Consider the following 111,329-nt stretch of genomic DNA (forward strand, 5'->3'; position numbering starts at 1 on the left):
GCCCGGCGGCGGCGGGAAGCAGCCGCCCGAGTTCTGCACCGGCTCGAGGAAGACCGCCGCGACCGTCTCGGGCCCCTCCTGCTCGATCGCGACCGCGATCTGGTCGGCCGCCCAGCGGCCGAACGCCTCGGGGTCGTCGCGGTGCACGGGCGCGCGGTAGATGTTCGTGCTCGGCACGCGGAACGTCGAGGGCACGAGCGGCTCGAACATCTGCTTGAGGCCCGGGAGCCCCGTGATCGACAGCGCCCCGTGCGTCGTGCCGTGGTAGGCGATCGCGCGGCTGATGACCTTGTGCTTCTGCGGCTTGCCCGTCAGGCGGAAGTAGTTCTTCGCGAGCTTCCACGCGCTCTCGACCGCCTCGCCGCCGCCGGAGGTGAAGAAGACTCGGTTGAGGTCGCCGGGCGTGAGCGACGCGAGCTTGTCGGCGAGCTCGATCGCGCTCGGGTGCGCGTACGACCAGACGGGGAAGAAGGCGAGCGTCTCCGCTTGCTTCGCCGCGACCGCCGCGAGGTCGGCGCGGCCGTGCCCGAGCTGGTTGACGAACAGGCCGGCGAGCCCGTCGAGGTAGCGCTTGCCGCGGTCGTCCCAGATGTAGGCGCCCTCCCCGCGCACGATGACGGGCGCCCGGTCGGCGTCCGCCATCCGGGTGAAGTGCATCCACAGGTGGTCGGCGGGCGTGCTCATGCGTGTCGGTCCTTCGTCGGTGTCGAGTCGGTGTCGGTGTCGGTCGGGGTGAGCGGATGCGTCGGGACGGGGGAGCGGATGCGTCGCGTCACTCGAGCGCGGGCACGCACAGCACCGGGCGGGTGCTCAGGTGCAGCAGCTTGTGCGGCGTCGAGCCGAGGATCGCGCCGCGCATGGGGCTCTCGCCCCACGTGCCGACGACGATGAGTCGCGCGTCGTGCCGCTCGGCGGCGTCGAGGAGGGCAGGGGCCGGGCGCTCCGAGACCAGCTCGACCACCGCATCCACCCCCGCCGCCCTCGCCTCGGCGAGGGCGTGGCCGGCGGCCTCGTTGCCCGCTTGCCGCAGCGCCGCCTCGTGGCTGCGCGCCTCCTCGCCGAGCGATCCGGGCGGCGCGGTGCCGTAGACGATCACGAGCCGCTCGCCGAAGCGGCGCGCGATGTCGATCGCGACGGGCAGCGCGGCGCGCGCGCCGGGCGACTCGTCGTAGCCGAGCGCGATCGTCATGCGTCCGTCCCCTCCCTGCGGCCCGTCGTCGCGTCGATGCGCACGATGGGCTGCTCGGCCGTGCTCGGCCGCTCCGCCCAGAAGCGGCGGTCGCGGAAGTACCAGACGATCATGAGCACGATGCCGGTGAGGAAGATGCCCACGCCGATCACGAGGGGCGGGCCGACGCCGAACCACGGCGTCTCGGTGTAGGAGTTCTCGGGGTTGCCGTAGTCGATGATCGCGGCGACGAGCAGCCAGAGGAGCATGAGCGAGCCGAGTACGGGCCCGACGCCGATGAGCAGGAAGCTCTTGGCGCTGCGCGTGAGCCGCTTGCGGAAGTAGACGGCGCACGCGATGCCGGTGAGCGCGTAGTAGAAGGCGATGAGGAGGCCGAGCGCCGTGAGCGTGTCCCACAGCGCCGTCTCGCTCAGCAGGCCCACGACGAGGTAGTAGGCGATCGCGATGCCCGCGACCCACCACGTCGAGACGTCGGGGGTGCGGAAGCGGGGGTGGATGTGCCCGAAGGTCTTGGGCAGCGCGCCGCGACGGGCCATGCTGAGGCCGGTGCGCGAAGCGGGGATGATCGTCGTCTGGGTCGAGGCGATCGCGGAGGTGGCGACCGAGAGCATCACGACCCACGCCCACGGGCCCATGGTCTCGCTCGCGAGCACCTGGAAGATCGCGTCCTCCTCGTCGGCGTTCTCGGCGAGGAACGCGTCGCCGGCGAGCGCGACGACCGCGATCGTCACCGAGAGGTAGGTCGCGAGCAGCACGATCGTCGACCAGATGGCGGCCTTGCCGGGTGCTTGCGACGAGTTGGTCGTCTCCTCGGTGAGGTTGACGGCCGACTCCCAGCCCCAGTAGGCGAAGACGCCGAGCAGCAGGCCGGCGGTCACGCCCTCCCAGCCGCCGCCGAAGGGGTTGAGCCACTCCCACGACGGCGTGAGCGAGTCGAACGGCGAGTTGCCCGAGAACACGAGCGCGAACGCGACGACCGCGAACGCGAGGAGCGAGAGCACCTGGAAGACGATCAGCACGTTCTGCAGCCGGGCAGAGATCTCGGTGCCCCAGACGCAGATCGCCGTCATCACGAGGATGAGCACGACGGTCAGCACGCGGATGAGCACCGGGTCGTAGGCGGCGTCCTCGAGGCCGAACGTGAGCAGCGAGTAGCGCACGCCGACCTCGGCGAGCGAGCCGACGATGAGCACGCCGGTCATGGCGATCGCCCAGCCGCCGATCCAGCCGAGCCACGGTCCCATCGCTCGCGTGACCCACGAGAAGGTCGTGCCGCAGTCCTGGTCGACGGTGTTCAAGTAGTAGAAGGCGGATGCGATGAGCAGCATCGGGATGAAGCTCGCGAGCATGATGCCCGGGGCGTGCACGCCGCTGAAGAGCACGAGCCCGCCGATGATCGCCGCGATCGTGTAGGCGGGGGAGGTCGACGCGAGGCCGATGACCATGGCGTCGAAGAAGCCGATGGCGTTCGGCTTCAGCCCCGACTGCGGAGCGGGCGGCCGCGCCGCGATGGTGTCTTCGCTCACTGGTGCTCCTCGTCGCGCTTTCGGCGGATACCGTGGTCATCACCCGCCATGGGTGACGCATCCGCTGCTTCTGCTGCCAGACGATACTGATTCCGTCGCCGCTGCGCTACAGTCTGGGCCAGCCGGCATCCGTGTGCGACGCCGGTCGGAGGGGTGAGTCCATGCGGATCCTGCTGATCGGAGCCGGAGGGGTCGGCGGCGCGTTCGCGGCGATCGCCGCCCGGCGCGACTTCTTCGAGGCCCTCGTGATCGCCGACTACGACGCGTCGCGCGCGGAGCGCGCCGCCGCGGCCGACGCGCGCTTCACGGCCGCGCAAGTGGACGCATCCGACCCCGAGTCCGTCGCGGCGCTCTGCCGGGAGCACCGCATCACGCACGTGATGAACGCGGTCGATCCGCGCTTCGTGATGCCGATCTTCGACGGCGCGCTCGCCGCCGGCGCCGACTACCTCGACATGGCGATGAGCCTCTCGAAGCGCCACCCGGAGGACCCGTACCGGAAGGTCGGGCTCAAGCTCGGCGACGAGCAGTTCGCGAAGTCGGGGGAGTGGGAGGCGGCCGGGCGGCTCGCGCTCGTCGGGATCGGCGTCGAGCCGGGGCTCTCGAACGTGCTCGCCCGCTACGCGGCCGACGAGCTCTTCGACCACATCGACGAGCTCGGCACGCGCGACGGCGCGAACCTCGCGGTGCACGACGAGCACGGGAACGAGATCTTCGCGCCCTCGTTCTCGATCTGGACGACGATCGAGGAGTGCCTCAACCCGCCGGTCATCTGGGAGCGCTCGCGGCAGGAGGTCGACGGCGGCTGGTACACGACCGAGCCGTTCAGCGAGCCGGAGGTGTTCGACTTCCCCGAGGGCATCGGGCCGGTCGAGTGCGTCAACGTCGAGCACGAGGAGGTGCTCATGATGCCGCGCTGGCTCGAGGCCGACCGCGTCACCTTCAAGTACGGGCTCGGCGAGGAGTTCATCGGCGTGCTGCGCACCCTCAACACGCTCGGGCTCGACCGCACCGACAAGGTGAAGGTCGGTGGCGTCGAGGTGAGCCCGCGCGACGTCGTCGCCGCGGTGCTGCCCGACCCGGCGACGATCGGCCCGATCATGACGGGCAAGACGTGCGCGGGCGTGTGGGTGCGCGGCACCGGCAAGGACGGGCAGCCGCGCTCGACGTACCTCTACCACGTGGTCGACAACGAGTGGTCGATGGCCGAGTACGGCCACCAGTGCGTCGTCTGGCAGACGGCGATCAACCCGGTGATCGCGCTCGAGCTGCTCGCGCGCGGCGAGTGGTCGGGCGCCGGCGTGCTCGGCCCGGAGACGATGCCGCCCAAGCCGTTCCTCGACCTGCTCGGCGAGTACGGCTCGCCGTGGGCCCAGATGGAGGTCGCGGCGAAGGCGTGACGCTCAGCCGCCGAGCGGCAGCCGCGCGACCGTCTCGTGCAGCGGCCGCCTGCCCTGGCCGAGCAGCTGTGAATCGATGAGCTCTACCTCGTCGACCCTCCAGCGGCGCGAGCGATAGGTGTCGAGCACGCGCAGCCAGCGCAGGGCGCTGCGATCGCGCGGCGGGCGCGCGAGCGTCACGTGCGGCGTGAAGCGCTTGCCGTCCGGCGGCGCGCCCGCGGCGTTCGCGCCGTCACGCACGCGGCGGGCGAGCCGCTCGAGCTCGTCGCCGCCCTCGCCGACGCCGAGCCAGAGCACGGCCGGCCGATCGGGGTGCGGGAACGCGCCTGCGCCCGCGAGCGAGCACTCGAACGGCAGGGCGCCGGCCACCGCGCTCGCGAGCCGCTCCTCGAGGGGCTCGAGGATGCGCTCCGGCACGTCGGCGAGGAACGCGAGCGTGAGATGCATGCGGTCCGGCGGCGTCCAGCGCAGCCCTTCGCGCACGTCGAGGAACTCGGCGAGATCCTCCCGCACGTCCTCGGGCGGCACGACCGCCGCGAACATCCGCCGACCCATCCGCCCACCGTAGGGCGCTCGGCCGAGCATCGCGTGTGCGCCGATCGGCCCCTTCAGCGGGGAGCGAGCTGCTTGCGCATCACGACGCGCGGCAACCCGCCCGAGACGGCGCCTGCGAGCACCGCGTGCGAGATGCCGCGCCCGCGGTGCCCCGGCCGCACGCGGATGCACCAGATCGACCAGACCGGCTGGTCGTCGACGTGCGGGATCCTCCGCGAGCGCGCGAACGGCAGCTGCGCGCGCGGCGCGAGCGCCGCCCATCCGACGACTTCGTCGCCGTCGTAGCCGAGCACGCCCGGCGCGATCGGCTCGCGCGTGAGCGGCTCGACGTAGGCGCCGCGCTCGACGCCGTGCAGCGACGTGCTCGTCTTCGCGTCGATGCGGTGGCTGAGGCACCAGCAGACGGATGCGTCGGGGCGCTTCGGGCCGATGATGGCCGCGAGGTCGTCGAAGCGGTCGTGCGTCGCGGGATGCACGACGATCCCGTTCGTGCTCGCGCGCGCCATGCCGTCATCGCTCCGGCGGTGCGAGCTCGTCGAGGCTCGAGAGCCGGTCGGCCGCGCGGTCGGCACGCTCGGCCTCGGTCAGCTCCCACCACGCGGTGCCGCGCTCGCCGAGGCCCTCCTTCGCGAGCTGCACGCTATCGCGCACGCGCCTCCGGCTCGCCTCATCCGGCGCGCTCCGCACGGCAGAGCGCGCACGCCCGAGGTGCGAGCGCAGCCGCTTCGCGACGTCGGGGTCGAGCGACGGATCCTCCGCGCGCCACCGCCGGCCGTCGACGATGATCCAGCGGCCGTCGTCGGTGCGCTCCGGCGCCGTCACCGGCGACCGCGCCGAGCGGTCGAGCGGTGCTCGATCGGGATGTGCCGCGCCTTCGTCGGCACCGGATCGAGCCCGACGCGCACGGTGAGCACGCCGTCCTCGTAGACGGCGGTGATGTCGTCGTCGTTCGCCCCCTGCGGCAGGCGCACCGCGCGGGCGAGCGCGCCATAGCGGAACTCCGAGCGCTGCTTCTCGCGCTTGTCGGGATGCCGCTCGGCGTGGATCGTCAGCGTGCCGTGCGCGACGCTCACGTCGATGTCGCGCTCGGGGTCGAGCCCCGGCAGCTCCGCATGCACGATGAACTCGTCGTCGTGCACGAGCTCCTCGACGCGGATGCCCGGCAGGGGACCGCGGCCATCCCACCCGCCCAGCAGGGCGAACGCATCCACCCACTCCGTGAACGGCGGGAACACCGGGTACTTGCGCGCGGCTTCCGTGCTCATGGCTGCTCCCTCCGTCGCGTCGGTCGCGTGCCTCGTGTCTACTCCGCTTCTGTCGCGGTCTCAATGGGGGCGGATGCGTCGGGTCACGCCACGGTGGCGGCTCGAGGTGCGCGCGTGGTTCGATCGAGCCATGAGCGACAGCGAATCCCGAGTGGTGAGTGCGAGCCGCGTGATCGCTGCCCCCGCCGACGTCATCTTCGAGGAGATCGCCGACCCGTCGCGGCAGCCCGCGTGGGACGGCAACGACAACCTCGGGTCGGCCGCCGAGGGGCAGCGGGTGCGCACCGTGGGCGAGGTGTTCTCGATGACGCTCGGCAGCGGCGCGGTGCGCGAGAACCACGTGGTCGAGTTCGAGGAGGGCAGCCGCATCGCGTGGAAGCCCGCCGAGGAGGGCAAGCCGCCGATCGGGCAGCTGTGGCGGTGGGAGCTCGAGCCTGCCGACGGCGGCACGCGCGTCACTCACACCTACGACTGGACGCAGCTGCACGACGAGTCGCGCCTCGACCGCGCGCGGCGCACGCGCGAGGAGCAGCTGCTCGCCTCGATCGATCGCCTGAAGGCGCTGCTCGAGGGTTGACCTCCGGGCGATCCCGCCCGCTGCCCTTCGACGCGGTGTGCGCCCAGCGCGGCGCCTGCCGAGTTCTCCACAGCCCCCTCGATCCTCGAACAGAGTTTCGAGTCGCTCGGTAGAATCGTGGGACAGCGATGGCGTCGGTGCGGTCGCGTTGGAGGGTCGTGATGGACGGGCAGCAGCGGCAGGGCAGGTCGCCCGAGGCGGCTGGTCTGCGCGAGCGGCTGGCCGCGGTGCAGGCGGATGTCGAGGCGATCCTGGCCGCGTTCGATTCCATGGGCGATGTCGAGCGGTGGGATGCGTTCGCCGCCGTCGGCGAGCTGGCCCGGCTGGCCGATGGGGCGCTGGTGCGGGTGGCGGGGGTGGTGGAGCGGTCGGTGCCGGCGATGGATGCGCCGAACCAGGCGCGCACGTTCGGGTACCACTCCACGAAGACCGCGCTGCGCCACGAGGCGGGCGTCTCGGCCTCGCGGGCGAAGGCGATCCTGCAGCTCGCCCGGGCGTCGACGCCGCGGGTGGGTTCGACCGGCCTGCCGCTGGAGCCGCTCTACCCGCACGTCGCCGGGGCGCTGGAGGACGGGTCGATCGCGATCGACCAGGGCCGGGCGATCGTGGAGGTGCTGGAGTCCGCCGGCGGCCGCGCCGACCCCGACGCGCGGCTCGCGGCGGAGGAGGACCTGGTGGGCGCGGCGGTGGGGGAGCAGCGTCCGGGTGAGCGCGGCTACGACGACGCGGTCCCCACCCCGCCGGAGCTGCTCGCGGTCACGGCGAGGCAGTGGGTCTCCGCGCTCGATCCGGACGGGGCGGAGCCGCGCGAGGATCGGCTGGTCGCGGAGCGGGAGTTCACGCTCGCGCAGTGCGCGGACGGGGTGTTCCGCGGCCGGGTGGCGTTCCCGCCGGTGGAGGGGGCGGAGGTGATGGCGGTGCTGGCCGCCTACGACTCGCCCCGCACCGGGGACGGGTTCGAGAACCCCGACGCGCCGGGCGATGATGAGCGCACGGACGCGCAGCGGCACGCGGACGTGCTGGTGGGCCTGTTCCGCGCCCACGCCCGCTCGGGCGAGCCGCCCCGGCCCGGCGGCGACGCGCCGACGCTGCTGGTCGCGATCACCCAGGCGGAGCTCGACAAGCACGCCGAGGGGAAGCCGGCGACGTGCGACATCGTCGAGACCGGCGAGACCGTCCCGGCCGGGCTCGCGGCCCGGATCGTCTGCGACGGGTTCGTGCAGGCCGCGCTCGTCGACGGCGACGGCCACGTCTTGAAGCTCGGCCGCCGCAAGCGGCTGTTCTCCCTCTGGCAGCGGATCGCGATCATGCTCCGCGACCGCCACTGCCAGGGGCCCGACTGCCGCATCCCCGCCTCCTGGGGCGACGTGCACCACGTGCTGCGCTGGGCCGACGGCGGCCCGACCGACACCGACAACGGCATTCTGCTGTGCCCGACGTGCCATCGCGAGGTCCACAGCGGCAGACTCCGCATCGACAGGATCGGCACCCGCTGGCGCGTCACCCGCACACTCCAGCCACCCATCCGCAGACCCCGACGACGCCAGCGCGGATCGATCACGGGACGGTTCGGAGCGGCTGTCGCACGGCTCAGCTCGGGATCCGAGCGGATCCGAGGCTCGACCTAGTAGCATTGGCACGGCGACAGCGCCGGTCACCGCCGGAGCCGCGAAGCGGTTCCGCCCGTGCACCGCAGCCGCAGCCGCCGGCTCGATGAGTCACGCACCGATCTGTCGGTGCTCGTCGAAGCCCGTCAACCCGGGGCCCGCACCGCCGGCCCCGCCTCGAACGGAGGACACGTGGCAGACGCCGCAACCATCGATGCGACCGATACGGACGCATCCCAAGCTGAGCTCGACGCGCTGGTCGTCGACGAGGCGGCCGCGGAGCGGCCCGCCACCCGAGAGCGCGACGCGCTCATCCCGCAGCTCGCCCGCGCCGTGCGACAGGTCGAGGCCGGCGTCAAGCGCGGCTCGGCTTCACGCTCGACGCGCGTGAAGCTCCAGGTCGTCGCCATGCTCGCGCGCGAGGAGCGCGCCCGCGTGCGCGCCGACAAGAACCTCACCGACGCGCAGCGCGCCGAGGACCTCAAGCGCCTCGACGGCATCGCCGTCATCCTCGCGAAGGCCGCGAGCCGCGAGCCCACGCTGCTGCCGCTGCTCGGCGACGGGGCCCCGATCACCGACGCCGTGCGCGAGCGCAAGCGCGAGATGCTGCAGGCGGCGGGCATCGAGGAGGCTCCCGAGCCGCAGTCGGCTCCCGAGCCCGAGAGCACCGAGCCGCAGGCGCCGCAGGTCGTGCCGCCGTCCGTGCGCCGCGTGGCGCTCGCCAACCCCTTCCTCGAGCCCGACCTCACGCACGTGCGGCGCAAGCCCGAGCGCGACCGCCTCGCGGGCTTCGACCTGCTCTCGCCGCTCTACCTCTCGTTCGAGGTCGCGGCCGACGGCCGACCGGCGTGCATGCCGCTGCCCGAGCCGAAGCGGCACATCGCGCCGGGCGGCAAGGAGCTCATGCATCACCAGGCCGAGCTCGTGCAGGCCGCTCGCGACGGGCACCGCACGTTCCTGCTCGCCGACGAGCCGGGCCTCGGCAAGACGGCGCAAGCGCTGCTCGCGGCTCAGGCTGCCGACGCGTTCCCCCTCCTCGTCGTCGCGCCGAGCGTCGTGAAGATCAACTGGGCGCGCGAGACGGAGCGCTGGCTGCCCGGCCGCCGCGCCGCGGTGCTGCAGGGCGACGGCGACACGCTCGACGCCTTCGCCGACGTCGTCATCGTCAACTACGAGGTGCTCGACCGCCACATCGGCTGGCTCGAGACGTTCGGCTTCCGCGGCATGGTCGTCGACGAGGCGCACTTCATCAAGAACACGCGCTCGAAGCGATCGCGCCATGTGCTGCAGATCGCCGCGGCCCTGCGCGAGCGCATCGGCAACCCGCTGCTCATGGCGCTCACCGGCACGCCGCTCATCAACGACATCGAGGACTTCGGGGCCATCTGGCGCTTCCTCGGCTGGATCGACCACAAGGAGCCGAACGCCGAGCTCACCGACGACCTCGAGGAGATCGGGCTCACGCCGATGGACCGGGCGTTCTACCCGGCCGCCCGGCGCGCCGTGATCGACATGGGCATCGTGCGGCGACGCAAGATCGACGTCGCCTCCGACATCCCCGCCCGTCGCATCGCCGACATCCCCGTCGAGCTCGACGAGGCATCCGTGCGCTCGATCCGCACCGCCGAGCGCGAGCTCGTCGAGCGCATGCTGCGCCGCTACGACGCCGCGATGGAGCAGCGCTCCGTCGACGCGCGCGACGACAGCCGGGTCGACGACGAGCTCGTGCGGCGCATCGCTCGCAGCGAGGTGGAGTCGCAAGAGGGCGGCACGGGCGAGAACGTCTTCGCGCTCGCGCGCCGCATCGGCCGCGCGAAGGCGCCGCTCGCCGCTGACTACGCGGCACAGCTCGCGCACTCGGTCGGCAAGGTGGTCTTCTTCGCCAAGCACATCGATGTCCTCGACGCCGCTGAGCAGACGCTCGCGAAGGCCGGCATCAAGACCGTCTCGATCCGCGGCGACCAGTCGCCCACGCAGCGGCAGGCCGCGATCGACGCCTTCACGAACGACGAGTCGGTGCAGGTCATCGTCTGCTCGCTCATGGCTGCGGGCGTCGGCGTCAACCTGCAGGCCGCGGCCGACATGGTGCTCGCAGAGCTCTCGTGGACCGACGCCGAGCAGACGCAGGCGATCGACCGCATCCACCGCATCGGCCAGTCGATGCCGGTGACCGTGTGGCGCATCCTCGCGGCGCAGACGATCGACACGCGCATCGCCGAGCTGCTCGACACGAAGGCGGGCATGGTCGGTCGTGCGATCGACGGCGCCGTCGGCGACGAGCCGACGAGCACCGACCTGCGCCTCGAGGCGGTCGCGGGCATGCTGCACGACGCGGTCGCCGCGCGCAGCGGGCGCTGACCGGAGGGTGGTCGACGCGATCTTCAGCGAGCCGCGCCTCGCCGCCGTCTACGACGCGCTCGACCCCGACCGCTCCGACCTCGAGGTCTACGAGCGGATCGTCGTCGACGAGCTCGGCGCCCGATCGGTGCTCGACATCGGCTGCGGCACCGGCACCTTCGCGCTCATGCTCGCTGCGAGGGGGCTCGCGGTGACGGGCGTCGACCCCGCGAGCGCGTCGATCGACGTCGCGCGGGCGAAGCTGGGGGCGGATGCGGTGCGCTGGCTCGAAGGGACGCTCGACGCCGTCGAGGCGGATGCGTCGACCGGCTCGGGCTTCGACGTCGCGACGATGACGGCGAACGTCGCGCAGGTGTTCGTCGATGAGCGCGACTGGGCCTCGACCCTCGGCGCTGCGCGGCGGCTGCTGCGGCCGGGCGGGACGCTCGTGCTCGAGTCGCGGCGGCCGGAGCGCCGCGCGTGGCTCGAGTGGACGCCGGTGGCGTCGCGGCGGGTCGTCGACGTGCCGCACGAGGGGCCCGTCGAGGACTGGGTCGAGCTGCTCGACGTCGACGAGCAGGCACCCGGCGGCACGCTCGTGACGTTCCGGTCGCCGACCGTCTTCCATCGCGACGGTGTGCGCATCGACTCGGAGTCGACGCTGCGGTTCCGCTCGCGGGAGGCGATCGAGTCGTCGCTCGAGACCGCTGGCTTCGAGCTCGCCGACGTGCGCGATGCGCCCGACCGCCCGGGCCGCGAGTGGGTCTTCCTCGCGCGCCGCGCCGACTGACACCGCCGCAGGGGCGACTCAGCGAGCGGGCTGGTCCTCGAGGCTCAGCTCGCGGGCGCGCTCGAGCGCCTGCAGGAAGACCTCCGGCGGCTGTGCACCCGAGAGCGCGAGGCGCATGTCGAAGACGAAGAACGGCACGCCGTTCACGCCGATCTCCCTCGCCTGCTGGATGTCGGCGCGCACCGCCGGCAGGTGGCGCTCGTCGGCGAGCGCCGCCCGGATCTCCTCCGCGTCGAGCCCCGCGGCGGTGCCGATCCCGACGAGCGTCTCGACGTCGCCGATGTCGATGCCGCGCTCGAAGTGGGCCGACAGCAGGCCGTCCTTCACCGCATCCGCCGTCTTCGCGTCCTTCGCCTTCGCCAGGTGCAGCAGCTGGTGCGCGCGCAGGCTGTTGGCGACGACGAGCGCGTCGAAGTCAAACTGCAGGCCCTCGCCGGAGGCCTGCTCGGCGACGTGCCCGATCATCTGCCGCACCTGCTCGACCGGCATGCCCTTCACGCGCGAGAGGTACTCGACCTCGCCGCCGTCGTAGCGCTCGGGGAGCGTCGGGTCGAGCTGGTACGAGTGCCAGGTGACCTCGACCTCATCGCCGTGCTCCCAGGCGCCGAGCGCCCGCTCGAACCGCCGCTTGCCGATGAAGCACCACGGGCACGCCACGTCTGACCAGATGTCTACCTGCATGCTCGGGTCAACGCCCGTCCCGCGCGGCTATTCCGCGCGGACCTACGCGGGCAGCTCGTCGATGAGCGCGTCGGCCTCCGGGTCGTCCCAGTCGTCGAGGTCGTAGTCGTCGTCATCGTCGTCGGCGGCGGTCGTCGCGACCGGGTCATCCTCGACCGCGGCGTCATCGTCGCCGAGCCACGCGTCGGCGGCCGCCTCGAGGTCGTCGTCCTCGTCGTCGTCGAGGTCGTCGTCGTCGCGCTCGTCGTCCTCGGCGAGTTCGTCGCGCAGCCACTGCGCGAGCTCGCCGTCGGCCTCGGCGTCGACCATCTCCTCGACGCTCTCCTCGTCGAGCGGCAGGATCGCCGCGACCCGGTCGCCGTCGCGCGCGACGATCGTGTCGGGCTCGCCGTCCTCACCGGGCACTCGCTCGACCGACTCGTGCCAGCCCGCGAGGATGTCCTCGACGTGCGCCGCGAGCCGCTCGCGGTCCTCGTGCCACTCGTTCATCGCGCCTCCTCCGGCTCGTCCTGCCGATGCGTGGGCCTCCCAGTCTGCACCCGGCGCAAGCGACGCGCCTGCAGGAAGTAGTCGATCCCCGCGACGATGTGCAGCCCGACGCCGACGAGCATGAGCGTCATGCCGAGCGCCGTCGTCGCCGGCAGCACGGTGTGCCCGAGCAGCACCACGACGATCGCGGTCAGCAGCACCGCCGTGCGCACCTTGCCGAGCCACGAGACGTGGATGCTGCCGTCGCGCGCGGCCTTGCCGGCGGAGACGACCGACAGCACGTCGACGGTGAAGATGACGACGAGGATCCACCAGTCGACCGCGCCGCCGATCGCGAGCGCGAGCGTGACGCCGACGATGCCGATGCGGTCGGCGATCGGGTCCATGACCTCGCCGAGCCGCGACGTCTGGTCGAGCGCCCGCGCGAGCACGCCGTCGATCCAGTCGGTCGCGGCCCAGACGGCGAGCAGCACGACCGGCAGCCACGACCCTGGCGCGCCCGCGACGATGAGCCAGCAGACCGGCACGAGCAGCAGCAGCCGGGCGACGGTGAAGACGTTCGGCACCGTCAGCACGCGCGTGAAGTACGGATCGGCCGGATCGCGGTCACGAGCCGAGACGAGGCGCATGCCCTCTTGATAGCACAGCGCCCCCGGCCCGGTCAGGTCGCGCGCGCGTCCCCCGGCGGGTCGCGAAGCCGACCGCGATGCCCACGAGCGCGCCGACGACCGACTCGACGAGCGACGGACGAGCCGAGCTCGACCGCGGCGATCAGGACGCCCGCGGCGGTCGACGACGAGAGGAACGTGCGCCGGAGCTCTGCGCTCGCGCGGGTCGAGCGGGACGTCCCCTTGACCGTCGTCCCGGCCGTGGCTACCGTGAACGCCGTTCGCGCGTCGCGCGCGTGCCGATGAGCGGAGCGGTCATGCCAGTGCAGATGGTCTTCCCCAACTACTCGGTCGCCGATGTGCGCGTCGCGACCGCCTTCTACGAGGCGCTCGGGTTCACGAGGAACCCCGACTTCAGCGACGAGACGACGAGCTGCATGGTCGTCAGCGAGCAGGTCTCGATCATGCTGCTCGAGGAGCGCCGCTTCGACGAGTTCCTCGTCGGCGACCAGCGGCGCGCGGAGCGGGGCTCGCTCGAGAACCTGCTCGCGATGCTGCTCGGCAGCCGCGACGAGGTCGACGCGTTCGGTGCCGCGGGCACGGCTGCAGGGGGTAGGCTCTCCAAGCCCATCGAGGAGAGCGAGTGGGGCATGTACGGCGGTCAGCTCACCGACCCCGACGGCCACATCATCGACTTCTTCCACATGGAGGCGCCCGCGGCCTGACTCGCCGCGGCAGCCGCCCCCTTCTGACCGCAGCGATGCGGATCCGCCGATCGCGCGGGTCCGCATCGCTGCCGCCCGAGAGAGCACATGCCGACCGACACCCAGTCCACTCCCGCCCGGGCCGACGCAGCCACCAGGCTGCCCGCCGGCGGCGCGATCGTCATCGCGACGCTGCTCGTCTCGGCGTTCGTCGTCATCCTCAACGAGACGGCGATGAACGTCGCCATCTCGACGCTCGTCGCCGACCCCGTGCTCGGCATCGACGAGCGCGCGGCGCAGTGGCTCACGACCGCGTTCCTGCTCACCATGGCGATCGTCATCCCGACGACCGGCTGGCTCATGGCGCGCTTCAGCACGCGCTCGCTCTACCTCGTCGCGATGGGCGCGTTCGTCGTCGGCACGCTCCTCGCGGGCGTCGCTCCGTCGTTCCCGCTGCTGCTGCTCGGCCGCGTCGTGCAGGCATCCGGCACCGCCGTGGTGTTCCCGCTGCTCATGACGACGGTCATGCGCCTCGTGCCGCCCGCGCGCCGAGGCGCCTTCATGGGCACGATCTCGCTCGTCATGTCGGTCGCACCCGCGCTCGGCCCGACCGTCTCGGGCGCGATCCTGCAGTTCGCGTCGTGGCGCTGGATCTTCCTCGGCGTCGCGCCGCTCGCGATCGCGATGCTCGTCACGGGCGCCCGCACGCTCCGCGGGGGCGACGTGCAGCAGCCACCGCGGCTCGACGTCGTCTCGATCCCGCTCGCGGGGCTCGGGTTCGGCGGCCTCGTCTACGGGCTCTCGCTCATCGGCGCGGAAGGGCTGCCCGCGTGGCAGCTGCCCACGGCGCTCGCGATCGGCGTGCTCGGCCTCGTCGCGTTCGTGCTGCGGCAGGTGCGGCTCCAGCGCACCGACGACGCGCTGCTCGACCTGCGCACGTTCCGGCACCCGCTGTTCACGGCCGCCGTGACCGTCATGATGATCGCGATGGCGGCGATGTTCGGCACGCTCATCCTGCTGCCGCTCATCCTGCAGGACTCGCTCGGCCTCGAGCCGCTGCAGGTCGGGCTCATCACGCTGCCGGGCGCGCTCCTCACGGGTCTGCTCGGCCCGGTCGTCGGCCGGCTCTACGACCGGTGGGGACCGCGCCCGCTCGTGATCCCCGGCGCGCTCGTCGTGCTCGCGGCGCTCGTGCTCTACACGCAGCTCGCCACGACGACGCCGTGGTGGATGGTGCTCCTCATGCAGATGGTGTTGAGCCTCGGCTTCGCGCTCACGTTCCCGCCGCTGTTCACGGTGTCGCTCGGCGCGCTCCCGGAGCACCTGTACGGCCACGGCTCGGCGGTGCTCAGCACCGTGCAGCAGGTCGCCGGCGCCGCCGGCACCGCCGCGTTCGTCACCATCATGGCGACGCGGCAGGCGCAGCTCGTCGAGACGGGCGTGCCCTCCGGCGAGGCGCTGCTCGACGGCGCGCGCATCGCGTTCATGGGCGCAGCGGCGCTCTGGGTGCTCGGAGTCATCGCGACGCTGCGCCTGCGGAAGCCCGCCGACGACGTGCCCGACGAGCCCGAGCACCGAGAGGTGGCCGAGGAGCCCGCCGCGGGTGCGGCCGGCTCGCCCGGGGCTAGGCCTGCGCCCGCGGCGCCTGCCCCATGACGCGCACCGCCTCGGCGGCGTGCTCGTTCGTGACCTGCACGCCGTAGCGGGCGGCCTGCAGGGCGCGGATCGAGGAGAAGTCGCGCTTCCCGCCCGTCATCGCGTGCTGCACGACGCCGGCGATCATGCCGAACGCGGCGCCCATGAGCACGGCCCAGATGACCCATGCCCACGAGTTCACGATGATGAGCCCGAAGAGCAGACCGACGAAGAGGCCGAACCACGCGCCGCCGAGCGCGCCGGAGAGGGCGGCCCGGCCGTAGGTCATGCGGCCGAGCACCTGCTCGACCGTCGTGAGCCCCGTGCCGATGATGCGCACGTGCTCGACGGGGAACCTCGCGTCGCTCAACCGGTCGACGAGCGCTTGCGCCTCCTCGTACGTGTCGAACTCGGCGATCGTCGTGGACGGCGGGGTCGGCGCGGTCCGATCCGGCATCGCGCGGTCGGGCATCGGGCCCTGGATGTTCGACATGGTGCCTCCTCCCGGCCCGGGATGGGCCTCCGACGCATCATCGCACCCGATCCCGGACGATCGCGGGACGGCCGGTAGGTTCTCCTCGTGGATGACATCCTCCGCTTCGCGGGCAGCTACTGGTGGCTGATCTTCATCGTCGGCCCGATCGTCGGCGGCTGGATCGGGGGCGCCGCGAAGTACAGCGAGCGGCGCCGCCGCGACCGCATCGAGCTCGAGCGCATCCGCCGCGCCCCGGTCCAGGCCGTGCCGCCCGCGCCGGAGCAGGGCAAGGGCAAGGGCGCGACCGACGACCGGCTGGAGCGGGAGGACCGCGACCGGCAGATCCAGCGGATCATCGCCGACCACGTCGAGGCCGATCGGCGCTGGCTCGACTTCGAGCTCGACGTCGCGAAGCTCATCGACTACCCGCTCATGACCGACATGCGCGAGCCGCTCACGCAGACCTTCCACCGCGCCAAGCGCGTCGCGGACGGGCTCAAGCCGAGCGAGCCGGAGGAGCTGCGACCGCCGGGCGCGCTCGAGCGCTACCGCGAAGCGGTGCGCGACTTCGAGGTCGCCTTCGAGGCGGCGCTGCGCGAGGCGAAGCGGCGCGCGCAGACGGGCTTCACCGACGCGGAGCGCGGCCGCCTGCAGTCGGCGCAGCGGCTCATGGCGCTCGCCGAGAACGAGGCGTCGACGGCCGCGGAGCGCCAGTCGGCCTATCGGCAGGCGCGGCGCGAGCTCGACGGGCTCATCGCGCTGCCGGAGGCGACGACGCACGACATCGAGCGCAGGATCGCGGGGGAGCTGCTGCCGTAGCCGGCCCTCAGCGCCGATCCTCCGGCGCCGGCGCGTGCAGGGCCGAACCGGCCGGAGCGGGCTCGAACCCCGAGATCGCCGCCACCGCATCCGCCACCGAGTCGACGAGGGCGATGCCCGCCTCGCCCGGCTTGCCGCGCATGACCGCCTGCAGGAGCGGCCACGCGGGCATCGTCTCGGTCCAGTAGCGCTCGCCGAGCAGCACGAGCGGCGCCCACGCGCCGTCCTCGGCGTAGGAGTTCTCGCACGCGTCCTGGAAGATCTCCTGCACCGTGCCGCCCGCGCCGGGCAGCACGACGATGCCGGCGCTCGCGACGCGCAGCAGGATCGACTCGCGCACCGAGTTCTGGAAGTACTTCGCGATCGCGGTGGCGAACGAGTTGGGCGGCTCGTGCCCGTAGTGCCACGTCGGGACGCCGAGCGAGACGCCGTCGCCGATGCGGGCCGCGACCCGCCGAGCCGAGGCGATCCACTCGGGGATCGCGCCGTGGAAGGCGGGCGCTGCGGCGAGCTCGTCGATCGCCGCGTCGAGCTGGTCGGGCGAGAGCGCGACGGCCCGAGCGCCGAGGTTCGCCGCCTCCATCGCGCCAGGTCCGCCGCCCGTCGCGACGACGCGGCCGGCGCGCGCGAGCCCGTGGCCGAGGTGCGCCGCCTGCCGGTACGCATCCGAGTCGCGCGTGAGGGCGTGACCGCCCATGACGCCGACGATGCGCTTGCCGCGCACCCAGTCGGCGAGCGCGTCGTCGATCGAGTGGTCGTGCAGCGCCGCCGCGAGCGTGTCGGCGACGTCGTGCTGCCGGGTGCGCGACCACGCGTAGACGCGCGCGTCGAAGGTCGCGGGGTAGCCCTCGTCGAAGCCCTGCACGAGGTCGTCGGGGGAGTAGAGCGTCGAGCGGTAGGCGTTGAAGGGCGTGTCGGGCACATCGTCGAAGACCAGCGCGCCCTCGGCGACGAGCCGCTCCCTCGCGCCCGGCGGCAGCTCGCAGCCGAGCAGCAGCGCACCCGCGCCGTCGAGCCGCTCGAGCGCATCGCCGCGCTCGGTCAGGTCGACGTCCTGCAGGCGCCAGTCCTCCATGCTCGTCGCGCGGCGCGCGAAGTGGTCGAACGCGGCGAGCGACGAGATGTCGATGCGCCGCCCGTGCTGCGGGCGCTCGTCGAAGTCGGGCACGCCCGGGAGCCTACCCAGCGCGGAGCGCGGCCCCCTGGGTGCGGTCGGGGGAGTCGCTGCCGGCCACCTCGATGCGGCTGCCGCCTCCCGGCACGGGCACGACGCGGATGCGCCACGGGATGCGCTCCTGCATGTGCTGCACGTGGCTGATGACGCCGACGCTGCGGCCGCCCGCGCGCAGTCCGTCGAGCGTCGAGAGCGCCGCCTCGAGCGAGTCCTGGTCGAGTGAGCCGAACCCCTCGTCGACGAAGAGCGTCTCGAGCGAGATGCCGCCCGCCTCGGCCTGCACGACGTCGGCGAGGCCGAGCGCGAGCGCGAGCGATGCGAGGAACGTCTCGCCGCCCGAGAGCGACTTCGTCGTGCGCGCCCGCCCGGTGTGCGCGTCGAGCACCTGGATGCCGAGGCCGCTCGCCTTGCCGCGATAGGCGGTGCCCTCGTCGTGCAGGAGCGCGAAGCGCCCCTCGGTCATCGCGCCGAGCCGCAGGTTCGCCGCCTCGATGATCGTGCCGAGCCGCGCGGCGAGCACGTAGGTCTCGATGTCCTGCCGCAGCTCGTTGCGGCCGTCGAGCGCGTCGGCGAGGGCGCGCACGGTCGCGGCGTGCTCGGCGCCGTCCGCGAGCGAGCGGATGGCCTCCCGCGCGTCGTCGAGGTCGGTCGCGGCGTGATCGAGCCGGGTCTGGGCCGTCGCCTCCGCGCGAGCGGCGAGGGCGGATGCCGCCTCGGCCTCGGCGAGCGCGGCATCGAGCGGCGCGACGTCGTCGGCCGACTCGGGCAGCCCCTGCAGCTCGGGCTGCGCGAGCACGCCGCGCGCACTCGCGAGCTCGTCGTCGTGCGCTCGGATGCGCTCGCGGAGCTCGAGCCGCTCGGCGGGCTCGAGCCGCATGGCCGCGAGCGCCTCGCGGTCGGGCAGGCCGAGTCGCTCGAGCGCGGCGCGCCCGTCGGCGGCGGCCTCGGCCTGCTCGACTCCGGCCCGCGCGCGCTCGGCATCGGCCTCGAGCCACTGCTCGAGCGCGTCGCGGCGCGTCGAGGCGGCCTGCAGCATCGACCGCCCGTCGGGGTGGCCGCCGAGCGACTCCCGCACCCTCGCGAGCGCGTCGGCGAGTCGGGTCGCGGCCGAGGCGGCGGCGGCGCGCCGCTCGCCGACCACCCGATCGAGCTCGGCGATGCGCGCGTCGAGCTCGCGCGAGCGATCGTCGTGCCGCTCGATCTCGCCGCCGAGCCGCTCCCGCTCGGCGGTGGCGTCGAGGCACGCGCGCCGCGCATCGCGCGCCGCCTCGAGGGCCGCGGCGAGCGCATCGCGATCGGCGACGCCGGCGACCGCCTCGAGCGACGCGCGCTCGCGCTCGACCGCGGCGAGCGCCTCGTTCGCCGCCGAGGTCGCCGCGAGGGCCGCTTCGCTCGCCGCGATCGCGTCGGCGACGTCGTCGGCGGTGACGATGTCGCCGCCCGGCGCGTGCGGGCTCGGGTGCTCGATCGCGCCGCACACGGGGCACGGCTCACCGGCGACGAGCGCGCCGGCGAGCTCTCCCGCCATGCCGGCGATGCGCGCAGCCTGGAGGCGCTGGAGCGCGTCGGCCGCGGCGTGCTGGGCGGCCGCGGTGCGGCCGGCCTCCGCCGACGCCTCGCGCTCGCGCTCGCGCAGCCGATCGGCGCGCTCGCGCGCCTCGAGCCGAGCCTCGGCCGCCTCGACGGCGGCGCGCGCCGGCTCGGCGCCCGCGGCGCGCGTCGAGGCGTCCTCCCTCGCCCGCACGAGCGCGTCGCGCGCCTCGGGCTGCCCCGCGCGCTCGCGCCTCGCCGCCTCGACCGCCTCCTCGGCGGTGCGCGCGTCGCGCTCGGCATCCTCGGCGGCCCGCTCGAGCTGGGGCAGCTCGCGCTCGAAGCGCGACGTCTCGCTCGCGCGGGCGACATCGTCGAGCGCGGCCTCGCGCTCGCGCTCGACCGCTGCGCGCTCGGGCTCGAGGCCCTCGGGCAGCACCGCGGTCGCCGCCTCGAGCGCCGTCGCCGCGCGCTGCGCTCGACGGTCGGCGCGCGTCCAGCGGTCGACCTCGGCCGCGGCGTCGGCGGCGCGATCGGCGTCGGCGAGGCGCTCGCGATCCGCCGCGACGGCGTCCTCCGCCGCGCGGAGCGCGGCGAGGGCGGCGAGCGCACCGTCGCGGCGCGCGACGCGATCGGCGAGCGCGCGGGCAGCGTCGCGAGCCGCGCGCGCTTCGCGCTCCGCCTCCGCAGCGGCCAGGGCTCCCGCAGCGGCGGCGCGGAGCCGCTCCGTCAGGACGTCCTCGAGCGCGGCGAGGGATCGCTCGTCGGCGGCCCCGCCGTCGAGCGCGGTCGCGGCCGCCGCGTCACCGACGTCGTCGGCCGGGCCGATGAGCGCGCGGACGCGCGCCACCCGATCGTCCCGCCGCTGCTCGAGCTCTGCGCGCCGAGCGCCGACAGCCTTCGCGTCGGCGAGCGCGAGCTCGCGGAGCCGCCGCATGCTGCCCGTGCCGAAGAGCCGCTCGAGCAGCGCCTTCCGCTCGTCGCTCGAGGCGCCGAGGAACTCGGCGAAGCCGCCTTGCGCGAGGAGCGTCACCTGCAGGAACTCGTCCTTCGTGAGCCCGACGAGGCGCGCGACCTCGTGCCCGACCTCCTTCGCGGTCGTCGCGATCGCGTCCCAGCCCGACGGCGTGCGCTCGAGCAGCGTCGCTTGGGCCTTCTCGCGCGTCGTGCCGCTGCCTCGCTGCTTCGGGCGCTCGTACTCGGGCGAGCGGCGCACGCGCAGCACCCGGTCGCCGAGGCGCACGTCGAGCTCGACCCACGTCGCCTCGTCGGGGCCGGCGAGGTCGCTGCGGAGGTGCGCCCGCTCGTCGTAGCGGGGAGCGGAGCCGTAGAGGGCGAAGCACACCGCGTCGAGGATGGTCGACTTGCCCGCGCCCGTCGGCCCCGCGATGAGGTAGACGCCGTCGGCCTCGAACGAGGCGAAGTCGATCTCGAAGCGCCCGCGGTAGGGGCCGAAGCCCGCGAGCTCGAGCCGCAGGAGCCTCACCGCGCCGACTCCTCGGCGGCGGCGCGCTCGAGCAGCTCGCGGACGAGCGCCGCCTCCGCCTCGCTCGCCGCAGCGCCGGCGCGCACGTGGGCGAGGAAGTCGTCGACGACCTCGGATTCGCTGCGCCGCGCGAGCCGCTCGCGCAGCTGCCGCACGGGCGCCGTGCCGCCGCCGATCCACGTGACCTCCGCCGCGTGCGGCCACCGCTCCTGCAGCCGGCGCATCGCGTCGAGGGGTCGCACGCGATCGGTGAGCCGCACGCGCAGCCAGTCGTCCTCCGTGCCGTCGAGGGAGGCATCCGCGAGGAGCGAGGCGAGCTCGCCCTCCACGGTCGTGAGCGTCCGCGGCACCGGCAGGCTCGCCCACTCGGCGCTCGCGAGCCCCTCGGCGCCGAGCTCGACGAGCCAGGCGCCGCGCTCGGGCGAGCGCTCGCGGAACGAGTAGTGCAGCGGCGCGCCCGAGTAGCGCACCGAGGGCGAGAGCTCCTGCCGTGAGTGCAGGTGGCCGAGCGCGGCGTAGTCGACGCCGTCGAAGACGGACGCGGGCACGACGTCGAGGCCGCCGGCCGTGATGTCGCGCGGCGCGTCGTCGAGCCGCTCCGCCTCGTCGGCTCGCACCGCGTCGTCGACCACTCCGGCCGCGAAGCAGTGCGCGAGCACGACCGAGCGCGCCGGGACGTCGGCGAGCGACGCGCGCACGGCATCCATCGCCCATCGCATCGCGTCGGCCTGCGTCGCGATGCCCGCCTCCGGCAGCGCAGCCCGGAGCGCGACCGGCTCGAGGTAGGGCACGGCGAAGACGTGCACCGGGCCGTGCTCGTCGGCGAGCTCGATGCGCCACGACGCGGGGTCGAGCGCCGCGGTGCTGAGGTGCAGCCCGCCCGCGCGCGCGAAGGCCGCGTTCGCGCCGAGCCTCGCGGGGGAGTCGTGGTTGCCGCTCGAGAGCACGATCTCGGCACCCGCGTCGCGGATCGCGGCGAGGGCGCGCGAGAGCGCCTCGACGTGCCGGCCGGCCGGCATGGCCGAGTCGAAGACGTCGCCAGCGACGAGCACGACGTCGACCTCGCGCTCGCGCACGATCCCCGCGAGCGCGCCGAGCGCATCCTCGAGCGCCTCGAGCGTGTCGGCGCCGTGGAACGAGCGGCCGACGTGCCAGTCGGAGGTGTGCAGGAGACGCATTCTCCCACGGTAGATCGAGCGACCCACGCGCGGCGGAGGCCCGCCGCGCCGGTAGGGTTGATGCAAGCCCCTGCCCGAGCTCGAGAGGGACTCCACCACGTGCTGCTCACTGTGACGACACTCGCCGTCCTCGGCGTCGTCGCGAGCGCGCTCAGCGGCCGCATGGGGCGGTTCGTCTTCCTGCTCCCCGCGATCGCGAGCCTCGCCGCGGCCGTGTGGTTCGGCATGCAGGCGCCGCTCGTCGCGGCGGGCCAGGTGCTGCAGGAGCGGGTCGAGTGGATGCCCGCGTTCGGCATCGCGATCGACCTCAAGCTCGGCGCGCTGCAGTGGCTGCTCTCGATGGTCGTGCTCGGCGTCGGCGGGCTCATCTTCGTCTACTGCGCCTGGTACTTCGACTCGCGCACGCTCGCGGCCCGCACCGTCGGCCTGCTCACGGGCTTCGCCGCGTCGATGCTCCTGCTCGTGCTCTCGGACGACCTCATCGTGCTCATGGTGGGCTGGGAGCTGACGACGATCTTCAGCTACCTGCTCGTGGGCCTCAACCACCGCTCGGCGAGCAACCGGCGAGCCGCGCAGACGGCGCTCATCGTCACGACGGTCGGCGGCTTGACGATGCTCGTCGGCATCCTGCTGCTCGAGGCGGAGACGGGCACCTACTCGCTCAGCGCGATCCTCGAGGACCCGCCGCGCTCGGCCGCGGCCGCGTGGGCCGCCGGCTGCATGGTGGTCGGAGCGCTGTCGAAGTCGGCGATCGTGCCCTTCCAGTACTGGCTGCCCGGCGCGATGGCCGCGCCGACGCCCGTCTCCGCGTTCCTCCACGCCGCCGCGATGGTGAAGGCCGGCGTCTTCCTGATCGCCGCGCTGACGCCCGCCTTCGTCGACCTGCCCTGGTGGCGCTGGACGATCGTGGGGCTCGGCATCGTCACGATGCTCCTCGGAGCCGTGCGGGCGATGCGGCAGCTCGACATCAAGGTGCTGCTCGCGCACGGCACCGTGAGCCAGCTCGGCCTGCTCATGACGGTCATCGGGATCGGCACGCACGCGTCGATGCAAGCGGGGCTGACGCTGCTCGTCGCCCACGCCGTCTTCAAAGCAGGGCTGTTCATGGTCGTCGGCGTCGTCGACCGCTCGACGGGCACGCGCGACCTGCGCGAGCTCGGCGGCCTCGGCCGCACGCTGCCGCTCGCGGCGGGCTCGGCGATCCTCGCCGCGGCGTCGATGGCGGGCATCCCGCCGGCCCTCGGCTACCTCGGCAAGGAGGCGGCCCTCGACGCGGCGATCGGCGACGCGCACGGCGACCTCGCGCTGCTCGGCTGGGTCGGCTTCTTCGGCATCGCGCTCGGTGCCGCGATCACCGTCGCGTACTCGCTCCGGTTCATCATGGGCACGTTCTTCGGCCCGCGGTCCGTCGAGATCAAGCGCCGCTCGCCGATGCTCGTCGCCGCGCCCGTGCTGCTCGCGGTCGCCGGCCTCGTGCTCGGCTTCGGCGACGACTCGATCAGTGAGCTGCTGCACCCGCACGTCGAGGCGGTGCCGGCGGGCGAGGACGCGCCGCACCTCGCGCTGTGGCACGGCTTCACCCTCGCCCTGATCGCCTCGATCGCTGCGTGGGGCGCGGGCGTCGGCATCCACCTCGCGTTCGGCGGCCGCCGTCGTGCGCCGCACGGGCAGGACCTGTTCGAGCGCGGCTACCACGCGGGCATGCGCGGCCTCGACCGGCTCGCGGTCGAGGTGACCGGCCGCATCCAGACCGGTTCGCTCCCGCTGCACCTCACGACGATCCTGCTCGTCGTGGTGCTGCTGCCCGGCGCGGCGCTGCTCCTCTCGGGCGCGGTGACGTCCGACGTGCGCCTCTACGACTCGACGGGCCAGGTGGCCGCTGCCGTCATCATCTCGGTCGCGGCGCTGTTCGTCACGACCTCCCGCGGCCGGCTCAAGGCCTTCATGCTCGTCTCGGTCGTCGGCTACGGCGTCGGCCTGCTCTTCCTGCTGCACGGCGCGCCGGACCTCGCGCTCACGCAGGTGCTCGTCGAGACGGTGTTCCTCATCGTCCTCGTGCTCGTCATCCGCCGCCTGCCGAAGTACTTCACCGATCGGCCGCTGCGCGCGGCGCGGTACCTGCGCGCGGCGCTCGCGATCGCCGTCGGCGCCTTCGCGACGATCGCCGCCCTCGCCGCGCTGCAGGCGCGCACGGCCGAGCCGATCTCCGAGGGCTTCTACCGCTGGGCGTACGAGTTCGGCCACGGCGAGAACATCGTCAACGTGACCCTCGTCGACATCCGCGCGTGGGACACCCTCGGCGAGGTCGCGGTCGTGCTCGCCGCCGCGACCGGCGTCGCGAGCCTCATCTTCGTGCGCCGCCCGGTCGCGGGGCTCGGCGTGCTGCGCCAGAACGATCCGTCGTCGCGCCGCGGCACGTGGCTGCGCGGCGCCTTCACCGACGAGCACATGGCCTCGCCCGTGCTCGAGATGATGACGCGGCTGCTCTTCCCGGTCATGATGGTCGTCTCGCTCTACCTGCTGGCGGTCGGCCACAACGAGCCCGGCGGCGGCTTCGCGGGCGGCCTCGTCGGCGGCATCGCCCTCGCGGTGCGCTATCTCGCGGGCGGTCGGGACGAGCTCACCGAGGCGGTGCCGTTCGACGCGGGCAAGCTGCTGGGCGGCGGCATGGTCGTCGCGGTGCTCGGCGTCGTCTGGCCTGTCTTCGTCGGCGGCCGCATCGGCGAGTCGTACGCGATCGAGTGGGTCATCCCGCTCCTCGGCGAGCAGAAGCTCGTCACGACCCTCTTCTTCGACATCGGGGTGTGGCTCATCATCATCGGCGCGATGCTCGACTTCGTCCGCTCGCTCGGCGCCGGCGTCGACCTGCACGGCGAGCAGAACTCCGCACCGCGGCCGCAGTGGCGCTCCGACCGCTCGCTGCCAGGGCGGGAGGTGCGCCGATGACCCCGACCCTCGTGCTCGCCATCGCGGGCGGCGTGCTCATCGCCGCGGGGACCTACCTCGTGCTCGAGCGCAGCCTCATGCGCATCCTGGCCGGCGTCATGATCGCGAGCAACGGCGTCAACCTGCTCTTCCTCGTCGCCGCCGGCCCCGCGGGCTTCGCACCGATCGTCGGCAACCCCGCCGACGAGATCACCGACCCGCTCCCGCAGGCGATGGTGCTCACCGCGATCGTCATCTCGCTCGCGATGAGCGCGCTGCTGCTCACGATGTCCTACCGCTCCTTCCAGCTCGAGGGGCACGACGAGGTCGCCGATGACGTCGAGGACGCGATCGTGCGCCGCCGCGCGGAGGCGGACCTCTCGAGCGAGGCGTACGTCGAGCTCACCCCCGAGGAGCAGCCGGACACCGAGTCGGGCGGCCGCGCGGACAGGGAGGGCAGCTGATGGAGCTCTCGAACCTCGTCCCGATCCCGGTGCTGCTGCCGCTGCTCGCGGCCGGCATCACGCTCGCGCTCGCACGGCACCCGGCGTGGCAGCGCATCGTCTCAGGCACGACGCTCGGCATCGTCGCGGTGCTCGCCCTCATCCTCTGCCTCGCGGCGGATGCGCAGGGCCCGATCGTGCTGTGGGTCGGCGCGTGGCCGGAGGGGCTCGGCATCGTGCTCGTCGCCGACCGGCTCTCGTCGCTGCTCGTGCTCGTCTCGAGCGTCGTGACCGCGATCGTCGTGATCTTCCCGTCGCGGCGCGACATCGCCGACAGCGCCGACGGGGCGCCGGTGTCGGTGTTCCATCCGACGTTCCTCGTCCTGACGGCCGGCGTCGCGAACGCGTTCCTCGCCGGCGACCTGTTCAACCTCTTCGTCGGCTTCGAGATGCTGCTGTTCTCGTCGTACGTGCTCATCATGCTCGGCGCGACGAAGGAGCGCGTGCGAGCAGGCAGCACCTACGTCGTCGTGAGCATCATCTCGTCGACGCTCTTCCTCCTCGCGCTCGCCCTCGTCTACGGCGCGACGGGCACGGTGAGCTTCGCGCACCTGCCGGAGCGGTTCGCGGCGCTCGACCCCGGGCTCCAGCTCACGATCCAGCTGCTGCTGCTCGTGGTGTTCGGCATCAAGGCCGCGATCTTCCCGCTCCAGGCGTGGCTGCCGGACTCGTATCCGACCGCGCCGGCGAGCGTCACGGCGGTCTTCGCGGGCCTGCTCACCAAGGTCGGCGTCTACGCGATCATCCGGCTCCAGACGCTGCTCTTCCCGGAGAGCCCGCTCACCGAGCTGCTGCTCGTCGTGGCGATCCTGACGCTCGTGCTCGGCATCCTCGGGGCGCTCGCGCAAGGCGAGATCAAGCGATTGCTCTCGTTCACGCTCGTGAGCCACATCGGCTACATGCTGCTCGGCGTCGCGCTCGGCACCGAGCAGGGCATCGCCGGCTCGATCTTCTACATCGTCCACCACATCCTCGTGCAGACGGCGCTGTTCATCGTCGTGGGCCTCATCGAGCGCGTCGGCGGCTCCACGAGCCTCTCCCGGCTCGGAGGGCTCGCGTCGATCCCGCTGCTCGCGGCGCTCTACCTCGTGCCGGCGCTCAACCTCGGTGGCATCCCGCCGTTCTCCGGCTTCCTCGGCAAGGTCGCCCTGCTCGACGCGGCGCTCGCGGTGCCGTCGCCGCTCTCGATCGCCGCGGTCGTCGCGGGCGTCGCGACGAGCGTGCTGACGCTCATCGCCGTCATCCGGGTCTGGCAGCGAGCCTTCTGGCAGGATCGCGGCGAGGACGACGACCGCGTGCACTCGCTGCGCGTGCTGCCGCGCGTCTGGGTCGTCGCGGCGTCCGCGCTCGTCGGCATCACCGTCTCGCTCACGGTGCTCGCCGGTCCGCTCTCCGAGTTCTCGCAGCGCGCGTCCATCGACATCAAGGGCGGCGCGTACGGCGTCGCGGTCGAGGAGGCGATGCCGTGAACCGCCCGCCGCTGCGCTACCGCGTCTCGCTCGCCGCGACGATCTGCCTCGCGCTCATCTGGATGATGCTGTGGGGAGAGCTCTCCGTCGGGGCCGCCGTGTGGGGACTCGGCATCGCGCTGCTCATCCAGGTGATCTTCCCGCTGCCGGACGTGCCGGAGCTGGAGTCGTTCCGGCCGATCGGGTTCCTGCGGCTCGTGCTCGTCACGCTCCGCGGCCTCATCATCTCGTCGTTCCAGGTCGCCGTGAAGGTGCTCGCGTTCTGGCGGCCGACGCGGAACGCGATCATCCGCGTGCAGCTGCGGAGCGACTCGATCTTCATCACCGTCATCACGGCAGAGCTCGTGACGCTCGTCCCGGGCTCGGTCGCGATCGACGCGGGCGAGGGCTGGCTGCTCGTGCACGTCTTCGACGCGCAGAGCGCGGAGGCGATCGAACGAGCGCGGGCGAGCGTGCGCTCGACCGAGGCGACGGTGCTGCGCGCGTTCGGCACGCGCGAGGACCGCGCGCTGCTGGAGGAGGACTGATGGAGGTCGTGCTCGTCATCGCGGGCGTCATGCTCGTCGCGGCCGCGGCGCTCACGCTCGTGCGGATCGTGCGCGGGCCGGGGCCGAGCGACCGCGTCGTCGCGACCGACGTGCTCATCACGACCGTCGCGGGCGGACTCGCCGTCGAGGCGGCGATCAACCACCAGCCCTTCACGATCCCCGTCATCCTCGTCGTCTCCCTGCTCGCCTTCGCCGGCACCGTCTCGATGGCGCGCTTCGTGGCGGGTCGCGAGGGCGTCGTCGGCCGCGCTCCCGAGGAGGATCGCGCCGAGGGCATCGAGGGCGACGGACCCGGGAGCGAGGACCGCGAATGAGCCTGGAATCCGTGCTCGACGTCATCGGCTCCGTGCTGATCCTCATCGGCGCATCCTTCACCCTCACGGCGGCGATCGGCCTCGTCCGGCTGCCCGACGTGCTCAACCGCATGCACGCGGGCTCGAAGCCGCAGACGCTCGGCTTCCTCATGCTGTGCGTCGGGCTCTCGCTCGTGCTGCGCGACGGGAGCGCGACGGCCATGCTCGCCGTCGCCGCGTGCCTGCAGCTCGTGACCTCGCCCGTCGCGACGCAGGTCATGGCCAAGGCGGCCTATCGCACGGGGCAGTATCGGGCCGATCTCGTCGTCGACGACGGCGACCGGGAGCGCGACGACCGGGACGATCGCGACGACGACGCGCAGAACCGATAGGATCGGGTCCAGCAACGCATAGCCGGCCGCTGCACACCCGTGCGGGAGAGCCCCTCCGGGGGCACCGAAGGAGCAAGCCTCCCCGCCAAACTCTCAGGTCCTCGAACCGCACGGGCAGGCCGCTCTGGAGCGATCGGCGACGGTCGCGACAGTGGGGGAGTCCAGACACGGGAGGACTCATGACCGCAGACGCTCAGCAGCCGGCTTCGCCGCTCCTGCACGTGCACGAGGAGGCGGGGGCGCAGCTCATCGACTTCGCCGGCTGGCAGATGCCCGTGCGCTACGGCTCCGACCTCGCCGAGCACCAGGCGGTGCGCGAGCGCGCGGGGCTCTTCGACCTCAGCCACATGGCCGAGCTGCGGGTGAGCGGTCCCGACGCCGGCGCCTTCCTCGACCACGCGCTCGCCGGCCGCATCTCGTCGATCGAGCCGTGGCAGGCCAAGTACTCGCTCCTGCTCGCCGAGCACGGCGGCATCGTCGACGACCTCATCGTCTACCGCGTCGACGAGTCGGGCGCGGCGCCCGAGTACCTCGTGGTGGCGAACGCGTCGAACCGTCACGCGGCGCTCGCGGCGCTCGAGGCGCGCGTCGCGGGCTTCGACGCGAGCGTCGTCGACGAGACCGAGCGGACCGGGCTCGTCGCCGTGCAGGGGCCCGCCGCCGCGGCGATCGTCGGTGCGATCGGGCTCGAGTCCGAGCCGCTCGAGGGCCTGCGCTACTACCGCGCGCTGCCGGCGGTGTTCGAGGGCGAGGACGTGCTCGTCGCCCGCACGGGCTACACCGGCGAGGACGGCTTCGAGCTCTACATCGCCGCGCACGCGACGGAGTCGCTGTGGCGCGCCGTCGTGCTCGCGGGAGAGGAGCACGGCCTCGCGCTGTGCGGGCTCGCCGCGCGCGACACGCTCCGCCTCGAGGCGGGCATGCCGCTCTACGGCAACGAGCTCTCGCTCGACGTGCTGCCCGCGCAGGTCGGGCTCGGCCGGGTCGTGGCGCTCAAGGCGAAGGGCGACTTCGTCGGCCGCGCGGCGGTCGAGGCCGGTCCCGCCGACGACGCGCCCGTGCTCGTCGCGCTCACAGCGGAGGGCCGCCGCGCCCCGCGCGCCGACTACCCCGTGCTCGACGGCGACCGGCAGGTCGGCCGAGTGACGAGCGGCGCGCTGTCGCCCACCCTCGGCCATCCGATCGCGATGGCCCTCGTCGAGCCCGGCTCCGCCGGCTCCGACGCCCTCACCGTCGACGTCCGCGGCACGCAGCTGCGCGCGACCGTCACCCAGCTGCCGTTCTACAAGCGAGAGGCCTGAACCATGAGCGAGACCAAGTACACCGCCGACCACGAGTGGATCCGCATCGAGGGCGACGTCGCCACGATCGGCATCACCGACTACGCCCAGTCGGCGCTCGGCGACGTCGTGTTCGTCGACCTGCCGGGCGTCGGCCGCTCGTTCGCGGCTGGCGAGGCGATCGGCGAGATCGAGTCGACGAAGTCGGTCGGCGAGCTCATCGTGCCCGCCGCCGGCGAGGTCGTCGAGGTCAACGACGAGGTCGCGGGCGACCCGACGCTCGTCAACTCCGCCGCGGAGGGCGCCGGCTGGCTCGTCAAGGTGCGCTTCACCGAGGAGCCCGAGCTGCTCGACGAGGCCGCCTACCGAGAGCTCACCGCCTGATGCGCTCCTTCGTCGACCGCCACATCGGCACCGATGCGGCGGCGCAGGAGCGCATGCTCGGCGTCGTCGGCTTCGACTCGCTCGAGGCGCTCATGGACGCCGCGGTCCCCGCGGGCATCCGCTCGGCCGGCACCGGCATCGGCGAGGCGGCGACCGAGACGCAGGCGCTCGCCGAGCTGCGAGCGATCGCGTCGCGCAATCGCGTGCGCCACTCCGCGATCGGGCTCGGCTACGCCGGCACGGTGACGCCCGCGCCGATCAAGCGCCTCATCCTCGAGAACCCGTCGTGGTACACGGCCTACACGCCCTACCAGCCCGAGATCAGCCAGGGCCGCCTCGAGGCGCTCATCAACTTCCAGACGATGGTCGCCGACCTCGCGGGGCTCGACGTCGCCAACGCGTCGATGCTCGACGAGGGCACCGCGGTCGTCGAAGCGATGCTGCTCGCGCGCCGCGCCTCGAAGTCGGCATCCTCCGTCTTCGTCGTCGACACCGACCTGCTGCCGCAGTCGAGGGCGCTGCTGCGCCACCGCGCCCACCGCACGGGCATCGAGCTCGTCGAGCTGCCGCTCGCGACGATCGACCCGGCCGACCTCCCCGACTCGTTCGGCGTCGTCGCGCAGCTGCCGGGCGCATCCGGCCTCGTCTGGGACGCGCGCGGCATCTTCGCGGCCTCGACCGCGATGGGCGGCGTGCCCGTCGCCGCGGCCGACCTGCTCGCGCTCGCGCTCATCGAGGCGCCCGGCCACCAGGGCGCGCGCATCGTCGTCGGCTCCTCGCAGCGCTTCGGCGTGCCGATGGGCTTCGGCGGCCCGCACGCGGGCTTCATGGCCGTCGCCGAGCAGCTCACTCGCCAGATGCCGGGCCGCCTCGTCGGCGTCTCGGTCGACGCCGAGGGATACCCCGCCTACCGGCTCACGCTCCAGACCCGCGAGCAGCACATCCGCCGCGAGAAGGCCACGAGCAACATCTGCACCGCGCAGGTGCTGCTCGCCGTCATGGCGTCGATGTACGGCGTCTACCACGGGCCCGACGGCATCACCGCGATCGCCGAGGGCGTCCACGCGGTCGCGACGCGCTTCGCCCGCGCGGCGCGAGAGGCGGGCATCGAGCTCGTCCACGAGCGCTTCTTCGACACCGTGCGGATGCGCGTGCCCGGCCGGGCGCGCGAGCTCCAGGCGAGCGCGGCCGACGCGGGCATCCTCGTGCACGTCGTCGACGACGACACCCTGCACGTCGCGTTCGACGAGACGTGGGCCGAGCTCGGCACGGGGGTGCGCCTCGACGCCCTGCTGCCCGCGCTCGGGCTCGCCGACGCGGGCCCCGCCGATGCAGGCACCGGGGATCGGGCGATCCCGGCGACGCTCGCGCGCGAGAGCGCGTTCATGACGCACGAGGTCTTCCACGCGCACCGCTCCGAGACGCAGCTCATGCGCTACGCGAAGCGGCTCTCCGACCGCGACTACGCGCTCGACCGGGGCATGATCCCGCTCGGCTCGTGCACGATGAAGCTCAACGCCGCCGCCGAGATGGAGGCCATCACGTGGCCCGAGTTCTCGCAGCCGCACCCGTACGGCCCGCTCGAGGACGCCGAGGGCTCGCTCGCCCTCATCGACCAGCTCGGCGAGTGGCTCGCGCGCATCACCGGCTACGACACCGTCTCGCTGCAGCCCAATTCGGGCGCGCAGGGCGAGCTCGCGGGCCTCATGGCCATCCGCGGCTGGCACGACTCGCGCGGCGACGGCCACCGCGACGTCGTGCTCATCCCCGCTTCGGCGCACGGCACGAACGCGGCGAGCGCCGTGCTCGCCGGCATGCGCGTCGTCGTGGTCGCGACGCGCGGGAACGGCGATGTCGACGTCGACGACCTCGAGGCCAAGATCGGCACGCACGCGGGGCAGCTCGCCGCGCTCATGATCACCTACCCGTCGACGCACGGCGTCTACGAGTCCGAGATCCGCCGCATCACCGACCTCGTGCACGAGGCCGGCGGCCAGGTCTACATCGACGGCGCGAACCTCAACGCGCTGCTCGGCCACGCGACCTTCGGCGACATGGGCGGCGACGTCTCGCACCTCAACCTGCACAAGACGTTCTGCATCCCGCACGGCGGCGGCGGGCCGGGCGTCGGCCCGGTCGCGGCGAAGGCGCACCTCGCGCCGTTCCTGCCGCGCGACCCGCGGGAGCAGGCGCAGGAGATCGACGGCGTGCGCATCGGCGCCAACCCCATCTCGGCCGCGCCGTGGGGCTCTGCATCGATCCTGCCGATCTCGTGGGCGTACGTGCGCATGATGGGGCTCGAGGGCCTCACGAAGGCCACCGCGAGCGCCGTGCTCGCCGCGAACTACATCGCGACGCGCCTGCGCGAGCACTACCCGGTGCTCTACACGGGTGAGCACGGCCTCGTCGCGCACGAGTGCATCCTCGACCTCCGCCCGCTCAAGGAGGCGACCGGCGTCACGAACGACGACGTCGCCAAGCGGCTCGTCGACTTCGGCTTCCACGCGCCGACGATGTCGTTCCCCGTCGCGGGCACGCTCATGGTCGAGCCGACGGAGTCGGAGGACCTCGCCGAGCTCGACCGCTTCGTCGACGCGATGATCGCGATCAAGGCCGAGGCCGACGCGATCGGCCGGGGCGAGGTGCCGCTCGACGAGAGCGCCCTGCGCCGCGCGCCGCACACGCCCGGCTCGATCGTGCACGGCGAGTGGGACCGCCCCTACTCCCGCGAGCAAGCGGTCTTCCCGGTACCGGGCATCGAGCGGGCGAAGTACTGGCCGCCCGTCGCGCGCGTCGACCAGGCCTACGGCGACCGCAACATCGTCTGCAGCTGCCCGCCGGTGGAGGCCTTCGCCTGATGCCGCAGCGCGGTCGTCGCCCGATCGCCGCCCGGACCGTCGTCGCGACGGCCGTGGCGGCGATCGCCGCGCTCGCGCTCAGCGCGTGCGGTCCCGACGTCACGCCGCGCGTGCAGCCCGGCACGAGCGTCGACGTCGCCTGGAGCGGCGAGCTCACCGACGCGAACGCGGCGAGCACGGCGGGCGCGACCGAGGGCAACCGCGACGTCGCGGCGATGACGCGCGGCGCGTTCTTCGTCGTGGATGCCGACGGCGAGCGCCGCGCCGATCCCTCGTTCGGCACCGCGACGGTCGTCGAGGGCGCGGGCTTCGCGGTGCGCTACGACCTGGCCGACGGCGTGCGGTGGTCGGACGGCGTGCCGCTCGATGCCGCCGACCTCATGCTCGCGTGGGTGGCGACCTCGAACGCCCTCTCGACCGACGACCTCGACGTCGAGGAGCGACGCGCTCCCGACGGCTCGATCGAGCTCGGCGCGAGCGAGGTCTGGTTCGACGTCGCGGACGCCGGCGGCATGGCGCTCGCGACCGAGCGACCCGCGCGCGACGACTGGTCGCGATCGATCGACGTCGCCTTCGAGCAGCCCGTGCCCGACTGGCGCACCGCGCTCGAGGTCGCGGTGCCCGCGCACGTGCTCGGGCAGCGCGTCTTCGGCGTGCGCGACCCGATGGAGGCGAAGCAGCGCGTGCTCGACGCGATCGACCGCGCCGATCCGCTCGCGCTCGCGCCGCTCGCGGCCGCGTGGAGCACCGCGTTCGCGATCGACCCGGCCGCCTTCGATGCCGACCTGCTCGTCTCGTCGGGCGCGTACCGCGTCGACCGGGTGCGCGACGGCCGCGTCGAGCTCGCCGCGAACGACCGCTACGTCGGTGCGCAGGGCGCCGCGATCGAGCGCGTCGCGCTGCGGTCGGTCGCCGACGACGCGGCCGCGCTCGCCGCCCTCTCGGCCGGCGAGGTCGACGTCGCGACCTTCGTGCCGACCGAGGCCGACCGCACCGCGGTGCGCGACCTCGACCGCGACGGCGCGACGCTCGCGGAGCACGGCGACGGCTCCCGATGGGAGCTCACGCTCCGCACCGACCGCGCGCCGCTGCAGTCGACCGAGGCCCGCGCATCCTTCCTCCACTCGATCGACCGCCGCGTCGTCGCCGAGGCGGCGCTCGGCGAGCGCGTCGGCGAGGCGAGCGGCGTCGACGCGCTGCTGTTCCTGCCCGGCACTCGCCTCCACGACTACGCGCTCGAGGACGCCGGCTTCCCGCAGGCCTTCGGCGGCCGCGACGTCGACGCCGCGATCGCGGAGCGCGAGTCGATGGGCATCGCCGCCGGCACGCCGATCTGCGTGCGGTACGACCGGGCGGACGCGTTCGCCGCGGCCGTGCTGCCCGCGCTCGCCGCGCAAGCGGCCCAGGCCGGCTGGGCCGTCGTCGACTGCGGCGTCGACGACCTCGCCGCGGGGCTCGAGGAGCAGGACTGGAACGCCGTGCTGCACCGCGTCGATGCGCCGCGAGACGCTGCCTCGGTCGTGGAGCGGTGGCGGGGCGGCGGGCTCACCGCGCTCGCCGACCCGGAGCGCGAGCTGCTGCTCGACGAGGCGCTCGCAACCGGCGACCCAGAGGCGCTCGAGGAGACGCTGCTCGCGATCGAGGCCTCGCTCGTCGCCGATGCGCTCGCGCTGCCGCTCATCGAGTTCTCGATGCTCACCGTGAGCGCCGCCGAGGTGCAGGGCGTCTCGCCCAGGCCCGGCCCCGCATCGCTCACGTGGAACGCATGGGAGTGGGGCATCGACCGGGGAGCGGCGACGCCCTGACCGGTCAGCCCGCGAAGAGCGCGGGGAACGTCGCGTAGGCCCACGGGTAGCCGACGAAGACGGCGACGTCGATGAGCGTGTGCGCGACGATGAGCGGCACGAGCCTGCCCGTGCGCGCGTAGAGCCAGCCGAACAGCAGCCCCATCGCGATGTTGCCCACCATCCCCGGCACGCCCTGGTAGAGGTGGTAGGCGCCGCGCAGCAGCGCCGCCGCGACGATGACCGGCCACGTGCCCCAACCGAGCCGCCGCAGCCGCTCGAAGAGGTAGCCGACGACGATGACCTCCTCGGTGAGCCCCGCGCGCAGCGCCGACAGCAGCAGCACCGGCACCGTGAACCAGTGCGCGTCGAGCGGCGACGGCACGACGTCGACCGAGAGCCCGAGCTGCCGCCCGACGAGGTAGAGCGCGAGCCCCGGCACGCCGATCACGACCACGAGCGCGACCCCCGAGAGCGCGTCGCGCGTGGGCCTCGTGCAGTCGATGCCGAGCGCGCCGAGGCGGGGCGGGCGCGCGCGCCACAGCAGCCAGCACACGAGCGCGACCGGCACCAGGTCGAGCACGATGCCGGTGAGCTGGTACGAGAGGTCGAGCCACGCTCGCTCGGAGCGCGCGGGGTTGAGCGCGACGGACTGCTCGCCGATGGGCGCCTCGCGCGTCGACACGTCGGCGAACTGCAGCACCGACCACAGCGCGCTGCCCCCGAGCGAGAGCAGCAGCACGATCGCGAGCTCCCACTGCAGCCGCCGCCTCGAGGGCACGTCGGGGCGGATGGGCTCGGTCACCTCCTCAGCGTACGGTCGGCACGAACCGGGCGTGCGCGCGCCGCTCGCGCACGATGCGAGCGCGCACGGCACCGCTCGCGCGAGGATCACGATTCTGCGTCGAGTTGGTAACGATCCGGCGTTCGGCGCCGGCGCGGGCTTGAGCGGGGCCTAAGGTGGCACTCATCCAGAGCACTGCGGCTTCCTGGCCGCGCGCTCACCTTGCACAGGAGGAACATTGAGGATCAAGCGATTCGCTGCGGGCGGCGTGCTGCTCGCAACGGGAGCACTCGTCCTCTCCGCTTGCACGCCTGCACAGGCGCCAGGAGCGGAGATCGTCGAGGGCACCTCGATCACCGTCGCGTGGAACCAGCCGTTCTACTCGGCCAACGGCTCGACGTCGTTCGGCAACGCGACGGCGAACAACAACATCAACTACATGACCTACTCGGGGTTCAACTTCTACGACAACACCCCCGAGCTGCAGCGCGACGAGTCGTTCGGCACCTACGAGATGGTCTCCGAGGACCCGCTCCAGGTGCAGTACACCGTCAACGAGGACACGCAGTGGAGCGACGAGGTCCCCGTCGACGCCGCCGACCTCCTGCTGCAGTGGGCCGCGCTCTCGGGTGCGTTCAACTCGGCCGGCTTCGACGCCGCGGAGTTCACGGACCCGGAGACCGGTGAGTTCACCGAGTTCCCCGAGGGCACCGTCTTCTTCGACTCGGGCGCGACGCCGGACTCGGGCCTCGGCCTCGTCCGCGACACGCCGGAGGTCAACGAGGACGGCCGCGGCATCCTCATGTCGTACTCCGACTTCTACGTCGACTGGGAGCTCGCGTTCGGCTCGCCGCTGCCCGCGCACGTGATCGCGCAGCGCGCCCTCGGCATCGAGGACGCGACGGAGGCCAAGCAGGCTGTGCTCGACGCGCTCCAGAACGGCGACACCGAGGTCATCAGCCAGCTCGCCGCCGAGTGGAACACGGGCTTCAACTTCACCGAGATGCCGTCGGACACGTCGGTGCTCACGGCGAACGGCCCGTACCAGATCACCGACTTCGTGGCCGACCAGTACATCACGCTGCAGGCCAACGAGAACTACGTCGGCGACCACCAGCCGCAGGTCGAGACCATCACGGTCCGCTTCATCACCGACCCGATGGCCGCCGTCACGGCGCTCCAGAACGGTGACGTCGACGTCATCCAGCCGCAGGCGACCCCGGACGTCCGCGCGGCGCTCGAGGGCACCGAGGGCATCACGGTCAACTACGGCGAGGGCGCGACGTACGAGCACCTGGACCTGCAGTTCGACCAGTCGAAGAACCCGGGCGTCTTCTCGACGCTCGAGGCCCGCCAGTCGTTCCTCCTGACCGTCCCGCGCCAGGAGATCGTCGACCGCCTCATCAAGCCGCTCAACCCCGAGGCCACGGTCCGCAACTCCGCGGTGTTCGTCCCGGGCGCCAACGGCTACGACGAGTCGGTGGAGGGCTCCGGCATCCTCGACATGTACTCCGAGGTGGACATCGAGCAGGCCACGGCGCTGCGCGAGCAGGCCGGTGTCGCCGAGGGCTCGGAGGTCTGCCTCCTGTTCGCCTCGACGAACCCGCGCCGCGTGTCGGAGTTCGAGCTCATCCGCGAGTCGGCCGCTGAGGCCGGCTGGTCGGTCACCGACTGCTCGTCGCCCGAGTGGGGTGGCCTGCTCGGCTCGCCCGGCGTCTACGACGCCTCGCTGTTCGGCTGGCAGTCGACGTCGCTCGGCGTCGCCTCGGTCGGCCCGAACTTCGAGACCGGCGGCATCAACAACCTGTCGTTCTACTCGAACGAGGAGATGGACGCGGTCGTCCAGGAGCTGAACACGACCGCCGACGAGGAGCGCCAGATGGAGCTGCTCATGGAGATCGACCGCATCCTCGTCGAGGACGCGTTCGGCATCACCATCTTCCAGTTCCCCGAGATCACCGCGTTCTCCGACCGCATCTCGGGTGTCGACTCGTCGCCGCTCGCGCCGACGATCTTCTGGAACGTGTGGGACTGGACCCCGACCGAGACGAACATCTCGGAGGGCTGATCCCCGCAACCGCCTCGAGGGCGCATCCACTGCTAGTGTGATGTGGCTTTCAGGCAGAGAGGCGCCGGGCCGCCTGGCCCGGCGCCTCTCGCATGAACTCTTCCGACGCGCTCGATCAGCGTGAGCGGACCCATCCCGAACCGGAAACCAAGGAGGCGAACCGGTGGCGACATTCATCGTCAGGCGCCTGATCGCAGCGGTGCTCATCCTGCTCGCCGCGACGTTCCTCATGTACAACATGGTCGCCCTCTCGGGAGACCCGCTCGAGGATCTGCGCGGAGTCCAGACGCCCAACACGGCGCAGCTCATCGAAGCCCGCATCCGCCTGCTGCACCTCGACGTGCCGCCGCCGCTGCGCTACTTCATCTGGCTCGGCGGGATCGCCGGCTGCTTCATCGGCCAGTGCGACTTCGGCATGACGGTGCAGCAGCAGCCCGTGCTCGACGTGCTCGTCAACTCGATGGACCAGACGCTGCGCCTCGTGACGATCGCGACCGTCGTCGCCATCATCCTCGGCATCATCATCGGCATCACGACGGCGCTGCGCCAGTACTCGACGTACGACTACGGCGTGACGTTCGTGTCCTTCCTCTTCTACTCGCTGCCGATCTTCTGGTTCGCGGTGCTGCTCAAGCAGTTCCTCGCGATCGGGGCGAACGACTGGCTGCAGTCCGGCGCGCAGATCCAAGGGTGGGTCATCGCGCTCGTCGCAGCCGTCTCCGGCCTCTTCTGGATGTCGGTGCTGCCCGGCGACGCGAAGCGCAAGCTCCTCACGTTCGCGCTCGCCGCCGCATCAGGTGGCCTGCTGCTGTGGTACATGAGCGTCTCTGGCTGGTTCCTCAACCCGCGCTTCATCGTCTTCGGCCTCGACTTCTCGCTGCTGGCGATCGCGGCGCTCTTCCTCACCGTCGCACTGCTCGTCACGGCGATCCTCTCGGGACTCAAGAACCGCCGCTCGCTCTTCATCGCCCTCGGCATGGCGGCGCTCGGCGTCGCGCTCTACTACCCGGTGAACTACGTCCTGTTCAACCCGCAGGTCGTGCCGATGAACGGCTGGATCATGATCGCGAGCTTCGTCGTCGTGGTCCTGTTCGGCGTCGGGGTCGGCCATGTCCTCGGCGGCGACAACAAGGCCGCGAACCGCAAGGTCGCGGCGTGGACGGGCTTCCTCGTGTTCGGCATCATGGTCGTCGACCGGCACATGCAGCTGTGGCAGGCGTACTCGGAGGCCGGCTTCGTGCGCGGCCGCCCGATCGCGACGATCGGCGCGGCGAACCCCGGCTTCTCGCAGTCGTCGTTCTTCGTCCAGGGCGTCGACGCCTTCACGCACATGCTGCTGCCGTCGATCGCGCTCATGGTCATCTCGTTCGCGGGCTACACGCGCTACACCCGCGCGACGCTGCTCGAGGTCATGAACCAGGACTACATCCGCACGGCTCGCGCGAAGGGCCTCACCGAGCGCACGGTCTTCGTGCGCCACGCCTTCCGCAACGCGCTCATCCCGATCACGACGATCGTCGCGTTCGACATCGCGGGCATCATCGGCGGAGCCGTCATCACGGAGCGCGTCTTCGGCTGGACCGGCATGGGCTCGATGTTCCAGAACGGCCTCGACCGCACCGACCCGAATCCCGTGATGGCGTTCTTCCTCGTGACCGGCGCGCTCGCGCTCCTGTTCAACCTGCTGGCCGACATCGCCTATGCGGCCCTCGACCCCCGGATCCGGGTGAGCTGATGACCACCAACATCCCGCAGACCAACGAACCGCACCTCACCGACGCCGAGGCCAACCTCGAGCTCAAGGAGGTGGAGGGCCTCAGCCAGGCGCAGATCGTCCGGAAGCGCTTCTTCCGCCACGGCGGCGCGGTCGTGTCGATGATCGTGCTCTCGCTCATCGTCCTGCTCGCCTTCACCTCCGTCGGGCTGTCGTTCGGCAACATCCGCATCCCAGGCTGGTGGCAGTGGGACTGGACGCAGAACCCGCGGCCCGTCAACGGCGGCGTGCCCTCGTGGGAGCACCCGTTCGGACAGGACGACATCGGCAAGGACCTCTTCGCCCTCGTCATGCGCGGCACGCAGCAGTCGCTCATGGTCATGGTCATGGTCGGCATCATCGGCGCGACCATCGGCATCGTCATCGGCGCCCTCTCGGGCTTCTTCCGCGGGTGGGTCGACTCGGTGCTCATGCGCTTCACCGACGTGATCATCACGATCCCGTTCATCGTGATCGGCGCGGTCATCGGTGTGACGTTCGGGAAGCTCGGCGCGTTCGTCCTCGCGCTCGTGCTCGGCCTCTTCTCGTGGACGGGCCTCGCCCGACTCGTGCGCGGCGAGTTCCTGACGCTCCGCGAGCGGGAGTTCGTCGACGCTGCGCGGGTCGCCGGCGCCTCGAACGGCCGCATCATCTTCAAGCACATCCTGCCGAACGCGATGGGCGTCATCATCGTCAACACGACGCTGCTCATGGCGGGCGCGATCCTCGCCGAGACGGCGCTGTCGTTCCTCGGCTACGGCGTGCAGGCACCCGACACGTCGCTCGGCCTCATCATCAGCCAGAACCAGCAGGCGTTCCAGACGCGGCCGTGGCTGTTCTGGTGGCCCGGCATCTTCATCATCACGATCGCGCTGTGCATCAACTTCATCGGCGACGGCCTGCGCGACGCGTTCGATCCGCGCCAGAAGCGCATGCCGTCGGAGCGCGCGATGCGCAAGTCCGACACGGCGGCCGCGGACGCCGCCGCGCTGCGCGGCGCGGAGGCTGAGGACGAGGCGCGCGCCGCTGCGATCGCCTCGGCGCACGGCCAGTCGCCGAGCCCCGACGCGCAGGCACCGAGGGTGGCGGGCGACATGGCGGGCGACAACCCCGATCGCGATCGGGACTGACGTGCGGTCAGCGCAGCAGCAGCCCCGCCACCGCGAGGAGGGTGGGCACCGCGACGACCGCGATCGCCGGCGCGCTCCACGAGCGCGTCGCGCGGGCCGAGTCGTCGAGCAGGCCCTCGTCGCGCAGCTGCTCCCAGTGCGCTCGAGTGACGTGCGCGGCGGCGCCCGAGACGCTGTGCACCGAGTCGCCGGGGCGGATGCCGCCGCCGACGGTGCTCGACTCGCGCGCGAGGCGGATGTCCTCCTGCGTGATGCGGGCGATGCCGTAGCGGCTCGGCGCGGGCGCCGCCCACGCGGTCACGGTGCCGCGCTCGAGCGTGAGCTCGAGCGCCCACTTCGTGTCGATGCGCTTCACGGCGCCCCACGGCACGTGCCAGTCGGCGACGGGGTTGCGGATCTCGATGCCGCGAGCATCGACCGTGACCCGCGGCCGCCACATGAACGCCCACGTGACCGCTGCGCCGAGCAGCGGCCACGGCAGCACCCAGAGGCTCGACGCCGGGTCGTCGGCGAGCAGGACGCTCACGAGCGCGAGCGCCATGAGGATCCCGATCACCACCGTGATCACCCTGCCGAAGGACGATCGGAACACCGCTCGCTGATAGGCCATCCACTCAGTTTCGCAGACCACCACTGCTTCCCTGACTACGCAGGAGAGGAGCTCCCGTGACCGATACGGCAGCCGCCCCCGTCGCCGAGCGCGAGGTCATCCTCGAGGCCAGCGGCCTCAACGTCGACTTCTGGGTCGACGGCAAGTTCTACCCGGCCGTCAAGGACGCCGACTTCCACGTGCGCGCGGGCGAGGTGCTCGCGATCGTGGGCGAGTCCGGCTCGGGCAAGTCGACGACCGCGATGGCGCTCATCAGCCTGCTGCCGCCGAACGCGCGCGTGCGCGGCTCGGTCAAGCTCAAGGGCCGCGAGATCCTCGGCATCCCGGTGCGCGAGATGCGCCACATCCGCGGCAACGAGATCGCGGTGATCTTCCAGGAGCCGATGACGGCGCTCAACCCCGTCTACACGATCGGCTTCCAGATCGTCGAGGCGCTGCGCAGCCACTTCGACCTCACGCCCGACGCCGCGAAGGAGCGCGCGATCGAGCTGATCGCGAAGGTCGAGATCCCCGACCCGCCGACCGCGTTCAACAAGTATCCGCACCAGCTCTCCGGCGGCCAGCGCCAGCGCGCGATGATCGCGCAGTCGCTCGCGTGCGACCCGTCGCTGCTCATCGCCGACGAGCCGACCACCGCCCTCGACGTGACGGTGCAGGCCGAGGTGCTCGACCTCATGCGCAAGCTGAAGGACGAGCTGAACTCCGCGGTCATCCTCATCACGCACGACATGGGCGTGGTCGCCGACCTCTCCGACCGCATCATCGTCATGCGCAACGGCGAGATGGTCGACCGCGGCACTGCGCTCGACGTCTTCCAGCGCCCCTCGCACGCGTACACGAAGGAGCTGCTCGCGGCCGTCCCCTACCTCGGCCTGCACGAGGACCAGACGGGCCGCGCGGTCGAGGCGTCGAAGGTCTCCGACTCCGTCGAGCCCATCCTGAAGTTCACGGACGTCGTGATCGAGTACCCGAAGCGCGGGCGCGTGCCGGCGTTCCGGGCGGCGGAGGACATCAACCTCGCGGTCTACCCGGGCGAGATCGTCGGGCTCGTGGGGGAGTCGGGCTCGGGCAAGACGACGCTCGGCCGCGCCGCGATCGGCCTGCTGCCCATCACGTCGGGCACGCTGAGCGTCGCGGGCCTCGACATCTCGGCGGCGTCGATGAAGGACCTGCGGCCGCTGCGCGAGAAGACGGGCATCGTCTTCCAGGACCCGTCATCGTCGCTCAACCCGCGCATGCCGATCGGCGAGTCGATCGGCGAGCCGATCCTGCTCTCGCGGCGCGCGGCGAAAGACCCGATCGAGGCGAAGGCCCTCGACAAGCGCGTGCAGGAGCTGCTCGAGTCGGTCGAGCTGCCCGCGTCGTACCGCAACCGCTACCCGCACGAGCTCTCGGGCGGCCAGAAGCAGCGCGTCGGCATCGCCCGCGCGCTCGCGCTCGCCCCGGAGGTGCTGATCGCCGACGAGCCGACGAGCGCGCTCGACGTGTCGGTGCAGGCGCGCTTCCTCGAGCTGCTCACGCACATCCAGCAGCAGCTGCAGTTCGCGTGCCTCTTCATCAGCCACGACCTCGCCGTCGTCGACTCGCTCGCGCACCGGATCGCGGTGATGCGGAAGGGCCGCATCGTCGAGGAGGGCACGCGCGACGAGATCCTGCGCGCTCCGAAGGAGGCCTACACGCAGCGCCTCATCTCGGCCGTGCCGGTGCCCGACCCGATCGCGCAGCGCGAGCGCCGGGAGGCCCGCCGGGCGAGCTGAGCCCGCTCGAGGAGGAACGGCCGCGACCGCCCGCTAGACTGGGCGGTCGCGGCCGTTCGTCGCGCACTCCAGACACACCGGAAGGCACCTGCATGCCGATCGCCGCGCGATCCGACCTCCGCAACGTGGCGATCGTCGCCCACGTCGACCACGGAAAGACCACCCTCGTCGACGCGATGCTCACGCAGACCGGCTCGTTCGGCGCCCACGACACGCATGACGAGCGTGCGATGGACTCGAACGAGCTCGAGCGCGAGAAGGGCATCACGATCCTCGCGAAGAACACCGCGATCCGCTACGCCGGTGCGCACGCCGCCGACGGCGCGGTGACGATCAACGTCATCGACACGCCCGGCCACGCCGACTTCGGCGGTGAGGTCGAGCGCGGTCTCTCGATGGTCGACGGCGTCGTGCTGCTCGTCGACGCCTCCGAGGGCCCGCTACCGCAGACGCGCTTCGTGCTGCGCAAGGCGCTCGAGGCGAAGCTCCCCGTCATCCTGCTCGTCAACAAGACCGACCGCTCCGACGCGCGCATCGACGCGGTCGTGGGGGAGAGTCAGGACCTGCTGCTCGGGCTCGCGTCCGACCTCGCCGACGACGTGCCCGACCTCGACCTCGACGCCGTGCTCGACGTGCCCGTCGTCTACGCGTCCGGCAAGGCGGGCCGCGCGTCGACCGTCAAGCCCGCGAACGGCGAGCTGCCCGAGAGCGAGGACCTCGAGCCGCTGTTCGAGGCGATCCTGCAGCACATCCCGGCGCCCACGTACGACGACGAGGCACCGCTGCAGGCGCATGTGACGAACCTCGACGCATCCCCCTTCCTCGGCCGCATCGCGCTGCTGCGCGTCAAGGCGGGCACGATCCGCAAGGGCCAGACGGTCGCGTGGGTGCGCCACGACGGCGAGGTCTCGAACGTGCGGATCACCGAGCTGCTCGAGACGAAGGCGCTCGACCGCGTGCCGACCGAGAGCGCCGGCCCCGGCGACATCGTCGCGGTCGCGGGCATCCCCGAGATCACGATCGGCGAGACGCTCGCCGACCCCGACGACGTGCGGCCGCTCCCGGCGATCACCGTCGACGAGCCGGCGATCTCGATGACGATCGGCACGAACACGTCGCCGCTCGCCGGCAAGGTCAAGGGCGCGAAGCTCACCGCCCGCATGGTGAAGGACCGCCTCGACCGCGAGCTCATCGGCAACGTGTCGCTGCGCGTCGTCGACATCGGCCGCCCCGACGCGTGGGAGGTGCAGGGCCGCGGCGAGCTCGCGCTCGCCATCCTCGTCGAGCAGATGCGCCGCGAGGGCTACGAGCTCACGGTCGGCAAGCCGCAAGTCGTGACGAAGAAGATCGACGGCGTGCTGCACGAGCCCTTCGAGCACGTGACGATCGACGTGCCCGAGGAGCACCTCGGCGCCGTGACCCAGCTGCTCGCGAGCCGCAAGGGCATCATGGACGGGATGACGAACCACGGCACCGGCTGGGTGCGCATGGAGTTCGTCGTGCCGAGCCGCGGCCTCATCGGCTTCCGCACCGAGTTCATGACGATCACGCGCGGCACGGGCATCGCGAACGCGATCTCGCACGGCTGGCAGCCGTGGGCGGGCGCGATCACGACTCGCAACAACGGCGCGCTCGTCGCCGACCGCTCGGGCTCGGCGACGCCCAACGCGATCATGGCGCTCCAGGAGCGCGGCACGTTCTTCATCAAGCCCGGCGACGACGTCTACGAGGGCATGGTCGTGGGCGAGAACGCGCGCGCCGATGACATGGACGTCAACATCACCAAGGAGAAGAAGCTCAACAACATCCGGTCGTCGACCGGTGAGGAGCTCGAGCGCCTGACGCCGCCGCGGCAGCTCTCGCTCGAGGAGAGCCTCGAGTGGGCGCGCGACGACGAGTGCGTCGAGGTGACGCCGCAGCACGTGCGCATCCGCAAGGTCACGCTCGACGCGACGACCCGCGCTCGCGAGGCCTCGCGCCTCAAGAAGCAGGGCTGACCGAGCCTCGAGCGGACCCCTCGCAGCAGCGGGACCCGGTGCACCGGGTCCCGCTCGGCGGGAGGGGTCCCGTCGTGCTGGGATGCGGCGGGTTCCGCCGCACGCGTCACCGAGCGTCACACTCGGGCGTCGCGCGACCGCACGCGCCTAGCGTTGCCGCATGACGCATCCCGATCGACTCCGCATCGTCGCCGTGAGCGGCAGCCTGCACCGGCCCTCGTCGACGACCGCGCTCGTCGCGGCGCTCGCCGACGCGGTCGCTCGGCGACAGGGCGCCGAGATCGAGGTCATCGAGCTCGCCGAGGTGGGACCCTCGCTCGCGGGAGTGCTCGACCGCGCCGAGCTGCCGGCGTCCGCCGAGCGGGCGATCCGGGCGATCGAGGGCGCCGACCTGCTCATCGCGGGCAGCCCCGTCTACCGCGCGAGCTTCACCGGGCTCTTCAAGCACCTCTTCGACTTCGTCGACCAGCGGGCGCTCACCGACGTGCCCGTGCTGCTCGCCGCGACCGGCGGCTCGCACCGGCACGCGCTCACGATCGAGCACCAGCTGCGGCCGCTGTTCGCCTTCTTCCAGGCGCTCACGCTGCCCGTGGGCGTGTACGCCGCGAGCGAGGACTTCGCGCACGGGCGCGTGCGCTGCCCCGCGGTGCTCGAGCGCATCGAGGCGGCGGCCGACCGCGCGCTGCCCTATCTCGGCAGGGTCCCCGCGCCCGTGCGGCCGGCGACGTTCTAGCCGCGACGCGAGCGCCGGCCGGGAGCGCGCCGGCCGGGAGGGCGCTGGCCGGGAGGGCGTCGGCGAAGTGCTTGGATGGACGGAATGGACCCCCGCCTCGAGCGCGTGCTCTTCGTGCACGCGCATCCCGATGACGAGACGCTCTCGACCGGCGCCGCGATCGCCACCGTCGCCGCGGGCGGCGGCACCGCGATCGTCGCGACCTTCACACTCGGCGAGCGCGGCGAGTCGCGCCCCGACAGCCGCGCGGAGGTCGAGGAGGTCGGCGTCGGCGAGGTGCGCAGGCGCGAGCTCGAGCAGGCGCTGCGCGCCCTCGGCGCCCGCGGCCGCCGCATCCACGGCTGGGACGACTCCGGGATGTCGTGGCTCGCGACCGGCCGCGCCACTGCCGCGCCGGACGCGCCCGAGACGGCGATGAGCCGCGCAGACCTCGACGACCTCGCGGATGCCCTCGGCGCCGTCATCGAGGAGGTCGACCCGACGGCGATCGTCACGTGCGACGCCGATGGCGGCTACGGCCACCCCGACCACGTCGCCGCGCATCGGGCATCCGTCATCGCCGCGCGCCGGTACGACCTGCCGCTCTACGTGCGCACCGACCGCCCGGCCGACGCCGCCTTCGAGCTCGCGCCCGTGCGCGATCGCGTCGCCGGGGCGCTCGCCGCGCACCGCTCGCAGCTCGTGCTCATCGGCGACGAGGTCGAGCACGTCGGCGGCCAGCGCCGCCCGCTCGACGCGGTCGAGCACTACCGGCTCATCGAGACGCGACCCGAGCGCCGCACGCGCTGGAGCCTGCGCGTCGCCGGCTTCCTCGCGGGCGTCGTCGTCGGCGTCGTCGGCACCTTCTCGCACCAGCAGGTGCCGTTCGGCATCGTGCTCTCGCTGCTCGCGGCCGTCGGGCTCATCGCGGGGGTGCGCGCGGCCTCGGGCTCGCGGCAGCTGACCATCGCGACCGTCGTCGGCCTCGTCGGCATCGTCGCGCTCGTCGCGATCGACCCGCTCGGCCGCGGCGCGTGGGGCACGGAGCGGGCGCTCATCCCCGCGAACCTCGCCGGCTGGCTGTGGACGCTCGTGCCGGCGGCCGCGTCGTTCGTCGCGCTCGCGTGGCCCGACGCGGAGGCGATGCGGCGGATTAGGATGGCTGGACGGGCGCAGCCCGATCGGTCGTCGACGGAAGGGGAACAGCCATGACCTACGTGATCGCGCTCCCGTGCGTCGACGTCAAGGACCGCGCGTGCGTCGACGAGTGCCCCGTCGACTGCATCTACGAGGGCGAGCGGATGCTCTACATCCACCCCGACGAGTGCGTCGACTGCGGCGCGTGCGAGCCCGTGTGCCCGGTCGAGGCGATCTTCTACGAGGACGACACGCCGGAGGAGTGGGCCGAGTACTACGAGGCCAACGTGCACTTCTTCGACGAGATCGGCTCGCCCGGCGGTGCCGCCAAGGTCGGCGTCATCAAGCACGACCACCCGATCGTCGCCGCCCTGCCGCCCCAGAACGTCTGACGCGCCGGATGCGGCTGCCCGAGTTCCCCTGGGACACGCTCGCCGGCGCGAAGGCGATCGCCGCCGCGCACCCGCGCGGCCTCGTCGACCTGAGCGTCGGCTCGCCCGTCGACCCCACGCCCGAGCTGCTGCAGCGCGCGCTGCGCGAGGCGACCGACGCGCACGGCTACCCGACGAACTGGGGCACGCCCGAGGTGCGCCGAGCGATCGTCGAGTGGTTCGAGCGGGTCCGCGGCGTGCCGGGCCTCGCCGAGGAGGGGGTGCTCGTCACCGTCGGCTCGAAGGAGCTCGTCGCGGGCCTGCCGCAGCAGCTCGGCCTCGGCGCCGGCGACGCGGTCGTGCACCCGCGCGTCGCCTACCCGACCTACGACATCGGCGCGCGGATGGCGGGCTCGACGCCCTTGCCCGCCGACGACCCCGACGACTGGCCCGCCGAGACGCGGCTCGTGTGGGTCAACTCGCCCTCGAACCCCACCGGCGCGGTGCTCGGCACGGCTGCGCTCCGGCGCATCGTCGAGGCCGCGCGCGAGCGGGGGATCGTCGTCGCGAGCGACGAGTGCTACGCGCGCCTCCCGTGGGAGGTCGACGAGGCGCCCTCGATCCTCGACCCGCGCGTCACGGACGGCGATCTCTCGGGCCTCATCGCCGTGTACTCGCTCAGCAAGCAGTCGAACCTCGCCGGCTACCGCGCCGCGTTCGTCGCGGGCGACGCGCCGCTCGTGCAGCGGGTGCTCGCGGTGCGCAAGCACCTCGGGCTCATGGCGCCGACCCCCGTGCAGCACGCGCTCGCCGTCGCGCTCGGCGACGAGGCGCACGTCGACGAGCAGCGCGAGCGCTACCGCGCCCGCCGCGCGCAGCTGCTGCCGGCGCTCGAGGCGCGCGGCTTCGACGTCGACTCCGAGGCGGGGCTCTACCTCTGGGCCACGGACGGCACGGATGCGCTCGCGCAGGTGGACGCGCTCGCGCGGCTCGGGATCCTGGTGGCGCCGGGCACCTTCTACGGCGACCCGAGCCACGTGCGGGTCGCGCTCACCGCGCCCGACGAGCGCATCGCCGAGGCCGCGGCGCGGCTGCGCGCCTGAGGCTCCGCGCCGAGGAAGGGCACGGCGCCGCGCCGGGTAGGCTGTCATGGTGACTGAGAACGCCGCGCTCGATCCTGCCCGCTCCGCGGACGCATCCGCACCGCGCACCGTGACGCTGCAGCACGCCGGCGGCACGACGCCGCTCGAGGTGCTCGAGGCCTCCGACGGCCGCTCGGCGATCGACGTCGCGAAGCTGACGAAGGAGACGGGCCTCACGGCGCTCGACTACGGCTTCGTCAACACCGCCGCGACCCGCTCGTCGATCACCTACATCGACGGCGACGAGGGCATCCTGCGCTACCGCGGCTACCCGATCGAGGAGCTCGCGGAGCAGAAGACGTTCCTCGACGTCGCGCACCTGCTCATCTACGGCGAGCTGCCGACGGAGGACGAGCTCGCGAGCTTCGACCACAGCGTGCGCCGCCACACGCTCCTGCACGAGGACCTGCGGCGCTTCTTCGACGCGCTGCCGCGCGACGCGCACCCGATGAGCGCGCTCTCGAGCGCCGTCTCGGCGCTCTCGACGTACTACGAGGCCGACCACGACCCGCGCGACCCCGCCAAGGTCGACAAGCAGACCATCCGCCTGCTCGCGAAGATGCCGGTCATCGCCGCCTACGCGCACAAGAAGTCGATCGGGCAGGCCTTCCTCTACCCCGACAACTCGATGAGCTTCGTCGAGAACTACCTCAAGCTCAACTTCGGCATCCAGGCCGAGCCCTACGTGCAGAACCCCGTGATGGTGCGCGCGCTCGAGCGGCTCCTCATCCTGCACGCCGACCACGAGCAGAACGCGTCGACGTCGACCGTGCGGCTCGTGGGATCGACGGAGGCGAACCTGTTCGCGTCGGTCTCGGCCGGCATCCACGCCCTCTCCGGACCGCTGCACGGCGGCGCGAACGAGGCGGTGCTGCAGATGCTGCGCGGCATCCGCGACTCGGGCGAGGGCGTCGAGCGGTTCGTCGAGCGCGTCAAGCGCAAGGAGCAGGGCGTCAAGCTCATGGGCTTCGGGCACCGCGTCTACAAGAACTACGACCCGCGCGCGAAGCTCGTGAAGCAGTCGGCCGAGGAGGTGCTCGCGCAGCTCGGCGTGCGCGACCCGCTGCTCGACATCGCGCAGGAGCTCGAGCAGGTCGCGCTCGCCGACGACTACTTCAAGGAGCGCAAGCTCTACCCGAACGTCGACTTCTACACCGGCGTGATCTACAAGGCGATGGGCTTCCCGGAGCGCATGTTCACCGTGCTGTTCGCGATCGGCCGGCTGCCCGGCTGGATCGCCCACTGGCGCGAGATGATGCTCGACCCGCAGACGAAGATCGGCCGCCCGCAGCAGCTCTACGTCGGCCCCGTCGAGCGCCACGTCTAGACCCCACCCGCTGGCTGAGCCGCTCCGCGCCGCAGGCGCCGAGCGCGTCGAAGCCCGCCTCGACCGGAGTGCCCATGACCAGCACCACCCAGACGTCCCCCAAGGGCGCGCTCGACCGCTTCTTCAAGATCTCCGAGCGCGGCTCGAGCGTCGCGCAAGAGCTGCGCGGCGGCCTCGTGACGTTCTTCGCGATGGCCTACATCATCGTGCTGAACCCGCTCATCATCGGCGGCTTCGCGCCCGAGCAGGCCGCGACCGACGTCGAGGGCGGATGGCTCCCCAACGGCCAGGTGGCGGCGGTCACGGCGCTCGTCGGCGGGCTCATGACGCTCGCGATGGGGCTCATCGCGAACGTGCCGTTCGGCCTCGCCGCGGGCCTCGGCATCAACTCGTTCCTCGCGTTCGGCCTCGTCGGCGAGCTCACGTGGCCCGAGGCCATGGGCCTCGTGCTCATCAACGGCCTCATCATCGTCGTGCTCGCGGCGACGGGGCTGCGGCGGATGATCTTCGACGCCGTGCCCGCGGCGCTCAAGAGCGCGATCGCGGTCGGCATCGGCCTGTTCATCGCCTTCATCGGCTTCGTCGACTCGGGCTTCGTGCGCTCGACGGGTGCGGCGTCGCCGCCCGTCGAGCTCGGCGACGGCGGCTCGGTCACGTCGCTGCCGACCGCGACCTTCGTCATCGGCGTCGTGCTCATGGGCATCCTGCTCGCCCGGCGCGTCAAGGGCGCGCTGCTCATCGGCATCGTCGCGACGACCGCGATCGCGATCGTGCTCGAGTCGATCTTCCGCGTCGGCCCCTCGCTCGGCGCGAACCCGGACGCGTGGAACCTCAACGCGCCCGCGCTGCCGACGAGCATCGTCGCGCTGCCCGACCTCTCGCTCATCGGCCAGGTGTCGTTCGGCTCGTTCGAGCGCATCGGGCTGCTCGCGACGACGATGTTCATCTTCACGCTCGTGTTCATGAACTTCTTCGATGCGATGGGCACCATGACGGGGCTCGCGCGCCAAGCGGGCATCGCGACGCCCGACGGCCAGTTCCCGGGCCTCAAGCGCGCGCTCATCGTCGAGGGCTTCGGCGCCGTCGCGGGCGGCGGGGCGAGCGCCTCCTCCAACACCGTCTTCGTAGACTCGGCCGCGGGCGTCGGCGAGGGCGCCCGCACGGGGCTCGCGTCGGTCGTCACGGGGCTGCTCTTCCTCGCCGCGATGTTCCTCACGCCGCTCACGCAGATCGTGCCGCTCGAAGTCGCCGCGGCGACGCTCGTCGTCGTCGGCGCGATGATGATGAGCCAGATCACCGACATCGACTTCACCGACTTCCGAGTGGCGCTGCCGGCGTTCCTGACGATCGTCGTGATGCCGCTCACCTACAACATCGCGAACGGCATCGGCGTCGGCTTCATCGCCTGGGTGCTCGTCAACGCCGTCTCGGGCCGCGTGAAGCAGATCTCGCCGCTGCTGTGGGTCGTCGCGGCGCTCTTCGTCGTCTTCTTCGTGCGCGGGCCGCTCCAGGCGCTCATCGGCTGAGCCGCGGCGGAGCGCCCTCAGCGCTCCTTCGCCACGTGGGCGAGCACCTCTGGCCCTCGCCGGTCGAGCGTCGCACCGCCCACCCGGATCCCGAACCACGCGCCGAGCCCGCCGACGACGAGCCCGGCGAGGAGGCTCAGCCAGCCGAGCCACGGGATCCAGATCGCCGCGATCGCGAGCCCGATCGCGGGCGCGCCGACCGTGCTGAGCACGGGGAGCGTGAGCGCGAGCCCCGCGAGCGACTGCACGCCCCCGGAGGAGCCGCGGCCGAGCGGGTTCGCGCCGGGCGCGGGCGCCTCGCCCGGCAGCAGGGCGCCGAGCCACAGCAGCACGCCCGCCACGAGCAGGAAGGTGCCGACGCTCGCGCCGACGCTCCCGGGCAGCAGCTCCCAGCGCCCGCTCGCCCAGGTCGCGAGCACGGCGGTGACGACGAGCGCGGGCAGGTAGACGATCGAGATGCCGAGCAGCCTCCCGGCGCGATCCGCGGCGCCGCGCACACCGGTGAGGAGGTGCCACGCGAAGGCGCTGTTGTCGTAGGCGACGTCGATCTGCACGATGGCGGCCGCGACGATCGCCATGAGCAGCGGCAGGAACGCGAGCCCGTCGGCGGGGATGCCGTCGCCCTGCACCTCGACCCGCACGAGCCCCGCGAGGTGCACGCCGCCGATGATGACGGGGATCATGAGGGTCGCGATGACGTTCATGAGGTGCCGCACGTCGCGGCGGCGGTAGCGGATGCTGCGAGCGGCGATCGCACCGGTCGGGGTCGCGGGCAGCAGCCGGTCGAGCACGCGGCCCTCCCGCACGCGGCCGCCGCCGCGCAGCACGATCGGGTTCGTGAGCCGCTCGCCGAGCAGGCGACCCCAGCCCCACCACGCGAGCGCGATCGTCGCGAGGGCGATCGCGAGCTTCGCGGCCGCCTCGAGCCATGCCCCGTCGGCGATCGCGCGCGGGAGGTCGAACGCGGCGCCGAGCGGGGTCCACGCGAGCACCGAGACGGCCGTGCGGATCGCGCCGGGGACGTCGGCGAGCGCCCCGAGCCCGCTCGCGAAGAGCTGGATGCCGAACGCGGCGAACAGGATCACGAGCAGCAGCAGGATCGCCATCGCGTCGCGGGCGCGCTTGCTCGCGAGCTGCCGCGCGAGCAGGTCGGCGCTCGCGCGCGCGAGCAGCAGCACCGTCGCGACGCAGATCGGGAGCGCGAGCACGGCCGCGACGAGCGCGACGGCGGAGGTGGACCAGACGATGAGCCAGAGCGCGAGCGCGAGCGCCGCGACGACGCTCCAGGGCTCGAGCACCTGCGCGGCGAGCAGGCAAGCGCGCAGCTGCCGCGCGCGCAGCGGCAGGAGGCTGAAGCGCTCGGGCGCGAGCGGGTCGCTCGTGCCGACGAGCACGGCGATCGCGGTGAGCACGACGATGAGCGCCCCGCCGCCGAGCACGGCGAGCGATGCGCCGACCTCGGGCGCGAGCGCGCGCACGGCGATCGCGGCGAGCGCGGTGCCGCCGAGCAGCGACAGCCCGCCGAGCACGCTCATGACGAGCGCGACGACCGCCCACGGGCTCTGCTCGAGGGTGCCGAGCAGCAGCCGGAACCGGAGCGCTACGAAGTGCGCAGCCACGCGAGCGACTCGCCTCCCTGCGCCTGCTGGCCGACCATCTGCACGAAGCGCTCCTGCAGGCTCGCGCCCGCGCGCACCTCGTCGAGCGTCCCGGCGGCGATGAGCCGGCCGTCGGCGACGACCGCGACCCGGTCGCACAGCGACTCGACGAGCTCCATCACGTGGCTCGAGAGCACGACGGTGCCGCCCGAGGCGACGAAGGCGCGCAGGATCGCGCGGATCGCCTCGCCCGAGACGGGGTCGACGGCCTCGAAGGGCTCATCGAGCACGAGCAGCCGAGGCGCGTGGATGAGCGCGCTCGCGAGCGCGATCTTCTTGCGCATGCCGGCGGAGTAGTCGGCGACGAGCGTGCCGCCCGTGTCGGCGAGGCCGAGCGCCTCGAGCAGCGACGCGGAGCGGCGCGCGACCTCCTCCTCGGGCAGCGAGCGCAGCAGGCCGTTGTAGCGCAGCAGCTCCGCGCCCGTGAGGCGATCGAAGAGGTGCACGCCGTCGGGCAGCACGCCCATGCGCGCCTTCGCCGCGGCGGGATCGCGCCACACGTCGTGCCCGAGCACGGCCGCGGTGCCGTGGTCCGGGCGCAGCAGGCCCGTCGCCATCGAGAGCGTCGTCGTCTTGCCCGCGCCGTTGGGCCCGACGAGGCCGAGCATCGACCCCTGCGGCACCGTGAGCGTCAGGCCATCCACGGCGATCTTCGGCCCGAAGCGCTTCGCGAGCCGCTCGAGGTGCAGGGCAGGCGGGGCGTGCTGGGCGTCGGACGGCGTCGGATGCGTCATGGTCGCAAGCCTCTCAGGCGCGGCAGGGCGCGCGCGTCCCTCGAGCGGCTGATCCTGCGGGCTCCCTCAGCCGGGGAAGCGGCGAGCTCGCGGCCGCGCTCAGTGCAGGGCTGCGTTGAGCTCGATGCCGCGGCCGTCGCGTGCGACCGCCTCGACGGCGCCCGTGAGCGAGTTGCGGCGGAACAGCAGGTTCGGGCGGCCCGAGAGCTCGGAGGCCTTGACCGCCTCGCCGCCCGGCACGAGCGTCACCTTCGTGCCGGCGGTGACGTAGAGCCCGGCCTCGACGACGGAGTCGTCGCCCACCGAGATGCCGACGCCCGAGTTCGCGCCGAGCAGCACGCGCTCACCGATCACGATCCGCGCCGTGCCGCCGCCCGAGAGCGTGCCCATGATCGAGGCGCCGCCGCCGACGTCGGAGCCGTCGCCGACGACGACGCCCTGCGAGATGCGACCCTCGACCATTGAGGCCCCGAGCGTGCCGGCGTTGAAGTTCACGAAGCCCTCGTGCATGACGACGGTGCCGGGCGCGAGGTGCGCCCCGAGGCGGATGCGCGCGGCGTCGCCGATGCGGACGCCCGAGGGCACGACGTAGTCGGTCATGCGCGGGAAGCGGTCGACGAGCTGCACCTGGATGCCGGCGCGCTGGAGCTCGACGCGGTGGCTCGCGGCCCACTCGGGGTCGACGGGGCCCGCGCTCGTCCACGCGACGATCGGCAGGGTGCCGAAGATCCCGTCGAGGTCGATCGAGTTGGGCCGCACGAGCCGGTGGCTCAAGAGGTGCAGGCGGAGGTAGGCGTCCTCGACCGACGACGGAGACGCATCCAGGTCGATCTCCACGAGCCGCGGCTCGAGCTCGACGCCGCGCTCCGGCACGGGGCCCGCGTGGCGCGCGAGATCCTCCGGCGCGGCGCTCCCGTCGGCGGCGCCGAGCGCCGGGGCGGGGAACCAGGCGTCGAGCGGCCGCCCCTCGAAGAGGGTGACGAGCGCGTGTCCGTGTGCGAGGCGGGCCATGCTCCAAGTCTAGGCTTGGCCCCATGGCCGCCCCCTCCCTCGACCTGACCGCGACGAGCCTCGACCTCACGCGGGCGCTGTGCGACATCGACTCCGTCTCGGGCAACGAGACGCCGCTCGCCGACGCGATCGAGGCGGCCGTGCGCGCGCACCCGCACCTCGAGGTCACGCGCGTGGGCGACACCGTCGTCGCGCGCACCGAGCTCGGTCGAGCGCGCCGCGTCGTGATCGCCGGCCACATCGACACCGTGCCGGTCAACGGCAACCTGCCGACGCGCGACGCGGTCGTCGACGGCGAGCCGCACCTGTGGGGCCGCGGCACCGTCGACATGAAGGCGGGCGTCGCGGTGCAGCTGAAGCTCGCCGCCGAGCTCGTCGAGCCGGCCGTCGACCTCACCTGGATCTGGTACGACCACGAGGAGGTCAGCGCTGAGCTCAACGGTCTGCGGCTGCTCGCCGCCGCGCGGCCCGAGCTCATGCAGGGCGACTTCGCGATCCTCGGCGAGCCCTCCAACGGCACGATCGAGGGCGGCTGCAACGGCACGCTGCGCGTCGAGGTGCGCACGCGCGGCGTGCGCGCCCACTCCGCGCGGGCGTGGGCGGGCCACAACGCCATCCACGACGCCGCCGAGGTGCTGCAGCGGCTGCGCGACAACCAGCCGGGCGAGGTCGAGGTCGACGGGCTCGCCTACCGCGAGGGGCTCAACGCCGTCATGATCTCGGGCGGCGTCGCGGGCAACGTCATCCCCGACGAGTGCGTCGTCGCGGTGAACTACCGCTTCGCGCCCTCGCGCTCGCTCGAGGAGGCGAGCGCGCGGATGACGGAGCTCTTCGAGGGCTTCGAGGTCGAGGTCGTCGACGCGGCCGCGGGCGCGCGGCCCGGCCTCGACGCCCCGCTCGCGCAGGAGTTCATCGCCGCCGTCGGCGTCGAGCCGACCCCGAAGTACGGCTGGACCGACGTCGCGCGGTTCTCGAGCCTCGGCATCCCCGCCGTCAACTTCGGCCCGGGCGACCCGACGAAGGCGCACGCCGACGACGAGTCGGTGCCGGTCGCGCAGATCGAGCACGTCGAGCAGAGCCTCCGGGCGTGGCTCTCGCGCCGCTGACCGATCGGGCGCGCGTCGCCGAGCGCTGGTGGCACTGGCCGCTCGCGCTCTGGGCCGTGTCGCGGCTCGTGTCGACCGCGTTCCTCGGCGCCTTCGCCGGTGTGCAGGAGCGCAGCCACTGGACGCCCGCGCGACCCGACCTGCTCGACTACTCGACGATGTGGGACGCCCACTGGTACTACATCGTCGCGGTCTCCGGCTACCCGGTCGAGCTCCCCCTCGACGACGACGGCCACGTGGGCGAGAACGCCTGGGCCTTCATGCCCGTCTACCCCATGCTCGCCCGCGTGCTCATGCTGACGGGGCTGCCGTGGGAGGGTGCCGCGGTGCTGCTCTCGGTCGGCGCATCCGCCGCCTTCTCGCTCGTCGCCTACCGGCTCTTCCAGGACCTCGCGCCCGGCCGCGAGCGGTTCGCGCTCGCGCTCGTGCTGCTCTCGCCCGTCGCGCCCGTGCTGCAGCTCGGCTACGCCGAGTCGCTCTTCCTGCTGCTGCTCGCTGGCGCGCTGCTCGCGTGGCGGCGCCGCGCGTGGGAGTGGCTGTGGGTGCTCATCCCGATCATGTCGCTCACGCGCCCCGGTGGGCTCGCCTTCGCGCTCGCGCTCGGGCTGTGGTTCCTCGTGCGCTGGTTCCGCGATCGCGACGGCTTCCCGGCCGGGGAGCGGTGGATGCTCGTGGGGCTCGGGGCGTGGAGCGCGCTGTGGGGCTTCGGCTGGCTCATCGCGTGCACGATCGTGACGGGGAGCCTGCACTCCTACCTCGAGACGGAGCTCTCGTGGCGCTCCGCCTACATCGGCAGGCAGGAGCTCGTGCCGTTCACGCCGTGGCCGATCGGGCTCGAGTGGTGGTTCGGCCGGTGGTGGCCCGTGTGGCTCGTCGGCATCGTCGGCGCAGCGGTGGCGCTGCTCGTCGGGCCGTGGGCGAGGGCCGTGGGGCTCGAGGGGCGCCTCTGGACGATCGCCTACTTCGCCTACCTCGCGGCGGTCTGGTTCCCGCAGTCGTCGACGTGGCGGCTGCTCATGCCCGCCTTCCCGGCCGCGCTCATCCTCGCGGCCGTCCGCCCCGCATGGGTGCGCGGTCTCATGCTCGCGGCCTCGATCGCGCTGCAGCCCGCCTGGATCTGGTTCTGCTGGCACCACAGCGCGCCGGACTGGACCGTGCCGTAGCGAACAGTGCCGTAGCGGGCAGTGCCGTAGCGAGCAGTGCCGTGGCGCGCATTGCGCTAGCACATCGCGCGAGGCGGCACGTGAGCGTGCCGATAGTGAGACCTGTCACCCGGCCGTGAGAGAATGGCTCCACGAGTATCGAAAGGGGAGCCGTATGGCCGCCATGAAACCACGCACCGGAGATGGGCCGCTCGAGGCCGTCAAGGAGGGCAGGCTCATCGTCGTGCGCGTGCCGCTCGAGGGCGGGGGTCGCCTGGTCGTCTCCGTGAACGACGAAGAGGCCGCCGCGCTGCACAAGGCGCTGGGCGAGGTCGTCGTCACGGCGTGACGGCTGACCGCTGCTGAAGCCAGAGAGCGAGAGGGTCGATCCATAGGCGGGTCGGCCCTCTTCGCATCCCTGGGTCAGGACGCGGCAGGCTCCGGCAGCCGCACGATCTGCAGCAGCCCGTCGCCGACCGGCGACACCGAGGCGCGCACCGCGTCGCTCGACGAGAGCGCCTTGAGCAGCGCGCGCAGGTCGGAGACCGCCTCGTCGCGCTGGGCGGGGTCGGCGACCTTGCCGCCGAGCAGCGCGTGGGCGACGAGCACCGAGCCGCCGACGCGCACGAGCGCGAGCGCGTGCTCGACGTACTCCATGAGCCCAGCCGGGTCGGCGTCGATGAGCACGATGTCGTAGCTCGCCTCGTTCATGCGGGGGAGCACGTCGCGCGCGCGGCCGGTGATGAGGCGCGCACGGGTGACGGGGATGCCGGCTTGCGTGAACGCCGAGCGCGCGTGCTGCTGGTGGTCGAGCTCGGTGTCGATCGAGGTGAGCGTCGCACCCGGGGCGCCGCGCAGCAGCCACAGGCCGCTCACGCCCGCGCCGGTGCCGACCTCGAGGATCGCGCTCGCCTGCGTCGAGGCGGCGATCGCGGCGAGCTGCGCGCCGACGGCGGGCGCGATGGGCGCGACGCCGAGCTCGACCGAGGCGTCTCGCGCCGCGGTGAGCACCTCGTCCTCGCTCGCGAGGTCGTCGAGGTACTTGGCGATGAGCGATGAAGTCTGCACGGTTCCTCCGCCCGTGAGCCTACCGACCGGGACGGGACCGCCGGCCGCAGGCTCGCCGATCCGGCTCGACTACCCTGGGAGGGTGTCCCTCGCAGGCATCACGCTCGACAAGCTGGTGATCATCGCGCTGCTCGCGGCCTTCCTCATCGGCCCCGAGCGGCTGCCCGTGCTCGCCGAGAAGCTCGGCTCGCTCGTGCGGGGGCTGCGCGACCTCGCGGGCGGCGCGAAGGAGCGGATGCGCGAGGAGATCGGACCCGAGTTCGACGAGGTCGACTGGCAGAAGCTCGACCCGCGCCAGTACGATCCGCGGCGGATCGTGATGGACGCGCTCAAGGAGCCCGCGGCGGCGCCCCCGGAGGACTTCGCGAGCGCTGCGGCGAAGGCCTCGGTCGCGACCGTCCCGGGCCTCCCGCAGCGCCAGCGCGGTCCCATGCGCTTCGACGACGAAGCGACCTGACCCGCGCCTCCTGATCGCAGAGTGCCGGAACTCTGCTCCTTCCGAGCCGCCCCCCGAGCGCAGAGTGCCGAAACTCTGCGCTTTCCGCGCTGCGAGATCGCAGAGTGTCGGCACTCTGCGCGGCCGCCGGGCGGATGCGTCAGGCGGGGGAGACGGGCAGGCCGCGGCCGGCGAGCGGGCGGGTGCCGCGCAGCGCCTCGGCGAGCGCGATGATCGCGGCACCCGCGGGGTCGGTCGGCTCCGCCGCGACGACCGGCGCGCCGGCGTCGCCGCCCTCGCGGAGCGCGACGGAGAGCGGCACGCGCGCGAGCACCGGCACGCCGAGCCGGCGCGCCGCCTCATCGCCGCCGCCGGCGCCGAAGAGCTCGAGGATCGAGCCGTCGGGCTGCGCGAGCCCCGCCATGTTCTCGACCACCCCGAGCACGCGCTGCCCGGTCTGGCGCGCGACCTCGCCGGCCCGCTCGGCGACCTCGGCGGCGGCGCGCTGCGGCGTCGTCACGACGAGCACCTCGGCGTGCGGCAGCAACTGCCCGAGCGAGATCGCGACGTCGCCCGTGCCGGGCGGCATGTCGATGAGCAGCACGTCGAGGTCGCCCCACCACACGTCGCTCAGGAACTGCGCGAGCGTGCGGTGCAGCATCGGACCGCGCCAGGAGACGGAGCGGTTGCCCTCGACGAACATGCCGATCGAGACGAGCCGCACGCCGTGCGCCTCCGGCGGCATCATCATGTCGCCGACGCGCGTCGGCCGGTCGGCGGAGCCGAGCAGCGCCGGGATCGAGTAGCCGTGCACGTCGGCGTCGATCACCCCGACCGCGAGCCCGCGCGCGGCGAGCGCGACCGCGAGGTTCGCGGTGACGGTCGACTTGCCCACCCCGCCCTTGCCGCTCGCGACCGCGATGATGCGCGTGAGCGTGTCGGGGCCGAACTGCTGCGGGCGCGAGCCGCGCAGCCGCTCGACGAGCGCCTGCCTCGTCGCGGGCGACATGACGCCGACCTCGATCTCCACGCGCTCGACGCCCGCGACCGACGCCGCCGCCTGTCGCACATCCGCCTGGATCCGGTCGGCGGCCGGGCACGCCGCCACCGTGAGCTCGAGGCGGATGCGTGCCGTCCCGTCGTCGAGGGACGCGGCGGGGATCATGTCGAGCTCGACGAGCGGTCGCCGGATCTCGGGATCGACGACGGTGCCGAGCGCGCGCTCGAGCCGGGGGTCGATCACTGCGCTCGGCGCTCGACGCCGCCCTGGCGCTCGTCGAGCTCGTCGACGAACGACTTGAGCTCCGCGCGGATGAACTCGCGCGTCGCCATGTCGCGCATCGCCATGCGCAGCGCCACGACCTCGCGCGCGAGGTACTCGGTGTCGTTGAGGTTGCGCTCGGCGCGCAAGCGGTCCTGCTCGATCTGCACGCGGTCGCGGTCGTCCTGCCGGTTCTGGGCGAGCAGCAGCAGCGGTGCGGCGTAGGAGGCCTGCAGGCTCAGCACGAGCGTGAGGAGCGGGAAGCCCTGGTCCTGCGGGTCGAACTGCGCCTCGGGCGGCATGATCGAGTTGTAGCCGAGCCAGAAGGTGACGAAGATCGTCATCCCGACGAGGAACGCCGGCGTGCCCATCGCGCGCGCGAACGACTCGGTGAAGCGGCCGAAGCGGTCCTTCGACTCCGGCATCCGCAGCCACCGGCGCCGAGCCTTCGGGCGCGCGAACTGCTCGTCCCGCTCAGCCACGCGGCGCCTCCTCCTGCGCGCGCCAGTCCTCTGGCAGCAGGTGGTCGAGGACGTCGTCAATCGTGACGACGCCGACGAGCCGGCCGGCGGGGTCGACGACGGGCACCGAGACGAGGTTGTAGGCGGCGAGCTCGCGCGTCACCTCGGCGGCGGAGGCGGAGGCGAGCACGGGCTCGATCTGGTCGTCGAGCAGCGTGCCGACGCGCTCGTTCGGCGGGTAGCGCAGCAGCCGCTGGAAGTGCACCATGCCGAGGAACCGGCCGGTGGGCGCCTCGTACGGCGGGAGCGTGACGCAGATCGCGGCGGCGAGCGCTGGCGCGACCTCGTGCCGGCGGATGAGCGCGAGCGCCTCGGCGACGGTCGCGTCGCTCGCGACGATGATCGGCTCGGTCGTCATGAGGCCGCCCGCGGTGTCGGCGCCGAACGCGAGCAGCATGCGCACGTCCTCGGCCTCGTCGGGGTCCATGAGCTCGAGCAGCGTCTCCCCCCGCTCGGGCGTCATGTGCGCGATGAGGTCGGCGGCGTCGTCGGGCTCCATCTGGTCGAGCACGTCGGCGACCCGGTCGTCCTCGAGCGCCGCGAGGATCTCGACCTGCCGGTCCTCGTGCATCTCCTCGAGGATGTCGGCGAGCCGGTCGTCCGAGAGGTCCTCCGCGACCTCGATCATGCGCTGCTGCGGCAGGTCGAGCATGGCGGATGCGGCGTCGGCGGCGGGCAGGTCGTCGAGCGACGCGACGAGGTGGTCGGTGTCGTGCTCGGCGTCGACCGCGGCCTGCACGTCGCCCCAGCGGGCGAGCAGCGTCGGTCCCTTCCCGAACGGGGAGGTCTTGGGCTTCCGCAGGAAGAGCTCGTCGACCTCCCACTCGCCGGGTCCGCGCTCCGAGATCGAGAGGTCCTCGAGCACGGCGGCCGTGCCGTCGCGGAGCGTCACCTGCCGGCCGAGCACGTCGGCGAGCAGCAGTCGCTCGCTGCCGCGCTGGCTGAAGCGGCGATCGCTGATCGCGCTCGCGATGAGCTGCCCGCCGCCGATCGACAGCACCCGCCCGATCGAGAGGAACACGCGCTGCCTGCCGCGGTCCTCGACCACGAGCCCGACGACGCGCGGAGGCGCATCGCGGCGCGGCACCGTGACGACGTCGCGCACCTTGCCCATGCGCTCGCCGGCAGCGTCGAACACGCCCGCGCCGGCCAGGCGGGCGACGAAGACGGTGGCTGCGCTCATGACGTCCAACGTACCGCGCGGCCTCCTCGCGGCGGGCGTGACGCCCTCAGCGAACCGGTCCCGGCGGGCCGTCGCGCGCATGGGAGACTGGGGCCGTGAGCATCTTCCAGGGCGCGGCGCGCGGCGACCAGCACTTGCCTTCCGGCGTGGTGGTCGCCTCGTTCGAGACGTACGACCAGGCGCAGGCGGCGATCGCGAAGGTCTCCGGCGCGGAGGCCGAGCTCAAGGGGCTCGCGATCGTCGGCAACGACCTCAAGCTCGTCGAGCGCATCACCGGCAAGCTCACGTGGGGCAAGGTCGCGCTCGCGGGCGCGATGCGCGGGCTCGGCTTCGGCGCCTTCATCGGCCTCGTCTACATGCTGCTCGTGCCAGAGGCGATCGCCTCGGTGCTGCTGTTCCCGCTGCTCGGCCTCGCCTTCGGCATCCTGCTCGGCGTCGTCACGCACTCGATGACGCGGCGGAAGCGCGACTACGCGTCGGTGCAGCAAGTGCTCGCCGCGCGCTACGACGTCGTCGCGCCGCAGCAGTCGGCGGGGAGGGCCATGCACATCATCGGCCAGCGCGGCGGTGCGGCGGCTTCGTCCGAGCCGGTCGTCGCCGAGCAGCCCTCGCCGCAGCAGCCGCCCTCGCCGCCCGTGGCGTAGCGGGCGTCGCGGCGCGTCACACGAGCGCGGGCGAGCTCCGCGCGGCCCGGGTCACCGCATCCGTCACCGTGTCGAGCAGCGTCGAGGCGAGGTTCCAGCGCTGCCACCACAGCGGCACCTCGATCGCATCGGGGGCGAGCTGCACGAGCGAGCCGTCGGCGATGCCGTCCTCGAACTGGCCCGGCAGCAGCATGCCCCAGCCGAGCCCCATCCGCACCGCTTCGGCGTACTCGGCGGATGCGCTGATGACGTGCCGGGGCGCGTCCTGCTCGGCGCCGTGGCGGCGCGCGAACCGCGACTGGAGCGAGTCGTGGCGGTCGAAGTCGACGAGCGGTGCGCGCTCGAGCGCGCGCGGCGCGATGCCGCGCGGGAACCAGCGCTCGGCGAAGCCGCGCTCGGCGATCGCGACGTAGCGCATGCGCCCGAGCGGGGAGGCGACGCAGCCGGGCACCGGCTCGGCCTGCGCCGTGACGGCGCCCATCACGGTGCCGTCGGCGAGCAGCTGCGCCGTGCGCTCCTGGTCCTCGCGGTGCAGCTCGAACGACACCGGCCGCTCGCGCGCGACCGCGAGCAGCACGGGCATGAACCACGTGATGAGGGAGTCGGCGTTGACGGCGAGCGGCACGCGCGGCGCGCGGGAGGCGTCGCCGAGCGCCTCGAGGGCGTCGCGCTCGAGCAGGTCGAGCTGGCGGGCGAGCCGTACGAGCGCCTCGCCCGCCTCGGTCGCGCGCACGGGCTTCGTGCGCTGCAGCACGACGCGGCCGACGCGCTGCTCGATCGCGCGGATGCGCTGACTCACGGCGCTCGGCGTGACCCCGAGTCGCGCGGCGGCGCGCTCGAGCGTGCCCGCGTCGACGACGGTGGCGAGGGTGCGCAGGCTCTCGAGCGGCAGCTCCATGCCGTCAGCGTAGATGAAGCAGTGCTTCACGCCGCGCAGGATCCTTCGCTGGACTGCATCCTGCAACTCCCCGTAGCGTCGTTCCCATGAGCCCCGAGATCGTCGCGCTGCTGTCGGGCCTCGGCGTGTGCCTCGGCCTCATCATCTCGATCGGCGCGCAGAACGCGATCGTGCTGCGCCAGGGCCTCCGGCGCGAGCACGTCGGGCTCGTCGTCGCCGTGTGCATCGCGAGCGACGTGATCCTGCAGACGATCGGCGTCGCGGGCGTCGCGACCGTCGTCGCCGCCCACCCGTGGCTCGAGACCGCCGGCCGCTGGGCCGCCGCGATCTTCCTCGTCGGCTTCGCCGCCGTGAGCGCTCGGCGTGCGTGGCGGGGCGGCGGCTCGCTCGAGGCGGCGCCCGAGGCCGACGAGGCCGGGTCGACGAGCGGCGGCGCGGTTGCGACGCGCACGCGCTCGAGCCGGCTCTCGACCCTGGCGACGATCCTCGCGGTGACGTGGCTCAACCCGCAGGCGCTCGTCGAGACGACCCTCGTGCTCGGATCGATCGCCGCGCCGTTCGGCGACGCTCGCTGGTGGTTCCTCGCGGGCGGCATCGCCGCAGCGAGCATCTGGTTCGTGGGCTTCGGCTACGGCGCGCGCTACCTCGCGCCACTCATGCGCACCGAGCGCGCGTGGCGGATCCTCGACGGCGGCATCGCGGTCGTCATGCTCGTGATCGCCGTGAGCCTCGTCGCCGGCTGACGCCCGTCAGCGCGGCCGCGCTGCCATCAGCGCGACCGCACCTCGCGCATCCACGCCTCGACCTCGTCGGCCGTGCGCGGGATCGCGCCCGAGAGGTTCACGGCGCCGTCGGCGGTCACGAGGATGTCGTCCTCGATGCGCACGCCGATGCCGCGCAGCTCCTCCGGCACCGTGAGGTCGTCGGCCTGGAAGTACAGGCCGGGCTCGATCGTGAAGACCATCCCCTCGCGCACGATGCCGTCGTGGTAGAAGTCGCGGCGGGCGGCGGCGCAGTCGTGCACGTCGAGGCCGAGGTGGTGGCTCGTGCCGTGCACCATCCAGCGGCGGTGCAGCTGCTGGTCGGGCTCGAGCGACTGCTCGGCCGAGATCGGCAGCAGCCCCCACTCGGCCGTCTTCGCCGCGATGACCGCCATCGCCGCCGCGTGCACCTCCTTGAAGACGATGCCGGGGCGCACGATCGCGAACGCGGCGTCGGCCGCCTCGCGCACGGCCTCGTAGACGCGCCGCTGCAGCTCGGTGAACTCGCCCGAGATCGGCAGCGTGCGGGTGATGTCGGCGGTGTAGAGGCTGTCGACCTCGACGCCCGCGTCGAGCAGGATGAGGTCGCCCTCGCGCACCTCGCCGTCGTTGCGGGTCCAGTGCAAGTAGCACGCGTGGTGCCCCGAGGCCGCGATCGTGTCGTAGCCGACGGCGTTGCCGTCGAGCCGCGCACGGCGGTGGAAGGCGCCCTCCACGACGCGCTCGCCGCGCTCGTGCCGGGTCGCCGCGGCGAGGTCGGCGATGACGTCGTCGAAGCCGCGCGCGGTCGCGTCGACCGCGGCCTGCACCTCGGCGATCTCGAACGCGTCCTTCACGAGCCGCAGCTCCGAGAGGTCGCGCGCGAGCACGTCGCCGTCGGGGTTCGCGCCCGCGACCATGGCCTCGACCGCAGGATTCGCGCCCGTGACGACCAGCGCATCCGCCTCGGTCTCGAGCACGGCCTCGAGCTCGCCGAGGTCGGCGGTCGCGAGGCCGAGGTCGGCCTCGACGTGCGCGAGCGAGGGGCGCGGGCCCACCCAGAACTCGCCGATCGCCGGGTTGGCGTAGAACTCGGTCGTGCCGCGCCCGGCGGGGCCGCGGAAGTACAGCGTCGCGCGGTGGCCCTCGCCCTCGGGCTCGAGCACGAGCACCGAGTCGGGCTCCGCGTCGGAGCCCCAGCCCGTGAGGTAGGTGAAGTCGGGGTGCGCGCGGAAGGGGTAGTCGGTGTCGTTCGAGCGCACCTTGAGCGAGCCGGCCGGCACGACGAGCCGCACACCCGGGTGCATCGCCGAGATGCGCGCGCGGCGCTCGGCGGCGAAGGCGGCGGCCTCGCGCGGATCGGGCGTCGACGCCGGCCGCTCGGCCCAGCCCTGCTGGATCTGCTCCGTGAACGCCGATCCCGTGGGGGTCGTGGAGCGGTTGGTCGTGGCCTGCGTCGTCGACTCGGTCATGGCGACCATCATCCCACTCGCGGCGCGCTCCCGGGCACGCGTCGTGCCGGCGAGCGGATGCGTCAGCGCTCGCCCGCGGGCGGGTTGCGGTCGGGGTGCAAGGCCGTGAAGAGCGAGTACGGCCGGCCGTCGGGATCCGGCGCGCGCTCCTTGAACTCGGTCACGAGCTCGAAGAGGCGCCGCTCGAGCTCCTCCTTGTGCTCGTCGCTCAGCTTGAGCCCGAGCCACGTCGTCTGCAGCTCGTCGGGGCCGAGGCCCTCGATCTGCTCGAGGAAGACGTCGACGAGCACGCGCGATCCGCCCGCGATCTCGGAGCGCCACGAGAGCCCGGTCGCGCGGTAGGGGATCTCCCGCGCCCCTGTCGCGCCGGCGCGCTCGGGCTCTGCCGCGAGGAAGCCCGTCTGCACGAGCGTGCGCACGTGGTGGAGCATCGTGCCGGGATTGACGCCGAGCAGCTGCGCGAGCTCCTTGTTGGTGCGCGCCTCGAAGGCGCACAAGCGCAGCACGCGCAGGCGCAGCGGCGAGCTGAGCGCCCGGCCGCGGGCGAGCAGCTCGGCATCGGCGTCGGTCGCGTCCATGACCCGAACCTACCTGATTGACAACTCTCAATCGATGTCGGACACTGATCGGCATGTCTCGACCGGAGGGCGGCGCGCCGCAGGACCTCGGCGTCGGCGGCGCCGCCGACGCCTCGGCGCGCCTCCGCGCCGACCGCTCCCTGTGGCGCGACGGCAACTTCCTCACGATGTGGAGCGGCCAGGCGCTCGCGCAGCTCGGCTCGCAGGTGACGGAGCTCGCGATCCCCGTGCTCGCGGTGCTGCTGCTGCAGGCGAGCGAGCTCGAGCTCGGCTTCCTGAACGCCGCGGGCGTCGCCGCGTTCCTCGTCGTGGGCCTCCCGGCCGGCGCGTGGATCGACCGCATGCGCAAGCGCCACGTCATGATCTGGGCGGATGCGGTGCGAGCGCTCGCGCTCGCGGCCCTGCCGCTGCTGTGGTGGCTCGGCGCGCTCGAGATGTGGCACCTGTATGCGGTCGCGCTCGTCGTCGGGGTCGCGACGGTCTTCTTCGACGTCTCGTACCAGAGCATCATCCCCTCGCTCGTGCGGGGGGAGCAGATCGCCGAGGCGAACGGCAAGCTCGAAGCGACGCGCGAGCTCGCGAACATCGCCGGTCCAGCCGCGGGCGGCTGGCTCGTCGCCGTGCTGAGCGCGCCCTTCGCGATCCTCGCGACCGTCGGCACCTACGTCGCGTCGTTCGTCGCGCTGCTCATGACGCGCGACGAGGAGGAGCCGCGCGCGGCGGACGACCGCGGCCCCATCCTGCGCGAGATCGGCGAGGGGCTGCGCTGGGTCTTCGGCAACGGCCTGCTGCGGCGGATCGTCGGCACGACCGCCTCCTCGAACCTCTTCGCGACCGTGTCGTTCACGCTCCTGCCGCTGTTCCTGCTGCGCGAGCTGGGGCTGAGCCCCGAGGTGATGGGCATCATCTTCTCCCTCGGCGCGATCGGCGGGCTCGCGGGCGCGATGGCGACGCCGCACATCGTGCGCCGCATCGGCGAGGCGCGGGCGATCCCGGTGAGCGCGATCGCGTTCAGCGCGATCGCGCTCGTGCTGCCGCTCGCCGCGGTCATGCCGTCGATCGCGCTCGGGCTGCTCGTCGTGCACGGCTTCGTCTCGAGCTTCACCGTGCTCGTCTACAACATCACGCAGGTCACCTTCCGCCAGCGCATCACGCCCCGCCGCCTGCTCGGCCGCATGAACGCATCCGTGCGCTTCTGCGTGTGGGGCGTGATGCCGATCGCGGCGCTGCTCTCGGGCGCGCTCGGCTCGTGGCTCGGCGTCGTGCCGACCATGTGGATCGGCGCCGCCGGGCAAGTGCTCTCCGCCGCCTTCGTCGTGCTCGGCCCGTTCTGGCGCATGCGCGAGCTGCCCGACGCGGAGCCCGCACGCACCACCGGCTCCTAGACTCGAGGCGTGCGCGAGCCCATCTCCGAGCGCGTCTACCGTCGCGTCGTGCGGCGCGACGAGGCGGCGGAGCGAGCGCTCCCCGGCGACGTGCGGGAGCGCGTGCCCGCGAACGGCGTGCGCCAAGTGGCGGCGCAAGCGCTGCAGAGCGCGGGCGACCACTCGGTCAACGCGTCGACGGTGCTGCCGTGGCTGCTCCACGCGCTCGGCGCGCCCGGGGCGCTCGTGGGCCTCCTCGTGCCCGTGCGGGAGTCGCTCTCGATGCTGCCGCAGGCGATGCTCACGCCGCTCGTGCTGCGCGTGCGGCATCGCAAGGCGATCTTCGTCGCCGGCGCGCTCGTGCAAGCGGGTGCGGCGGGGGCGATCGCGCTCGTCGCCGCGCTCGGCGCCGGGCTCGCTGCCGGCATCGCGATCGTCGCGGCGCTCGCGGTCTTCGCGCTCGGCCGCTGCCTGTGCTCGATCGCATCGAAGGATGTGCAGGGCCGCACGATCCCGAAGGGCGAGCGCGGCCAGATCACGGGGCTCGCGACGACGGCGGGCGGCCTCGCCGCCATCACGCTCGGCGTCGCCATCCGCGTGCTCGGCGGCGAGGACGCCTCCGCGGGGCTCCTCGCGTGGGTGATCGCGGGCGGGGCGGCGCTCTGGGTGCTCGCGGCGCTGCTGCACTCGCGCATCCGGGAGCCCGACGGCGACCCGTGGGAGGAGGGGGCGGATGCGTCGACCCCGCCCGCGGAGCGCTCCGGCTGGGCGCGCGACGCGTGGGCGCTGCTGCGCGAGGACGCGCAGCTGCGGCGCTTCGTCGGCGTGCGGAGCCTCCTGCTCGTCTCGGCGCTCAGCCCGCCGTTCCTCGTCTCGCTCGCCGCGGCATCGGGCTCGGGCTCGCTCGTGGGGCTCGGCGGCTTCGTGCTCTCGGCGGGCCTCGCTGCGCTGCTCGGCGGGCGGGTCGCGGGGCGGCTCGCCGACCGCTCGAGCCGCACCCTCATGTCGGCCGGCGCGGGCGTCGCGGCGGCGATCGTCGCCCTGGTCGTCGCGATCGCGGCGCTGCCCGGCTTCGACGGCGCGAGCCTGTGGGGGAGCGCCGTGCTCGTCGCCGCCTACTTCCTGCTCGCCCTCACGCACACGGGCGTGCGCGTCGCGCGGAAGACCTACGTCGTCGACATGGCCGACGGCGATCGCCGCACGCGGTCCGTCGCGGTCGCGAACTCGGCGATGGGCGTCGTGCTGCTCGTCGTCGGGGCGGCGAGCGCGGCGCTCGCGACCCTCGGGCCGGCGTGGGCGCTGCTGCTCCTCGCCGCCCTCGGCGCCATCGGCGTCGTCGCGGCACGCAGGCTCCCCGAAGTCGGCCGCGACTAGCCTGTGGCGATGCGCATCCCGCTGCGATCGCTCATCCCTCCCCGCTTCCGCGACATCGATCCGATCGACCCCGCGGAGGTGGCGGTGTGGGCGCGCGACTACGCGTTCGCCGCCCGGATGCACTTGCGCTCGACGCTCGACCCGGCGGCGCCGAAGGCGCTCGGCATCCCCGGCTCGCGCGTGCACGTCGTCTGCATCCCCGGCGTCGTCGAGGGCTGGCACTTCATGGAGCCGCTCGCGAAGCGGCTCGTGCGAGCCGGCTTCGCCGCCCACTTCGTGCCGGAGCTCGGCCGCAACGTCGCGCCCGTGCTCGACTCGGCCCCCGTCGTCGGTGCCGTCGTCGACCGGGTCGCCGCAGCGCATCCGCACGCGAGCATCGTGCTCGTCGGGCACTCGAAGGGCGGGCTGATCGGCAAGCGGCTGCTCGTCGACCGCGCGCTCGAGCCGGCGAAGCCGCAGCCCGCGGGCCTCGTGACGCTCGCGACGCCCTTCGCGGGCTCGAGCCGGGCGGCGCTGCTGCCGGGGGAGTACATCCGCGAGTTCGACCCCTCGAACGCGATGCTCGCCGCGCTCGCGGCCGAGCGGTCGGCGGATGCGCGCATCCGCGTCGTGCTGCCGCAGATCGACCCGCACGTGCCGAAGAACCGCGTGCCCGACGGGATGCGCGGCGTGCGGCTGCGGGAGAGCGGGCACTTCCGGCCGCTCGCGACCGCCGAGGCGGCGCGCGCGATCGTCGCGGCGATCGACGAGCTCACCGGGGCGCCGGCGTCGCGCGCGGGACTCGAGGGCGCTGCTCCCTCGGACTGACCCGCCGCCTCAGCCGGTCTGGCGCAGCTGCACGATCACCGGTCGGTGGTCGGTGCCGACGTCGTCGAGACCGGTGAGCACGCGCGCGGCGACCGGCTCCCAATCGGGGGTCGCGACGACGTGGTCGATCTGCGCGCCGAGCCACGGCGGCGCCCACGTCGGCCAGCTGCCGACGGCGCCGGCGCCCACGGCGCTCGCCGCGTCGCGGCAGACGCCGAGGTCGCCGCCCTCGGCGCGCAGGCCCCACCAGTGGTCGAGCGTCGAGTTGAAGTCGCCGCCCATGACGACCGACTCGGAGCCGTCGCACAGCGACGCGACGAACTCGAGGTCGGCGCGCCAGTTGCGCATCTGCTGCGGCACGGGCGCGACCGGGTGGGTCGCGACGAACACCGGGCCGTCGCCGTCGTCGGGGCGGGCGACGACCGTCGGCAGCGTGCGGGTGTCGCCGGCCGAGAGGTCGGTCGTGTACTCGCCGAGCGCGGCGGAGATGAGCAGCGTCGTGTTGAGGGCGCCGTAGGCGGGATCGACCCAGCTCGTGTGCACCCAGAACGGGTTGCCGCGACCGCGCAGCAGCTCGGCCACCCCGACGCCCAGCTCGAGCGTCGTCTCGGGCAGCATCACGGCATCCGCCCCCGTCTCGTCGATGACGCGCGCGATCTCGTCGACGCCCGGCTCGTCGCCGAGCGTGTTCCAGGTCAGCACCACGAGGTCGCCCGAGTCGCGGTCGATCGACTGGCCGTCGTCGAGCCCGCGCGAGGCGTGGATGCCGCCCGAGACGAGCGAGAAGACGAGGAGCAGCGAGACGATGCCGAGCACGAAGGGCCGCACGCGCCGCCAGCCGACGAAGCCCAGCGCGATGAGCGCGAGCACGAGCGCGATGCCGATGACGCCCACGCGCATCGAGACGACCTGCGCGACGATCGGTGCCTGCTCGAGGCCGAGCGCCTGCGGCCACGCGGCGATCGCGAGGCACGCGGCGACGACGAGGGCGACGAGGGCGCCGAGGATCGCGAGCATCACCGCCCAGCGTAGTCTGGCGAGGTGACCACGGACTGGGCCGCGCTGGGGCCGATCGACCTCCACGCGCACTCCCGGGAGTCGGACGGGACGGATGCGCCGGGCGATGTCGTGCGCGCCGCCGCGGCCGCGGGGCTCGGCGCCGTCGCGCTCACCGACCACGACACCGTGAGCGGCTGGGCTGAGGCGAGCGACGCCGCGCGCGAGACGGGCGTCGCGCTCATCCCGGGCGTCGAGTTCTCGGCGCAGCTCGGGCCCGCGAGCGTGCACGTGCTCGGCTACCTGCTCGACCCCGAGTCGGCGGCGTTCGTGGGGGAGCGGGAGCGGATCCGGCTCGAGCGGCTCGAGCGCGCGGAGCGCATGGTGCACGCGATCGGCCGCGACTACCCGCTGACGTGGGAGCACGTCGAGGAGCACTCCGCCCCGGGCGCGACGATCGGCCGCCCGCACATCGCCGACGCGCTCGTGACGCTCGGGATCGTGCCCGACCGCTCGGCGGCGTTCGAGGGCATCCTGCACTGGCAGGGCGGCTACTACCAGCCGCACCACGCCCCCGACCCGACCGAGGCGATCGGCATCATCAAGCAGGCCGGCGGCGTCGCGGTGCTCGCGCACCCGGCGGCGCGGGGCCGCCCGGTGATGCGGATGCGCGCGCTCGGCACGCTCGTGGATGCCGGGCTCGACGGCATCGAGGTGTGGCACCGCGACAACGACGAGGCGTCGCGCCGGGTGCTGCTCGCCGATGCCGAGCGGCACGGCCTGCTCGTGACGGGCTCGAGCGACTACCACGGCTTCGGCAAGCCCAACCGGCTCGGGGAGCACACGACCGAGCCCGAGGTGCTCGCCGAGCTCGTGCGCCGCGCGACCGGCTGGTCCCCGGTCCTCCCCGCCTGACCCGCGCCCGCAGAGTCCCGGCACTCTGCTGTTCTCGTGCCTGCCGCGCGCAGAGTGTCGGCACTCTGCGACTGCGGGCGATCAGGAGCGGGTCAGGCCTGCGGTGCTTGGGGCGCGCCCGCGCCGCCCGTGCGGCGACGACGGCGACGGCGCTGCGTCGGCGCGGCATTGCCGTCGCGGTGCTCGGCGCCCCCGCCGTCGTGCGTGCCGCGCCCCTCGGGCGTGCCCGACGCATCCGCCTGCTGTCCCTCGCCGCCGGAGCGGCCGCTGCCGCCACGTCGACGGCGCTGCCCGCCGCCGCCCTGCTCGCCGCCGCGTCCCCGGTCGCCGCCGCGGCCGCGCTCACCGCTGCGACCGCGGCCGCCCGCGGCCGAGCCGTCGCCCGCCGCGTACTCGGCGATGTGCTCGCGCTTCGCGTCCTTGTTGGGCGGCGTCGTCGTCAGCCGGCCCTTCGAGCCGACCGGGATGCCCAGGTCGCTGTAGAGGTGCGGGCTCGACGAGTACGTCTCGAGCGGCTCGGGGCGGCCGAACTCGAGGGCGCGGTCGATGAGCGACCACTTGTGCAGGTCCTCCCAGTCGACGAACGTGACCGCGATGCCGGTGCGGCCTGCGCGGCCCGTGCGGCCCACGCGGTGCAGGTAGGCCTTCTCGTCCTCGGGGATCGTGTGGTTGATGACGTGGGTGACGTCGTCGACGTCGATGCCGCGCGCGGCGACGTCGGTCGCGATGAGCACGTCCTTCTTGCCCGCCTTGAACTGCGCCATCGCGCGCTCGCGCGCTTCCTGGCTCATGTCGCCGTGCACCGCGGCGGCCGCGAAGCCGCGGTCGATGAGCTCCTCCGTGAGGCGCGAGGCGGCGCGCTTCGTGCGCGTGAAGATGACGGTCTTGCCGCGGCCCTCGGCCTGCAGGATGCGCGAGACGACCTCGTCCTTGTCGAGCGCGTGCGCGCGGTAGACGACGTGCTCGATGTTGGCCTGCGCGATCGTCTCGTCGACGCCCGCGGCGCGGATGTGCAGCGGCCGCGACATGAAGCGGCGCGCGAGCGCGACGACCGCGCCCGGCATCGTCGCCGAGAAGAGCATCGTGTGCCGCACGGCGGGCACCTTCGAGAAGATCTTCTCGACGTCGGGGAGGAAGCCGAGGTCGAGCATCTTGTCGGCCTCGTCGAGCACGATCTCCTTGACGTTGGAGAGGTCGAGGATGCGCTGCTGCGAGAGGTCGAGGAGGCGCCCGGGGGTGCCGACCACGATCTGCGCGCCGGCCTTGAGCTGCTCGACCTGGCCCTCGTAGGCCTTGCCGCCGTAGATGGAGACGATCGTCGTCGGCCGGTTGGAGGTGATGAGCTCCATGTCCTCGGTCACCTGCACCGCGAGCTCGCGCGTGGGCACGACGATGAGCGCCTGCACCCCGCGCTCGGGCTCGGGGCCGAGGCGCTGCGCGAGCGGCAGGCCGAACGCGAAGGTCTTGCCGGTGCCGGTCTTCGCCTGGCCGATGATGTCCTGTCCGGAGAGCGCGAGCGGGATCGTCTGCGCCTGGATGGGGAAGGGCTCGAGGATGCCGCGGTCGGCGAGCGCCTGGACCATGTCGGCATCGATGTTGAGGTCTTGGAAGGTCAAGAGGGGGTTCCGCCTGTTCGTTATCTGGCTCCAGCGTACAAGGGGCATGCGAGGCGGGCTCCCTGCACGCCCATAGACTGCACGACTGTGGTGAAGTGGTTCGACCGGACGCCGCGCGACGTCACGCGCCAGCTCCTCAGGCACCATCGGGTGCCGGTGGTCGGCGACCGCGTGCTGCTGCAGGATGTGCGGCCCGCGCTCGTGCCGTTCGTGGGCCAGGCGCTCGGCCTCGAGCTCGACCTCGTCGCGAAGGCCGGCCGCGTGCTGCAGGCCGCGCCGTCGGCCGAGGCGCAGGTCGCGCTCTCGGAGGTCGTCCGCATCCTCGCCACGCGCGCGACTGCGTTCGCGCGCATCCTCGAGGGGGAGGGCGTCGAGGCGGAGGACGCGATGCGCCCCTTCGCCGACTCGACGCGCGAGTTCTCGAAGCTCGTCGCCGGCGCCGACTGGTACGAGGAGCTGCTCGCGGTGCACGTCGTGAGCGGACTGCTGGAGGACTTCTTCGTCGCGATCGTGCCGGGCCTGCCCGAGGAGGATCAGGACGCGATGCTGCGCGCGCTGCGCGGCGAGAGCGCGCACCCGCAGCTCGTGAAGCTGCTGCTCGCGGCGATCGAGCAGACGCCCCGGCTCTCGGACCGGCTCGCGGTGTGGGGAAGGCGGCTCGTCGGCGACGCGCTGCTGCAGATGTACCTCGCGGTCAACGGCCCCGACGACGCCGGTCGAGCGGTGCCGAGCCAGCAGCGGCTCGAGCCGGCGTTCAACGACATCGTCGCCTCGCACACGCGCCGCATGGACGAGCTCGGCCTCACGGCCTGACAGCCCCCGTCGGTCGAGTAGCCGGCGTATCGAGACCCCGTCGGTCGAGTAGCCGGCGCATCGAGACCCCGTTGGTCGAGTAGCCGGCGCAGCCGGCGTATCGAGACCCCGTTGGTCGAGTAGCCGGCGCAGCCGGCGTATCGAGACCCCGTTGGTCGAGTAGCCGGCGCAGCCGGCGTATCGAGACCTACGCCCGCTTCGCGGCCGTCAGCTCCGCGAGGTACTCCCGGTCGGCCTGCTCGCGGCGCTTCGGCAGCAGCCGCGGCAGCACGAGGGCGACCACGGTCGCGGCCGCGAGGCACACGAGCCACAGCCACAGGGCATCCGCCCCGACGCCCGCGAGCATCCCGATCGTCCAGACGATGCCCGCAGCGGCGGCCGACGCGCCCGGGCTCAGGAAGAGCCCCATCCACTCGCGACCCGGCAGCGCGTAGCGCGCGAAGAGCCCGATCGCCGCGCCGAGCACCATCGGCACCAGGACGAGGATGGCCATCAGGCCACGAAGCCGATCTTGCGCGCCGTCTCGCTGCCGATCTCGACGTAGGCGATGTTCGCGCTCGGGACGATGTAGCGGTGGCCCTTCGCGTCGTCGATCGCCAGGTGGCCCGCGTCGAGCGCGCTCAGCACGAGCGCCTGCACCTCCTCGGCCGTCTGCGACGAGTCGAACGAGATCTCGCGGGGCGAGTCCTTGATGCCGATGCGGATGTCCATGCCTCTGAGGATAGGCGATGGGATGCGGGCGCCCGCGCCGTTCCGCCGTGGGCGATCAGCGGGGCGAGCACCTGTGTCGGCGGCCGTCGATACCGTGGGCGCGTGCCAGAGCGAAGCCTCACCATCGACGCCTCCGAGCGGGCGCTCGCCGCCCCGCTCGACGCGTCGCAGCGCGCCGTGCTCGAGCGGCCCGACGACGCTTGCGCGATCGTGCTCGGCGTCGCGGGCTCCGGCAAGACGACGACGCTCGTCGAGCTGGCCGCCGACCGCCTCGCGCGCGGCCTCGACCCGGCGCGGCTGCTCGTCGTCGCGGGCTCTCGGCAGGCCGCGACGGCGCTCCGCGACCGGCTCGCGCACCGCACGGCGATCGTCACGCCCGGCCCGCTCGCCCGCTCGATGCCGTCGTTCGCGCACGCGCTCCTCACCGCCGCGGCGCTCGCCGACGAGCGGCCCGTGCCGCAGCTGCTCTCCGGCGCCGAGCAGGACCGGATCATCGCCGCGATGCTCGCCGGCCACGTCGACGACGAGGCGGCGGGCACCGCGAGCGGGCCCGAGTGGCCCGAGCACCTGCACGCCGAGGTGCGCGAGCAGGCGGGGTTCCGCGCCGAGCTGCGCGAGCTGCTCGCCGCGGTGCAGGAGCGGGGGTGGGATGCGTCGACGCTCTCCGCGCTCGCGGCCGAGCGCGCGGTGCCCGAGTGGGCGGCCGCCGCGCAGTTCCTCGACGAGTTCGGGCGGCTCCAGCGGCTCGAGCGGCGCGGCGCCGAGGCCATGACCGCGGCGTCGCTGCTGCGGCGCGCGGCGAGCGCGATCGCCGAGACCGAGGTGCCGTTGCCGAGCCTCGTGCTCGTCGACGACGCGCAGGAGGTCACCGAGGGCGCCGTCGTCATGCTCGAGGCGCTGGCCGCGCGCGGCGCGACGGTCGTCGCGTTCGGCGACCCCGACACGACGACGGGCGCGTTCCGCGGCGCCGACCCGGCGCTGCTCGCGGCGCTGCCGACGCGGCTCGGCTTCGCGGGGGAGGCCGGCCACCGGCTCGAGCTCGCGGTCGACCACCGCCACGGCGCGCGCGTGCGCGCGTTCCTCGCGAAGGCCGCCGAGGGCATCGGCACGGCCGGCGCGGGCGCGCACCGGCGCGCGACCGCGGGCGGATCGAGCGCGGAGGACGTGCTCGAGCTGCACCTCGCGCAGTCGCTCGACGAGCAGGCCAGGCGCATCGCGCGGCTCATCCACGAGCGCCGCGCGCGCGGCGTCGCCTTCGACGACATCGCGATCATCGCCCGCACCGGGCGCTCGGCGGCCGAGCTCGGCTCGCTCCTCTCGGCGCTCGAGGTGCCGGTCGCATCGGGCGGGCCGACGCGGTTGCGCGAGACCGAGGTCGTCGACGCGCTCGTGAGCGTGCTCGCGGTCGCGACCGGGCGCCGCGAGCTCGACGCCCAGCTCGTCGAGGAGCTGCTGCGCAGCGACCTGCTCGGCCTCGACGCGCTCGCGGTGCGGCGGCTCAAGCGCGCGCTGCGCCACCGCATCGTCGCGGCGGGCGGCGCCGTGCACGTCGCGGGCGCCGAGCTCGTGCGCGCCGCGATCGCCGATCCCGAGCAGCTCGAGGGGCTCGCGGGCGCGCGGCAGGGCGCGGCCGCGGCGCGCCGGCTCGTGCGCATGCTCGCCGACGCCCGCGCGCTCCTGACCGCCGACGACCCCGCCGGCGCCGACCGCGTGCTGTGGGCCGTCTGGAGCGCCGCGGGCGTCGCCGAGGGCTGGCGGCGCACCGCGCTCGGCGGCGCGGGCGTCGAGCGCGCGCTCGCCAACCGGCGGCTCGACGCCGTCGTCGCGCTCTTCGACCAGGTCGCGCGACTCATCGAGCGCCGCCCCGACGCCGACACCGGCACGTTCGTCGACGCGTGGCTCGCCTCGAGCGTTGACGACGACTCGCTCGCCGCCCGCGCCGAGGGCGCCCGCGTCGCGATCGGCACGCCCGGCCAGTTCGTCGGCCGCGAGCTCGACACCGTCATCGTCGCGGGCCTGCAGGACGGCGTCTGGCCGAACCTGCGGCCGCGCGGCTCGCTGCTCGGCGCGAACCGCCTCGACGGCGATCCGACGGAGGACGCGCGCGCCGGCGTGCTGCACGACGAGCTGCGCACCTTCGTCAAGACCGTCTCGACCGCGCGCGCGGCGGTGCTCCTCACGGCCGTTGCGAGCGACGACGAGCAGCCCTCGCCCTTCGTGCTGACGGTCGACCCGGAGCCGACGCCCGGCGCCGACGACAGCTGGCACTCGCTGCGCTCGCTCGTCGCGAGCCTGCGCCGGCGGGTCGTCGACCAGCGGCACGACGCCGGTGCGGCCGCGAGCGCGCTGCGCCGGCTCGCCGAGGCGGGCGTGCCGGGCGCCGACCCGCGCGAGTGGGCGGGGCTCGCGCCCGTCACGACGACCGAGCGCCTCGACGCGAGCGAGCAGGTGCGCGTGAGCCCCTCGGCGCTCCAAGGGCTCGTCGAGTGCGAGCTCTCGTGGGTCATCGGTCGGCTCGCCGGCGGCACGTCGAACCGCGCCGCGGCACTCGGCACGATCGTGCACGACGCGGTCGAGCACGTCGACGCGACCGACGCCGCGGCGATCGAGGCGGCCGTCGACGCCCGCTTCGCCGAGCTCGACCACCCCTCCGCGTGGGAGGCCGCGCAGCAGCGGGCCGAGGTCGTGCCGATGGCCTCGGCCCTCGCGGGCTACTTCCAGGTGCTGCGCGGCGCCGGCTGGCGGATCGAGCGCGACGAGCGCGAGGCGCGCTTCGAGGTCGAGGTCGGCGGCGCCGTGCTCTCGGGCGCGATCGACTGGCTCGAGCACGGGCCGAGCGGCGAGGTGCGCATCGTCGACCTCAAGACCGGCAAGCGCGTGCCGAAGGCCGTCGAGGGCCTCGGCAACCTGCAGCTGCGCGCCTACCAGCTCGCGGTCGCGCTCGGCGGCGTCGAGGGCATCGAGGCGGGCGCGCAGACCTCCGCGCGGCTCGTGATGCCCAAGCTTGCCCGCAAGGACAAGACGATCGACTCCGAGCCCTTCGACGAGGTGGCGGATGCGTTCCACGAGCACTTGCGGACGGCGATCGAGACCATGGGCGGCGCGGTCTTCACCGCGCGGCCCGAGCTGCACTGCAACGACGACTACAGCTTCGGCCAGTGCGCCATCCACGTCATCCCGGAGGTGACCGAGTGACCCGCGAGATCACCCCCGAGGAGCTCTCCGACGCGCTTGCCGCGGCGAGCGGGAAGCCCGGACAGCGACCGACGCCCGAGCAGTCGGCCGTCATCGCTGCGCCCGAAGCGCCGACGCTCGTCGTCGCGGGCGCGGGGAGCGGCAAGACGCACACGATGGCGCAGCGCGTGCTGTGGCTCGTCGCGAACGGCCGCGTCGCGCCCGACGAGGTCCTCGGCCTCACGTTCACGCGCAAGGCCGCGCGCGAGCTCGCCGAGCGGCTGACGAAGGAGCTCGCTCTGCTCGCCAAGGCGAACCTCCTCGATGCCGAGGTCGCCGCGACGCGCCGCCCCGTCGTGCAGACCTACAACTCCTTCGCGAGCGCGCTCTTCCGGGAGTGGGCGCTGCTCATCGGTCGCGACCCCGAGTCGGAGGTGCTCACCGACCCCGCGGCGTTCCTGCTCGCGCTCCGCGTCGCCCGCGCTTCCGACGACCTCCGGCTCGCCTCGCTCGGCCGCGCCGAGACCGTCGCCGACCGCGTCGTGCAGCTCGCCGGCACGCTCGGCGACCACCGCGTCTCGACCGAGCGGCTGCGGCGCGGCCGCTACCCCGAGCGGTTCCGCGCCCTGCAGGCGCTCCGGACCGCCGACGAGCCGAAGCTGTTCAAGGCGGCGCACGCGAAGGTGATCGCGCAGGACGTCGAGCGGGTCGGGAGCCTCGACCCGCTCGCCGACCTCGTCGACGCGTTCGACGAGGCGAAGCGCCGGCGCAGCGCCGTGCAGTTCAGCGACCAGGTGCGGCTCGCGCTCGACGCGATCGACGCGCACGAGGGCGCCGTCACCGAGCTCCGCGCCCGCCACCGCGCGGTGCTGCTCGACGAGTTCCAGGACACCTCGGTGCTGCAGCTGCAGCTCATCCACGCGCTCTTCGACGGCACCCCCGTCATGGCGGTCGGCGACCCGAACCAGGCGATCTACGGCTTCCGGGGCGCGAGCGCCGGCACGCTCGCGCTCTTCGCGCAGCGCTTCCGGGTCGAGCGCACGCTCACCCTCTCGACGAGCTGGCGCAACGACGAGAGCGTGCTCGCGCTCGCGCACGCGGTCGCGAGCCGGCTGCCCGAACAGCCCGGTGTGCCGGTCAAGCGGCTCGAGCCGCGGGAGGGCGCGGGCCCCGGCGACGTCGCCGTGCGGCACCTCCCGACGATCGAGGACGAGTCGCGCGAGCTCGCCGCGTGGCTGCGCTCCCACGGGGCGGGCGTCGCGGGCTCCGAGACGACCGCCGCCGTGCTCGTGCGCTCGCACTCGCAGGGCGTCGAGCTCACCCGCGCGCTGCGCGCCGAGGACATCCGCGTCTTCCGCTCGGGCGGCGGCGGCCTGCTCGACGAGCCCGAGGTCGTCGACCTCGTCGCGGCGCTGCGCGTGCTCGGCCGGCCCGAGGAGGGCTCGAGCCTCGTGCGGCTCCTCGCCGGCAGCCGCTGGCGCATCGGCGTCGCCGACCTCGCCGCGCTCCAGCGGCACGCGTCGATGCTCGCGAAGGCGGGGCTGAGCCCCGAGCAGCGCAGCGCCGACCGCGGCGCGATCGCCGTCGAGGCGAGCGTGTCGATCGTCGACGCGCTCGATGCGCTCGTCGACTCGCCGCGGCTCGAGGGCGCGACGGCGGAGGGCCTCGCGCGCTTGCGCGACGCCGGCGCGCTGCTGCGCGAGCTGCGCCGCCGCGCCGGCATGCCGCTGCCCGAGCTCGTGCGGAGCGTCGAGCACGCCCTGCGACTCGACATCGAGGTCGCCGCGAAGCGCCACCACGCGCACGGCGCGCTCGACGCCTTCGCGCGCGAGGTGCAGGCCTTCGCCGCGGCGGACGAGCGCGGCTCGCTCGAGGCGTTCCTCGCCTACCTCGATGTGCTCGAGGCGGGCCGAGGCCCCGACGTGCCCGAGCCCGAGGCGGAGCCCGGCTGGGTGCAGGTGCTCACGATGCACGCCTCGAAGGGCCTCGAGTGGGACGTCGTCGCGCTCCCGCGGCTCGCGGCCGCGAAGGCCGACGACCGGCCGCTCGGCTGGCTCACGCACGCGACGCTCCCGTACCCGCTGCGCGGCGACGCGTCGCTGCTGCCGCGGCTCGACTGGGAGGGCCACGCGACGCAGCTCGAGTACGCGCTCGCGCGCGAGCACTTCCTCGAGGAGCTGTGGGACCACTACCAGTCGGAGGAGGACCGCCTCGCGTACGTCGGCGTCACGCGCGCTCGGCGCGCGCTCTGGCTCTCCGGCGCGCAGTGGTACGGCATGGCGAAGACGCCCGCGAGTCCCAAGCGGCTGCTCGAGATCGCCGCGGGCGCGATGGGCGCCGAGCTGCTCGAGGCGCCCGAGCGGGGCGCCGAGAACCCGCTCGGCGATCGCAGCCCCTCGCTCGCGTGGCCCGTCGACCCGCTCGGCAGGCGTCGCGAGGCGGTCGAGGCGGCCGCCGCGCGCGTCGAAGCGGCGGATGCGTCGGCCGAGACCCCGTGGGACGACGCGATCGAGCTCCTGCTCGCCGATCGCGGCCAGGCCGGACTCTCGCTCCCGAGCCGCATCGCCGCATCCGGCTTCAAGGACTGGGCGGCCGACCCGGTCGCGGTCGCGCGGGCGATCGCGCGTCCGATGCCGCAGGAGCCGTTCGCCGCGACGCGGCTCGGCACGCTCTTCCACGGCTGGGTCGAGCGCCGCGGCAGCACCGTGAGCCTCGGCGACGCGGTCGACGACGCGCCGCTCGACGACGAGCTCGTCGGCATCGACGCCGAGCGGCTCGAGCGGCTCAAGCAGACCTTCCTCCGCTCGCCCTACGGGGCTCGGCAGCCGACCGAGACGGAGCTCGAGATCCACTTGCCGCTCGCCGGCACGACCGTCGTGTGCAAGATCGACGCCGTCTACCGCGACGGCGACCGCGCGACGGTCGTCGACTGGAAGACCGGGCGGCTGCCCTCGGGCGACGCCGACCTCGAGGCGCGGCAGCTGCAGCTCGCGCTCTACCGCGCGGCCTACGCGGCGCACGCGGGGCTCGACCCCGAGCTCGTCGACGCGGAGCTGTACTTCGTCGAGCACGACCGGATCATCCGGCCGGAGCGGATCGAGTCGCTCGCCGAGCTCGAGGCCCGGTGGCTGCGGGCGCAGCAGGCGGTCGCGGAGGCGTCAGCGCTCGGGTGACGCCTCGGTGCTCGAGCCCTGCTCGGGCGCGTCGCTCGCGGCCGGCTCGCCGAGGTACTCCTGCACGCCCGTGAGGTCCATCGTCTCGAGCCGCTCGGGCGCGATCGCCGCCGTCGGGTCGCGGTCGACGCGCGCGAGCAGGCCCGCGAGCATCCGCTTCGCGTCGTCGACGATCGCGGTGTCGCCGCGCTCGACGCCGTGCAGCAGCCAGCGGGCGATGTCGAGCTCGGCGTGGAGCATCGCACGCTGCCGCACATGCCGGTCGCCGGCCCCGCGCGCGGCGGCGTGCGCCTCGAACGCGTCGTCGACGCTGCCGAACTCGCTCGAGCCGAGCAGGAAGGCGAGGTCGCGCGCCGGGTCGCCGACCGAGAGCGCGTGCCAGCCGTCGATGCCGACGACGCGCGCGCCCTCGACGCGGAAGGCGGGCGCCTGGAGGTCGCCGTGCACGAGCGTGGGCTTGAACTGCCACAGCCGGTCGTCGCCGAGCGCGCCCTCCCAGCGCTCGAGCAGCGGCGCTGGCACCGAGCCGGTCGCGGCGGCGCGGTCGAACGTCGCGAGCAGGTGCTGGCGCAGCGTCATCGCGCTCTCGTGCGGGAGCCCGGCGTCGGCGGCGACCGACGTCGGCAGCTCGTGGATCGCGGCGATCGCCGCACCGACGCTCGTCGAGAGCCCCGGTCGAGCGGGGGAGATGTCGGCGAGCCGCATCGGCTCGCCGCCGAGTCGCGAGAGCACGTACAGCGTCGACTTCCCCGCCGAGGTCGTGCCGAGCACCGTCGGCACGTCGAAGGGCAGCCGCGAGCGCGTCGCGAGCGTGAGCGCGGCGAGGCCGGCGGCGTGCGCCTTCGCGGCGGTCAGCGCGGCGACCGATCGCGGCAGCACCACCTGCACCACCTCGCCGCCGGCGAGCCGCGCCGCGACGACCGAGCGGTGCTCGTCGGAGCCGTCCTCCGTCGCCCCCACGACGTCGAGCCCCGGCACGGCCGTCGTGGCGAGCGCGGATAGGGTGAAGGGGTTCGTGCTCATGGATGCCAGGCTAGGCCGACCTCGACCGGGGGAGACCGCGCCACGCGACGGAGGTGACGTGCAGGTTCCCCCGCTCGCCCGCTCGGCCCTCGACCGAGACCACGCCGGGCGCATCGGCGCCGATGCGGTCGCGCGCGCGCTCGAGCAGCCCTCGACGCGCGTCATCGCGATCGCCGGCGACCGCGCGCCCGTGCGCGACGGCGCGCTCGTGCGGCTGCGCCCCGACGAGCTCCCGCCCGGGGCGCGGCACGTCGAGCCGCGCGTGCCGCTCAGCTGGCTCGGCCGCGCGCCCGCGCCCGACGGTGCCCCTGGCGGGGTCGTGCTGAGCATGCTCGTCGCGGAGCCGTTCGACGTCGAGGGGGCCGAGTGGCGATCCCTGCGCGAGGTCGGCGCCGAGCTCGACGACGCCGACGCCGGCGCGTTCGTGCAGGCCGTCGCGCTCGGCGTCTGGCAGCGCGAGAGCCACCACAGCCCGGTCGACGGCTCGGCGGCGGGCTTCGAGGAGTCCGGCTGGGTGCGGCGCGACGCGAGCGGCGGCGCCCACTTCCCCCGCACCGACCCGGCGGTCATCGTCGCCATCCACGACGCATCCGACGAGCGCATCCTGCTCGGCCACAACGCCGCCTGGCCGGAGGGCCGCTACTCGCTCATCGCCGGCTTCGTCGACCCGGGGGAGTCGCTCGAGGCGGCGGTCGTGCGCGAGGTGCGCGAGGAGACCGGGCTCGCGGTCGCCGACGTGCGGTACCTCGGCTCGCAGCCGTGGCCCTTCCCGCGCAGCCTCATGATCGGCTTCGAGTGCGTCGCGGCCGACCCCGACGCGCTCGTGGCCGACGGCGTCGAGATCCTCGATGTGCGCTGGCTCACGCGCGAGGAGCTGCGCTCTGGCGTCGTGCAGCTGCCCGGGCCCACGTCGATCGCGGCGTGGATCATCGACGCGTGGCTCGAGCGGTGAGCCGCGAGTCCAAGCCCGACGCCGAGCGCATCCTCGCCGGGCTCGATGAGCAGCAGCGGCTCGCGGCGACGACGCTCGGCGGCCCGGTCGCGATCCTCGCCGGTGCCGGCACGGGCAAGACGCGCGCGATCACTCACCGCATCGCCTACGGCGTCGCGACCGGCGAGCAGGTCGAGCACGCGTCGCTCGCCCTCACGTTCACGAGCCGGGCGGCGGGCGAGATGCGCACGCGGCTCGCGCGGCTCGGCGCCGGCGGCGTGCAGGCGCGCACCTTCCACGCCGCGGCGCTCGCGCAGCTCTCGCACTTCTGGCCGCGCGTGACGGGCTCGCGCATGCCGAAGCTCCTGCCGCAGAAGGCGTCGACGCTCGCCGACGCCGCCGCGCAGCTGCACCTCCGGCTGCCGACCGCGCAGCTGCGCGACGCGGCGGGCGAGATCGAGTGGCGCAAGTCGCAGGCGATGACGATGGAGGACTACGGCGTGCAGGCGCGCGTGCGCCCGCTGCCGACGGGCATCACGCCCGAGGCGATGATCGACCTCCACATGGCCTACGAGCGGGTGAAGGACGAGCGCCGGCTGATCGACTTCGAGGACGTGCTGCTCGCCACGACCGGCATGCTCGAGCGCGAGCCCGTCGTCGCCGACGAGGTGCGCTCGCGCTACCGCCACTTCACGGTCGACGAGTACCAGGACGTCTCGCCGATGCAGCAGCAGCTGCTCGCCGCGTGGCTCGGCGACCGCCGCGACGTGTGCGTCGTCGGCGACCCGAGCCAGACGATCTACTCGTTCGCGGGCGCCGACCCCGCCGGGCTGCAGCGCTTCCTGCACGAGCACCCCGACGCCGAGCTCGTGCGGCTCGAGCGCTCCTACCGCTCGACGGGCGCGATCGTCGGTCTCGCGAATCGGCTCATGCGCGGGCGCGATGCGCTCACGCTCGAGGCCGCCTCGGGCGAGCACGGCGTCGAGCCCGGCGTGTCCGAGCACGCGAGCGACTCCGCGGAGGCCGCCGCGATCGCCGCGGCGGTGCGCGGGCAGGTCGCCGCGGGCGCCGACCCCGGGCAGATCGCCGTGCTCACGCGCTTCCACGCGCAATCGGGCCTCATCGAGCAGGCACTCGCGTCGGTCGGGCTCTCGTCGACCGTGCGCGGCTCCGTGCGCTTCTTCGAGCTGCCGGTCGTCAAGCGGGCGCTCATGATGCTGCGCAGCGCGCCCGCCGACGGGCGGCCGATCTTCCAAGCCGTCACCGACATCGTCATCGGGCTCGGCTACCGCGCCGAGCCGCCGTCGAGCCACGGCGAGGAGCGCGCTCAGTGGGATGCGCTGCACGCGCTCGTGACGCTCGCGGAGGAGACCGGCGGCACCGACCTGCCCGCCTTCGCGCACGATCTCCAGCGGCGCGCCGCGACGGAGCACGAGCCGACTGTCGCGGCCGTCACGATCGCGACGATCCATGCCGCGAAGGGCCTCGAATGGCAGCACGTGCACGTGTGCGGGCTCGCCGAGGGCCTGCTGCCGATCTCGCACGCCACCTCGCTCGCCGAGATCGACGAGGAGCGGCGGCTGCTCTACGTCGCGATCACGCGCGCGCAGCGCTCGCTCTCGCTCACGTGGGCCCGCAGCTCCGGCCACGCCGTCAGGCAGCCGTCGCGATTCCTCGCGGAGCTCGGTGCCGGCAGGCCCGCCGCGCGCGCCGGATCGCGCTGACCCCTCCGTCGCGCTGGCGCACTCGCGCGCCCCAGCCCTCCGGCAGCTCGTCCTGGCCGATGCGGCGGAGCGCCCCGAGCACCGTCACGACGGTCTGCGCCGCGGCGATCGCGCTCGGCACGGGCGCGAGGTGCGCCGGCAGCAGCGCCTCGTCGTCGATCGCGCACTCTGCGCAGCCGCCGCCCGCCGGCACGAAGGGGCCGATCTGCACCCACGCGTCACCGACGACCACGGGCAGGTGCGCGGCGCCCGAAGCCACGAGCCGGTCGCGCTCGCGGTAGGGCAACCGCCACGGCGCCACCGGCAGCACGAGCGCGTCGCCACCGGCGAGGTCTCCGGCGCGGTGCCCGGCGCGGTCGAGCGCGCGATGCAGCTCGAGGGCGAAGGGGATGCGTCCCCGCACGAGCGCAGGGACGGCGGGCGGCAGCGGCTCGAGCGCGGGCTCGAGCGCCTCGAGCAGCGCCGCGGCCAGCTCGTCGCCGAGCACGTGCTCGAGCTCGCGGCGCACGACCCCGCGCATGAGGAGCGCGAGCCCGCGGAGCGTCGCGTCGTCGGCCGGCAGCTCGGCGACGGGCTGCTGCGCGCCGACCGTCACGCGGTCGGGGGCGCTGCGGAAGACGGCGAGGTGCGGGTCGAGGCGGAGCATGGCGGCATGGTGCGCCAGTCCCGGGCAGCGCGTCGGCGGCTCTCCACAGCGCGGTGGAGCTGAGAGCGACGACGCTTTCGCGTCGTCGCGGCGACCCCAGCGCCGGGGCCCGTCTCGGGCCCCGGTTCAGCGCTGCTCCGCGCCGCCTGCCTCGTCCTCGCCGTCGCCCGACTCGTCCTCTCTGCGCTCCTCGTCGTCCGCCGGCGCTGCCGCGTCACCGCGCTCCGCGTCGTCGAGCAGCTCCTGGAGCGCGAGGTCCATCTCGTCGAGCTCGCCGACGCCGCGCAGCCTCGCGATGACGCGCGACGGGTCGTCGATGTCGGCCGAGCCCGGCATGAGGTCGGCCTGGTCCCACAGCGAGTCGCGCACCTCCGGACCCACGGCATCCGTCACCGCGTGCCAGAAGGCGGCAGCCTCGCGCAAGCGCCGCGGCCGGATCTCGAGGCCGACGAGCGTGCCGAAGGCCTTCTCAGCAGGTCCGCCCGTCGCTCGCCGGCGGCGGACGGTCTCGGCGATCGCGTCGCGCTTGGGCAGCCTCGCGGTCGCTGCCTCGGTCACGGCGTCGACCCATCCGTCGATGAGGGCGATCGTCGTCTCGAGCCGCGCGAGCGCCTCGACCTGCTCGGGCGTCTTCGGCGGGATGAGCGCGCCGCTGCCGAGCGCCTCGCGCAGCTCCTCGGGGTTCGTGGGGTCGAACGACTCGGCGAGCTCCTCGAGCCGGTCGATGTCGATGCGGATGCCCTCGGCGTACTCCCGCACGGAGGAGAGCACGTGCAGGCGCAGCCAGCGCGCGTGGTGGAACAGGCGCGCGTGCGCGAGCTCGCGCGCGGCCATCCAGATGCGCACCTGGTCCTCGGGGATCTCGAGCCCCTCGGCGGCGGAGCGCAGGTTGACGGGCAGGAGCGCCGCGGTGTCCTCGAGCAGCGGGAAGCCGAAGTCACCGCCCGCGATCGTCTCGCTCGCGAGCTGGCCGACGACGTTGCCGAGCTGCATCGCGAACATCGTGCCGCCGACGTTGCGGAGGATGCGCTCGGCTCCCACGAGCATCTCCCGCGCCTCCTCGGGCGCGTGCTCCTGCATCGCGCTCGTGAGCGCGTTCGCGATGCTGTTCGCGACCGGCTCGCTCATCTCCTGCCACACGGGGATCGTCGCGTCGACCCACTGCTGGCGCGACAGCAGCGTGAGCGAGCTCGCGGCCGCGCCGATCTCGGTCGTCTCGCTCAGCCAGAGCGCGGCGAGGTCGGCCGCTTGCCGCACCGCGTCGCGCTCGGCGGTCGTCACCGAGCCGGGGTCGCGCTGCACGACCGCCGCGGCCTGCCGCTGCGCCGCCGACCAGTCGATGCCGTCGTCGTTGCGGGCGAGCGCGGCCTGCAGCTGCGCCATGAGCGCCTGCAGCTGGGCCGGGTCGCTCGGCATCCCGGCGGCACCGGCGAGGCGCGACGGATCGATCGGCCCCTGGCCGGAGAGGAACTGCTGGAGCATCTCCCGCAGCTCGTCCTCGGGGCGGCGGTCCTCGGGCTCCTCAGGCATGCGACTACGCTAGCCGCAGCATGTCCGAGCCCGCCGGGTATCCGCCCAACCAGCCATCCGCCGTCCGCGAACACCGGGCTCAGCCCCGCTTCCCGGACGTGCGGCCGCGCCGCTTGCGCCGCGCCGGCTGGGTCGCGCTGGGCGTGACCGGCGTCGCTTCGCTCGCGCTCGCCTTCGTGCCCTCGCCCTACATCGTCGAGGTGCCCGGCCCGACCTTCGACACGCTCGGCGCGACGGATGCCGGGGACCTCATCGAGATCGAGGGCGCCGAGACGTTCCCGACCGAGGGCGAGCTGCGGCTGCTCACGGTCTCGCTGCTCGGCAACCCCGAGCGCCCGCTCACCTGGGTCGACGTCGCGCGGGCGTACGTCGACCCCTCGCGCGCGATCATCCCGATGGAGGCCGCGTATCCGCCCTCGGTGTCCGTGCAGGACGCGAACGAGGCCGGCCGGATCGAGATGCGCAACTCGCAGTCGGCAGCGGTCGCGGCCGCGCTCCTGCACCTCGGCGAGCCGGTCGAGAGCGACGTGCGGGTCGCGGGCGTCATCGAGGGCTCGCCCGCGGAGGGGCTGCTCGAGGAGGACGACCGCATCCTGCGCGTCAACGGCGACACCGCCTACGACGTCTACTCCATCCGCGCATCCATCGCCGCCGCCGACGGGGCGTCGACGTTCGACATCGAGCGCGACGGCGAGCAGCTCACGGTCGAGGTGACGCCCGTGACGGAGGGCGAGCAGCGCATCGTCGGCATCTACCCCGCGAACGAGTTCGCGTTCCCCTTCGAGGTCGACATCCAGCTGCCGAACGTCGGCGGGCCGAGCGCCGGCATGATGTTCGCGCTCGGGATCGTCGACGAGCTCACGCCCGGCGCGATGACCGCCGGCACGCGCTGGGCGGGCACCGGCACGATCGCGGCGCTCGGCGAGGTCGGCGGGATCGGCGGCATCGTGCAGAAGATGCACGGCGCGATCGACGCGGGCGCGACCCACTTCCTCGCCCCGGCCGCGAACTGCGCCGAGGTCGTCGGCCACGTGCCCGAGGGGCTCACCGTCTTCGCCGTCTCGACGCTCGACGAGGCCGTCACCGCGATCGAGACGGTCGCCGAGCAGGGGGACACCGGCGCGCTCCCGACGTGCGAAGCGCGAGCGGGCTCCTGACGGTGCCCGGCTCATAGGACCGGCCGATAGCATGACCGCACCGCCCGCCGAGCCCCCTCTTGGAGCATCCCGACGTGTCTGACAACGCCGCCCGACCCATGCCGACGACCGTGCCGACCCGCAGGAGGCCGTCGCCGCTGCTGATCACGGTGATCGTCGTCGTCGCGATCCTCGGAGCGTTCGTGCTCTTCTCCGGCTTCTACGCCGACATCCTGTGGTTCGACCAGCTCGGCTTCCTGCAGGTGCTGCAGACGCGCTGGCTGTCGATGCTCGTGATGTTCCTCATCGGCTTCCTCGGCATGGCGGTGCCGCTCGCCCTGAGCGTGCAGATCGCCTTCCGCTCGCGGCCCGTCTACGCGCAGCTCAGCTCGCAGCTCGACCGCTACCAGGAGCTCGTCGAGCCCCTGCGCCGCGTGGGCATGTGGGCGGCCCCCGCCGTGCTCGGCCTCTTCGCGGGCATCGCCTCGGCGTCGCAGTGGGAGACGGCGCAGCTGTGGCTGCACCGGAAGCCCTTCGGCGAGACCGATCCGCAGTTCGGCTTCGACGTCGGCTTCTACGTCTTCGAGCTGCCCTTCTACCAGTCGATCGTCAGCTTCGCGCTCGCGGTGCTGTTCATCTCCCTCGTCGCGGCGCTCGCGACCTCCTACCTCTACGGCGCGATCCGCGTCACGGGCCGCGAGTTCCGCATCTCGCGCTCCGCGCGCATCCAGCTCGCCATCACGGGCGCGCTCTACATGCTCGCGCTCGGCGTCTCGATCTGGCTCGGCCAGTACGCCTCGCTCGCCATGCCCGCGCAGGGCTTCCTCGAGACCGGCGCCGGCTACACCGAGGTCAACGCGTCGATCCCCGGCGCGCAGATCATGGCCGGCATCGCCGGCCTCGTCGCGGTCTTCTTCATCATCACCGCGATCATCGGCCGCTGGCGCGTCGCGATCGTCGGCACGGCGCTGCTCATCGCGTCGTCGCTCGTCGTCGGGGTCGCCTACCCCGCGATCGTGCAGCGCTTCCAGGTCGACCCGAGCGCGAGGACGCTCGAGGCCGAGTACATCCAGCGCAACATCGACGCGACCCGCGCCGCGTGGGGCGTCGACGAGATGGTCGAGACGACCTCCGACGCGCGCACCGACGCCGAGCCCGGCGCGCTGCGGGAGGACGCGGAGACGGCCGCGAACATCCGCATCATCGACCCCGCGCTCGTCACCGACGCGTTCGCGAACCTGCAGGAGTACCGCCAGTACTACGGCTTCCCCGAGCAGCTCGACGTCGACCGCTACGAGATCGACGGCCAGACGACCGACACCGTGATCGCCGTGCGCGAGCTCGACCTCTCGGGACTCGACGAGGACAGCTGGTACAACCGCCACATCGTCTACACCCACGGCTACGGCGTCGTCGCGGCGTACGGCAACCAGCGCGGCCCCGAGGGGCAGCCGGTCTTCCTGCAGGCGGGCATCCCGACCGACGGCGCGCTCGGCGACTACGAGCCGCGCGTGTACTTCGGCGAGTCGACGCCCGACTACTCGATCGTGGGCGGCCCCGAGGGCTCGCCCGACCTCGAGCTCGACTACCCGCGCTCGACCGAGGAGGGCAGCGGCAACGCGACCACGACCTTCTCGGGCGAGGGCGGCCCGAAGCTCGACTCCTTCCTCTCCAGGCTCGTCTACGCGCTCAAGTTCCAGTCGGAGCAGATCATCCTCTCCGACGCCGTGAACGAGGAGTCGCAGATCCTCTACGACCGCGACCCGCGCCAGCGGGTCGGCGAGGTCGCGCCCTTCCTGACGCTCGACACCGACACCTACCCGGCGGTCGTCGACGAGCGGCTCGTGTGGATCGTCGACGGCATGACGACGTCGTCGTCGTTCCCCTACGCATCCCACCGCTCGGTCGCGCAGACGATCGCCGACAGCACGAACCCGAACCCCGGGTTCACGCCGGGCGACATCGTCAACTACATGCGCAACTCGGTCAAGGCCGTGGTGGATGCGTACGACGGCTCGGTCACGCTGTACGCGTGGGACACGGAGGACCCGATCCTGCAGGCGTGGCAGGAGATCTACCCCGGCACCATCCGTCCGATGAGCGAGATGTCGGGCGAGCTCATGAGCCACGTGCGCTACCCGGCCGACATGTTCAAGCTGCAGCGCAGCATCCTCGGCGACTACCACGTCACCGACCCGGCCACCTTCTTCTCGGGCGACGACCAGTGGGCGACGCCCTCCGACCCGACGTGGTCGAGCACGCAGACGCAGGCGCCGCCGCAGCCGCCGTACTACCTGACGATGTCGGTCGATGGGCAGGACCCCGCGTTCACGCTCTACTCGACCTTCATCCCGAGGGACGGCCGCGAGGTGCTGTACGGCTACCTGTCGGTGAACGCCGACGCGGGAGGCACCGCGGGCGAGCGGCTCGAGAGCTACGGGCAGCTGACGCTGCAGATGCTGCCGAAGGACCGCTCGATCCCCGGACCCGGCCAGGTGCAGAACACCTTCGACACCGACGACCAGGTCTCGCGCGAGCTCAACCTGCTGCGCCAGGGCGCGTCCGACGTGATCAACGGCAACCTGCTGACCCTCCCGGTCGGTGGCGGCCTGCTCTACGTGCAGCCGGTCTACCTGCGCTCGACGGGAGCGACGTCGTTCCCGGTGCTCCGCAAGATCCTCGTGGCGTTCGGCGACGACATCGCCTTCGAGGACACGCTCGACGAGGCGCTCGACGCGCTCTTCGGCGGCGATTCCGGCGCCGACGCGGGTGACTCGGGCGTCGACCCGAACGCCGAGGAGCCGACGGAGCCGGGCGCAGAGGCACCCGACGCCGACCTCCAGGCGCAGCTCGACACCGCGCTGCAGGACGCCGTCGCGGCGATCCAGGCGCGCCAGGCCGCGTACGCCGAGGGCGACGTCGTCGCCGCCGCCGAGGCGGAGGTCCGGCTCAACGAGGCGGTGCAGCGCGCGGTCGACATCTCGGCCGAGATCGAGGGCACCGTGGCGCCCGAGGTCGCGCCGGAGGAGTCGGCTCCCGCCGAGGAGCCGGCGACGAGCGAGACGGTCGCGCCCTAGCCGGTTTGGCGTTCCGCCCCGCGGCTGATAGAGTCTCTTCTTGTGCCGCGGGGTGGAGCAGCTCGGTAGCTCGCCGGGCTCATAACCCGGAGGTCGCAGGTTCAAATCCTGTCCCCGCAACGAAGTCCGCGAACTGCGGCACACGGAAGAGGCGCCCGAGAGGGCGCCTCTTCTGCATCTCCGACAGGCGGCGTAGCGTCCCGGCATGGGCTTCGACGTCCCCGCCGACGCGTACGACCGCTTCATGGGCCGCTGCTCGCGGCCGCTCGCGCGCGAGTTCGCCGACTTCGCAGGCATCCGTGCGGGGAAGGCCCTCGATGTCGGCAGCGGTCCCGGCGCGCTCGTCGATGAGCTGCGCTCGCGCGGCGCGACGGTCACCGCCATCGACCCCTCGCCCCCGTTCGTCGCGGCGGTGCGCGAGCGCTACCCGGGCGTGCGGGCGCTCGAGGGCACGGCCGAGGCGCTGCCCTTCGTCGACGCGTCGTTCGACGCGTCGCTCGCGCAGCTCGTCGTGCACTTCATGGCGGATGCGCCGGCGGGCGTCGCCGAGATGGCTTGCGTCGTGCGCCCCGGCGGCACCGTCGCCGTGTGCGTGTGGGATCACGAGCGGGGTCCGTCCGGGCCGTTCTGGGCGGCCGTCGCGGCGCTCGGCGAGGCAGGCATCGAGGCGCCGCCGCCGCGGCTCGGCACGCGCCGCGGCGACCTCGCGCGGCTGCTCGCGGGCGCCGGACTCGAGGGCGTCGTCGAGGCGCCGATCGAGGCGGTCGTGCGCGTCGCCTCGTTCGACGAGTGGTGGGCGCCGTTCGAGCTCGGCGTCGGGCCCGTGGGCGACCTCGTCGCGCGACTTGGCGACGCGGGTCTCGAGCGGCTGCGCGAGCGCTATCGCGAGCTGCTGCCCGCGCCGCCGTTCGAGCTGCGGGCGCTCGCGTGGGCGGCGCGCGGCACGCGCGCTTGACTCACTCGAAGAGGCTGCTGAGCCCTCCGCCGGAGGAGGAGCCGCCGTTCGAGCCCGAGAGCTGCTGCCGGCCCTCGCTCGGCTGCACGACGACGAAGCCCGGCCCGTGGAAGGCGAGCTGGAACGCCTCGCCCGTGCCCCCGCGGAGCATCGAGCGCATGTTCATGCTGCTCACGACGCTCGGCTGCAGGTTCGCCGACCAGCAGACCGCAGCGTTGGGGTCGACGAAGGTCGGCTGGCGCGAGCAGTCGAGCAGCAGCGGCTGGCCCTCGCACGCGATGCCGATCGTGCCCCGGCCGCCGATCTCGACGTTGAAGAGGCCGCCGGCCATGACGTTGCCGCTGCGCAGCATCGTGATGTCCCACTGCAGGTCGGGGTCGAACGCGAGCAGGTTCTTGCCGCTCACCGACAGTCCCTCGCCCTCGAGCAGCACCGTGAAGACGTTCGCGGCGTCGCGCGCGAGGAAGACCTCGCCCTCGCCGCGGATGCGCATGAGCGGCGCGCCCTCGCCCGTCACGAGCTTCTTGAGCATGCGGGCCGCCCCCGCGCCCTCGTGCTGGAACTCCATGCGCCCCTGGTAGGCGACCATCGCGCCCTTCGCGGCGAGCACGTCGCCTCCGCCCGAGACGGTGATGCGCAGCATCTTGCTCGACTGCTTCACCCAGCGCTCGGTCGACTGCGTCTCCTGGTTCGCCTCGGCGAACAGCTCCGACCTCACGCGTCCGCCTCGAGGGCACGCTCGAGCCGGTCGACCTTGCCGTCGAGCTCGCCCGTCCATCCGGGCCGGATGTCGGCCTTCAGCACGAGGGACGCGCGCGGCGAGAGGGCCAGCACGGCGTCGGTCGCGCGCTTGACGACCGCCATCACCTCGTCCCACTCGCCCTCGACGGTCGTGAACATCGCGTCGGTGCGGTGCGGCAGCCCGCTGTCACGCACGACGCGCACGGCGGCCGCGACCGCGTCGTGCACCGAGCCGTCCGGGCCGGCCGTGCCTGGTGCGATGGAGAATGCGACGAGCATCCTGCTCCCTTCGTCGGTCGCATCCTCGCACCTGCCGCCCGCGTACGCCAGCACCGCCGCGCGCACCCGCCGTAGGCTGTCTGCATGGCGGATGCGACCGGGGTGCTGATGGCGGCGGCGGTGCAGCTCGCCGCGACCGAGGACGTCGACGCGAACCGCGCGGCGGCCGCGGCGTGGATCGACGGCGCGGCCGATCGGGGGGCTGAGCTCATCGTGCTGCCCGAGTACGCGCAGCACTGCTCGCCGACGCTCGCCGCGACCGCGCCCGGCGCCGCCGAGCCGCTCGACGGGCCCTTCGTCTCGATGCTCGCCGAGCGCGCCGCGGCGCACGACGCGCTCGTCGTGGCCGGCCTCGTCGAGCGCACGGACGCGGGGCCGAGCAACACGGTCGTCGCCGTCGACGCAACCGGGCTCCAGGTCGCCTACCGCAAGGTGCACCTCTACGACGCATTCGGCTCGAGCGAGTCGGACTGGCTGACGCCCGGCGACCCCGCGCAAGTGTCGGTCGTCGACTTCCGCGGCACGCGCATCGGCATCGAGACGTGCTACGACCTGCGCTTCCCCGAGACGACGAGGCGGCTCGTGGATGCGGGGGCCGACGTCATCCTCGTCCCCGCGGAGTGGGTGCGGGGGCCGCAGAAGGAGCGGCACTGGACGACGCTCGTGACCGCGCGCGCGATCGAGTCGACGGCGCACGTCGTCGCGGCGGGACAGGCGCCGCCGCTCGGTGTCGGCTGCTCGCTCATCGCCGACCCGATGGGAATCCCGCTCGCCGCGCTCGGCGACGCGGAGGGGATCGCGATCGCGCCGATCGACCCGGCGGTGACGGCCGCGACGCGGCGGCGCAACCCCTCGCTCGCGAACCGGCGCTACCGGATCGCCTGACGCCCCGAGCGCTCAGCGTGCGGGCTGCAGCTCGACGCCCTGCAGCGCAGCGAGCTGCTCGGCCGCCCGGTGCAGGGTGTCGTCGGACTTGCAGAAGGCGAAGCGCATCGTCGAGCGCAGGTCGCGCCGCGAGGGTCGCGCGAAGGCGGAGAGCGGCACGCCCACGACGCCAGCGAGCTCGGGCAGCTGCCGCGCGAGCACGCTCGCGTCGTCGATCCCGAGGGGGGCGGCGTCGGCGAGCACGAAGTAGCCGGCCATCGCGTCGTTGACCTTGAAGCCCGCCTTCCGGAGCCCTCGCGTGAGGATGTCCCGCTTGCGGCAGAAGGAGTCTCGGATCGTCTGGAAGTGCTCGTCGGGGAGGCGGAGCCCGACCGCGACCGCGGGCTGGAACGGCGCGCCGTTCACGAACGTCAAGTATTGCTTGATCGCCGTGATCTGCGCGATCCGCTCGGGAGTCGACATGATCCAGCCGACCTTCCAGCCGGTGATCGAGAAGGTCTTGCCGGCGGAGGAGATCGAGATGAGCCGCTCGCGCGCCGCCTGGAACGTCGCGACCGGCACGTGCTCCTCGTCGTAGACGAGGTGCTCGTAGACCTCGTCGGTCACGATGAGCGCGTCGCGCCGCTCGGCGATGCGGACGATGTGCCGCACGGTCTCCTCGCTGAAGACGGAGCCGGTGGGGTTGTGCGGGGAGTTCACGAGGATCATGCGCGTGCGGGGGCTCGTCGCGCGCAGCAGCCGGTCGGGATCGGGCTGGAAGTCGGGAGCCGTGAGCGGCACGGGTACGAGCACCGCGCCCGCGAGCGCCGCGACCGCGGCGTAGGCGTCGTAGTAGGGCTCGAAGACGACGACCTCGTCGCCCGGCTCGAGGTAGGCGAGCATCGTCGCGGCGAGGCCCTCGGTCGCGCCGGCCGTGATGAGCACATCGCCGCGGCCGAGGCCGATGCCGTAGAAGCGGCGCTGGTGCTCGATGATCGCGTCGATGAGCTCCGGCGCGCCGCGGCCGGGCCCGTACTGGTTGCGGCCGTGGTCGATCGCGTGCTTCGCGGCGTCGAGCACCGCTCGCGGGCCGTCCTCGTCGGGGAAGCCCTGACCCAGGTTCAGTGCGCCGGTGCGAGTCGCGAGCGCCGTCATCTCGGCGAAGATCGTCGGCGCGAGGCGCCCATCGGCTCCCAGTAGGCCTGCCCCCGCCGCGGTGCGCTGCCAGGGTGCTCGGTGCGGGCGATCGACCTCCATGCCTCGACGCTACTCGCTTCGCACCGCGAACGGTCGACATTGCGAGCGCTTAGGAACCGCATGGCTTGGCGTGGCATCGTCGAGGGCATGACGAACCCGTACGAGCCGCCGCATCCCGCGAGCCACCAGGGCCACGTGCCGAACCCCTGGTCGCGGCCCGCGGACGAGACTCGGTGGCAGAGCCCCGCCGCAGGCCAGCCGCGCGGGCAGGCGGCGCCCGCGTCGGCCCCGTATGGCTCGACGCCCGACGCCGCGGTGCCCCACGGCTCCGCTCCCTACGCGTCCTCGGTGCCAGCACCCTCGGCCATCAGCCGCTCGAGCGACGGCCAGCCGCACTTCGGGCGGCCTGCGGGCGCGACGACCCAGGCACCCGCGCGTCGCCGCAGCACGGGGCTCGTCGTCGGTGCGATCGTCGGCGCTGCGCTCATCGGCGGTGCGACGGGCTTCGGCGGCGGCGCGCTCGCCGCGCAGCAGACCTCTCCGCAGACGCAATCGGCACCGAGCGGCGGCGTCACCGCCGAGCCGGTCTCCGACCCGGGCACGATCGCCGACGTCGCCGCGGCCGCGGGCCCCTCCGTCGTGACGGTGCAGGCAGCCTCGCGCGCCGGTGCGGGCGAGGGCTCCGGGGTCGTGATCGCGCCCGGCGGCTACATCGTCACCAACAACCACGTCGTGACGCTCGACGGCCAGGCGGCCGACGCATCCATCACGGTCGAGACGAGCGACGGGCGGCTGCTCGCCGCCGAGATCGTCGGCACCGACCCCGTCGTCGACCTCGCGGTGCTGCGGGTCGACGCCGAGCTGCCGGTCGTGACGTTCGCGTCGAGCGACGACGTGCGGGTGGGCGACACCGCGATCGCGATCGGCGCGCCGCTCGGCCTCTCGAACTCGGTCACCGACGGCATCGTCTCGGCCGTCGATCGCGGGCTGCGGATCGCCTCGAGCGCCGCGCCCGACGACTCGCAGGACTCGCAGCAGTCGCCGTTCGGCTTCTGGCAGGAGAACGGCGCGCAGGCCGCGCAGGAGGACATCTCGATCCCCGTCGTGCAGACGGATGCGTCGATCAACCCGGGCAACTCCGGCGGCGCGCTGCTCAACGCCTCGGGCCAGCTCATCGGCGTCAACGTCGCGATCGCGAGCATGGGCCAGGGCGAGTCGTCCGGCTCGATCGGCATCGGCTTCGCGATCGAGTCGAGCCTCGTGCAGCGCGTGGTCGAGGAGATCATCGACCGCGGCGAGGCGACGCACGGGCTGCTCGGCGCGACGGTGAGCGACGTGCGCGATGCCTCGATCGGCTCGGTGGGCGGGCAGCTGCGCGAGCTCACGGCCGGCGGTGCGGCGGCCGAGGCGGGCCTGCAGCCCGGCGACGTCATCACCGCGATCGAGGGGGCACCGGTCACGAACGCCGTCGATGCGACCGCTCAGGTGCGCGCGCACGCGGCGGGCGCGACCGTGACGATCGAGTACCTGCGGGGCGGCGAGCGGGCCGAAGTCGAGGTCACGCTCGGCGAGCTGCCCTAGCCGGCGCGCCTCAGCGCTCGTCGGCGCTCGCGCTCCCGTCGCCGTCGGTGCCGGGGGCGCCGCTGCCGGGGCCGATGCCCGGAGCCTCGGTGCCGTCGGCGGCGCTCCGCTCGCGCAGCCGCCGCAGGCCGCCGCCGAGCCCCTCCCGCTCGATCTCGCGCGCCTCGCGGATGCGTCGGCCGAGGCTCACTCGCTCCTCGCGCTCGGCGGGGGAGAGGAACCCGTGGTGCCGCACCGGCGGCGGGCCGAATGCCTCGCGGGAGGCCTTGACGACCTGCCGGCCGAGCATGTTGTTGCCGACGCCGCCGATCACGGCGCCGATGCCGAAGGGCATCGCGCGGCCGACCATGCTCGCGCCCGTGTTCCTCGCCATGCGGCGCAGGAACGCGCGTCGCATGAGGTCGATGACCTGCCCCATCGCGCCGGTCGGGAGCGACGACGTGATCATCTGGCCCCAGAACGCGGAGCCGCCGCCACGGCGGCCGAGCGCCTGGTCGGCGACGCGCTTGACGAGCGCCTTGCCGCCCGAGCCGAGCATGAGGCCCATGACGAGCGCCTTCGCGCGCTGCTCGTCCTCGACCGCGATGCCGTGCACCTCGGCGACGGCCTGCGCGAAGAACGCGCTCGCCTCGAGGAAGACGACCGTCTCGGCGGCGGTGAGCCCGATCGACGCCACCGTGCCGATGCCGGGCGCGACGGCGCTCGCGCCGACGGCCGCGCCGCCGCTCGTGACGGCCGCGAGGTACTGCTTCTCGAGCCGGGCGATCATCTGCTCGGGCGTCATCTCAGGGTGCTTCCGGCGGAGGTTGCGCAGATGGCCGACGACGAGCGGCCGTTGCACGCTTAGGATGTTCTCGAGCGTCGTGATGAGCCAGCCCATCTCCTCGTCGCGGTCGAGCTCGTCCATGGCATCCCCTCGTCGTCCTCGTCGCGTGCGCGACGCATCCATCATCCTGCCCGGCACCATCGTGTCCCGATCGTGCCGGGAGGAGGCTGAGCGTGGGATCATGGCTCGCATGACCCTCACCCCTGGACCGGACACCGTCGGCACGGGCGGCAGCACCGACGTGCTCGACCGCGAGCTCGAGAAGCTGCTCAACGAGGAGTCGGTCGAGGACGGCGACCACGACCGCTTCTCGCACTACGTCAAGAAGGAGAAGATCCTGCAGTCGGCGCTCTCGGGCAAGCCCGTGCGCGCGCTGTGCGGGAAGAAGTGGACGCCCGGGCGCGACCCGGAGAAGTTCCCGATCTGCCCCGCGTGCAAGGAGATCTACGAGAAGCTGCGCGCCGAGTGAGGCCTGACGGCGGTCGGATGCGTCAGCGGAAGACCGTCGGGATCGCGGGCTCGCCCCGCGCGAGGCGGTGCGCCTCCGCCGGCAGCTCGTCGATCGATGCCGCGTGCCGCTCGCGCGCGAGCTCGACTCCCGCAGGGCCGAGCCACCGCTCCTGGATCTCGCCGCGCTCGACGAGCGGCACCTGGAGCGCGCGGCCGCGCGTCGCGGCCTGCTCGAGCACGTGCGGGTCGTCGGTGACGAGCACGGTCTCCTCGACCGCGATCCCGCCCTCGAGGGTGCGCACCGCGACCTTCTCGCCCGGGCGCGAGGCCTTGTCCTCGCTGCGCTTGCCGACGCCGACCCACTCGCCGTCGTCGCCCTGCCGCGCGACGAGCTTGTAGACCATGCCCGCGGCTGGCGCGCCCGAGCCGGTGACGACGCTCGTGCCGACGCCGTACGCATCCACCGGGCTCGCCTGCAGGGCGGCGATCGCGTACTCGTCGAGGTCGCTCGTGACGGTGATGCGCGTCTCGGTCGCGCCGAGCGAGTCGAGCAGCGCCCTCGCCTCCGCGGCGACCTCGTCGAGGTCGCCCGAGTCGAGCCGGATGCCGCCGAGCTTCGGGCCCGCGATCTCGATCGCGGTGCGGATGCCCTGCTCGATGTCGTAGGTGTCGACGAGCAGCGTCGTGCCGACGCCGAGGGTGTCGATCTGCGCCTGGAAGGCCTCCGCCTCGGAGTCGTGGAGGAGCGTGAAGGAGTGGGCGGCGGTGCCCATCGTGGGGATGCCCCAGCGAGCACCCGCGGCGAGGTTGCTCGTCGCGCGGAAGCCGGCGATGTACGCGGCGCGGGCGGCCGCGATCGCCGACTCCTCGCTCGCGCGGCGCGAGCCCATCTCGGCGACCGGGCGCCCCTTCGCGGCGCGCGCCATGCGGGTCGCGGCGTTCGCGACGGCGGAGTCGTAGTTGAGCACCGAGAGAGCGACGGTCTCGAGCACGACCGCCTCGGCGAACGAGCCCTCGACGACGAGGATGGGGGAGCCGGGGAAGTAGGCCTCGCCCTCGGCGTAGCCGCGGATGTCGCCTGAGAAGCGGTAGTCGGCGAGCCACTCGATGAGCTGGGCCGAGACGACGCGCTCGTCGCGGAGGAACGCGAGCTGCGCGTCGCCGAAGCGGAACTCGGCGAGCCGCTCGAGGAAGCGGCCCGTGCCGGCGACGACGCCGTAGCGGCGCGCGCCCGGCAGCCGGCGGGCGAAGATCTCGAACGCGGAGGGCCGGAACGCCGTGCCGGAGCGCAGCGCGGCGTCGATCATCGTCAGCTCGTAGCGGTCGGTCATGAGCGCGGTGTCGGTCACGGCGCCAGCCTATGCCGACCGCCGAGCGAGCGACCGGGAGCCGGTAGCGTGGATCGGTGCGCGACGAGACCCGACCTACCCGGACGAGCGAGCGACCGCTGCCCGAGGGCGTCGAGCTGCGGGCGCCCCGGCCGGAGGACGCGGAGGCCTGGGCCCGCTTCCTCGTCGCCGAGCAGCAGCGGACCTACGCGGGGCAGCTGCCCGACGACTTCGGATCCCGCGGCCTCGAGCAGGCGAACATCGCGGGACTCGCGCACGTCTTCGGCGAGCCGGGCGAGGCCGTGCGCCGCGTCGCATGGCGCGAGGGCCGCATCGTCGGCATCGCCGGCGCAGGCCCCGCGCCGGCGCGCTGGGAGCGCGAGCTCGGCCTCGTGCCGCCGCCGGCCGATCGCGAGCTCGACCGGCTCTACGTCGCAGCCGAGATGCACGGCTCCGGCCTCGGCGCGGCGCTCTTCGACGCGGTCGTCGACGAGCGGCCCCACTACCTGTGGCTCATCGACGGCAACGCCCGGGCGGCGCGCTTCTACGAGCGGCGCGGCTTTGTGCACCTCGACGAGCGGGTCTCGACCGGGCCGACGTGGGGCGGCATCCCCATGCATCGGATGCTGCGTCGGTAGCCCTCGCCCTCGCGCCGAGCGCTGAGCGCACCCCCGTTAGGCTTGCCCCCGTGCAGCGCCCGATCGGAGTCTTCGACAGCGGCGTCGGCGGGCTCACCGTGGCGCGGGCGCTCATCGACCAGCTGCCGGCCGAGTCGATCACCTACATCGGCGACACCGCGAACGGCCCCTACGGCCCGCGCGAGCAGACCGAGGTGCGCGCCCTCGCGCTCGACGTGCTCGACACGCTCGTCGCGCAGGGCGTGAAGATGCTCGTCATCGCGTGCAACACCGCGTCCGCCGCGACCCTCGACGTCGCGCGCGAGCGCTACGAGGTGGGGATGGGCATCCCCGTCGTCGAGGTCATCGATCCCGCCGTGCGCGCCGCCGTCGCGCAGAGCCGCTCGGGCCGCATCGGCGTGATCGGCACGGCCGGCACGATCGGCTCCGGCGCCTACCAGCGGGCGTTCGCCGCCGCGGGCGTGCCGCACGTCGCGGCCGGCGCCGCGCCGCGCTTCGTCGAGTTCGTCGAGGCGGGCGTCACGACCGGCGACGAGGTGCTCGAGGCGGCCCACGAGTACCTCGAGCCGCTGCTCGCCGAGGGCCTCGACACCCTCGTGCTCGGCTGCACGCACTACCCCCTGCTCGCGGGCGCGATCGGCTACGTCGCCGGCCCCGACGTGCGCCTGGTCTCGAGCGCGGAGGAGACGGCGGGCGACGTCTACCGCATCCTGAGCGACCGGCGCATGCTCGCGCCCGTCGGCGCGACCCCCACCTACGAGTTCGAGGCGACGACCGAGGCGCAGGAGCCGTTCCTCCGGCTCGCGCGCCGCTTCCTCGGGCCGGAGGTCACGCACGTCGAGTTCCACCAGACCGGGGTCATCCAGCTGCCCGGCCGCACCGACTGAAGGAGAGACCATGGCACGCAAGGACGGCAGGCAGCTCGATCAGCTGCGCGAGGTCACGATCGAGCGGGGCTGGAGCGCGCAGGCCGAGGGGAGCGCCCTCATCTCGTTCGGCGGCACGCGCGTGCTGTGCAACGCATCCGTCATGCCGACCGTGCCGCGCTGGATGGCGGGCAAGGGCAAGGGCTGGGTGACGGCGGAGTACGCGATGCTGCCGCGCTCGACGAACGAGCGGATGGATCGCGAGAGCGTGAAGGGACGCGTCGGCGGGCGCACCCACGAGATCTCGCGCCTCGTCGGCCGCTCGCTGCGGGCGGGCGTCGACATGAAGGCGCTCGGCGAGCTCTCGATCACCGTCGACTGCGACGTGCTGCAGGCCGACGGCGGCACGCGCACCGCCGCGATCACGGGCGCCTACGTCGCGCTCGCCGACGCGGTCGCGTGGGCGCAGGCGCAGGGCCGCGTGCCGAAGGGCGCGAAGCCGCTCGTCGACTCGGTCGCGGCCGTCTCGGTCGGCATCGTCGACGGCGAGCCGACGCTCGACTTGAACTACCTCGAGGACGTGCGCGCCGGCACCGACATGAACGTCGTCGCGACCGGGCGCGGGCTGCTCGTCGAGGTGCAGGGCACGGCCGAGGGCGCGCCCTTCGACCGCTCCGAGCTCGACGCGCTGCTCGACCTCGCGCTCGCCGGCACCGCCCGGCTGACGGAGCTCCAGCGCGAGGCGCTCGCATGAGCCCCGTCGACACGGGCTTCGGCTCGACGGGCATCGACCCGCGCGGCGGCGGCCTGCAGGTCGTCGTCGCGACGCGCAACCCCCACAAGGTCGAGGAGCTGCAGCGCATCCTGGCGCCGCTCCTGCCCGGCATCGAGCTGCTGCCCGACGACGGCCCGGAGCCGATCGAGGACGGCGACACCTTCGAGGCGAACGCCCTGATCAAGGCGCGCGCCGCGCACGCGCGCACGGGGCTGCCGGCGATCGCCGACGACTCGGGCATCGAGGTCGACGCGCTCGACGGTGCCCCCGGCATCCACTCGGCTCGCTACGCGGGCACGCGCGACGATCGCGACAACCTCGAGCTGCTGCTCGCGAACCTCGCCGAGCACGCCGACCGCGGCGCTCGCTTCGTGTGTGCGGCCGCGTGGGTCGACGCCCAGGGCGAGTTCGCGGTGCGCGGGGAGTGGGCCGGCGAGGTCGCGGATGCGCCGCGCGGAGAGGGCGGGTTCGGATACGACCCGATCTTCGTGCCCCACGACGGCGGCGGCCGCTCGTCGGCCGAGCTGAGCGCCGACGAGAAGGATGCGCTGAGCCACCGCCGGATCGCGTTCGCGGCGCTCGCCGAGCGCATCCAGCGCGCGTAGCCCGTCAGCGGCGCTCGCGGCACGCGGGCGGTCCGCCGGGCTACGCGGACCCAGATCCGGCACGCGGACCCGATATCCGGGGTCCACCTGCCGAGCAGGGGTCCCGGTAGCGCCTTCAGCGAGGGCGTGCCATGATTTCGGTATGCCGAAAAGAGTGGATGCGGTGTGGCGAACAAGCGCGCTCGCGGTGGTCTCGGCCACGGTCGCCGCCGTGCTCGCCGGCTGCGCGACGCCCGCGCCCGCGGTGACGCCGGCCGCCGACGACCGCCCGCTCGTGCTCGCGACCTTCACCGTGATCGCCGACATGGCGCGCGAGGTCGCGGGCGACGCCGCGCGCGTCGAATCGCTCACGCGGCCGGGTGTCGAGGTGCACGACTACGAGCCGACGCCCGGCGACCTCGTCCGCACCGAGGGCGCCGACCTCGTCGTGACGAACGGCTGGGGCATCGACGACTGGCTGCTCACGCTCGTCGAGCGGCAGGACGCGCCGCACGTCGTGCTGAGCGATGCGGTCGACCCGATCGCGATCGAGACCGGCCACTACGCCGGCAACCCCAACGCGCACGCCTGGGTCGCGCCCGGCGAGGGCGCCCGCTACGTCGAGGCGCTCCGCGTCGCGATCGGCGACCTCGTCCCCGCCGAGCGCGCCGCGGTCGACGAGCGCGCCGCGGCGCTGACCGCTCGCCTCGAGTCCCTCGGCGAGCGCCTCCGCGAGGGCGTCGCGCGCGTGCCCGAGCGGCAGCGCGTGCTCGTCACGTGCGAGGGTGCCTTCAGCTACCTCGCGCGCGACGCAGGCCTCGACGAGGCGAGCCTGTGGCCGGTGAACGCGGGCGGCCAGGGCACGCCGCAATCGATCGCCGAGGTCGTCGCGATCGTCGAGGAGCGGCAGGTGCCGACCGTCTTCTGCGAGTCGACGACGCATCCGGGCACCCAGCAGCAGATCGCGCGCGACGCGGGCGTGCGCTTCGACGGCAGCCTGCACGTCGACTCGCTCTCGGCGCCGGACGGGCCCGCGCCGACCTACCTCGCGCTCGTCGAGCACGACATCGAGGCGATCCTGGAGGGACTGGGCGGATGAGCGGCACGGCAGCGCGGGACGCGATCGTCGTGGAGGGCCTCGGCGTGCGCTACGGCGACGTGCGCGCCCTCGTCGACGGGACCGCGCGCATCCGCTCGGGGGAGATCACGGGCCTCGTCGGCGTCAACGGCTCGGGGAAGTCGTCGATGCTCGCCGCGATCCTCGAGCGCGTGCCGCACGAGGGCACCGTGCGCATCCTCGGCCGGAAGCCCGCCGAGGCGCGTCGCGCGGGCCTCGTCGCCTCGGTGCCGCAAGCCGAGTCGGTCGACTGGGACTTCCCGGTGACCGTGCGCGACGTCGTCACGACCGGTCGCTTCGGGCGCATGGGGCTCCTGCGGATCCCGCGCGCGGCCGACCGCGCCGCCGTCGCCGAGGCGCTCGAGCTGCTCGACATCGCCCACCTCGCCGACCGCCAGATCGGCGAGCTCTCGGGCGGCCAGCGCAAGCGCGCGTTCGTCGCGCGCGCGATCGCGCAGGACGCCGAGCTGCTGCTGCTCGACGAGCCCTTCGCGGGTGTCGACCGCACGAGCGAGGCGCGCATCGTCGAGGTGCTCCGCGGGCTGCGCAAGCGGGGCCGCACGGTCGTCATCGTGCACCACGACCTCTCGGGCGTCGCGGAGGTCGCCGACACCGTGCTGCTGCTGCGCGGCAGGCTCCTGCACCAGGGGCCGCCCGAGGAGGTGCTGAGCCCCGAGCGGATCGCCGAGGCCTTCGGCGCCGGAGCGGCGGAGGAGCGATGATCGACGCCCTGCTCGCCCCCTTCACCTACGACTTCATGCTGCGGGCGATCCTCGTCACGCTCGTCGCTGCGGTCGCGTGCGCGCTGCTGTCGACGTGGCTCGTGCAGATGGGCTGGTCGCTCATGGGCGACGCCGTCTCGCACGCGGTGCTGCCCGGCGTCGCGCTCGCCTACATCCTGGGCCTGCCGTTCGCGCTCGGGGCGGCGGTGTTCGGCGTCGGCGCCGTCGCGCTCATCGGCGGGGTGCGCGCGGTGTCGCGGATCAAGGCGGATGCCGCGATCGGCGTGGTCTTCACGACCCTGTTCGCGCTCGGGCTCGTGATCGTCTCGGTCACGCCCGCCGAGACCGATCTGCAGCACATCCTCTTCGGCAACGTGCTCGGCGTCTCCGACGCCGACATCGCCCAGGTGCTCATCGTCGGCGCGATCGTGTGCGTCGCGCTGCTCGTGCTGCGCCGCGACCTCACGCTCGTCGCCTTCGACCCGGGCCACGCGCACGCGATCGGGCTGCGGCCGCGGCTGCTGCACGCGGTGCTCCTCGGTGCGCTCGCGCTCACGGTGGTCACGGCGCTGCAAGCCGTGGGCATCATCCTCGTCGTCGCGATGCTCGTCATCCCGGGCGCGACGGCCTCGCTCATCGCGGTGCGGTGGGATGCGCTGCTCGCGTGGTCGGTCGGCATCACGGTGGTCGCGTCGATGGTCGGGCTGCTCGGCGCGTTCTGGCTCGACATCTCCCCGGGCGGGGCGGTCGTGCTCTCGCAAGGGCTCGCCTTCGGGCTAGCGTTGCTGTTCGGGTCCCGACGGGGGCTCGTCATACGGTGGGCGAGAGCGAGGCGGCATGCGGTCGACAGCGGCTGAGGACTACGTCAAGGCGATCTACCACCACACCGAGTGGCAGCCGGAGCCCGTCACGCCGTCGCAGCTCGCGACGCGGCTCGGCCTCGCGAACTCGACCGTGACCGAGATGGTGAAGAAGCTCGCCGCCGCGGGGCTCGTGCACCACCGCCCGTACGGGGCGGTCGAGCTCACGCCCGAGGGACGCCGCCTCGCCGTGCGGCAGGTGCGGCGCCACCGGGTGGTCGAGACCTGGCTCGTCGAGCGGCACGGCTACGAGTGGGACGAGGTGCACGACGAGGCCGAGATCCTCGAGCACGCGCTGAGCGACCGTCTGCTCGAGTCGATCGCGGCGTCGCTCGGCGACCCAGAGCGCGACCCGCACGGCGATCCGATCCCCGGCGCGGACGGCACCGTGCGGCGCCCCGACGCGGTGCTGCTCGCGGATGCGCCGGCCGGCCACGAGGGCGCGGTCGTGCGCATCTCCGACGAGGATCCCGCGATGCTCCGCTTCCTCGCCGACGCGGGCATCGCGCTCGACGCGCGGCTCACGGTGCTCGGCGTCAAGCCCTACTCCGGCTCGATGCAGGTGCGGGCGGCGAGCGGCACGGTCGACGTCGGTCCCGACGTCGCTCGAGCGATCTGGCTCGCGGCCTGAGCGCTCGACCGAGGCGTCAGCGCTCGAGGCCGGCGGCGCCGGTGCCCGAGAGGTCGAGGGTCTCGACCGGGCCGGCCGCGGTGCCCTCGCGGATCTCGCGCGCGACCTCGCGCCGCGACTGGATCGCGTGCCAGGTGATCGCGCCGATCGCGATGCCGACGACGCCGAGCAGCACGAGGTCGATGTACTGCGTCACGACCTCCGCAACACCGGGGATGTGGGCGACGCCCCACCCGAGCAGCGGCAGCCCCGCGCCCCACAGCAGCCCGCCCAGCACGTCGAGGCGCAGGAACAGCGGCCACGGCATCCGCCCCACGCCCGCCGCGACGGGCATGAAGGTGCGCACGATGCCGATGAAGCGGGCGATGATGACCGCCGCGGCGCCGTACTTGAGGAAGAAGCGGTTCGTGCGCTCGATCGTGCGATGCGAGAACAGGCCGGATGAGCGGCGCTGGAAGATCGGCGGTCCGGCCTTGTGCCCGATGAAGTAGCCGAGCTGGTCGCCCGCGACAGCGCACGCCCAGATGCAGAGCATCACGAGCCAGATCGGCTGCGGGATCACGCCCGTGAAGGAGAGGATGCCGGCGATCACGAGCAGCGTGTCGCCCGGCAGCAGGAACCCGACGAGCAGGCCCGTCTCGACGAAGACGATCGCACACACGAGCAGCAGCGCCCACGAGCCCGCGCCGGAGATGAGGCCCTCGACATCGATGAGGAACTCGGCGGTGAGCGGGGGCACGGGGGCTCCTAGGGCGATCGCAGTGCGGGAGAGGGGACTTGAACCCCTACGCCACGAGGGCACAGGAACCTAAATCCTGCGTGTCTGCCGATTCCACCACTCCCGCGTGGTCGCTCCAGCGTAGCGGTGCCGGGAACCCGCAGGCGGCGCTCGGGAGCGTCTGCCACAGTGGCGGCATGGACATGCGAGCGCTCGTCACCGGCGCGACGGCGGGCCTCGGCGCGGAGCTCGCGCGCCAGCTCGCCGCCGACGGCTTCTCCCTCGTGCTCGTCGCCCGCGACGAGGAGCGGCTGCGCGAGGTCGCGGCGTCGCTCCCGGTCGAGACCGAGGTGCTCCCCGCCGACCTCACCGTCGCCCACGACCTCGAGCGGGTCGCGGCGCGGGTCGCCGACCGCGCCCGCCCGATCGACGTGCTCGTCAACAACGCGGGCACGGGCATCCTCGCCGACTTCCACGTCTCGGGCATCGACGAGGAGCGGCGGCTGCTCGACCTGCTCGTGTGGGCGCCCATGCGGCTCGTGCACGCGGCGCTGCCCGGCATGCTCGATCGCGGTCGCGGCGGCATCCTGACGGTCGCGAGCATGGCCGGCCGCATGCCGAACGGCACCTACTCGGCGGCGAAGTCGCACGCCATCACCTTCTCCCGCTCGATCGCGGCGCGCTATCGCGCCGACGGCATCCGCACGACCGCGCTGCTGCCCGGCTTCCTGAAGACGGAGTTCCACGAGCGGCTCGGCATCGACCGCTCGGGCACGCCCGACATCATCTGGGCGAGCGTCGAGGCGACCGCCCGCGAGGGGCTGCGCGGCCTGCGGAAGGGCCGCAGCGTCGTCGTGAGCGACTGGCGCTACCGAGTGACCGCGCCGCTCGTGCCCCTCATCCCGGATCGGTCCATGGGCGGCTGGAGCATGGCGCGGCTCGACCGGCGCGATGACGAGGGGCGGCTCGAGCCGACGAGCGACGCGAACGCCGACTGATCAGCGACGCCGATCGCCCGGCCGTCGCTCCTGTGGCATCCTCGGGTGGACCGGCGCGCGCCGGATCGGGGAGGCTGCTGTGGCGGAGACGATCGCCGTGCTCGGCGCGGGCATCATGGGCGCGGGCATCGCGCGGGTCTTCGGGCGCGCGGGGCACGACGTGCGGGTCTTCGACGTGCGCGCGGACGCGGCCGGCGCCGCGGCCGAGTCGGCCGGCGGCACGGCGCACGGCAGCGTGGAGGTGGCCGTCGACGGCGCGACGATCGTGCTCGAGGCCGCGCCCGAGCGGCTCGACCTGAAGCTCGCCCTGCTCGCCGAGGTCGAGGCGGCGAACGACGACGCGGTCATCGCCTCGAACACGTCGTCGATCGGGGCGGATGCGCTCGCAGCCGGCATGCGGGAGCCCGCCCGGCTCGTGATCGCCCACTTCTTCAACCCCGCCGACACCGTCCCGCTCGTCGAGGTCGTGCCGGGGCCCGCGACGCCGCCCGCGACCGTCGAGCGGATGGTCGCCCTGCTGACGGCGGCGGGCAAGACCGCCGTGCCGCTCGCGCAGCAGGTCGAGGGCTTCATCGCCAACCGACTGCAGGCCGCCCTCTACCGCGAGGCGATGCACCTCGTCGAGCGCGGCGTCGCGACGCCCGAGCAGGTCGACGCGGTCGTGACCGCTGGCCTCGGCCCGCGCTGGGCGCTCGCCGGCCCCTTCGAGATCATGGACCTCGGCGGCCTCGACGTGTGGACGAGCGTCACCGACGGGATCTTCCCGACGCTCGGGGACGCATCCGCCGCCCCCGGCATGCTGCGCGAGCGGCTCGAGCGCGGCGACCTCGGCGCGAAGACCGGCCGGGGCTTCCTCGAGCGGGATGCGGATGCGCCGGCGCGCTTCGCCGGGCGCCTCGCGGCCCTGCTCGCGGCGAGGACCGACCTCCGTTCCTAGGCCTCGGCGGGCGCCACCCGATCCGGTGGCGTCGCCCGGTCCGCTCGCGCGTGTGGGCGCCGTGCGGCATGCTCCCGACATGCACACGACGCAGTGGCTGCTCGAAGGTGACCCCGCGATCCGGTGGCAGGTGCTGCAGGATCTCGAGGACGCCGACCCGGATGCGGTGGCGCGCGAGCGCGCGCGCGTCGCGCGAGAGGGCTGGGGCGCCGCGCTCCTCGCGGCGCGCGGTCCCGACGGCCAGTGGGCCGGCGGCGCGCACTTCCCGAAGGCGGAGCCCGTCCTGCCCGGCCAGCCCTGGACATCCACCTCCCACGTGCTCACCGAGCTGCGGCTGCTCGGCGTCGATCCGGCCGACCCGGTCGTCCGCGACGCGATCGCCGACGTCGCGCGCGTGACGCACTGGGAGTACGACGACGAGCCGTTCTTCGAGGGCGAGGTCGAGCCGTGCATCAACGCCGCGCTCGTGACGAACGCGCGCTACTTCGGCGTCGAGGTCGATGCGATCGTCGAGCGGCTGCTGGGCGAGCGGATGGCCGACGGCGGCTGGAACTGCGACCAGGAGCGCGGCTCGGTGCGCTCCTCGTTCGACACCACGATCGGCGTGCTCGAGGCGCTCGCCGCGTTCGAGCGCGAGCACGACGACCCGCGGGTGCGCGAGGCGCGCGAGAGCGGGGAGGAGTACTTGCTCGAGCGCGGCCTCATGCGGCGTCGCTCGACCGGCGAGATCCCGAAGCCGACCTACGTGCAGCTCGCGTTCCCGCCCCGGCACGAGTACGACGTGCTGCGCGCGCTCGAGCACTTCCGCGCGGTCGGCGCCCTCGTCGACGAGCGCATGCGCGAGGCGATCGATGTCGTGCGCTCGAAGCGCCGGGACGACGGCACGTGGGCTGCCGACGTCGTGCACGGCGGCGACGCCGTCGTCGACTACGGCGCGGCGGGGGAGCCGAGCCGCTGGATCACGCTCAAGGCCCTCCGCGTGCTGCGGTGGGCCGATGGCGAGGCTCAGGTCGCTGCTTCCCCTGACGCCGCGGCGACGGATGCGTCAGCGCCGGGTGCCTCGGGCCCGGATGCTTCAGCGCCGAGGTAGAGCAGCATCCCGTCGGGATCCCGCACTTGCCCGACGCGCTCGCCCCACGGCATGAGCGCCGGCTCCTCGACCGCCGTCGCGCCTCGCTCGAGCGCGCGCTCGAAGGCGGCATCGACGTCGTCGACGTAGATCCAGAGCGCGGCCTCGGGCGGGCCGGCGCTCGGCTCGAAGCCGATCGCGACGGTGGAAGCCCCGACCTCGAGGGCGACGTAGACGACGCGGCCGTCGTCCTCGTAGGCGTAGCACCGCCGTGCGTCGAACGCTGCTCAGCCGAGTGCAGCCAGGTGCTCGGCCATCGCCGGCACGACGACGTCGGGCCGGTCTCGCTGCACCCAGTGGCCGGCGCCCGGCACGACGATCGCGCGGGCGTCGGGCATCGACGCGGCCGCGCGCTCCGCGACCGCTGCCGGCACTCCCGAGTCGCGCTCGCCATGCACGAAGAGCGTCGGCGCCCGGATGCGCACCAGGCGCGCGCTGTAGTCGGTCGACTGGCGGCGGAGCCCCACCTCGGCGCGCTGCCACTCGGCGAAGACCTCGAGCCCGGAGCCGCGCCGCGCCTCCGCCTCGACCGCGTCGAGCAGCTCGGGCGTGCGCCGCGCGGAGTCCCGCAGCACGGGCCGCAGGCTGCGTTCGAGGAGCCGCCGGTCGAGGGCGCTCGCGCGGGTCGCGGCCTGCAGCAAGCCGGTGCGGACCGCGGCCCAGCTCGCGAGCTGTGCGGGCACGCGGAGCGCTCCCTCGACGAGCGTCGGCTGCAGCCCGTAGCTGCCGAGCAGCACGAGCCCGCGCACGCGGCCCGGGTGCTCGAGCGCGTGCCCGATCGCGAGCCCGCCGCCGAGCGAGAGCCCCGCGAGCGCGTACCGCTCGAGGCCGAGCGCAGCCGTGAACGCCGCGACGTAGCCGAGCAGTCGGTCCTGCGTCGCCCGCCACGGCGCGCGCGGGCTGTTCCCGTACCCGGGATGGTCGGGCGCGAGCACGCGGTGGCCCGTCGCCGCGAGCTCGGCGCCGACCTCGCCCCACGACAGCCACGCGGAGTCGAGCCCGCCGCCGTGCAGGAGGACGACCACGGATGCGTCGGCACCCGTGGCCGGCCGCCACTCGAGGTAGGAGACCGGTCCCGACGGCAGCGCCGCGGTGCTGCGCGTCGCCTCCATGCCCACTCCGCTCGTCGATGCCGTCCCTCCGAGCCTAGGCGTGGGGCGCTCCGTCGGCCTCGTCCGGTGCGCACTTAGAGTGAGCGTCATGTCACCGCGCGCTGCTGCCCGTCGGATCGCCGGCTCGTCGGTGCTGGTCGCGGTGCTGCTGGCGGGGTGCGCTGGCGACGGGCAGTCGCTGCCCGAACCCGATGTGTCGGCTTCGGCGCCTGCGATCGGCGAGGCGGCGCAGAGGCCGACGACGCCGCCCGAGGCGCTCAGCGCGTTCGAGCAGCAGCTGCCGCTGACCGGCTCGTTCGTCTCGCAGGCCGTCGCGACCGAGGGGACCGTGCGCGTCGAGCGCCGCGACGACGGCTCCGTCTGGCTGATGATCGAGGGTCTGCGCACATCGGACTCGCCGGATCTCCGCGTGCACCTCAAGCCCGACCCCCTGCAGCAGGACGCGCAGGGCCACTGGGGCACCGCGGCGGGCGGCCATCGCTACGAGATCGCGACGATCGACCCGACGGTGCCGGATCATGCGGTCGAGCTGCCGGGTGCCCACGACATGCCGGCGATGATGACCGTCACGCTCTTCGAGTACGTCGAGCCGTTCCCGTCGTTCGGATCGGCCGCCCTGGGCTGAGGCGCCGGAGCCGGCGCACCCGGCTGTGGACAACTTCCGAGGCGCCGAGCCAGCTTCGGCTTCACTGGCTCGCATGCACCAGGCCGTCGCCGAGATCACCGCCTCCGTGCGGGCGAAGGTGCGGCGCGACGGCATCGACCTCGCGCGCTCGGGCGACCTCGCCGAGCGCTACGTGCGCGACGCGGTGCGCTCCTACGCCGAGCGCTCGCTCGGCGGCAGCGTGCCGATGCTCGCCGACGAGCGGCAGGCCGAGCGCGACGTGCTCGCCGCGGTGAGCGGCTACGGACCCCTCCAGCCCTACCTCGACGATCCCGAGATCGAGGAGCTCTGGATCAACCAGGGATCGCGCGTCTTCTGTGCACGGGGCGGTGTGAGCGAGCCGCTGCCGCTGCGGCTCACCGAGCCCGAGGTGCGCGACCTCGTCGAGAGGATGCTGTCGACGACCGGCCGCCGGGTCGACCTGTCGACGCCCTTCGTCGACGCGTCGCTGCCCGACGGCTCGCGGCTGCACGTCGCGAGCGGCGACGTTGCTCGCGGCGCGATGTCCATCAACATCCGCAAGTTCTCCCGCCGGCTCGCATCGCTCGCTGCGCTCGTCGAGCGCGGCGCGCTCAGCCAGCAGGCGGCGCAGTTCCTGCGCCAAGCGGTCATCGCCGGCTGCAACATCCTCGTCTCGGGGCCGACCCACGCGGGGAAGACCACGATGCTCAACGCGCTGCTCGCGAGCGTCCGGCCCGGCGAGCGGGTCGTCACGGTCGAGGAGACCTTCGAGCTCGACCCGCCGGTCGACGACATCGTCGCGCTGCAGTGCCGGCAGCCCTCGCTCGAGGGGACGGGCGAGATCTCGCTGCGCCGCCTCGTGAAGGAGTCGCTGCGGATGCGCCCCGACCGGCTCGTCGTCGGCGAGGTGCGAGAGGCGGAGGCGCTCGACCTGCTTGTCGCCCTCAACTGCGGGGTGTCGGGGATGTGCTCGATCCACGCGAACTCCGCTCGCGACGCGCTCGCGAAGCTCACGACGCTCCCGCTGCTCGCGGGCCGCAACATCGACGCCGGCTTCGTCGTGCCGACGGTCGCGCAGTGCATCGACCTCGTCGTGCACCTCGCGATCGACGCGCGCGGCAATCGCAGAGCGGTCGAGATCCTCGCCCCGTCGGGGCAG

103 protein-coding genes, 2 tRNA genes, 1 pseudogene and 1 riboswitch (2 of these 107 cut by a window edge) are annotated in these 111,329 nt (G+C 73.4%); of the genes and pseudogenes, 64 read left to right on the top strand and 42 right to left on the bottom strand.

What is annotated here, in order from left to right:
* From ACP7BI_RS07075 to ACP7BI_RS07085, 3 genes are all read right to left on the bottom strand, one after another.
* Positions 1–684 carry the 5' portion of an aspartate aminotransferase family protein gene (locus ACP7BI_RS07075; RefSeq protein ID WP_425844675.1) on the bottom strand. The gene continues 657 nt to the left of window position 1, outside the view, so 684 of the gene's 1,341 nt are visible here — the first part of the coding sequence; the start codon lies at positions 682–684; its stop codon lies off the left edge, out of view.
* A gap of 88 nt (positions 685–772) precedes the next feature.
* Complete coding sequence (locus tag ACP7BI_RS07080) at positions 773–1,189, bottom strand: universal stress protein (protein WP_425844677.1); 417 nt, start codon at positions 1,187–1,189, stop codon at positions 773–775.
* On the bottom strand, positions 1,186–2,715 hold the full coding sequence (locus tag ACP7BI_RS07085) for an APC family permease (protein ID WP_425844678.1): 1,530 nt from the start codon (positions 2,713–2,715) through the stop codon (positions 1,186–1,188). Before ACP7BI_RS07085 ends, ACP7BI_RS07080 begins: the two co-directional genes overlap by 4 nt.
* Before the next feature lie 161 nt (positions 2,716–2,876).
* Here ACP7BI_RS07085 and ACP7BI_RS07090 point away from each other — a divergent pair, with 161 nt between their 5' ends.
* Positions 2,877–4,115: a saccharopine dehydrogenase family protein gene (locus tag ACP7BI_RS07090; RefSeq protein ID WP_425844679.1), complete on the top strand. Its 1,239-nt coding sequence runs from the start codon at positions 2,877–2,879 to the stop codon at positions 4,113–4,115.
* 3 nt (positions 4,116–4,118) lie between these two features.
* Here ACP7BI_RS07090 and thpR read toward each other — a convergent pair whose 3' ends face one another.
* Genes thpR through ACP7BI_RS07110 form a run of 4 tightly spaced genes read right to left on the bottom strand, consistent with a single transcriptional unit; the run spans position 4,119 to position 5,935 of the window.
* Positions 4,119–4,670, bottom strand: coding sequence for an RNA 2',3'-cyclic phosphodiesterase (gene thpR / locus ACP7BI_RS07095; RefSeq protein WP_425844680.1), 552 nt, complete (start codon positions 4,668–4,670; stop codon positions 4,119–4,121).
* A gap of 53 nt (positions 4,671–4,723) precedes the next feature.
* Positions 4,724–5,176: a GNAT family N-acetyltransferase gene (locus tag ACP7BI_RS07100; protein ID WP_425844681.1), complete on the bottom strand. Its 453-nt coding sequence runs from the start codon at positions 5,174–5,176 to the stop codon at positions 4,724–4,726.
* A 4-nt stretch (positions 5,177–5,180) separates the two neighbouring features.
* Positions 5,181–5,492 carry a biopolymer transporter Tol gene (locus ACP7BI_RS07105; protein WP_425844682.1) on the bottom strand — a complete coding sequence of 104 codons (312 nt, stop codon included), beginning with the start codon at positions 5,490–5,492 and terminating at the stop codon, positions 5,181–5,183.
* Positions 5,489–5,935, bottom strand: a complete 447-nt coding sequence (locus tag ACP7BI_RS07110; protein WP_425844684.1) for an Hsp20/alpha crystallin family protein — start codon at positions 5,933–5,935, stop codon at positions 5,489–5,491. Before ACP7BI_RS07110 ends, ACP7BI_RS07105 begins: the two co-directional genes overlap by 4 nt.
* A gap of 130 nt (positions 5,936–6,065) precedes the next feature.
* On the opposite strand from ACP7BI_RS07110, the gene ACP7BI_RS07115 reads away from it, so the two are divergent.
* From ACP7BI_RS07115 to ACP7BI_RS07130, 4 genes are all read left to right on the top strand, one after another.
* Positions 6,066–6,512 carry an SRPBCC family protein gene (locus tag ACP7BI_RS07115; RefSeq protein WP_425844685.1) on the top strand — a complete coding sequence of 149 codons (447 nt, stop codon included), beginning with the start codon at positions 6,066–6,068 and terminating at the stop codon, positions 6,510–6,512.
* 161 nt (positions 6,513–6,673) lie between these two features.
* Positions 6,674–8,140 (top strand): DUF222 domain-containing protein, encoded by a 1,467-nt coding sequence (locus tag ACP7BI_RS07120; RefSeq protein WP_425844687.1) that lies wholly within the window; start codon positions 6,674–6,676, stop codon positions 8,138–8,140.
* 171 nt (positions 8,141–8,311) lie between these two features.
* Positions 8,312–10,477 (top strand): DEAD/DEAH box helicase, encoded by a 2,166-nt coding sequence (locus ACP7BI_RS07125; RefSeq protein ID WP_425844689.1) that lies wholly within the window; start codon positions 8,312–8,314, stop codon positions 10,475–10,477.
* Between the two features lie 7 nt (positions 10,478–10,484).
* The gene (locus tag ACP7BI_RS07130) at positions 10,485–11,246 is read left to right on the top strand and encodes a class I SAM-dependent methyltransferase (RefSeq protein ID WP_425844690.1); all 762 of its coding nucleotides are present in this window, start codon (positions 10,485–10,487) and stop codon (positions 11,244–11,246) included.
* Between the two features lie 18 nt (positions 11,247–11,264).
* Here the strand turns inward: ACP7BI_RS07130 and ACP7BI_RS07135 are convergent, their stop codons facing one another.
* From ACP7BI_RS07135 to ACP7BI_RS07145, 3 genes are read right to left on the bottom strand one after another with little or no spacing between them, the layout of a single operon-like run.
* A complete protein-coding gene (locus ACP7BI_RS07135; RefSeq protein ID WP_425844692.1) occupies positions 11,265–11,927 on the bottom strand; it encodes a DsbA family oxidoreductase in 663 nt (220 codons plus the stop codon).
* A gap of 42 nt (positions 11,928–11,969) precedes the next feature.
* A complete protein-coding gene (locus ACP7BI_RS07140) occupies positions 11,970–12,416 on the bottom strand; it encodes a hypothetical protein (RefSeq protein WP_425844693.1) in 447 nt (148 codons plus the stop codon).
* Positions 12,413–13,045, bottom strand: coding sequence for a CDP-alcohol phosphatidyltransferase family protein (locus tag ACP7BI_RS07145; RefSeq protein WP_425844694.1), 633 nt, complete (start codon positions 13,043–13,045; stop codon positions 12,413–12,415). The genes ACP7BI_RS07140 and ACP7BI_RS07145 overlap by 4 nt, the downstream gene beginning before the upstream one ends.
* 296 nt (positions 13,046–13,341) lie before the next feature.
* Here ACP7BI_RS07145 and ACP7BI_RS07150 point away from each other — a divergent pair, with 296 nt between their 5' ends.
* Both ACP7BI_RS07150 and ACP7BI_RS07155 read left to right on the top strand, forming a co-directional pair.
* Positions 13,342–13,749 (top strand): VOC family protein, encoded by a 408-nt coding sequence (locus tag ACP7BI_RS07150; protein WP_425844695.1) that lies wholly within the window; start codon positions 13,342–13,344, stop codon positions 13,747–13,749.
* Positions 13,750–13,836: 87 nt separating this feature from the next.
* Positions 13,837–15,384, top strand: a complete 1,548-nt coding sequence (locus ACP7BI_RS07155) for an MDR family MFS transporter (protein WP_425844696.1) — start codon at positions 13,837–13,839, stop codon at positions 15,382–15,384.
* On the opposite strand, the gene ACP7BI_RS07160 is transcribed toward ACP7BI_RS07155, so the two are convergent.
* A complete protein-coding gene (locus ACP7BI_RS07160; protein WP_249295731.1) occupies positions 15,353–15,856 on the bottom strand; it encodes a general stress protein in 504 nt (167 codons plus the stop codon). The two genes, ACP7BI_RS07155 and ACP7BI_RS07160, sit on opposite strands and share 32 nt — an antisense overlap.
* 87 nt (positions 15,857–15,943) lie before the next feature.
* On the opposite strand from ACP7BI_RS07160, the gene ACP7BI_RS07165 reads away from it, so the two are divergent.
* Positions 15,944–16,657, top strand: coding sequence for a hypothetical protein (locus ACP7BI_RS07165; RefSeq protein WP_425844698.1), 714 nt, complete (start codon positions 15,944–15,946; stop codon positions 16,655–16,657).
* 7 nt (positions 16,658–16,664) lie between these two features.
* On the opposite strand, the gene ACP7BI_RS07170 is transcribed toward ACP7BI_RS07165, so the two are convergent.
* Genes ACP7BI_RS07170 through ACP7BI_RS07180 form a run of 3 tightly spaced genes read right to left on the bottom strand, consistent with a single transcriptional unit; the run spans position 16,665 to position 22,025 of the window.
* A complete protein-coding gene (locus tag ACP7BI_RS07170) occupies positions 16,665–17,825 on the bottom strand; it encodes an LOG family protein (RefSeq protein WP_425844700.1) in 1,161 nt (386 codons plus the stop codon).
* Positions 17,826–17,835: 10 nt separating this feature from the next.
* Complete coding sequence (locus ACP7BI_RS07175; RefSeq protein ID WP_425844701.1) at positions 17,836–20,847, bottom strand: AAA family ATPase; 3,012 nt, start codon at positions 20,845–20,847, stop codon at positions 17,836–17,838.
* Positions 20,844–22,025 carry an exonuclease SbcCD subunit D gene (locus ACP7BI_RS07180; RefSeq protein WP_425844703.1) on the bottom strand — a complete coding sequence of 394 codons (1,182 nt, stop codon included), beginning with the start codon at positions 22,023–22,025 and terminating at the stop codon, positions 20,844–20,846. The genes ACP7BI_RS07175 and ACP7BI_RS07180 overlap by 4 nt, the downstream gene beginning before the upstream one ends.
* Before the next feature lie 99 nt (positions 22,026–22,124).
* On the opposite strand from ACP7BI_RS07180, the gene ACP7BI_RS07185 reads away from it, so the two are divergent.
* From ACP7BI_RS07185 to ACP7BI_RS07230, 10 genes are all read left to right on the top strand, one after another.
* On the top strand, positions 22,125–24,971 hold the full coding sequence (locus ACP7BI_RS07185) for a Na+/H+ antiporter subunit A (protein ID WP_425844704.1): 2,847 nt from the start codon (positions 22,125–22,127) through the stop codon (positions 24,969–24,971).
* Positions 24,968–25,414 carry a Na(+)/H(+) antiporter subunit C gene (locus tag ACP7BI_RS07190; protein ID WP_425844705.1) on the top strand — a complete coding sequence of 149 codons (447 nt, stop codon included), beginning with the start codon at positions 24,968–24,970 and terminating at the stop codon, positions 25,412–25,414. Before ACP7BI_RS07185 ends, ACP7BI_RS07190 begins: the two co-directional genes overlap by 4 nt.
* On the top strand, positions 25,414–26,922 hold the full coding sequence (locus ACP7BI_RS07195) for a Na+/H+ antiporter subunit D (protein ID WP_425844707.1): 1,509 nt from the start codon (positions 25,414–25,416) through the stop codon (positions 26,920–26,922). The genes ACP7BI_RS07190 and ACP7BI_RS07195 overlap by 1 nt, the downstream gene beginning before the upstream one ends.
* On the top strand, positions 26,919–27,449 hold the full coding sequence (locus ACP7BI_RS07200) for a Na+/H+ antiporter subunit E (RefSeq protein WP_425844708.1): 531 nt from the start codon (positions 26,919–26,921) through the stop codon (positions 27,447–27,449). Before ACP7BI_RS07195 ends, ACP7BI_RS07200 begins: the two co-directional genes overlap by 4 nt.
* Positions 27,449–27,784, top strand: coding sequence for a monovalent cation/H+ antiporter complex subunit F (locus ACP7BI_RS07205; protein WP_425844710.1), 336 nt, complete (start codon positions 27,449–27,451; stop codon positions 27,782–27,784). Before ACP7BI_RS07200 ends, ACP7BI_RS07205 begins: the two co-directional genes overlap by 1 nt.
* Complete coding sequence (mnhG, locus tag ACP7BI_RS07210) at positions 27,781–28,155, top strand: monovalent cation/H(+) antiporter subunit G (RefSeq protein ID WP_425844711.1); 375 nt, start codon at positions 27,781–27,783, stop codon at positions 28,153–28,155. The genes ACP7BI_RS07205 and mnhG overlap by 4 nt, the downstream gene beginning before the upstream one ends.
* 32 nt (positions 28,156–28,187) lie before the next feature.
* A riboswitch (glycine riboswitch) is annotated at positions 28,188–28,274 on the top strand.
* Positions 28,275–28,334: 60 nt separating this feature from the next.
* The gene (gcvT, locus tag ACP7BI_RS07215; RefSeq protein ID WP_425844713.1) at positions 28,335–29,456 is read left to right on the top strand and encodes a glycine cleavage system aminomethyltransferase GcvT; all 1,122 of its coding nucleotides are present in this window, start codon (positions 28,335–28,337) and stop codon (positions 29,454–29,456) included.
* A gap of 3 nt (positions 29,457–29,459) precedes the next feature.
* Positions 29,460–29,819, top strand: a complete 360-nt coding sequence (gene gcvH / locus ACP7BI_RS07220; RefSeq protein WP_021010136.1) for a glycine cleavage system protein GcvH — start codon at positions 29,460–29,462, stop codon at positions 29,817–29,819.
* A complete protein-coding gene (gene gcvP, locus ACP7BI_RS07225; RefSeq protein WP_425844714.1) occupies positions 29,819–32,677 on the top strand; it encodes an aminomethyl-transferring glycine dehydrogenase in 2,859 nt (952 codons plus the stop codon). Before gcvH ends, gcvP begins: the two co-directional genes overlap by 1 nt.
* Positions 32,677–34,482 (top strand): ABC transporter substrate-binding protein, encoded by a 1,806-nt coding sequence (locus ACP7BI_RS07230; RefSeq protein ID WP_425844716.1) that lies wholly within the window; start codon positions 32,677–32,679, stop codon positions 34,480–34,482. The genes gcvP and ACP7BI_RS07230 overlap by 1 nt, the downstream gene beginning before the upstream one ends.
* Before the next feature lie 4 nt (positions 34,483–34,486).
* Here ACP7BI_RS07230 and ACP7BI_RS07235 read toward each other — a convergent pair whose 3' ends face one another.
* Positions 34,487–35,266 carry a CPBP family intramembrane glutamic endopeptidase gene (locus ACP7BI_RS07235; protein WP_425844718.1) on the bottom strand — a complete coding sequence of 260 codons (780 nt, stop codon included), beginning with the start codon at positions 35,264–35,266 and terminating at the stop codon, positions 34,487–34,489.
* A 217-nt stretch (positions 35,267–35,483) separates the two neighbouring features.
* Here ACP7BI_RS07235 and ACP7BI_RS07240 point away from each other — a divergent pair, with 217 nt between their 5' ends.
* From ACP7BI_RS07240 to ACP7BI_RS07250, 3 genes are all read left to right on the top strand, one after another.
* Positions 35,484–37,313 carry an ABC transporter family substrate-binding protein gene (locus ACP7BI_RS07240; RefSeq protein ID WP_425844719.1) on the top strand — a complete coding sequence of 610 codons (1,830 nt, stop codon included), beginning with the start codon at positions 35,484–35,486 and terminating at the stop codon, positions 37,311–37,313.
* Between the two features lie 163 nt (positions 37,314–37,476).
* Complete coding sequence (locus ACP7BI_RS07245; protein WP_425844721.1) at positions 37,477–39,048, top strand: ABC transporter permease; 1,572 nt, start codon at positions 37,477–37,479, stop codon at positions 39,046–39,048.
* Positions 39,048–40,196, top strand: a complete 1,149-nt coding sequence (locus ACP7BI_RS07250) for an ABC transporter permease (protein ID WP_425844723.1) — start codon at positions 39,048–39,050, stop codon at positions 40,194–40,196. The genes ACP7BI_RS07245 and ACP7BI_RS07250 overlap by 1 nt, the downstream gene beginning before the upstream one ends.
* 7 nt (positions 40,197–40,203) lie before the next feature.
* On the opposite strand, the gene ACP7BI_RS07255 is transcribed toward ACP7BI_RS07250, so the two are convergent.
* The gene (locus ACP7BI_RS07255; protein ID WP_425844724.1) at positions 40,204–40,806 is read right to left on the bottom strand and encodes a PH domain-containing protein; all 603 of its coding nucleotides are present in this window, start codon (positions 40,804–40,806) and stop codon (positions 40,204–40,206) included.
* A 56-nt stretch (positions 40,807–40,862) separates the two neighbouring features.
* On the opposite strand from ACP7BI_RS07255, the gene ACP7BI_RS07260 reads away from it, so the two are divergent.
* The 8 genes from ACP7BI_RS07260 (at position 40,863) to ACP7BI_RS07295 (ending at position 50,775) form a co-directional block, all read left to right on the top strand.
* Positions 40,863–42,563, top strand: a complete 1,701-nt coding sequence (locus ACP7BI_RS07260; RefSeq protein WP_425844725.1) for an ABC transporter ATP-binding protein — start codon at positions 40,863–40,865, stop codon at positions 42,561–42,563.
* Positions 42,564–42,655: 92 nt separating this feature from the next.
* Positions 42,656–44,560, top strand: a complete 1,905-nt coding sequence (gene typA, locus ACP7BI_RS07265; RefSeq protein WP_425844726.1) for a translational GTPase TypA — start codon at positions 42,656–42,658, stop codon at positions 44,558–44,560.
* A gap of 160 nt (positions 44,561–44,720) precedes the next feature.
* Positions 44,721–45,293 carry an FMN reductase gene (gene msuE, locus ACP7BI_RS07270; protein ID WP_425844727.1) on the top strand — a complete coding sequence of 191 codons (573 nt, stop codon included), beginning with the start codon at positions 44,721–44,723 and terminating at the stop codon, positions 45,291–45,293.
* An 84-nt stretch (positions 45,294–45,377) separates the two neighbouring features.
* Positions 45,378–46,484: a PIG-L family deacetylase gene (locus ACP7BI_RS07275; protein ID WP_425844728.1), complete on the top strand. Its 1,107-nt coding sequence runs from the start codon at positions 45,378–45,380 to the stop codon at positions 46,482–46,484.
* Positions 46,481–46,801 carry a ferredoxin gene (fdxA, locus tag ACP7BI_RS07280; protein ID WP_425844729.1) on the top strand — a complete coding sequence of 107 codons (321 nt, stop codon included), beginning with the start codon at positions 46,481–46,483 and terminating at the stop codon, positions 46,799–46,801. Before ACP7BI_RS07275 ends, fdxA begins: the two co-directional genes overlap by 4 nt.
* Positions 46,802–46,809: 8 nt before the next feature.
* Positions 46,810–47,883: a succinyldiaminopimelate transaminase gene (dapC, locus tag ACP7BI_RS07285; protein WP_425844730.1), complete on the top strand. Its 1,074-nt coding sequence runs from the start codon at positions 46,810–46,812 to the stop codon at positions 47,881–47,883.
* A gap of 148 nt (positions 47,884–48,031) precedes the next feature.
* Entirely contained in the window at positions 48,032–49,249 is a 1,218-nt protein-coding gene (locus ACP7BI_RS07290; protein WP_425844992.1) for a citrate synthase, read from the top strand.
* Positions 49,250–49,323: 74 nt separating this feature from the next.
* Positions 49,324–50,775 (top strand): NCS2 family permease, encoded by a 1,452-nt coding sequence (locus tag ACP7BI_RS07295; protein WP_425844731.1) that lies wholly within the window; start codon positions 49,324–49,326, stop codon positions 50,773–50,775.
* A gap of 17 nt (positions 50,776–50,792) precedes the next feature.
* Here ACP7BI_RS07295 and ACP7BI_RS07300 read toward each other — a convergent pair whose 3' ends face one another.
* The 3 genes from ACP7BI_RS07300 to dapD form a co-directional block, all read right to left on the bottom strand.
* Positions 50,793–52,394, bottom strand: coding sequence for a hypothetical protein (locus tag ACP7BI_RS07300; protein ID WP_425844732.1), 1,602 nt, complete (start codon positions 52,392–52,394; stop codon positions 50,793–50,795).
* Positions 52,376–53,167 carry an ABC transporter ATP-binding protein gene (locus tag ACP7BI_RS07305; RefSeq protein ID WP_425844733.1) on the bottom strand — a complete coding sequence of 264 codons (792 nt, stop codon included), beginning with the start codon at positions 53,165–53,167 and terminating at the stop codon, positions 52,376–52,378. Before ACP7BI_RS07305 ends, ACP7BI_RS07300 begins: the two co-directional genes overlap by 19 nt.
* Positions 53,168–53,266: 99 nt before the next feature.
* The gene (gene dapD / locus ACP7BI_RS07310) at positions 53,267–54,178 is read right to left on the bottom strand and encodes a 2,3,4,5-tetrahydropyridine-2,6-dicarboxylate N-succinyltransferase (RefSeq protein ID WP_425844734.1); all 912 of its coding nucleotides are present in this window, start codon (positions 54,176–54,178) and stop codon (positions 53,267–53,269) included.
* A 23-nt stretch (positions 54,179–54,201) separates the two neighbouring features.
* Here dapD and dapE point away from each other — a divergent pair, with 23 nt between their 5' ends.
* The 3 genes from dapE (at position 54,202) to ACP7BI_RS07325 (ending at position 56,775) form a co-directional block, all read left to right on the top strand.
* Positions 54,202–55,284, top strand: a complete 1,083-nt coding sequence (gene dapE, locus ACP7BI_RS07315) for a succinyl-diaminopimelate desuccinylase (protein ID WP_425844735.1) — start codon at positions 54,202–54,204, stop codon at positions 55,282–55,284.
* Positions 55,266–56,447: a hypothetical protein gene (locus ACP7BI_RS07320; RefSeq protein ID WP_425844736.1), complete on the top strand. Its 1,182-nt coding sequence runs from the start codon at positions 55,266–55,268 to the stop codon at positions 56,445–56,447. Before dapE ends, ACP7BI_RS07320 begins: the two co-directional genes overlap by 19 nt.
* Before the next feature lie 154 nt (positions 56,448–56,601).
* Entirely contained in the window at positions 56,602–56,775 is a 174-nt protein-coding gene (locus tag ACP7BI_RS07325) for a DUF3117 domain-containing protein (RefSeq protein ID WP_021010157.1), read from the top strand.
* A gap of 74 nt (positions 56,776–56,849) precedes the next feature.
* Here ACP7BI_RS07325 and ACP7BI_RS07330 read toward each other — a convergent pair whose 3' ends face one another.
* Positions 56,850–57,494 carry an O-methyltransferase gene (locus tag ACP7BI_RS07330; RefSeq protein ID WP_425844737.1) on the bottom strand — a complete coding sequence of 215 codons (645 nt, stop codon included), beginning with the start codon at positions 57,492–57,494 and terminating at the stop codon, positions 56,850–56,852.
* A gap of 82 nt (positions 57,495–57,576) precedes the next feature.
* Here ACP7BI_RS07330 and ACP7BI_RS07335 point away from each other — a divergent pair, with 82 nt between their 5' ends.
* Positions 57,577–57,951: a twin-arginine translocase TatA/TatE family subunit gene (locus ACP7BI_RS07335; RefSeq protein ID WP_425844738.1), complete on the top strand. Its 375-nt coding sequence runs from the start codon at positions 57,577–57,579 to the stop codon at positions 57,949–57,951.
* 139 nt (positions 57,952–58,090) lie between these two features.
* On the opposite strand, the gene ACP7BI_RS07340 is transcribed toward ACP7BI_RS07335, so the two are convergent.
* Genes ACP7BI_RS07340 through ACP7BI_RS07350 form a run of 3 tightly spaced genes read right to left on the bottom strand, consistent with a single transcriptional unit; the run spans position 58,091 to position 60,895 of the window.
* Positions 58,091–59,173 (bottom strand): Mrp/NBP35 family ATP-binding protein, encoded by a 1,083-nt coding sequence (locus ACP7BI_RS07340; protein ID WP_425844739.1) that lies wholly within the window; start codon positions 59,171–59,173, stop codon positions 58,091–58,093.
* Positions 59,170–59,616, bottom strand: coding sequence for a DUF1003 domain-containing protein (locus tag ACP7BI_RS07345; protein WP_211450661.1), 447 nt, complete (start codon positions 59,614–59,616; stop codon positions 59,170–59,172). The genes ACP7BI_RS07340 and ACP7BI_RS07345 overlap by 4 nt, the downstream gene beginning before the upstream one ends.
* Before the next feature lie 49 nt (positions 59,617–59,665).
* Complete coding sequence (locus ACP7BI_RS07350) at positions 59,666–60,895, bottom strand: magnesium transporter MgtE N-terminal domain-containing protein (RefSeq protein WP_211448361.1); 1,230 nt, start codon at positions 60,893–60,895, stop codon at positions 59,666–59,668.
* A gap of 95 nt (positions 60,896–60,990) precedes the next feature.
* Between ACP7BI_RS07350 and ACP7BI_RS07355 the strand changes: the two genes are divergently transcribed.
* Complete coding sequence (locus tag ACP7BI_RS07355; RefSeq protein WP_425844740.1) at positions 60,991–61,539, top strand: general stress protein; 549 nt, start codon at positions 60,991–60,993, stop codon at positions 61,537–61,539.
* 16 nt (positions 61,540–61,555) lie between these two features.
* Here the strand turns inward: ACP7BI_RS07355 and ACP7BI_RS07360 are convergent, their stop codons facing one another.
* Positions 61,556–62,467, bottom strand: a complete 912-nt coding sequence (locus tag ACP7BI_RS07360) for a LysR family transcriptional regulator ArgP (RefSeq protein WP_425844742.1) — start codon at positions 62,465–62,467, stop codon at positions 61,556–61,558.
* A gap of 56 nt (positions 62,468–62,523) precedes the next feature.
* Between ACP7BI_RS07360 and ACP7BI_RS07365 the strand changes: the two genes are divergently transcribed.
* On the top strand, positions 62,524–63,180 hold the full coding sequence (locus tag ACP7BI_RS07365) for a LysE/ArgO family amino acid transporter (protein WP_425844743.1): 657 nt from the start codon (positions 62,524–62,526) through the stop codon (positions 63,178–63,180).
* 26 nt (positions 63,181–63,206) lie between these two features.
* On the opposite strand, the gene ACP7BI_RS07370 is transcribed toward ACP7BI_RS07365, so the two are convergent.
* Together ACP7BI_RS07370 and ACP7BI_RS07375 are read right to left on the bottom strand one after the other, a co-directional pair.
* On the bottom strand, positions 63,207–64,658 hold the full coding sequence (locus tag ACP7BI_RS07370; protein WP_425844744.1) for an aminopeptidase P family protein: 1,452 nt from the start codon (positions 64,656–64,658) through the stop codon (positions 63,207–63,209).
* 53 nt (positions 64,659–64,711) lie between these two features.
* On the bottom strand, positions 64,712–65,227 hold the full coding sequence (locus tag ACP7BI_RS07375; protein WP_425844746.1) for an ArsR/SmtB family transcription factor: 516 nt from the start codon (positions 65,225–65,227) through the stop codon (positions 64,712–64,714).
* A 53-nt stretch (positions 65,228–65,280) separates the two neighbouring features.
* On the opposite strand from ACP7BI_RS07375, the gene ACP7BI_RS07380 reads away from it, so the two are divergent.
* From ACP7BI_RS07380 to ACP7BI_RS07390, 3 genes are read left to right on the top strand one after another with little or no spacing between them, the layout of a single operon-like run.
* Entirely contained in the window at positions 65,281–66,612 is a 1,332-nt protein-coding gene (locus ACP7BI_RS07380) for an MFS transporter (RefSeq protein ID WP_425844748.1), read from the top strand.
* 9 nt (positions 66,613–66,621) lie between these two features.
* Complete coding sequence (locus ACP7BI_RS07385; protein ID WP_425844750.1) at positions 66,622–67,965, top strand: MFS transporter; 1,344 nt, start codon at positions 66,622–66,624, stop codon at positions 67,963–67,965.
* A gap of 9 nt (positions 67,966–67,974) precedes the next feature.
* Positions 67,975–68,772: an esterase/lipase family protein gene (locus tag ACP7BI_RS07390; RefSeq protein ID WP_425844751.1), complete on the top strand. Its 798-nt coding sequence runs from the start codon at positions 67,975–67,977 to the stop codon at positions 68,770–68,772.
* Positions 68,773–68,781: 9 nt separating this feature from the next.
* Here ACP7BI_RS07390 and ACP7BI_RS07395 read toward each other — a convergent pair whose 3' ends face one another.
* Positions 68,782–69,789: an endonuclease/exonuclease/phosphatase family protein gene (locus tag ACP7BI_RS07395; RefSeq protein WP_425844753.1), complete on the bottom strand. Its 1,008-nt coding sequence runs from the start codon at positions 69,787–69,789 to the stop codon at positions 68,782–68,784.
* Positions 69,790–69,813: 24 nt separating this feature from the next.
* On the opposite strand from ACP7BI_RS07395, the gene ACP7BI_RS07400 reads away from it, so the two are divergent.
* The gene (locus ACP7BI_RS07400) at positions 69,814–70,683 is read left to right on the top strand and encodes a PHP domain-containing protein (RefSeq protein WP_425844755.1); all 870 of its coding nucleotides are present in this window, start codon (positions 69,814–69,816) and stop codon (positions 70,681–70,683) included.
* Between the two features lie 92 nt (positions 70,684–70,775).
* Here the strand turns inward: ACP7BI_RS07400 and ACP7BI_RS07405 are convergent, their stop codons facing one another.
* A complete protein-coding gene (locus tag ACP7BI_RS07405) occupies positions 70,776–72,347 on the bottom strand; it encodes a DEAD/DEAH box helicase (RefSeq protein ID WP_425844756.1) in 1,572 nt (523 codons plus the stop codon).
* Between the two features lie 39 nt (positions 72,348–72,386).
* On the opposite strand from ACP7BI_RS07405, the gene ACP7BI_RS07410 reads away from it, so the two are divergent.
* Positions 72,387–73,112 (top strand): ferritin-like fold-containing protein, encoded by a 726-nt coding sequence (locus ACP7BI_RS07410; RefSeq protein ID WP_211448380.1) that lies wholly within the window; start codon positions 72,387–72,389, stop codon positions 73,110–73,112.
* 187 nt (positions 73,113–73,299) lie between these two features.
* On the opposite strand, the gene ACP7BI_RS07415 is transcribed toward ACP7BI_RS07410, so the two are convergent.
* On the bottom strand, positions 73,300–73,605 hold the full coding sequence (locus ACP7BI_RS07415) for a hypothetical protein (protein WP_425844758.1): 306 nt from the start codon (positions 73,603–73,605) through the stop codon (positions 73,300–73,302).
* Entirely contained in the window at positions 73,605–73,823 is a 219-nt protein-coding gene (locus ACP7BI_RS07420) for a DUF3107 domain-containing protein (protein WP_425844760.1), read from the bottom strand. The genes ACP7BI_RS07415 and ACP7BI_RS07420 overlap by 1 nt, the downstream gene beginning before the upstream one ends.
* 102 nt (positions 73,824–73,925) lie before the next feature.
* Between ACP7BI_RS07420 and ACP7BI_RS07425 the strand changes: the two genes are divergently transcribed.
* Positions 73,926–77,018 carry a PD-(D/E)XK nuclease family protein gene (locus ACP7BI_RS07425; RefSeq protein ID WP_425844762.1) on the top strand — a complete coding sequence of 1,031 codons (3,093 nt, stop codon included), beginning with the start codon at positions 73,926–73,928 and terminating at the stop codon, positions 77,016–77,018.
* Entirely contained in the window at positions 77,015–80,170 is a 3,156-nt protein-coding gene (locus ACP7BI_RS07430) for a UvrD-helicase domain-containing protein (protein WP_425844764.1), read from the top strand. Before ACP7BI_RS07425 ends, ACP7BI_RS07430 begins: the two co-directional genes overlap by 4 nt.
* Here the strand turns inward: ACP7BI_RS07430 and ACP7BI_RS07435 are convergent.
* Positions 80,156–81,193: a phosphotransferase gene (locus tag ACP7BI_RS07435; protein ID WP_425844766.1), complete on the bottom strand. Its 1,038-nt coding sequence runs from the start codon at positions 81,191–81,193 to the stop codon at positions 80,156–80,158. The two genes, ACP7BI_RS07430 and ACP7BI_RS07435, sit on opposite strands and share 15 nt — an antisense overlap.
* 58 nt (positions 81,194–81,251) lie before the next feature.
* Between ACP7BI_RS07435 and nudC the strand changes: the two genes are divergently transcribed.
* Positions 81,252–82,145 carry an NAD(+) diphosphatase gene (nudC, locus tag ACP7BI_RS07440; RefSeq protein ID WP_425844768.1) on the top strand — a complete coding sequence of 298 codons (894 nt, stop codon included), beginning with the start codon at positions 81,252–81,254 and terminating at the stop codon, positions 82,143–82,145.
* A complete protein-coding gene (locus tag ACP7BI_RS07445; RefSeq protein ID WP_425844769.1) occupies positions 82,142–83,848 on the top strand; it encodes an ATP-dependent helicase in 1,707 nt (568 codons plus the stop codon). Before nudC ends, ACP7BI_RS07445 begins: the two co-directional genes overlap by 4 nt.
* Here the strand turns inward: ACP7BI_RS07445 and ACP7BI_RS07450 are convergent.
* A complete protein-coding gene (locus ACP7BI_RS07450) occupies positions 83,778–84,494 on the bottom strand; it encodes a hypothetical protein (protein WP_425844770.1) in 717 nt (238 codons plus the stop codon). The two genes, ACP7BI_RS07445 and ACP7BI_RS07450, sit on opposite strands and share 71 nt — an antisense overlap.
* Positions 84,495–84,620: 126 nt before the next feature.
* The gene (locus tag ACP7BI_RS07455) at positions 84,621–86,024 is read right to left on the bottom strand and encodes a zinc-dependent metalloprotease (protein WP_425844771.1); all 1,404 of its coding nucleotides are present in this window, start codon (positions 86,022–86,024) and stop codon (positions 84,621–84,623) included.
* Positions 86,025–86,044: 20 nt separating this feature from the next.
* On the opposite strand from ACP7BI_RS07455, the gene ACP7BI_RS07460 reads away from it, so the two are divergent.
* From ACP7BI_RS07460 to ACP7BI_RS07475, 4 genes are all read left to right on the top strand, one after another.
* Positions 86,045–87,181, top strand: coding sequence for a YlbL family protein (locus tag ACP7BI_RS07460; protein ID WP_425844773.1), 1,137 nt, complete (start codon positions 86,045–86,047; stop codon positions 87,179–87,181).
* A 98-nt stretch (positions 87,182–87,279) separates the two neighbouring features.
* A complete protein-coding gene (locus ACP7BI_RS07465; RefSeq protein ID WP_425844994.1) occupies positions 87,280–90,237 on the top strand; it encodes a UPF0182 family protein in 2,958 nt (985 codons plus the stop codon).
* A 46-nt stretch (positions 90,238–90,283) separates the two neighbouring features.
* A tRNA-Met gene (locus ACP7BI_RS07470) sits at positions 90,284–90,357 on the top strand.
* An 85-nt stretch (positions 90,358–90,442) separates the two neighbouring features.
* Positions 90,443–91,192 carry a class I SAM-dependent methyltransferase gene (locus ACP7BI_RS07475; RefSeq protein ID WP_425844774.1) on the top strand — a complete coding sequence of 250 codons (750 nt, stop codon included), beginning with the start codon at positions 90,443–90,445 and terminating at the stop codon, positions 91,190–91,192.
* Between the two features lies 1 nt (position 91,193).
* Here ACP7BI_RS07475 and ACP7BI_RS07480 read toward each other — a convergent pair whose 3' ends face one another.
* Positions 91,194–91,910: an AIM24 family protein gene (locus tag ACP7BI_RS07480; protein ID WP_425844775.1), complete on the bottom strand. Its 717-nt coding sequence runs from the start codon at positions 91,908–91,910 to the stop codon at positions 91,194–91,196.
* Entirely contained in the window at positions 91,907–92,212 is a 306-nt protein-coding gene (locus ACP7BI_RS07485) for a thiamine-binding protein (RefSeq protein ID WP_425844776.1), read from the bottom strand. Before ACP7BI_RS07485 ends, ACP7BI_RS07480 begins: the two co-directional genes overlap by 4 nt.
* Positions 92,213–92,296: 84 nt before the next feature.
* Between ACP7BI_RS07485 and ACP7BI_RS07490 the strand changes: the two genes are divergently transcribed.
* Positions 92,297–93,097, top strand: coding sequence for a carbon-nitrogen hydrolase family protein (locus ACP7BI_RS07490; RefSeq protein WP_425844777.1), 801 nt, complete (start codon positions 92,297–92,299; stop codon positions 93,095–93,097).
* 12 nt (positions 93,098–93,109) lie between these two features.
* Here the strand turns inward: ACP7BI_RS07490 and ACP7BI_RS07495 are convergent, their stop codons facing one another.
* Positions 93,110–94,333 (bottom strand): aminotransferase class I/II-fold pyridoxal phosphate-dependent enzyme, encoded by a 1,224-nt coding sequence (locus ACP7BI_RS07495; RefSeq protein ID WP_425844779.1) that lies wholly within the window; start codon positions 94,331–94,333, stop codon positions 93,110–93,112.
* 60 nt (positions 94,334–94,393) lie between these two features.
* Here ACP7BI_RS07495 and ACP7BI_RS07500 point away from each other — a divergent pair, with 60 nt between their 5' ends.
* The gene (locus tag ACP7BI_RS07500; RefSeq protein WP_425844781.1) at positions 94,394–95,854 is read left to right on the top strand and encodes a trypsin-like peptidase domain-containing protein; all 1,461 of its coding nucleotides are present in this window, start codon (positions 94,394–94,396) and stop codon (positions 95,852–95,854) included.
* A 10-nt stretch (positions 95,855–95,864) separates the two neighbouring features.
* Here ACP7BI_RS07500 and ACP7BI_RS07505 read toward each other — a convergent pair whose 3' ends face one another.
* Positions 95,865–96,761 (bottom strand): hypothetical protein, encoded by an 897-nt coding sequence (locus tag ACP7BI_RS07505; RefSeq protein WP_425844783.1) that lies wholly within the window; start codon positions 96,759–96,761, stop codon positions 95,865–95,867.
* A gap of 100 nt (positions 96,762–96,861) precedes the next feature.
* Between ACP7BI_RS07505 and ACP7BI_RS07510 the strand changes: the two genes are divergently transcribed.
* A complete protein-coding gene (locus ACP7BI_RS07510; RefSeq protein WP_425844784.1) occupies positions 96,862–97,149 on the top strand; it encodes a DUF3039 domain-containing protein in 288 nt (95 codons plus the stop codon).
* A gap of 22 nt (positions 97,150–97,171) precedes the next feature.
* Here the strand turns inward: ACP7BI_RS07510 and ACP7BI_RS07515 are convergent, their stop codons facing one another.
* Entirely contained in the window at positions 97,172–98,461 is a 1,290-nt protein-coding gene (locus tag ACP7BI_RS07515) for a nicotinate phosphoribosyltransferase (RefSeq protein WP_425844997.1), read from the bottom strand.
* A gap of 74 nt (positions 98,462–98,535) precedes the next feature.
* Between ACP7BI_RS07515 and ACP7BI_RS07520 the strand changes: the two genes are divergently transcribed.
* The 8 genes from ACP7BI_RS07520 (at position 98,536) to ACP7BI_RS07555 (ending at position 104,651) form a co-directional block, all read left to right on the top strand.
* Positions 98,536–99,096, top strand: a complete 561-nt coding sequence (locus ACP7BI_RS07520; RefSeq protein WP_425844785.1) for a GNAT family N-acetyltransferase — start codon at positions 98,536–98,538, stop codon at positions 99,094–99,096.
* A 50-nt stretch (positions 99,097–99,146) separates the two neighbouring features.
* Complete coding sequence (gene murI, locus ACP7BI_RS07525; protein ID WP_425844786.1) at positions 99,147–99,983, top strand: glutamate racemase; 837 nt, start codon at positions 99,147–99,149, stop codon at positions 99,981–99,983.
* Between the two features lie 10 nt (positions 99,984–99,993).
* On the top strand, positions 99,994–100,716 hold the full coding sequence (gene rph, locus ACP7BI_RS07530) for a ribonuclease PH (protein ID WP_425844787.1): 723 nt from the start codon (positions 99,994–99,996) through the stop codon (positions 100,714–100,716).
* Positions 100,713–101,342, top strand: a complete 630-nt coding sequence (rdgB, locus tag ACP7BI_RS07535) for an RdgB/HAM1 family non-canonical purine NTP pyrophosphatase (RefSeq protein WP_425844789.1) — start codon at positions 100,713–100,715, stop codon at positions 101,340–101,342. Before rph ends, rdgB begins: the two co-directional genes overlap by 4 nt.
* Before the next feature lie 142 nt (positions 101,343–101,484).
* Complete coding sequence (locus ACP7BI_RS07540) at positions 101,485–102,420, top strand: metal ABC transporter solute-binding protein, Zn/Mn family (protein WP_425844790.1); 936 nt, start codon at positions 101,485–101,487, stop codon at positions 102,418–102,420.
* Positions 102,417–103,160 (top strand): metal ABC transporter ATP-binding protein, encoded by a 744-nt coding sequence (locus tag ACP7BI_RS07545; protein WP_425844791.1) that lies wholly within the window; start codon positions 102,417–102,419, stop codon positions 103,158–103,160. Before ACP7BI_RS07540 ends, ACP7BI_RS07545 begins: the two co-directional genes overlap by 4 nt.
* Positions 103,157–104,017: a metal ABC transporter permease gene (locus ACP7BI_RS07550; protein ID WP_425844792.1), complete on the top strand. Its 861-nt coding sequence runs from the start codon at positions 103,157–103,159 to the stop codon at positions 104,015–104,017. The genes ACP7BI_RS07545 and ACP7BI_RS07550 overlap by 4 nt, the downstream gene beginning before the upstream one ends.
* The gene (locus tag ACP7BI_RS07555) at positions 103,998–104,651 is read left to right on the top strand and encodes a metal-dependent transcriptional regulator (protein ID WP_425844793.1); all 654 of its coding nucleotides are present in this window, start codon (positions 103,998–104,000) and stop codon (positions 104,649–104,651) included. Before ACP7BI_RS07550 ends, ACP7BI_RS07555 begins: the two co-directional genes overlap by 20 nt.
* A 16-nt stretch (positions 104,652–104,667) precedes the next feature.
* Here ACP7BI_RS07555 and ACP7BI_RS07560 read toward each other — a convergent pair whose 3' ends face one another.
* Both ACP7BI_RS07560 and ACP7BI_RS07565 read right to left on the bottom strand, forming a co-directional pair.
* A complete protein-coding gene (locus ACP7BI_RS07560; RefSeq protein WP_425844794.1) occupies positions 104,668–105,390 on the bottom strand; it encodes a DedA family protein in 723 nt (240 codons plus the stop codon).
* 23 nt (positions 105,391–105,413) lie between these two features.
* A tRNA-Leu gene (locus ACP7BI_RS07565) sits at positions 105,414–105,496 on the bottom strand.
* Positions 105,497–105,566: 70 nt separating this feature from the next.
* Between ACP7BI_RS07565 and ACP7BI_RS07570 the strand changes: the two genes are divergently transcribed.
* The 3 genes from ACP7BI_RS07570 (at position 105,567) to ACP7BI_RS07580 (ending at position 108,394) form a co-directional block, all read left to right on the top strand.
* Entirely contained in the window at positions 105,567–106,367 is an 801-nt protein-coding gene (locus tag ACP7BI_RS07570; protein WP_425844796.1) for an SDR family NAD(P)-dependent oxidoreductase, read from the top strand.
* Positions 106,368–106,446: 79 nt separating this feature from the next.
* A complete protein-coding gene (locus ACP7BI_RS07575) occupies positions 106,447–107,304 on the top strand; it encodes a 3-hydroxyacyl-CoA dehydrogenase family protein (RefSeq protein ID WP_425844798.1) in 858 nt (285 codons plus the stop codon).
* Positions 107,305–107,383: 79 nt separating this feature from the next.
* Complete coding sequence (locus ACP7BI_RS07580) at positions 107,384–108,394, top strand: hypothetical protein (RefSeq protein ID WP_425844800.1); 1,011 nt, start codon at positions 107,384–107,386, stop codon at positions 108,392–108,394.
* On the opposite strand, the pseudogene ACP7BI_RS07585 reads toward ACP7BI_RS07580, so the two are convergent.
* Positions 108,310–108,606, bottom strand: a pseudogene (locus ACP7BI_RS07585) (VOC family protein); the annotation flags it as partial. The gene ACP7BI_RS07580 and the pseudogene ACP7BI_RS07585 overlap by 85 nt on opposite strands.
* Before the next feature lie 54 nt (positions 108,607–108,660).
* Positions 108,661–109,545: an alpha/beta fold hydrolase gene (locus ACP7BI_RS07590; RefSeq protein ID WP_425844802.1), complete on the bottom strand. Its 885-nt coding sequence runs from the start codon at positions 109,543–109,545 to the stop codon at positions 108,661–108,663.
* An 88-nt stretch (positions 109,546–109,633) separates the two neighbouring features.
* Here ACP7BI_RS07590 and ACP7BI_RS07595 point away from each other — a divergent pair, with 88 nt between their 5' ends.
* Both ACP7BI_RS07595 and ACP7BI_RS07600 read left to right on the top strand, forming a co-directional pair.
* Positions 109,634–110,170, top strand: coding sequence for a hypothetical protein (locus ACP7BI_RS07595; protein WP_425844803.1), 537 nt, complete (start codon positions 109,634–109,636; stop codon positions 110,168–110,170).
* 73 nt (positions 110,171–110,243) lie between these two features.
* A protein-coding gene (locus tag ACP7BI_RS07600) for a CpaF family protein (protein WP_425844804.1) crosses the window boundary here: on the top strand, positions 110,244–111,329 show its 5' portion. Its footprint extends 147 nt past the window's final position; only the first 1,086 of its 1,233 coding nucleotides appear in the window; the start codon lies at positions 110,244–110,246; the stop codon falls past the right edge of the window.

The organism is Agrococcus sp. TSP3-2-1 (genome assembly GCF_049897585.1).
Taxonomy (GTDB): domain Bacteria; phylum Actinomycetota; class Actinomycetes; order Actinomycetales; family Microbacteriaceae; genus Agrococcus.

Bases quoted from the DNA above. Each gene is read 5' to 3' on its own strand.
- ACP7BI_RS07080 (WP_425844677.1), bottom strand. From the start codon at position 1,189: ATGACGATCGCGCTCGGCTACGACGAGTCGCCCGGCGCGCGCGCCGCG.
- ACP7BI_RS07090 (WP_425844679.1), top strand. From the start codon at position 2,877: ATGCGGATCCTGCTGATCGGAGCCGGAGGGGTCGGCGGCGCGTTCGCG.
- thpR (WP_425844680.1), bottom strand. From the start codon at position 4,670: ATGGGTCGGCGGATGTTCGCGGCGGTCGTGCCGCCCGAGGACGTGCGG.
- ACP7BI_RS07100 (WP_425844681.1), bottom strand. From the start codon at position 5,176: ATGGCGCGCGCGAGCACGAACGGGATCGTCGTGCATCCCGCGACGCAC.
- ACP7BI_RS07110 (WP_425844684.1), bottom strand. From the start codon at position 5,935: ATGAGCACGGAAGCCGCGCGCAAGTACCCGGTGTTCCCGCCGTTCACG.
- ACP7BI_RS07115 (WP_425844685.1), top strand. From the start codon at position 6,066: ATGAGCGACAGCGAATCCCGAGTGGTGAGTGCGAGCCGCGTGATCGCT.
- ACP7BI_RS07120 (WP_425844687.1), top strand. From the start codon at position 6,674: ATGGACGGGCAGCAGCGGCAGGGCAGGTCGCCCGAGGCGGCTGGTCTG.
- ACP7BI_RS07135 (WP_425844692.1), bottom strand. From the start codon at position 11,927: ATGCAGGTAGACATCTGGTCAGACGTGGCGTGCCCGTGGTGCTTCATC.
- ACP7BI_RS07140 (WP_425844693.1), bottom strand. From the start codon at position 12,416: ATGAACGAGTGGCACGAGGACCGCGAGCGGCTCGCGGCGCACGTCGAG.
- ACP7BI_RS07145 (WP_425844694.1), bottom strand. From the start codon at position 13,045: ATGCGCCTCGTCTCGGCTCGTGACCGCGATCCGGCCGATCCGTACTTC.
- ACP7BI_RS07150 (WP_425844695.1), top strand. From the start codon at position 13,342: ATGCCAGTGCAGATGGTCTTCCCCAACTACTCGGTCGCCGATGTGCGC.
- ACP7BI_RS07155 (WP_425844696.1), top strand. From the start codon at position 13,837: ATGCCGACCGACACCCAGTCCACTCCCGCCCGGGCCGACGCAGCCACC.
- ACP7BI_RS07160 (WP_249295731.1), bottom strand. From the start codon at position 15,856: ATGTCGAACATCCAGGGCCCGATGCCCGACCGCGCGATGCCGGATCGG.
- ACP7BI_RS07180 (WP_425844703.1), bottom strand. From the start codon at position 22,025: ATGCGTCTCCTGCACACCTCCGACTGGCACGTCGGCCGCTCGTTCCAC.
- ACP7BI_RS07190 (WP_425844705.1), top strand. From the start codon at position 24,968: ATGACCCCGACCCTCGTGCTCGCCATCGCGGGCGGCGTGCTCATCGCC.
- ACP7BI_RS07195 (WP_425844707.1), top strand. From the start codon at position 25,414: ATGGAGCTCTCGAACCTCGTCCCGATCCCGGTGCTGCTGCCGCTGCTC.
- ACP7BI_RS07205 (WP_425844710.1), top strand. From the start codon at position 27,449: ATGGAGGTCGTGCTCGTCATCGCGGGCGTCATGCTCGTCGCGGCCGCG.
- mnhG (WP_425844711.1), top strand. From the start codon at position 27,781: ATGAGCCTGGAATCCGTGCTCGACGTCATCGGCTCCGTGCTGATCCTC.
- gcvT (WP_425844713.1), top strand. From the start codon at position 28,335: ATGACCGCAGACGCTCAGCAGCCGGCTTCGCCGCTCCTGCACGTGCAC.
- gcvH (WP_021010136.1), top strand. From the start codon at position 29,460: ATGAGCGAGACCAAGTACACCGCCGACCACGAGTGGATCCGCATCGAG.
- gcvP (WP_425844714.1), top strand. From the start codon at position 29,819: ATGCGCTCCTTCGTCGACCGCCACATCGGCACCGATGCGGCGGCGCAG.
- ACP7BI_RS07230 (WP_425844716.1), top strand. From the start codon at position 32,677: ATGCCGCAGCGCGGTCGTCGCCCGATCGCCGCCCGGACCGTCGTCGCG.
- ACP7BI_RS07250 (WP_425844723.1), top strand. From the start codon at position 39,048: ATGACCACCAACATCCCGCAGACCAACGAACCGCACCTCACCGACGCC.
- ACP7BI_RS07255 (WP_425844724.1), bottom strand. From the start codon at position 40,806: ATGGCCTATCAGCGAGCGGTGTTCCGATCGTCCTTCGGCAGGGTGATC.
- typA (WP_425844726.1), top strand. From the start codon at position 42,656: ATGCCGATCGCCGCGCGATCCGACCTCCGCAACGTGGCGATCGTCGCC.
- msuE (WP_425844727.1), top strand. From the start codon at position 44,721: ATGACGCATCCCGATCGACTCCGCATCGTCGCCGTGAGCGGCAGCCTG.
- ACP7BI_RS07275 (WP_425844728.1), top strand. From the start codon at position 45,378: ATGGACCCCCGCCTCGAGCGCGTGCTCTTCGTGCACGCGCATCCCGAT.
- fdxA (WP_425844729.1), top strand. From the start codon at position 46,481: ATGACCTACGTGATCGCGCTCCCGTGCGTCGACGTCAAGGACCGCGCG.
- dapC (WP_425844730.1), top strand. From the start codon at position 46,810: ATGCGGCTGCCCGAGTTCCCCTGGGACACGCTCGCCGGCGCGAAGGCG.
- ACP7BI_RS07295 (WP_425844731.1), top strand. From the start codon at position 49,324: ATGACCAGCACCACCCAGACGTCCCCCAAGGGCGCGCTCGACCGCTTC.
- ACP7BI_RS07305 (WP_425844733.1), bottom strand. From the start codon at position 53,167: ATGACGCATCCGACGCCGTCCGACGCCCAGCACGCCCCGCCTGCCCTG.
- dapD (WP_425844734.1), bottom strand. From the start codon at position 54,178: ATGGCCCGCCTCGCACACGGACACGCGCTCGTCACCCTCTTCGAGGGG.
- dapE (WP_425844735.1), top strand. From the start codon at position 54,202: ATGGCCGCCCCCTCCCTCGACCTGACCGCGACGAGCCTCGACCTCACG.
- ACP7BI_RS07325 (WP_021010157.1), top strand. From the start codon at position 56,602: ATGGCCGCCATGAAACCACGCACCGGAGATGGGCCGCTCGAGGCCGTC.
- ACP7BI_RS07345 (WP_211450661.1), bottom strand. From the start codon at position 59,616: ATGCCGGAGTCGAAGGACCGCTTCGGCCGCTTCACCGAGTCGTTCGCG.
- ACP7BI_RS07350 (WP_211448361.1), bottom strand. From the start codon at position 60,895: ATGAGCGCAGCCACCGTCTTCGTCGCCCGCCTGGCCGGCGCGGGCGTG.
- ACP7BI_RS07365 (WP_425844743.1), top strand. From the start codon at position 62,524: ATGAGCCCCGAGATCGTCGCGCTGCTGTCGGGCCTCGGCGTGTGCCTC.
- ACP7BI_RS07370 (WP_425844744.1), bottom strand. From the start codon at position 64,658: ATGGTCGCCATGACCGAGTCGACGACGCAGGCCACGACCAACCGCTCC.
- ACP7BI_RS07375 (WP_425844746.1), bottom strand. From the start codon at position 65,227: ATGGACGCGACCGACGCCGATGCCGAGCTGCTCGCCCGCGGCCGGGCG.
- ACP7BI_RS07380 (WP_425844748.1), top strand. From the start codon at position 65,281: ATGTCTCGACCGGAGGGCGGCGCGCCGCAGGACCTCGGCGTCGGCGGC.
- ACP7BI_RS07390 (WP_425844751.1), top strand. From the start codon at position 67,975: ATGCGCATCCCGCTGCGATCGCTCATCCCTCCCCGCTTCCGCGACATC.
- ACP7BI_RS07395 (WP_425844753.1), bottom strand. From the start codon at position 69,789: ATGCTCGCGATCCTCGGCGCCCTCGTCGCCCTCGTCGTCGCCGCGTGC.
- ACP7BI_RS07405 (WP_425844756.1), bottom strand. From the start codon at position 72,347: ATGCCCCTTGTACGCTGGAGCCAGATAACGAACAGGCGGAACCCCCTC.
- ACP7BI_RS07415 (WP_425844758.1), bottom strand. From the start codon at position 73,605: ATGGCCATCCTCGTCCTGGTGCCGATGGTGCTCGGCGCGGCGATCGGG.
- ACP7BI_RS07420 (WP_425844760.1), bottom strand. From the start codon at position 73,823: ATGGACATCCGCATCGGCATCAAGGACTCGCCCCGCGAGATCTCGTTC.
- ACP7BI_RS07435 (WP_425844766.1), bottom strand. From the start codon at position 81,193: ATGAGCACGAACCCCTTCACCCTATCCGCGCTCGCCACGACGGCCGTG.
- ACP7BI_RS07450 (WP_425844770.1), bottom strand. From the start codon at position 84,494: ATGCTCCGCCTCGACCCGCACCTCGCCGTCTTCCGCAGCGCCCCCGAC.
- ACP7BI_RS07455 (WP_425844771.1), bottom strand. From the start codon at position 86,024: ATGCCTGAGGAGCCCGAGGACCGCCGCCCCGAGGACGAGCTGCGGGAG.
- ACP7BI_RS07460 (WP_425844773.1), top strand. From the start codon at position 86,045: ATGTCCGAGCCCGCCGGGTATCCGCCCAACCAGCCATCCGCCGTCCGC.
- ACP7BI_RS07465 (WP_425844994.1), top strand. From the start codon at position 87,280: ATGCCGACGACCGTGCCGACCCGCAGGAGGCCGTCGCCGCTGCTGATC.
- ACP7BI_RS07475 (WP_425844774.1), top strand. From the start codon at position 90,443: ATGGGCTTCGACGTCCCCGCCGACGCGTACGACCGCTTCATGGGCCGC.
- ACP7BI_RS07485 (WP_425844776.1), bottom strand. From the start codon at position 92,212: ATGCTCGTCGCATTCTCCATCGCACCAGGCACGGCCGGCCCGGACGGC.
- ACP7BI_RS07490 (WP_425844777.1), top strand. From the start codon at position 92,297: ATGGCGGATGCGACCGGGGTGCTGATGGCGGCGGCGGTGCAGCTCGCC.
- ACP7BI_RS07495 (WP_425844779.1), bottom strand. From the start codon at position 94,333: ATGGAGGTCGATCGCCCGCACCGAGCACCCTGGCAGCGCACCGCGGCG.
- ACP7BI_RS07500 (WP_425844781.1), top strand. From the start codon at position 94,394: ATGGCTTGGCGTGGCATCGTCGAGGGCATGACGAACCCGTACGAGCCG.
- ACP7BI_RS07505 (WP_425844783.1), bottom strand. From the start codon at position 96,761: ATGGACGAGCTCGACCGCGACGAGGAGATGGGCTGGCTCATCACGACG.
- ACP7BI_RS07510 (WP_425844784.1), top strand. From the start codon at position 96,862: ATGGCTCGCATGACCCTCACCCCTGGACCGGACACCGTCGGCACGGGC.
- ACP7BI_RS07515 (WP_425844997.1), bottom strand. From the start codon at position 98,461: ATGACCGACCGCTACGAGCTGACGATGATCGACGCCGCGCTGCGCTCC.
- rph (WP_425844787.1), top strand. From the start codon at position 99,994: ATGGCACGCAAGGACGGCAGGCAGCTCGATCAGCTGCGCGAGGTCACG.
- rdgB (WP_425844789.1), top strand. From the start codon at position 100,713: ATGAGCCCCGTCGACACGGGCTTCGGCTCGACGGGCATCGACCCGCGC.
- ACP7BI_RS07540 (WP_425844790.1), top strand. From the start codon at position 101,485: ATGCCGAAAAGAGTGGATGCGGTGTGGCGAACAAGCGCGCTCGCGGTG.
- ACP7BI_RS07545 (WP_425844791.1), top strand. From the start codon at position 102,417: ATGAGCGGCACGGCAGCGCGGGACGCGATCGTCGTGGAGGGCCTCGGC.
- ACP7BI_RS07550 (WP_425844792.1), top strand. From the start codon at position 103,157: ATGATCGACGCCCTGCTCGCCCCCTTCACCTACGACTTCATGCTGCGG.
- ACP7BI_RS07555 (WP_425844793.1), top strand. From the start codon at position 103,998: ATGCGGTCGACAGCGGCTGAGGACTACGTCAAGGCGATCTACCACCAC.
- ACP7BI_RS07570 (WP_425844796.1), top strand. From the start codon at position 105,567: ATGGACATGCGAGCGCTCGTCACCGGCGCGACGGCGGGCCTCGGCGCG.
- ACP7BI_RS07580 (WP_425844800.1), top strand. From the start codon at position 107,384: ATGCACACGACGCAGTGGCTGCTCGAAGGTGACCCCGCGATCCGGTGG.
- ACP7BI_RS07590 (WP_425844802.1), bottom strand. From the start codon at position 109,545: ATGGAGGCGACGCGCAGCACCGCGGCGCTGCCGTCGGGACCGGTCTCC.
- ACP7BI_RS07595 (WP_425844803.1), top strand. From the start codon at position 109,634: ATGTCACCGCGCGCTGCTGCCCGTCGGATCGCCGGCTCGTCGGTGCTG.